The following is a 114,287-nucleotide window of genomic DNA, read 5'->3' as shown; positions in this document are numbered from 1 at the left end:
CGCTCTCCGCCCAAGAAGGCAATCGGGCTCCGTGCCATAGCCGGGCGCTGGTCGGCCCTCGGAAAGGATCCCGAAGAGGCCCTGAGGCTAGTGGAATCCATGGCGCAAGGGTCCTCTTCCGGCCCGTTGCGCCGCAATCTGGGTATTCGAGCCAAACAACTGCGGGGTCTCATCCAATTACGGAAAGCCGCTGACGCCTTTCGAAAGGAAGTCGGCCATCCTCCGCCCGATCTGGAGGCCCTGGTCGGATATGCCAACTTGACGGAAGTCCCCGAGGACCCCATGGGGGAGGGCTTTATCATCGATAAGTCGGGCCGGGTTCGTGTCCAGCCACCCAATCTGGACAGGGTCCGCACCCCAGAGGAGTAGGCAACGCCATGGCCGCTGACGAAGCATCCCATCCCTTGGAGGCCCGCCATCTGGGCAAGACATACCGGAACCGCAACTGGACGGGCCGGCGCCTGGAAACGGAGGCGCTGCGGGACCTGGCCCTTACCGTTCGCCGGGGGGAGGTCTATGGACTGGTCGGGCATAACGGCTCGGGGAAGAGCACGACCCTCAAACTGGCCCTCGGTCTGATCTTTCCCTCCCGTGGCCGCATTCGGGTAAACGGCTACCCCTCGGGGGATGCCCGAGGGCGGGAAGATCTCGGCTTCCTGCCCGAGAATCCCTCATTGATGCCCCATATTCCCGCCCGGCAATTGCTCTCGGGCGCCGGACGGGTCCGGGGGCTGCACCGGCAGCCGGCCCGCGCCCATGCAGACCAACTGCTGGAACGGCTCGGCCTGACCGAAGTGGCCGGTAAGCCCATTCAGCAGTATTCGAAGGGCATGGCGCAAAGGGCCGCTATTGGGTTCGCCCTGGCGGGCCGGCCGCGCTTTCTGATCCTCGATGAGCCCATGACGGGGTTGGATCCCTTATGGCGGCACCATGTCACGGAGCTTCTCCGGGACTTCTGTCAGGAGGGCGGGACCATCCTGTTCAGCTCTCATATCCTTTCGGACGTCGAGCGGATTGCCGATCGGGTCGGGATCTTCAACCAGGGGCGGCTGATCCGGGAGGCCCGCCCCACCGATTTGCTTGGGGAGCAGCTGACCGGCTACACGGTCAGGTTTCGAGGGGCCCGGGCTCCGGACGGCTGGGAAGCAATCGAGGAGGGGGCTGGCCTGTGGCGGACGGCGCTCCCAGCCGCTGACCTGTGGGCGGCCTTGAACACCCTGCAGCAGGATGGGCTGGAGCTCTTGGAGATTCAGCCCAAGGGCACCGGGCTGGAAGGCACCTTCATCGCGGCCACCGGCGAGGCCCCCGCACCGAATGCCTAACCAAGGTGCTGGCGGCACCCCAAACCCATGGGTCCCCTGGCTGGCCCGCCTGACGATGGCCACGGCCGCGCTGCCCGTCGTTGCAGGCCCCAATGGCCTGTTGATGCCATCGCTCGTTCCCGGCCATTACGACCATCAGCGGCTCTTGGTGGTGGCCTCGCTGGTCACCCTGGCCCTTCTCCCTCTGCTATCCCGATCGATGCGCTCGGTTAACGGGACCTTCTGGACCGGGCTCCCGGTCTGGGCCCGGGCCGCCATCGGGCTGTTTTTTGCCCTGGGCCTTGTTTCTGCTGCCCGTAGCCCTTCTCCCATGCCCGCCTTCCTCGAGTGGGGGACCCTAACGCTGGCTGTGGGGGCGGTCGTTGCGGTGGCTGGGGCCAGGTGGCAATCGGCCAAGGAAGGGGACGCGTGGTTTCTGGCGCTAACCCTGGGCGGGGTGGCGCTGTACACCGGGAAGTTTTTGGCGATGTATCTCCCAACCGTTCGAGTGCCCGAAGTAACTATCTTCTGGGGAAGCCCCTTTTTCCATTTCGCCAACGTCCGCTTCCTGAATCAGTTCCAGAGCTGGTCCCTGCCGCTGGTTGCCGCAGCCACCCTGCTGGCTGGGCAATGGAGCCGAACCCTCCGGGCCCTGTTAGCGCTCCTGGGGGGATTCTGGTGGGCGCTCCTGTTCGCCACAGGCGGCCGGGGAGCCCTTATCGCGGCCCTTTTGAGCACCCTGTTCGTTGTCCTGTTCTTCCGGGGGAAGGCCCTCCAATGGCTTGGCACAACCCTTCTCCTCGTCGGGCTAGGTGGAGCCCTCTACTTTCTTTTGTTCTATTTGCCCGGTGGAACGCCCGGTTTTGAGCGGGCCATCGACAAAAGCGGTTCGGCGGATTCCCAGCGCCTTATTTTATGGTCGGCGGCCCTTAAGGCCGGCCTCGCCCACCCTTTTCTGGGTGTAGGCCCCATGCAGCTAGCCCTAGATCCCGAAATCGCCACCCATCCACACAATGCCCTCCTGCAGCTATTCGCCGAGTGGGGCCTGCCGGCCACCCTGGCAGGGGTGGTACTCGTGCTGGGCGGGGTGCTGTCCTGGGCCCACCAATGGAGCGGAACGGAATGGCATGTGCCGACTCAGCTGCCGGCATGGGAAGGAGCATTGCCACCGGCCCTCACCGCCGCCTTGTTCGCGGGCCTGGGCCACGGCATGGTCAGTGGCACCATGGTCATGCCCATGAGCCAAATTATGGCCGTACTAGTAGTCGGGTGGCTTCTGGGTGTTCATTTCGCTCGGCGGAAGGCATCCCCGCAACCCGAAGTTCCTCGTCGTAGAGATGCCCATGGTGCCTTCCTGGCAGCCTTCGGTCTGCTGGGAATCACAGCCCTCGTTCCCGGATTCAGCTTTTCCTTGACCGGTTTGCCCGAAGCCCATGAGACCTATAGCAAGCAGGAAATGCGCTTCCACCCCAGGTTCTGGCTGCAAGGTGATCTCTGCCGGCCTCCCTGGCCCTCGCCCGTAAGCAAAGAGAACTGCGCCGCACCACAACAAGAAGGGACCTTACGATGAGTATCCGGGGTTCAACCCGTGTCCTGGGAGTTTTCGGAGATCCCGTGGCCCATAGCCTGTCCCCGGCCATGCACACCCGCTTCGCCGAAGAAAGCGGAGAAGATTCGGTTTACGTCCCCTTCCATGTACTTCCGGAAAACCTGGAAACCGCCCTCCACGCCCTGCCGAGCCTGGGCATCAGGGGCGTGAACATCACGGTTCCGCACAAGGAATCCACTTTTCGCCTGGTTTCCGAGCACACCGATGCCGCCAGGGCCATGGGGGCGGTGAACACCGTGATCGTCGACGGCGAGCGCTTGATCGGGGATAACACCGACGGGGCGGGCTTCGCAGCCGACCTGGAGGCGCACTTCGACCACACCGGCTGGGGAAAAGGGCCAGTGGTGGTCCTCGGTGCCGGCGGCGCGGCCCGGGCCGTAGTGCACGCCCTCACCGTGGCCGGCGTCCCCGAAGTGGTGGTGGCCAATCGGACCCTCGAAACGGGGCAGGCCCTGATCGGCCAATTGGCCCCGGAGACGGGGAGGGCGGTCGCACTTCCCTCGGAGGAGTTGCAGAACGCGCTCCCCCGGGCTCGGCTCCTGGTGAACACCACCAGCGTGGGCCTGAAAGGGGAGACCTTTCCCGGGCTCTCGCTTGACGCGCTTCCCCGGGAGGCCGGAGTCTACGACCTGATCTACAACCCGGCGCGCACGCCCCTGCTCCAGGAAGCGGAGCAGCAAGGCCTTGCCGTGGCCAACGGCCTCGGCATGCTGGTCCGCCAGGGGGCCATCAGCTATGCTCGCTGGACCGGGAAGGAGCCCCGCGTCGAGCCGGTCATCGAGTGGCTGGAGGGGCAGCTGGGGAATTGACCCGTCCATAAGGGGGAACGGGGTTTATGGCCGAAAAGAAGTCGGACGAAAAGCCCAAGCAGATCGAATTCCAATGGAAGGGGAGGGACCGCCAGGGGACGGCGCAGAAGGGGGAGATCGAGGCGGTCTCCGCAGAGGCGGCCACTGCGGCCCTTCGGCAGCGGGGCATCATCCCCGCCAAGGTCAAGAAGAAGCCTCAGCCGCTCTTTCAGAAGAAAGAGAAGATCAAGATCCACGACATCGTGGTGATGACGCGCCAGCTCTCCACCATGATCGACGCGGGATTGCCCCTGGTGGAGGCCTTCAAGCTCATCGCCCGGGGCAGCGAGAACGGGGCCATGCGCAAGGTCATCGAGCAGGTGGCCGCGGACATCGAGAGCGGCCAGCCCCTGCAAGATGCCCTGGCGGCCCACCCCGACGTCTTCGACGAGCTGTACGTGAACATGATCCGCGCCGGCGAAAAGGGCGGCATCCTGGATACCGTCCTGGACCGCATGGCCACCTACCTGGAGAAGACCGAGGCCCTGCGGGCCAAGGTAAAATCCGCGATGTTCTATCCCATCGCGGTGATCGTGGTGGCGGCGCTGGTGACCGCGGTGCTCATGGTCTTCGTGATCCCCAAGTTCGAGGAAATCTTCGCCGGCTTCGGCACCTCCCTTCCGGCGCCCACGCAGTTCGTCATCGACCTGTCCCGCAGCTTCCGTTCCAACTGGTACTGGATCTTCGGCGGCATCATCGCCGCTTTCTTCGCCTTTCGGGAGGCCTATAGGCGCTCACCGAAGTTCCACTATCAGGTGGACAAGTACATTCTCAAGCTCCCGGTGTTCGGTAACATCGCCCTGAAGGCTTCCGTGGCCCGCATGACGCGGACCTTCGCCACCCTGAGCGCGGCGGGCGTGCCCATGCTGGAGATCCTGGATACCGTCAGCCGGACGGCGGGCAACAAGGTCATCCAGGAAGCCGTGGAGAACACCCAGGAGGCGGTCAGCCAGGGGCAGCGCCTTTCGGACCCCCTGGAGGAGTCCGGGGTCTTTCCGCCCATGGTCACCCAGATGATTGCCATCGGCGAGGAATCCGGGAGTCTTGAGACCATGCTCGCCAAGATCGCCGATTTCTACGAATCGGAGGTGGATGCCGCGGTGGACGGCCTTACCGATCTATTGGAGCCCATCATCATGGTGGTTCTGGGCGTGGTGCTGGGCGGCCTGGTGATCTCCATGTACCTGCCGATCTTCAAGATGGGCCAGGCCATCGGCGGATAACACCACAGCATGCTAAGCGGCTGGACCCCTTCCCTCGCCACCCTGCGGCGGGCGGTTCTGTATCGGACTGGACTCGGGTTCCTGCTCGCCGCGCTGACCGTCGGCTGGGGCCAGTTCCCCCCCTTCACACAGTTCTCCATCGTCGACCTGGCGGCCGCCCTGGCCATCGAGGTGGTGGTGGGCTCCTGGGTCCTCTACCGCCTCCGGGTGGGTGGCCACCCCCTGCGGCTGGCCGGGGCCCTGGTGGGGGGGGATTTCCTCGCCGCCACGCATCTGGTCTGGTTCTCCGGCCCCATAGACGGCCCCCTGGTCTTCCTCTACCCGCTGGCGGTGGTCTCTTCCAGCTTCCTTCTGGGGCCGGGCGTTTCCTATTACTCGGCGGCGGCTGCCTTCCTGCTCCAGGGGGCGGGCTATCTGGCCGTGGGCGGGCCCGAGCCGGATGCGGCCATCCGCGGGCTGCTCCTGCAAGGACTCCTGCTGGTGGCGCTGGCCGCGCTCAGCGACGGGCTCACCTCCCGGCTCCACCGCCACGAGCAGCGGGCCCAGCGGCGGGAGCGTGATGTCCGAACCCTGACCGCGCTCGCCGACCAGGTGCTGGAACGGGTGGATAACGGCCTGCTCGTGGTGGAGGACCAGGGGGGCATCCGCTTCACCAATCCGCAGGCGGACCAGTTCCTCTATCCGGCACCCGCCGCCGAGCTGGATTTCCTCAATATCCGGGCCCCCGAGCTGTTCCGCCACTTCCAGAGCTGGCAGGCCGGGAGCGGTCCGGGCAGCGGGGAGCTCCGCGGCGTTTCTCCACGGGGTGATTCAGACCATCCCCATGTCCTGGCCTTCCGCTTTACCCCGCTGGGATCCCCGGAAGGCACGGCGACCCTGATCAACCTCTATGACCTGACGGAAGCTCGGCAGCGCCAGCACACCCAGGAGCTCACCGAGCGCCTGGCCGCCCTGGGCCGGCTCTCCGCCAATCTCGCCCATGAGATACGCAACCCGCTGAGCTCCATTCAGCACGCCGGCCAGCTGCTGGCGGAGAGCGGCGCCGACGGTCGCATGACGGGCATTATTCAGCGCGAGACCAAGCGCCTCAACCAGTGGGTGGAGACCCTCCTGCGCCATCTGCGGCCACCTTCCGGTCAGGCCCGGGAGCTGGAGGTCGCTCCGCTGGTGGAGAGCACGGTACGGTTGCTCGGGAACGAGGGATGCATGCCGGAGCAGGGCTGCTTCGAATGGGAGGTCTCCGAGGGCCTGACCGTCTGCGCGGACGAGGGACACCTGCAGCAGATCCTGTGGAACCTCGGCATCAACGCCATCCGCCACGGCAAGATCCCGGAACGGGGCGGGGGCCTCATACGGGGGCGGGTCGCAAGCCCCGGACGGGCGCGGCTCGAAGTGCTGGATCGCGGTCCCGGAATCCCCGGAACATCCCGGGAAACGGTCTTCGAGCCCTTCTACACCACCGCCACCCAGGGCACCGGACTGGGGCTCGGACTGGTACGGGAGCTGGTGGAGGCCAATCGCGGTACAATCTCCATCGCGGACCGCCCGGGCGGCGGGACCTGCATCGCCGTGGATCTGCCAAGCCACTGCTCCAAGAGGGGAAAAGGGTGAACCCGGTGCTACTCATAGTCGACGACGAGCCCACCATCCGGGAGCTCATCGGCCTAACGGTGGGGCCCCTGGGGTTCGAGGTACGCGAGGCCGGCACCCTGGCGGAGGCCCGACAGGCGTTCGACGAATCGCAGCTCGACCTTATCCTCACGGACCTGCGACTCCCCGACGGTGACGGCATGACCGTAGTGGAGGAGAGCGCGAGCCTTCGACGGCCGCCGGCGGTTGCGGTTATCACCGCCTACGGAACCCCGGAAAGTGCCGTGGAGGCCATGCGGGTTGGCGCCTACGACTACCTGTCCAAGCCCATCGATACCAACCGCTTGCGCTCTTTGGTCCAGCACGGCCTCCGCCTGACACAGGCCGCCGGCCCGGAGCCCAACGAGCTCGGCTCGGAGCTCGTGGGCCAGAGCCCGGCCATGCAGGCGGTGCGCAGCCAGGCCGCTCGAGTGGCCCACAGCGAGGCGCCCGTGCTGATCACCGGGGAAAGCGGCACCGGCAAGGAGCTGGTGGCCCAGTCCATACACAGGATCAGCACGCGCGCCCGCCACCCCTTCGTGCCGGTCAACTGCGCCGCCATTCCCGAGCACCTCATCGAGAGCGAGCTCTTCGGCTACCGGAAGGGGGCGTTTACCGGGGCCAGCATGGACAAGAAGGGACTTTTCCAAGAGGCGGAGGGCGGCACCTTATTTCTGGACGAGGTGGGCGATCTCGGCGCCTCCGTACAGGCCAACCTGCTGCGCGCCCTCCAGGAGCGTGCCATCCGGCCCCTGGGCGCGACCCGGGAGGTACCGGTGGACGTGCGGATCGTTGCCGCCACCAACAAGGACCTGGAGGAGGAGGTGGAGACCGGCCGCTTCCGGGAGGACCTCTTCTACCGCCTGGATGTGCTCCAGGTCCACCTACCGCCCCTGCGGGAGCACCCGGAAGATATTCCCGAGATCGCCTCCGCCCTGCTGGCCCGTCGGCACCGCCGACGGGACGACCCGCCGCCGCCCGTCCTCAGCCCCGGGGCACTGGAAAAGCTGCGCAGCATGCCGCTGCGCGGCAACGTCCGGGAACTGGAAAACGTATTGGAACGGGCCATTAGCCTGTCGGACGAGGACACCATTCCCCCCGAACGCATCTGCGGCGGCCGTGAGCGTCCCTGTGAGGAGCGGGAGGCCGGGGACCACCCCGCGGGGACGGACGCGGGCGGGTTTCAGCTCGACCAGCATCTCGCCGACATCGAGCGGAGCCTGATCCGGGAGGCCATGGAGGCCACCTCCGGCAACAAGACCGAGGCGGCCACCCGCCTTGGGGTCAGTCTCCGCTCCCTGCGCTACCGCATCCAGAAACTGGGCATGGAATGATTCCGTCCAGCGCCATGCTCTTGGTCGCGGCCGGGGTGCTCGGCTTGATCGTGGGAAGCTTCCTGAACGTGGTCGCCCACCGGCTTCCCCGGGACCGTTCCATCGTTCGGCCCGCCTCCTCCTGCCCGTCCTGCGGTCACCGCATTGGGGCTCTGGAGAACATCCCCCTGCTCAGCTACCTGGCGCTGCGCGGGCGCTGCCGGGGCTGCGGGGCCACCATCCCCCCCGGTTACCCGCTCACCGAGCTGACCAGCGCCATCCTTACCGCACTGACCGTCTGGGTGGTGGGAGCCTCCTGGACCCTGGTCCCGGCCCTGGTATTCACCTGGATGCTGATGGTGCTCACCCGGATCGACCTGGAGCTGCAGCTGCTCCCGGACCGCCTCACCCTGCCGCTGGGCGGGCTCGGCCTCCTTTATGCCGGGGGCGCAGCCTACCTGCCGATGCCCCCGGTGGCCCCCACCGCCGCCGGTGCCCCGGCCAGCCCGCTGGCCGCGCTCCTGGGCGCGGCCCTGGGCTATGGACTCCTTTTCCTGGCCGGATGGGGATATGAACGGGCCACCGGCCGGGAGGGCATGGGGGGCGGAGACCTGAAATTGCTCGGCGCCCTCGGGGCTTGGGTGGGCCCGGTGGCGGTGCTGCTCGCCTTGTTCCTGGCCGCCCTCATGGGTAGCCTTATCGGTGGCCTGTTGATCCTCCTGCGTGGTGGAGACAGGCATCTGGCTATTCCCTTCGGGCCCTTCCTCGCCGCCGGCGGGTGGGCCCTGTTCCTTTGGAAGGATACGATCATCCGATGGTATTTCGGCTTATCGGGCTCATTGGGCTGATACTGCTGCCCGGGCTGGCGTCGGCCGCCGGGGTGAGCGTGCATACCGCGCTCGGGAACTGGCTCAGCGACAACGGGATCGGCACCGCCTCGTACCAGACGAAGGACGGATCCGGCGGCCCGCCGGAGGACTGGCCCCGCTGGCTCCTGCGCCCGGGCGACGCCGAGACCCTGAACCACCATTTCCTGCGGCGCGGGATCTTTCCGGAGTCCGTCAGTCTGGACTGGGCGGAGGAGCCCGGCACCGTCCGGGTCTTCGGCGTCACCGGCCAACGGCCGGGCTTGCGGCTGCTGGTTGACCGCGGCGGGGAATGGCCGGTGCTCCTGCGTACCTCCTCCGGGGTCCGCTGGCGGTTCACCGATTTCCGCGAGCGGGGTGGCCGGGTCTCGGCCCTCCCCGGACGGATCGTGCGGACCGGCCCGGAGGGAGAGCGCACGGTTTTTACCGTCCGCTGACATGCTGCTGGTGGGACTGACCGGCGGGATCGGCTCCGGGAAGAGCTCCATTAGCCGGGCCTTTGCGGGGCGCGGCGCGCACATTCTCGATGCCGACCAGCTGGCCCGGGAGGTTCTGGCACCCGGCTCCGAGGTCCTGGACGAGGTGGCTGCGGAGCTGGGCGGCGACATCCTCACCGAATCCGGGGACCTGGACCGGGCCCGTCTCGCGGAGCGCATTTTCGATGATTCCGATGCCCGTGCCACCCTGGACGGCATTCTCCATCCGCGCATCAACGAGCTGGCCCGGCGCCGCGCCGCGGCCATCGGCGACCGCTTCCCGAAGGCCGTGGTCCTCTACGACGCCGCGCTGCTGCTGGAATCGGGGGCCGAGAACCTGGTGGACCGGGTACTGGTGGTGGACGCGGATCCGGAGACCCAGGTGCGCCGGGCCGTCGCGCGAGGCGACCGGGATGCCGGGCAGGTTCGCGCCATCATGGCGGCTCAATGGTCGCGCGAGCGGCGGCTGCGCCACGCGGACGACCGTATCGACAACGACGGAGACTGGGCGGAGACGTTGCGCCAGGTGGAAGAGCTCATGGAGCGTTATCGCCGTCTCGCGGGGGCGGACGGAGCCCCTTGAGCGGCCTGCTTTTGGAGGGCGTCGCGCAGGGCCCTCTGCAGGGGGTGGATCTCCACCTGCCAGCGGGCCAGGTGGGCTGGCTCCAGGGGGCCACCGGAAACGGCAAGAGCCTTCTGCTCTATCTGGCCGCCGGCTTGATACTGCCGGAACGAGGCCGGGTGCTTCTGGATGGGGCGGCCCCGGAGCCGCCCCGCGTCGCCATGGCTTTCCAGAACCCCGATTACCAGCTTCTTGCGTCGCGTACGGATGCGGACGTGGCCCTGAACGCCCGTTCTCCCGAAGGCGTCGAGCGAGCCCTGGAGGCAGCTGGATGCCTGCCTTTCCGGGACCGACCCCCGGAGCTCCTGACCCCCGGGCAGCGGCGTAGGGCCGCCCTCGCCGGCGTGCTTGCCGCAGAGCCTGTGCTGGCTCTGCTGGATACGCCTTTTGCCGGTATGGGCGCGGCCGAGGCCGCCAGACTCTGGACGGAGTGCCGTCCGCTGCTCGCGGATCGGGGCTCGGTCGTTCTGATCACCGGGGAACCTCCGGGAGCCGCCGTCAATGATGCCATCTGGGAGGTAGAGCAATGGCTTCGGCCCACACCGGACAGCGCGTCTACGAATTTCCCCTGACCGGGACCATGGCCGGTCTGCTGGAGCTCGAGGCCGTGGTGCAGACGCTGGAGGAGGCCCGGGATCGGGAGATTGCCGTTTTCCGGCATCTGGGCGCCGAACGCCTGGCGGGCCATCTCCCGGAGCTCGCGCCGGAGCGGCTGGAAGCCAGCCTGATCCGGGAAGTCCGACGCTGGACCGGTTATCTGCAGGACCTCGCCGGACGGCCAGGCGCCGACTCCGGCAAGGTAGGCCGCCTCCGGGTGGGGCTGGACCAGCTGGCGGACCGGCTTGAACAGGACTGGCCCGCATACTACCAGGCACTCACCGAGGATCCCTGGATGTCCGCCTACCTTTCCTATCGCAACGGCAGCCCGGTGATCCGCCTGGGTCCCGAAGCGTGGGCCGCCTCTCCGGACGGCGCCGCCCGGCTGGAGCGGTGGCTGGACCTGCTGGCCCCGGTCTGGACCGCCGGGGAGGCCATTCTCCGCCTGCTCCGGGATTCCCTGCACCGGGAGAACCTGCGGATCCCGCGGGAAGGGCACACCCTGCATTGGGAAAACCAGCCTGCAAGCGGGCTGGTGGAGGTCCAGGTCCTGGGTTCCCTCTCGCTGCCGGTCTTCGAATCCGACCCCTCCGGCGTCCACATCGGCCTCCGCAGCGCAGAGCGGCTTTCCAGTCCCCAGGAGCCCGTGGACGCCGTTGTCGGTTGGTTTACCCTGTAGGGATACCCGGTTTCCGAATATTGATCTTGAAGCAATATCACGTTTGAGGACTTTTTTATGGACATCGGCACTACGCTGACGCACTTCCTGCTGGAGGAAGAACGCAAGTACCACGACGCCTCCGGGGATTTCACCCGCCTGATGAGCGATCTGACCACCGCCATCCGCACCATTTCCAGCGCGGTGAATCGCGCCGGGATCGAGGATGTGCTGGGGCAGGCCGGGGCCACCAACGTACAGGGCGAGGATCAGAAGAAGCTGGATGTGCTGGCCAACGACCTCATCCTCCAGTCCATGGAGGCCATGGGCCATGTCGCTGGGCTCGCCTCCGAGGAGATGGAGGCCCCCTACGCCATCCCCACCGGATACCCCAAGGGCAAGTACCTGCTGGTCTTCGATCCCCTGGACGGCTCCAGCAACATCGACGTCAACATCAGCGTCGGCACCATCTTTTCCATCCTGAAGGCTCCCCGTCCCGGCGTGGACGCCACGGTGGAGGATTTTCTGCAGGCGGGAGCCGAACAGGTGGCCGCCGGCTATACCGTCTACGGGGGCTCCACCCAGTTCATCTACTCCACGGGCCAGGGGGTGCACGCCTTCACCCTGGACCCCCACGTGGGCGAGTTCATCCTGGCCAACCAGGACCTGAAGATCCCGCAGGAGACCACCGAGTACGCCATCAACGCCAGCAACCGGCGTTTCTGGGAACCGGCCATTCAGCAGTATGTACAGGACTGCGAGGAGGGCAAGGACGGTCCCTGCGGGAAGAACTTCAACATGCGCTGGGTGGGCTCCATGGTGGCCGACTTTCACCGGATCCTCATGCGGGGCGGCGTCTTCCTCTATCCGCGCGACCTGAAGAAGCCCGAACAGCCCGGCAAGCTGCGCCTGCTCTACGAGGCCAACCCCATGGGCTTCCTCGCCGAACAGGCAGGCGGCGCCTGCACCGACGGTGTCCGGCGGATGCTGGATATCCAGCCCGAGTCCCTGCACCAGCGGGTCCCGGTGGTCATCGGCTCCAAGGCCGAGGTGGAGCGGGTGAAGGAATATTACGAACGGTTCGGAACCGCCTAGCGGTGCCCCCTTCGCGATATCCGAAAAAAAAAGGCCTGCCCCGAGGGGGGCAGGCCTTTTTCTCGCAAAGGAGGAGTAGCAGCGAGCGCGTCTGTCGCGCTTAACCGCTAAATACGACGGAGAAGAAGCTGGTGTAGGCGATGCTCACGAGCACGGCCACCACGCCAAGGGTGATGCGGGTATGATCCATGGCTCAACTCTCCCGAAGATCCTACGAAATTTTCAAGGATAAATTGAAGGAAATATTAATCTATATTTAATTAATTGCTTTTTCAAGTTCCGGATTGGCCCTTTTCATCCCCGTCGTCGGCCCGGTTTTCCTGTTCCCCCTCGCCGGCCTCCCGCTGCTCGCGGTTGAAGGGAATACGGGGATCGTCGTCGTCGTGGAGGATCCGGTAGGCGGGGCCTTCCAGGTCGTCGAACTGCCCGCTCCTGATCGCCCACAGAAGCGCCGCCACCGCCAAAACCACCAGGCCCAGGACGATGGGCAGCAGAGAAAACAGGGTTTCCATGGCTTCCTCCTAGGATTCCGTTTCCTGGGCCATCATCTGCGGAGAGCCGGCGTTCGGGCGAGGCCGGCCGCGGCCCAGGGATCGCAGGCGGAGCGCATTACCCACCACCAGGAGGCTGGAGGCCGGCATCAGGATAGCCGCCATCCAGGGCGCAACCCATCCCAGCGCGGCCAGCGGAACCGCCAAGACGTTGTATCCAAAGGAGAGGGAGAGGTTCTGCCGGATGTTTTCCAGTACGGCCTCACCGATATCGGCGATCTCCGGTATGCGCTCCAGGCGGTTGGAAAGGAGGATAAAATCCGCCGAGGCGCGGGCGGCCTGAACACCCGCACCCATGGCCAGGGAAACGTCCGCGCCGGCGAGAACCGGCCCGTCGTTCAATCCGTCCCCGACCACCGCCACCACTTCCCCCTGCTCCTGCCAGGCGCGTACCAGCGCCAGCTTATCCTCGGGCCGTTGCGCAGCGTACACTTCCTCGATGCCGACCCCGTCCGCAAGGGCCTGGGCGGCGGCCTCGCTGTCGCCGGTTACCAGGGAGACGGTCCAGCCGCGCTCCGCGAGGGCCCGAACGGTTTCCCCGGCCACGGGCCGCACCTCGTCGGTGACGGCGAAAACCCCTTCCCAGCCTGCTTCCCCGGCCAGGCCCACTACGGTGTCGCCGCGTGTGGCCATCTCCTCGGCGGATCGGACCAGCCCTTCCGGTGGGGCGCCGGCCATTTCGGCCACCCAGCCGTAGGAGCCCACCCAGCACCGGCACCCGTGCACGCGTCCATGCACCCCGCGCCCGGGAAAATTCTCGATTCCCTCCACCCCCGCCACCTCCGGACCGTCCCCGGCCTCCACCAGGGCGGCGGCCACCGGGTGCTCGGAGGCCTGCTCAAGGGCGGCCGCCCGATCCAGGGCCCCCGATTCCCCCGACCAGGCACGCAATCGTAGGCGACCCCGGGTGAGGGTGCCCGTCTTGTCGAATACTACGCGGGTGACCCCGGACAGGGTTTCCAGGGCCTCTCCCCGGGCCGACAGGACCCCGCGCTTCGACAGCTCTCCGGTGGCCACCACCACGGCGGTGGGCGTGGCCAAGGCCAGGGCGCAGGGGCAGGTGACGATGAGCAGCGATACCACTACCCAGAAGGCCCGGTCCGGATCGTGGAGCCACCACGCCACGCCCACCAGGATGGCCGTCACCAGCAGGCCCCAGACGAACCAGCGTGCCGCCACCTCCGCTTTGCGGGCGATGCGGGGCCGACCGGCCTGGGCGTCCTCCAGAAGCCGCAGTATCCCCGAGACGAAGGTCTCCTCGCCCACTCGCTCCACCGCGAGCAGCAAGGGGCCCTCGCCATTGGTGGTCCCGCCGAGCACTGGCTCTCCCGGACCCCGGTGCACCGGAGTCTGCTCACCGGTCAGGGCCGCCTCGTTGATATCTGAATGCCCCTCGGTCACGGTTCCGTCCACGGGGATGGTCTCGCCGGGAATTACCCGCACGGTGTCGCCGCTGCGCAGCGCTCCCACCGGGACCCACTCCGTCCGACCATCCGCCCCCAGACGGCGGGCCATGGTCGGCACGAGCCGGGAAAGCTCCTCGTTGGCCTCCGCCGCGCGCTTGCGCGCGTTCATCTCCAGGAACCGGCTGGTGAGGAGAAACAGTACGAACATGGCCATGGTCTCGAAATAGACATCCCCTCGGCCGATGATGGTGGCCCACGCCGATGCGGAGAAGGTAAGCCCCAGAGCCAGGGCCACCGGAATGTCCATGCTGCCCTGACCGCGGCGCAGGCTGGACCAGGCTCCGGCGAAGAAGGAACGGCCGGAATAGGTGAGGACGGGGACGGCGAGGGCGAGGGAGATCCAGCGGAAAAAGGCCAGGAACCGCTCGTCGATGGGGTAGAAGTCCGCGGCGTAGAGACCCACCGCGATCATCATCAACTGGACCGTGGCCATGGCCGCCACGCCGATGCGCTTCAGGAGATCGCGGCGCTCCCGTGCCAGGGCGGCCTCCTGGCGTTCGGGGTCATAGGGATGGGCGGTGTAGCCGATGGCCGCGATCCGCTGCAGGATCTGGGAAAGGCTGATGCGATCGGGGTCCCAGCGCACCCGGGCCCGGTGGGTAGTGTAGTTGACCTGGGCGTCCACCACCCCTTGGGTGGCCTGGAGCTGGCGCTCGTTGAGCCAGACGCACGCCGCGCAGGTTATACCCTCGAGGATCAGGGAGGCCTCGCGGATCCCCGCCTCCTGGCGCACGAAGCTTTCCTGCACCTCTTCCCGGTCATAGAGACCGGCATCGCGGAGCACCTCCGGCACCGCTTCCTCCGGGCGCTCGGGGTAGGCCGTTCGCTGCTGGTAGTAGGCCGTCAGCCCGGCCCGGTCGATGGCCTCCGCCACCGCCCGGCAGCCGGCGCAGCAGAAGGACACCTCCGCGCCCCCCACCGTGCCCCGCCACGGGTCATTGCCGGGGACCGGCAGGCCGCAGTGGTAGCAGCCCGCGGGGGCCTCGCTCACTCCAGGGACTCCTCCACCCACAGGAACCGGCGGGCCTTATAGGCTTTCCCATCGTCCCGGATGGTGGTCAGGATCGTCCAGTTGCCCGGCTTGGGCAGCGTCACCCGACCGAAATAGCGCCCATCCCCGAGCGCCCCCAGCCGGACCTTTCGGTCTCCCCGCGAATTCACATTGCGGACGAAGTGCACGAGGACCTCGCCGTCCACGATGGGCTCGCCCTGGTCATCCTCGGCCCACACCTCGATGTCCAGCTGGTTGCCCACCATGGGGAGGCTGTCGATGCTGGTGGCTACCCGCCAGCCCAGCTCCTCCTGATTTTCCAGCTTATCCGCGTATTCGTTGAACTGCTTGTAATTCTCGAAGTAATCGTTTACTACGGAACCCGGATAATCCCGCTGCGCCAAGTAGACCATGGTAGCGCTGTAGCCCAGCACGGTGGTGGCGAATACGGCCCCCGCCAGGATCCACAGCCTGATCGTCCGCTTGGTCTTCCGGGCTTCCGCATCGTGCTCCGGGGCCGCCTGCTCCATGCGCATCCTGACCGCTCCTACAGGTATTGCTCCGGGGTGTAGAACATGGCGGTCGCCTCGCTGGCTTCCGTTTCCTTCCCGGACGGCACGTCAATGCGCTCGGCCCGGAAGGAGAAGTGGGAGCGCGGGCCCTTCAGGTCATCGGGGTCCACCCACACGTAAGCACGCACGGTCTGGTTCTCGCCGGGGTCGACGGAAAACTCGCGGAATCCGCCCTGGATCTCGTACTCGGCCGCCGGCAGGCCCTGCATGGATACCCGGTAGCGGCGGACCTCCTGGGCCTTGTTGTTGACCCGCAGCTCGTAGACATTCTTTATGCGACCGTCGGGCTCCAGGATATAGGTGGGGTTGCGCACCTTGGCCACGTTGAGATCCATCATGGACTGGTTGGCGATGCTGTAGGCAAGAACCCCGATGGCCGCCAGCAGGATCACCGCATACCCCAGTATCTTCGGGCGTAACAGGTGCGTCTTGCCTCCTTCCAGCTCGTTCTCCGAGGTGTAGCGAATCAGGCCCTTGGGGAAGCCCTGGCTCTCCATGATGGTGTCGCAGGCATCGATGCACAGCCCGCAGGTAATGCACTGGTACTGCTGGCCTTCCCGGATATCGATGCCCGTAGGGCATACCTTCACGCAGTATCCGCAATCGATGCAGTCGCCCTTTCCGGCGGCCACTCGCTCCTCGTAGCGCTCCCCCCGCTTGGGTGGTTGGCGGCCCTGGGAGCGCTCGCCCCGTGAAGGGTCGTAGGCCACGATCAGGGTGTCCCGATCGAACATGGCTCCCTGGAAGCGCGCATAGGGGCACATGTAAGTACACACCTGCTCGCGCGCCAGACCCGCCATGGTATAGGTCGTCGCCGTCAACAGCCCGGCGGTGAACAGGGCCGGAAGAGGCGCCTGAAAGGTCAGGTACTGGTACCAGAGCTGGTAGGCGTCGGCGAAGTACAGGGTAAACGTGATACCGGTCAGGAGCGCGACCGCGAGCCAAAGGCTGTGCTTGATTCCCTTCTTCAGCGCCTTGTCCGCGCTCAATGGCTGCTTATCCAGCCGTAGGCGGCGGCTCCGGCCGCCTTCCACCTTTTCCTCGATCCATAGGAATACGTCGGACCAGAGCGTCTGGAAGCAGAAGTAGCCGCAGAATACCCGTCCCGCTAGGCTGGTCACGAAAAAGAGGGCCACCGCGGCGATGAACAGCAGGCCCGAAAGCCAGATGATGTCTTCCGGGGCGACCCGGAGCCCGAAGAGGAAGAACTGGCGCCCTGGGATATCGAAAAGAACGGCCTGCCGGTTTTCCCAGCGCACATAGGGAAGGAGGAAATACACCGCATAGGCCACCAACAGGATCGTGGTCTTCATGCGGCGGAAGAACCCTCGGACCGCTTGCGGATACACCTTCTCGTGCGCCGCGTAGAGTCCTTCGGTTTGCTCGGCCATGAACATTCCTCTCACGGGAAGCTGGCGGGACGGTGTTTTACCGTATTAGGAAAGCCTAATAGACAGAAGGAATCAACCGCTTTGACAACCACCGTTTACGCGGATTCCGCGCGCACACGCGAAACAGGCCGGGCGTGTGCCCGGCCTGCACGCGTTATTGCGGATTTCGATAGGCGCTCAACTGCCTCACTCACCCCCGCCCAAGGAATGCACGTAGGCGGTGAGGATCTTTATCTGGTTCTCCGTAAGCCGGTCCCCCCAGCTCGGCATCTTGCCGTCCCGGCCGTAGGTGAGGGTCTCGATGACCGCACTCTTTTCACCACCGTAGAACCAGATAGCGTCGGTTAGGTTCGGGGCGCCCAAGGCTTCCTTTCCCTTGCCGTCCTTGCCGTGGCAGGCGTAACAGGCGGCCTGGCTGCCGTGGAAGATCTCCTTGCCCTGCGCCACCTTCTGCGGGTCGTCGGCCCATTCTTCCCCGGCGAGGCTGCCCTCGTACATGGCCACCGCCTCGATCTCCTGCTTGGAGAGCTTATCACCGTGGGCGGGCATGTAACCGTTCCGGCCCTGAACGATGGTCTGCTTAATGTCGGCCGGTGTGCCGCCGTAGAGCCAGGCGCTGTCCGCCAGGTTGGGGTAATGGCCGATCACTCCCTGGCCGCCGGAACCGTGGCAGGGGGCACAGTTATCGCCGAACAGCACCTTGCCGGAAGAGTTCACGAAGTTCATGAGGTCCGAATCCCCGAGAATGGTCGCGGGGCTCATCTTGGAGATCTTGTTCAGCGCCTCGAAACGCTGCGGATACTTTTCCTTCAAGGCCTCTTGGGACATGGCCTCGTTCAGCCGGGCCCGCTTGGAATAGTCCAGCACACCCTGCGTATAGCCCCCGCCCATGGGCCAGGCGGGATAGAGAATCCAGTAGACGACGGCAAAGACCACCGTCGCGTAGAACACCCAGACCCACCACTGGGGAAGGGGGTTGTTGTACTCCGCCAGGTCCCCGTCCCAGGTATGACCGGTGGTCTGGACCTGATTCTTTTCATTGCTGGCCATCTTCGGCACTCCCCTTGCGCTCACCTTCGCCGGTTTCGTCTTTGCCCGACCCCTTTTGCTCGTCGTCATCCAAGGGGATGTACCGGTAACTGTCGAAACGCTTCTTCCGTTTCTTTCCGGTGAACACGTAGACCAGGATCGCGGTGAAGACCGCGAAGAAGATCACCGTGGCGATCTGACCGGCCTTCTGCATGTCCGTCAGGGCATCGGAGAACCAGGCGAATAATTCGGTCATTTCTCTATCCCGCCGGGCGGGACCCGAGCAGGGCTTAGAAGCCCCGGGCCCGCCCCTGTTTGGGCTCGCTGTACTCGTCGAAGTCCACCATGGTGCCGAGCACCTGCAGGTAGGCCACCAGGGCATCCATCTCGGTCAGCCTGCTCGGGTCGCCATCGAAATTGCCCTGCTTGGCCTCGGCCAGGAGGGACTGCTTGGCGTTAGGAATGTGCAGGCGTTCGGCTACTTGCTTCCCCCAGCGCTCGACGTTCTTCCGGTACAGATCCCCCTTCTCTTCGGTATAGGGGACGCCGACTGTCTTGAGCGCATGCATGCGGTCCCGCAATTGGCCGGTTTCCAGCTCATCCTCCATCAGATGGGGATAATTGGGCATCACCGACTCGGGCACCACGGAGCGCGGGGCGATCAGGTGCTGGACGTGCCAGGCGTTGGAGTACTTGCCCCCCACCCGGGCCAGATCGGGCCCGGTCCGCTTGGATCCCCACTGGAAGGGATGGGAGTACTTGCTCTCGGCGGCCAGGGAGTAGTGGCCGTAGCGGATCTGCTCATCCCGGAACGGACGCACCTGCTGGGAGTGGCAGAGATAGCAGCCCTCGGAGACATAGATATCGCGCCCGCGCTGCTCCAAGGGCGTGAACGGGCGCACGTCCTCGACTTTTTCCACCGTATCGTCGATGTAGAAGAGCGGGACGATTTCCACCAGCCCCCCGACGCTGATCACGATCAGCGTCAGGATGGTCATCAGGCCAATATTCTTTTCGATATTCTCGTGTCGCATTAAGCGAGCTCCTTCACGCCGGTAGGCCGCTTAGGCCCGGGCGGCGGCCGGCTGGGCGGCCTTGGCCTGGGCAATCGTCTTGTAGCAGTTGTAGGTCAGCAAGATCATGCCGGCCAGGTAGAGGATCCCGCCGAAGGCGCGCATGGCGTAGAAGGGATGCATGGCCTCCACCGACTCCGCGAAGGTGTAGACGAGGTTGCCGTAGTCATCGAAGGCCCGCCACATCAGGCCCTGCAGGATGCCGCTGATCCACATGGCGACGATGTAGAACAGCACCCCGAGGGTGGCCAGCCAGAAGTGCACGTTGGCCAGGCGCACGCTGTAGAGCTCGGTGTTCCACAGGCGCGGCACCAGGTGATAGAGGGAGCCGAAGGTGATCATGCCCACCCAGCCGAGCGCCCCGGAGTGGACGTGGCCGATGGTCCAGTCCGTGTAGTGGGACAGGGCGTTGACGTTCTGCAGCGCCATCATGGGCCCCTCGAAGGTGGACATGCCGTAGAAGGACAGCGCCACCACCATGAACTTGATCAGGGGGTCGGTGCGCAGCTTCTCCCAGGCCCCGGAGAGGGTCATGATGCCGTTGATCATGCCGCCCCAGGAGGGCATGAGCAGCATGATGGAGAAGGTGGCGCCCAGCGTGGAGACCCAATCCGGCAGGGAGGTCCAGTGGAGGTGGTGCGGACCGGCCCACATGTAGAGGAAGATCAGCGCCCAGAAGTGGATGATGGAGAGCCGGTAGGAGTACACCGGGCGGCCGGCCTGCTTGGGCACGAAGTAGTACATCATGCCGAGGAAGGCGGCGGTGAGGTAGAAGCCCACGGCATTGTGGCCGTACCACCACTGGGTCATGGCGTCCTGGACTCCGGCGAACACGGAGTAGGACTCCATGGAGTTCCAGGCTACCGGCACCTGCAGGTTATTGAAGATGTGCAGCAGGGCGGTGGCCACGATGAAGGCCATGTAGAACCAGTTGGCCACATAGATGTGGGGCTGGCGGCGCTTCATGATGGTGCCGATGAAGACCGCGAAGTAGGCGACCCACACCAGCGCGATCAGGATGTCCACCGGCCAGGGCATCTCCGCGTATTCGCGGCTCTGGGTGTAGCCGGTTACGTAGCTGATCACCGATAGGACGATGATCGCTTGCCAGCCCCAGAAGGTGAAGCTCGCCAACCGGTCGCTGAACAGGCGCGCCTGGCAGGTACGCTGCACCACGTAATAGGAGGTGGCGAACAGGGCGGAGCCGCCGAATGCGAAGATCACTCCGCTGGTATGCACGGGGCGCAGGCGGTTGAAGTTCAGGTATTCGCTGCTGCCCGTCAATGCGTACATCAGCTCCGGGTAGGCCAGCTCGAGAGCGATGAACACCCCAACGAACATACCTACGATGCCCCAGACAAGCGTCATTACAGTAAATTGGCGTATAACGTGATAGTTATACTCTTCCTGAACGCTTGTCTGGCCGGCGGTTGCTGCCTGCGCCTGTGCCATGATCTCCCCTCCGGCTTGATCTTTTTGGGCTGGATAAGGCGAAAAGCGGAGCCCACCCGGGATCCGGTTAGTGGATACTCACATTCTGGTCGCGGACGCTATCCTACGCGGAACTCCTTATCCAAAGCAATAGATCCGCCATATAAGAATATACTTTATACTTTGATTCCCCGCAAAAACTTTGTGGGATTATAGGCATAGACCCCCGCCTGTCAAACCCTGCGTTGCACAGGGTCTGGCGGGGGCCCGCTGCGGTTGTAGCTGGTTTTTACGCCAGCGTGCGGCTCAGGATCGGCAGATAGTGGTCGGCGAAGAGGAAGGCGAACAGGGCCATCAGGTAGAGGATGGAATAGCCGAAGGTGGGCATGGCGTACCGGGCGTCATCCCCGGTGATCAGTAAGGCCAGCGCCTGCCCCAGGAAGCCGGCGCCCAGCCCAAGCGCGCCCACCAGGTAGAGCCAACCGCTCATGCCGGTTACGAAAGGCAGCACGGAAACCAGAACCAGGAGCACCGTGTACAGAAGCAGGTGCAGGCGGGTGAGGGCCAGCCCATGGGTAACCGGAAGCATGGGGATCTCCGCTTCCGCGTAGTCCCGGTACCGGGCGATGGCGAGGGCCCAGAAATGGGGCGGCGTCCAGGCGAAGATGATGAGGAACAGCAATAGCGCGTGCGGATGCACCTCTCCGGTAACCGCCGCCCAGCCGAGCACCGGCGGAGCCGCCCCGGCCGCTCCGCCGATGACGATGTTCTGCGGGGTAGCGCGCTTGAGAAAGACCGTATAGACCACGGCGTAGCCCACCAGCGAGGCGAAGGTCAGCCAAGCGGTCAGGGGATTGACCATCCAGATCAGCAGGGCCATCCCGACACCACCCAGGGCGAAAGCGAAGCCCAGGGCCAGACGCCGGTCCAAGTGCCCCGTGGGCAGCGGCCGGCCGCGAGTACGGGCCATCCGCGCATCCACCTCCTCGTCCACCACATGGTTGATGGCCGCTCCGGAGGCCGCGCAAAGGGCGATGCCCAGGGAGCCGAAAGCGAACGCCCCCAGGGGTACGAATCCGGGTGTGGCCAGGAACATGCCCACCATGGCCGTGAACACGATGAGCGCCACGACCCTCGGCTTGCAGAGCTCGTAATAATCCCGCCAATGGGCTCGAAACTGCCCCCCAACCGTCACCATCTTGGTCAGCGCTTGCGGCATGTTTTCCCCTTCCCTAGGCAGATTCCAGTCCCGTCACGGAAGAGCGGGCAGCGGCCGGCTCGGGGACTGGACGGGTCTTAGGTCGCAGCACATGATTCAGGGCCACCAGGGACAGAAGAAGGATCGCGGCCCCGGCGTTATGGGCCACCGCCACCGACAGGGGCAGCCCGAAAACCACATTGGCTATACCCAGACCGGCCTGGACCAGCAACGCCATCCCCGCGACCCCCGCCACCTTGCGTACCCGCGCTGAGCGGGCCCGGTAGAGCAGGGCCAGTACCAGACCGCCCACTGTCAGCAGGGTGAGCACCGCACCCAGACGATGGGTGAGGTGGATGGTCATGCGGGCGGGATTTCCCAGGATCCCGCCCTCGTAATTGATCCCCAGGCCGTGCCAGAGGGTGAACGCCTGGCCGAAATCGGTGCGCGGCCACCACTGGCCCTGGCAGGTAGGAAAGTCCGGACAGGCCAGTGCGGCATAGTTGGCGCTCGTCCAACCGCCGAGAAGGACCTGCAGCACTGCCACTCCGAGGGCCAAAAGGGCCCAGGTGCGCCAGGGGCCGGGCTCGGCCACGGGCCGCAGAAGGTGGCCCTGGCGAAGGGCCAGCCACACCAGGAGCCCGAGGGTCGCCATGCCGCCGAGGAGATGCGCGGTCACCACCAGTGGCTTGAGCAGCCAGGTCACCGTCCACATGCCGAGCAGGGCCTGAAAGATCACCAGCGCCACCAGCATCAGGGGAAGTGCCACCGCTTGGCCGTCCTCCTGGCGCCGCCGCCATGCGATGAAGCCGAGACCGGCGATTGTCAGCCCAAGGGCCCCGGCGAAATAGCGGTGGACCATCTCCTTCCAGGCCTTGCCCGTCTCCAGAGGGCGCTCGAAGCCGCTCGTGCCGGCCAGGGATTCCGGCACCTTGAGGTGCCCGTAGCATCCCGGCCAATCCGGACAGCCCAGACCGGCATTGGATAGACGCACGTAGCCGCCGAGCACCACCACGGCGAAGGCCAGGACAGCCGTCCCCAGGGTCAGGAGCGCGAAACGGGTTTCTCTGGCCATGGCTAACCGATGGTGGAGTGCTTTAGCAGGGCTTCCAGGTCCTCGATGATCCCGTCGGGCGAGGCGCCTGTGCCGTAGCGAAGCACCAGGTTGGCGTTGGGATCCACAAGGTAGAGTCCGCCCACCGAAGGAGACGGGCCGTCCCCCCTGAAGCCGTCCAGGGTTTTGCCGGGTGCCACCCGGGCGACCCTCATATGGGGATGCTGCTCGGCCAGGAAGGAGCGCGTTTCCGCGGCCACAGGCCCACCCCGCGCGATGAACAACCTCTGGACCCGGCCGATATTCTTTCCCTGCGCCTTATGGGCTTGGCGGATGCCGTAGAGGTCCGTCCTGCAAGCGTCCCCGCAGTCCGCCGGACCGATATAGAGCAGGGTCCACTTGCCGTGCAGGAAGTCGATCCCGAAGCGCTCTCCCTCCTGATCCTGCACGGGCAGTCCCTGGAGCGGCCTGGCGGGATCGAAAAGCTGGCCGTGGTGTCCGGTTCCGGTGTGGCCGAGCCAGCGGTCCGCGTTGGCATAGAGCAGCCCCGCCAGGATCACGGGCCCGAAGAACACCACAAGTAGCAGCCAGAGCTGCAGGCGGCTGCCGCCGTTAGGAGTCTGCGTGGAAGCGCTCATGGATTGACTCTGCATGCGCGGGCTTGCTCCGTTTCGTGTTCACCACCAGGAAGATCGCCAACAGTGCGGCGGCCAGCCCGAACCATTGAACGGCGTAACCGACGTGACGCTGGGGTCCGAAGTGGACCGGGGCCTCCCAATCCCGCTCGAAGCCATGGGGCTGGTTTCTTCCCAGCTGGATCACCCGCTCCATGACGGGATAGCCCAATTGCTTCTGTATACGCTCCGGCGCCACGTATTGAACCACCTTGGGCCAGTCGTTGCCGCCCGTATCGGCCTCACCCAGCCGGATGCCCACTGAGGGCGGATCCGTGAGGATGCCCCGGAGCTGCTGCTCGCCCTCCGGCGCGGGCAGATCGGGCAGATCCCGACGACTGGCCCCCATGGGCACCCAGCCCCGATTGATCAGGACCGCCTTTTCCCGGCCCGCCAGCCTCAAGGGGGTGAGCACCTGGAAACCGGCCCGTCCCTCGCGGATCTGATTGTCCAGAAGGAACTGGTGGGCCTGATCGTACTGCCCCTTTGCCCGTACCCGGCGGAACCGGGTATCGGCGTCCTTCGACCCGGTAGCCCCCAGCTCGGAAAGCGCACTCGGAGCAGCGCGTTTTCCCGCTTCCCACTGGGCGAGCAGGGCGCGCTTCTGCTCCGCCCGGTCCAGCTGCCAGAAGCCCAGCGCCAGCAGCGCGGGAAGGAGCGCCAGGGTCACCAGCGCCGGCAGCAGGCGCGGCCTGAATTCATACGGGCCGAGGCGCATGCTCCACTCCCGCCATTGTGGCCTTGCCGCGAGGCGGGTTTATACTGGGGGTCCAATCGGGCGTGCGCCAAGGAGCCCCCATGGTCGTCAAAGGCTTGATCATCGCCGTCCTGCTCGTCATCGTCGGCAGTCTAGGATCCGGGCTCTTCTACTTGCTCCGGGACGACGGCCAGTCCCATCGCACGGTGCGGGCGTTGACGGTCCGAATCGGACTTTCCCTGGTCCTGTTCCTGATTCTGATGCTCGGCTTCGCCACCGGCCTCATTTCCCCGCACCCCGCAGTACCGCCGCAGTAGACCTGCGGCTCCGGACCTACAGCCAATAGACGAAGACGAACAGGCCCAGCCACACCACGTCGACGAAGTGCCAGTACCAGGCGGCCGCTTCGAAGGCGAAATGGTTCTCCTCCGTGAAATGGCCGGCAATGGCCCGTCCCAGCATGACCAGGAGCATGATGGCGCCCACCGTCACATGCATGCCGTGGAAGCCGGTCAGCATGAAGAAGGTGGAGCCGTAAATACCGCTTTCCAGGGTCAGGTTCAGGTGGGAGTAGGCCTCTCCGTACTCAAAGGCCTGGAGAAACACGAACAGGAAGCCGAGGGCCACCGTAGCCGCCAGGCCGATGATCTGCTTCTGGCGATTCCCCTCCTTGATGCCCCAATGGGCCCAGGTGACCGTGGCACCCGAGGAGAGCAGGATCAGCGTATTGATCGCGGGGAGACCCCAGGCACCCATAGGCTGGAACTCGCCCCCCACGTTGCCCGGGCCGTTGGTGGGCCAGGCGGCCTCGAAGCCCTGCCAGAGGAGGCGATGCGTCCACTCCTCCGGAGCGGCCCCGCCGAGCCAGGGCACCACCAGTACCCGGGCGTAGAACAGGGCGCCGAAGAAGGCCGCGAAGAACATAACCTCGGAAAAGATGAACCAGCCCATTCCCCAGCGGTAGGACATGTCCTCCCGTTCGTGGTAGAGGCCCTGCTGGTTCTCGCGGATGACGGTCCCGAACCAGCCCACCATCATGAGGATGGTGATCACCGCGCCCGCGATCATCAGGGTGGGCCCGAACGACGCCCCGTTCAGGAGCGACGCGAATCCCGCCATCAGCACGAACAGTCCTATGGAGCCGACAATCGGCCAGTGGCTCTGATGCGGAACGTAATACCCGCCGTGTGCTTCGCTCATTCAGCCGTCCCCTTCCTAGAGTAATGCTCCGTACCGTCGTTTCCGCCCGTACCGGGCTTCAGTCCAGGCCCATGCTGATGAAGAACAGCACGTAAATGGCCAGCGCCAGGGCCGCCAGCACCAGCGCGGTGCGCACGGCGGCCTTGCGACGCCTACGGAGCTCCTCGTCCTGTTGGGCCATGCCTTGACTCATGGTTGCACCTTGCCGGGCCCCGGGAATCATTTGACTTCCGGCGCTTTCTCGAAGGTGTGATAGGGCGCGGGCGAGGGCACCGTCCACTCCAGACCGCGCGCTCCTTCCCAGACCCGGGCTTCGGCCCGCTCACCGCCACGCACCGTCTGGATTACGATGTAAGCGAACAGCAGCTGCGAGAGCCCGAAACCGAAGGCTCCGATGGTCGAAACCTGATTCCACTCCGTGAACTGGAGGGCATAGTCGGGGATGCGCCGCGGCATGCCGGCCAGGCCAACGAAATGCTGCGGGAAGAACAGCACGTTCACGAAGATGGCCGAGAGCCAGAAGTGCCACTTGCCGAGGGTCTCGTTGTACATGTGCCCGGTCCACTTCGGCAGCCAGTAGTACACGGCGGCGATGATGGAGAACAGCGCCCCCGGCACCAGGACATAGTGGAAGTGGGCCACCACGAAGTACGTGTCGTGGTACTGGAAGTCCGCGGGCGTGATCGCCAGCATCAGGCCGGAAAAGCCGCCGATGGTGAACAGGATCACGAAGGCGATGGCGAACAGCATGGGCGTCTCGAAGGTCATGGAGCCCCGGTACATGGTCGCCACCCAGTTGAACACCTTAACGCCCGTGGGCACGGCGATGAGCATGGTCGCGTACATGAAGAACAGCTCGCCGGCCAGCGGCATCCCCACCGTGAACATGTGGTGCGCCCAGACGATGAAGCTCAGGAAGGCGATGCTCGCCGTGGCATACACCATGGAGGTGTAGCCGAACAGCGGCTTGCGGGCGAAGGTGGGAATGATCTGGGACACGATCCCGAAGGCCGGCAGGATCATGATGTAGACCTCGGGATGCCCGAAGAACCAGAAGATGTGCTGGTACATCACCGGGTCACCGCCGCCCGCCGGATTGAAGAAGCTGGTGCCGAAGAACTTGTCCGTCAGCATCATGGTGACCGCTCCCGCCAGCACCGGCATGGCCGCGATCAGCAGGAAGGCGGTGATCAGCCAGGTCCAGACGAACAGGGGCATCTTCATCAGGGTCATGCCCGGGGCGCGCAGGTTGAGAATGGTCGCGATGATGTTGATCGCGCCCATGATCGACGACAGCCCCATGAGATGGACCGCCAGGATCAGGAACGGAAAAGCGTCCCCGGTCTGCAGCACCAGCGGCGGGTACATGGTCCAGCCCGCCGCCGGCGCCCCGCCCTCCATGAAGAGGGTGGAAACGAGCAGCAGGAAGGCGAAGGGCAGGATCCAGAAGGACAGGTTGTTCATGCGGGGAAGGGCCATATCCGGCGCTCCCACCATGAGCGGCACCTGCCAGTTCGCCAGACCCACGAATGCCGGCATGATCGCCCCGAAGATCATGATCAGCCCGTGCATGGTGGTCATCTGGTTGAAGAACATGGGATCCACCACCTGCATGCCCGGCTGGAACAGCTCGGAGCGGATCACCAGCGCCATCACGCCGCCGATGAGCAGCATGACGAATGACGCGATCAGATAAAGGCTACCGATGTCCTTGTGGTTGGTCGTGAAAACCCACCGCAATATGCCGCTCGGCGGACCGTGATGGGTATCGTGCTCCACTGCCTCACTCATGATCTAAATCCTCCCTGCGCGATCGTTCCTGGCAACGTGGCAGAAACGCGAATCCTCACTTGTCCGCCTGGGCCACTTTGCCCGCATTCCCGTTCGAGGCCTGGGCGCTTTGCTTCTGCTTCTGCAGCCACTCCCGGTAGGCCTCCGGAGCTTTCGCCTCCACGACCACCGGCATGAATCCGTGCCCCCGGCCACAGAGCTCGGTGCACTGCCCGCGGTAGACGCCGGGCTCCTCGATCTTGGTCCAGACCTCGTTGACGAACCCGGGGATGGCGTCCTTCTTCATGCCCAGGTCCGGGACCCACCAGGAATGGATAACGTCGGCGGAGGTGATCAGGAAGCGAATCTTTCGGTCCGTGGGAACCACCAGGCGCCGGTCCACTTCCAGGAGGTAATTTTCGTTCTTGGCCGCCTGTCCCTGGATCTGATCCACCGGGGTGGCGAGGTTGCTGTAGAAGCTCACCTGCTCACCCATGTATTTGTAGTGCCAGTTCCACTGATACCCCGTCACCTTGACCGTCATTTCCGGATCTTCGGTGTTCTCCATGGTGATCAGGGTCCCGGTGGCCGGGATCGCCATCCCCACCAGAATCAGGAAGGGAATGATGGTCCAGATGATCTCCACCGTGGTGCTCTCGTGGAACTGCGCGGCCTCCGCGCCGTCCCGCTTCCGGAAGCGGATGATGGAATAGATCATGGTCCCGAAGACCACGATGCCGATGGCCACGCAGATCCACAGGATCAGCATGTGGAGGTTGTAGACCTCGCCGCTGATGGGCGTCACCCCCTCGGGCATGTTCAGGGCCCCCCAACCGGCCCCCGCCGGACCCGCGGTCAGCAGCAGTGCCGCTCCCGCCAGCAAGGCCCCGATTTGGCTCCTTCCGCGTATCTTGGACATGCGATCTCCCCACTCCGATAGATGCTTATCCAGCGAGGCACCCCTTCTCGCACTCAAAGCTTCCTGCCGGTCTGGCCCCGCCTAACCGCGCGGCCCAGCGCATCGGCCAGGTGCTCTCGTTCCTCGTTAGTGAGAAAGGCCCCGATTTCCGTTTGCCGCCCGTAGGCCCGCAGATAAAGGTGATTGGCTCCCAGCCTTCGCTCCGCGGGCTCTAGTACCACCTGCACCCAGTTACGTGGGAACTCGGTACGCTCCTCGGGGCCGCGCAGGCCCCGCTCCACGGCCACCTGGTCCTCCGTGAGCCAGACCACCTCGATGCGGTTGGCCCGCAGGAGCACCAGGTAGAAGCTGACCGCAACGGCCACCAGCGCGACGACGGCGAAGGGCAGAACCAGCCAGGCTCCGATCCAGGCAAGCGGCAGCGCGGCAATGCCGCATGCCAGTGCCTGCAAGGCCAGGTACCGCTTGGCCCCCTGCCAGGAAAGAGAGCAGTTGGGCCGAATAACGAACTGCCGGTCTTCGGAATCCGGGCACTGCTCTTCTTCGACCACGGGGCTACTCCCATTCCCGGCATTAACATAGGGCCTCCCCGGTCAGCTTTAAACGATCCTAACCCAGGTGTCCAAGCAAAACAAAACAATAATTAGTTTTTTAATTAGCCAAAAATTAAAAAGCCAATTAATGTAATTTTTATATTAGAAAATTCTTAATATTCTATTCCGCCCCTTGTCGCCGGGCTTCCCCTGTCCAGCCCACCACTGCCACTTTATGCACCCACCGGAAAAGGGCCGTCGATCATGCCAAGGGAGTAAGGGAATCCCCTTAATTAAAAACCTTACGCTGAATATGCCAATTTGCCGCCCACCTTCAATTAAAGACGAAGAGTATGCCTGGAATTAAATTCACACACTTTTATAAGGGACTTGGCTGCCGCTACGCGGAGTAGACTCCGTGCGAAAAATGCCTGCATTGCGCGGGCTGGACAGAAATATAAAAAGGAGCTAATGGACAGACGGCGCGGGCTGGCTTCCTGTCCGGGGCGGGGATCGGGCGATTCGGAAGCGGTGACGCGGGGGCCACACGGGGGGCTTTCCAGGGGAGACGGGGTGCGCCGCTATCGACGGAGGGGAGATGCTCGGGGAAGGCCGGCCTACTCAGGTGGGAGCGCTTGCCAGCGCTTGGCCGTACACCTCGCGTATGGAGGCGGCCACGGCACGCCAGTCGAAAACCTCGCGCGCTTTTCGCCGGGCGTTCTCGCCCATGGCCGCCAAACGCCCCCGGTCGGTGAGCATATCGGCCATGACGGTGCCAAATTCCCCCGCATCGGCCGGATCCATCAAGGCTCCGTCACTGCCGGCATCGATGATCTCGGGCGGCCCGCCATTGCGGGTGGCCAGCACCGGCGTACCGCAGGCCATGGCCTCCACGGCCACCAGGCCGAAGGGCTCGTAGGGAGAGGGAAGGACGAACAGGTCCGCGGCGGTGTAGTACACCAGGAGCTCTTCCAGGGTCAGATGGGGGAACAGGATCACCCGGTCCTCCAAACCTTGCTCGGCGATTCGCGCATCCATCCGCTCCCGGACGGCGCGCTCGTTTTCGTCCAGCGCATCGCCGCCCGCGGGCAGCAGGAAGCGGGCCTTCAGCCCCCGCTCCCGCAATCGCCGGGTAGCCTCGGGGATGGCATCCAGGAAGAGGTCGTATCCCTTGCGGGGATCCAGACGGCCGGTGGTGAATACCAGGCGCTCGTCCGCCTCCAGCCCCAGCTTGCCGCGCAGGGCCGCGGTATCACCGGTGGGCCGGTAGGCGTCCGTATCCACCCCCGCCGGCACCACCGCGACCTTTTCCGGATCCACGTGGTAACGGCGCTCGAGGATGCCCTTCTCCATTTCGGTCAGGGCGATGATGCGGTCAGCCGCGGCCATGACGCGGTGCTCATTGGCGATACGCAGGGCGTATTTGAGCGTACCGTCCTCGGGTACCCGGTCCCGCTTTTCCCGGCCCAGGGAATGGGAGGTGAACACCAGGGGCCGTCCGGTGCGCAGGCTGGCCATGAGGGCCGCCGCACCGCCGTCCCAATAGTGGCCATGGAAGACCTCGGCGGAATCGAGCCAGTCACCGTCCCGCCGCCACATGCTCTCCAGGAATGCGGGCAGCACCGGGGCCATATCCTCCTTGCGGATGAATTCGTCCCCGTGGGCCTCGATGCGCAGCGCCTCCGCTTCCGCGGAAATGGTTCTGCGGGACTCCTTGCCGCCCCAGCCCCGGGTATAGACGCGGACCTCGTCGGAGCGCGCTTCGCCGAAGGTGGCGGCCAGGCGCCGTTCGTAGACGCACTGGCCACCGGAGTCCGGCTCGCCGGGCTCGGCGAGGGGGTCACTGTGCGGACTCACGAAGGCGATACGCATGGGTCAGTGCTCCTCCCAGCCGTAGTGGGCCATCCCCTCCAGGATTCCGGCCGTATAGGGGCGGCGGGCGAAAAGTACGCGGGCCCCCTGATGGCTGGCCAGGGCCTCCTGGAGATGGTCCCGGACCGTGTCGGTGGCGTTGCCCACCAGAACCCCGCACACCCCGGAAAGGAGGGCGTCGGCGTCGTTGCCGCTGTCCCCGGCGAACAGGGTGCGGTCCATGGGGACATTCAAATGGCGGCGGAGATAGTCGAGGGCCCGGGCCTTACCGGAGCCCGGGGCCAGGAAATCCACCAGGCCCCGTTTCTCGGTCTCGTCGTAGGAGACGACCACCCGCGCGTCGAGTTCTTGCGCGTCCAGCCCCGCCGCCAACCGCGCCTGCAGCGCCCCGGGCTCGGGCTCTTCATCCAGGTAGAAGCTCACCTTGAGCGGAGACTGCTTTTCCGGCTCCTGCAGGCGGGCTCCGGGCAGCACCCCTTCCGCCCAGCGCCGCACAGCCCCGGCATCGAAGCCCTTTTCCAGAAGCTCCTCCCATTCCTCCAGGGGCTGCTGGGCACCGGCGGCGTAGATCTCCGTGCCCACGTTGCAGATCAGCCAGTCGGGCTCCGGAAGGCGGTACTCGGCCACCACCTCCAGGGCCAGCGCCCGATGGCGTCCGGTGACATAGGCGAGATGGTCAGGCTCCCGGGCGCTCGCCCAGTCGCGGAACCGATCCAGGGCGCCCGCCTCGGGCCGCTGCAGGCCGTTAGGCACCAGGGTCCGGTCCATGTCGGTTGCCAGAAGGCGGCTCATCCGGCCTGCCGGATCATGCGCACCAGATTGCGCCGGATCCGCTCCAGCCGCTCCTGGACCTCCGCTTCGTTGTCGCCCTCCACGAAGACCCGCAGGACCGGTTCTCCACTGGCCGGGACCACGTAGGTCCAGCCGCCCTCGGGATGGCGTACCTTCACGCCGTCCGATACCCCCTCCAGGTGCTCGGCATACTCCTCGGTGAGGTGGCGCATGACCCATCCCATGTCGCGCCAGGGGCACTCAACGTCGATGGTGCCCGTGTGGCTGTCGCTGAGATAGGCGGCCAGATCCGCCAAATCGGTGCCGTGGCGGGCGAGGAAGTCGAGAAGCCGGAAGAAGGCCGGAACCGCCGCCATGCCCAGATAGAAATGCTCGAAATCCAGCCAGCTGTGGGCATGGCTGCTCTGGTTCTCGGTGATGGTCTCCGCCAGCCCCAGGCGCCGCTCCGCGATCTCGAAGCCCTGGGCCCCGGCCAGATCCCGGATCCGGTCCGGGGCCTGCGGCGGCAGGAACACCTGCCCGGTCTCCCCGTCCCGCGCCGGCCCGTCCAGCAGATAGGCCAGGGTCAGGAGATGGTTGGCGGTCTGCGGACGATAGAGGTGGCCGTACTCGTCCAGCAGCCACATGCTGCGGCCGTCGGCGGACAGGTACAGCCCGATGCGGCGGTGCTCGCCGCCCAGGGCGTAGATCTCGCGTAGGCGCTGGCCGGGGTCCTCCGTATCCCGCCCGTGCGGCCCGGTCTCGCCGGAGACGGTGACCGCCTCGGTCTGGATCTCATCCAGCAGGATATCCAGTACCCGGGTGCTCCAGCGGTTGCGCGACAGGACGGCCAGCTTGGGCTCCATATCCACCAGGGCCTTGCGATCGAGCTTGGCCATGAGCTCGCTGACGTAGCGGGCCTCGTGGTCGCCGGTGGAAAGCAGCCGTCCCACGTGGTCGGCGTCCACCTTGGGGAAGTCGGCGCGGCGGTAGGTGGCCTCCACCTTGCGCCGCCCCTTGCGCGGCAGCGGATGGCCGTTGCGGTCGTAGAGCTCGATCACCGCCACCTGTGCATGCTCCGGGCCCTGGCGGACGAAGGCCCCGCCCTCGAACTCGATGTTGCGGGCCACTGCGAAGCGGGTGATGGCATGGGCGGAGACCCCGAGCGCCTCCACCTCGATACCCACCGACAGCAGCCCGGAGACGAAGGCCTTCTCCAGCACGTGGGAGAAGGCGTGGGAGCCGTGGCCCACCACCACCCGCTGGCTGCGGCCCAGCCAGCTGCCGAAGGCCTTGCCGATGCGGGCGGCGGTCTCCGGGGTTAGGCGCAGGTTGGCCAGCCCGGCCACGCCGTACTCGCTGAACAGAGCGGGGCGCCCCACGGACTCCCAGACCACGTTCTGATCGATGAGGGTATCCGCCTCCACCTCCAGGTGCGGCCATACCCGCACGTCCGCCTCGATGGATACGCGGCGGCCCAGGTGGACGTCGTCGGCGAGTACCGCCCCCTGCTCCACCTCCACCTCCTGCTCCAGGAGCACCCGGTTGCCGCAGAAGGAGCCGCGGATCTCGGCGTGCTCTCCCACGTAGGAGGAATCCAGGACGATGGAGCGCCGCACCCGCGCCCCGGCATCGACCTCCGAATGGCGGCCCACCACCGCGTACGGGCCGACCACCGCGCCACTGCGCAGGATGGCATCCCGGCCGATCCAGGCCGGCCCCTGCAGGGAGCAGCCGTCCTCCACGTGGGCGGTGCCCTCCACGTACACCTTGGACCGGATCTCCTCCCCGGGGATGGGCAGATCCACCAGCCCCTCCAACAGGTCCCAGGTCGATTGGGCGAGCTGGTCCACGTTGCCGATGTCGTTCCAGTAGCCCTTGGCCACGTAGCCCATCAGGGGCTCGCCACGGTCCAGCAGCGCCGGGAAGAGATCGTGGGAGAAGTCGAACTCTGTATCGGCGGGGACATCCTCCAGGACCCTGGGGTCCATGACGTAGATGCCGGTGTTCACCGTGTCGGTGAACACCTCGGAGGGCCCCGGCTTCTCCTGGAAGCGCTGCACCCGGCCGTCGTCGCCGGTCACCACGATGCCGAACTCGCTGGGATCCTGGACCCGGGCCAGGCAGAAGGTGACCAGCGCCTCGCTGCGGGCGTGGTAATCCATAAGCGCGCCCAGATCGTAGTCCATGAGGGCGTCGCCGCTGATGATCAGGAAGGTGTCATCGAGGAAATGGGCGCCGTTCTTCACCGAGCCGGCGGTTCCCAGGGGGTTCTCCTCGATGGCGTAGTCGATGTTCACCCCCCAGTCGCTGCCGTCGCCGAAGTAGTCCTGGATAAGGTTGGGGCGGTAATGGAGGGTTACGAGGATGTCGGTAATGCCGGCGTCGCGCACGGCTTCGAGGATGTACTCCATCATGGGCCGGCCCAGGATGGGGATCATGGGCTTGGGGATCCCTTCGGTCAGCGGGCGGAGACGGGAGCCCTGTCCGCCCGCCATGATCACTGCCTTCATTACCTCTCCCTGGCAAGGCTTAGGCTTGCGAGCGTTTCTATTGTTGTAGCATCCCCGCCCGTTACTGCCTACCGCGTTCCCGGCGCCCTGCCGATCTGGTCTATGCCGATCCGGGCGATCCCGGAGTCATCCGCCGCCGCACCGCTCCGCTCGGGCCGCCAGGCATGGCCATAGACCACCTCGAAGCGGGCGGGCAGCCGCCCCGCCTCCCGGGGCAGGGCCGCATCCAGCGCCGCCAGCCGGCGCGGGGTGAGCAGACCGCGCGGCCGGTTCTCCATGAGCGCCCCGCTGGCAGTGGCCCGGGCATCGCGCAGCAGGGCCCGCAAGTCCGGGTAGGTCACCGTGAGCAGCTCGTTCTCCATGACCACGCCCTCCAGGCCGGCGCGGGAGAGGGCGTCTCCCACGTCGTGCATGTCCAGGAAGACCGGCATATCGGGTACCCGGCCGAAGGCCGCCGGCAGCGCCTGACGCAGCTCGGCCAGGGTATCCGGGCCGAGGGAAGAGAACAGCACCAGGCCCTCCGGGGCCACCACCCGCCGAAGCTCCCGCAAGACGGTGTCGAGGTCATTGGTCCAGGGCAGCCCCAGATTGGACCAGATCAGGTCGAAGTACCCGTCCGGGAACGGCAGGGCCCCGCTCCAGGCCGTGCAGAAATGCTGGCGGCTGCGCCAGCCCCGCTTTTTGCGGGCCCGATTGAGCATGACCGGGGCCGGGTCGGCCAGGTATTTGGCGGCCTTCGGGAAACGCCGCGCCAGCGCACGGGCATCCGCGCCGGTGCGGGCGTCCACCACCAGGAGGCGTCCTGGATCCACCTGCATGAGATCCAGGCGCTCCAGGAGACGCCCCTGCACCTCGCGGGCGAGCAGGGCGGCTTCATCGTAGGTCGGTGCGGCCCGTTGCAGGGCGCGGCGCAGCGCCGCGGGATCCACTCGTGGCCCGGGCTCATGGTCGGGGGAAGAGGACAGGGCCATTTACTCGCCGTGTATTTTGGTTTCCTATACATGGGGATCGGGGCGGGTCCATTCAACCGCATGCCCCCATGAACGTCGAGGGCCCGGCTGTTTGCCGGGCCCTGCCCATCCGACGGCGCGTTCCGACACGGAACGCTTCAGGCGGCCTCGGTCTCCAGGGCTCCGGCCTCGCGGCCGAGGTCCGCCCGCCAGATCTCCCAGAGATCGCGGATCCCCAGGAATATGACGGTACCGATCACCAGGGCGGGGATGGGCAGCAGGTAGGCGATGCTGACTTTCTGCAGGAAGGCGATGACCATCAGGCCGGCGCCGGAAGCCCCGTAGAAATGGTAGCCGGCCCGCCGGGTATGGCGGCTTACCAGACTGTGCGGGTCTTCGGCGAAGAAGGAATACAGCGCCATGGAGGCGCCGAACCACAGAACGGTGGGCAGGATCAGGGCCACGGAGAGCACAGTGCTGACCAGGCCGAAATCCACGAAGTAGGCGACCCCGGCACCGATTCCCGCCAGCATGCAGATCAGATTGCCGACATGGAACAGTGCGGCCCGGATTCGCACCCGGGTGGGGGACATGCATAGGACCTCTTCGCGGTTGGCATCTTCCATTACTCTTCCCCCGAGCGATTTAGCCAGCCAAGAGTGTAAAGAAGTTCTAATATAATTGAAGATGTAAAACAAATGCAACTTTTAAGCTTCCGGGACACGGTCCGTAACCGCGCCAAGACCCTGGTGGAGCTGCTCTATCCGGTCCACTGCCTGGTCTGCATGCAGCCAATGGCGGGTCCGATGCGCATCTGCCCCGCCTGCCGGGGTGAAGCCCTCCCGCTCCGCCCCGAGCGCCGCTGTCCGCGCTGCGCGCGACCCGATTGCGATCCTCGCGAACTGTGCGGACGGTGCCAGCGGCATCCGCCCGGCTTCCGGGCCGTCCATGCCCCGGGGGCATATCGGGATCCGCTGGCCGCCTGGATCCGGGAGCTCAAGTACGGGGGTCAGCTGGGGCTGGTAGCCACGCTGGCGGCGGTGGCCGAAGAAGGGCTGGGCGACTGGCTCACCGCCCACGGCTGCGATCTACTGGTTCCCGTGCCCCTCCACCCGGACCGCCTGGCGGAGCGCGGATTCAACCAGGCCCTGCTCCTGGCCCGGCATCTCGGCCGGCGGCATCGCCTACCCACCCGGGCCGGGGCCCTGCGGCGCACCCGGCCCACCCCGCCGCAGGTGGGCCTCGCGGACCGGCACCGGGCGGCCAACGTGCGTAACGCCTTCATCGCTTCGGCCCGCCGGGTGGCCGGTCGACGGATCGCCCTGGTGGACGACGTGGTCACCACCGGCGCCACCGCCGATGCAGCGACCCGGTCCCTGTTGGAGGCGGGCGCGGAATCGGTAGGGATTATCGCCGTGGCCAGGGCCTGAACGGCAGAAGCCCCACGGCCCACTCATTAAGAAGGCCCGGATATTGCCCGACCAGAAGTTACACGGTAATTCCACCGTCCTGTTTCTTTCTCGACGTGCTTGGCGGTTCGCCCTCTTGGCTTCTTGGCGACTTGCCGTTTTCTTTCCTTATTCGGTCCTATTCCGTCGGGGCGAGGGTTCCCACCAGATCATGGACCGAGGCGAATCCGTGCCGGGTCAGGTATTCGTGGATGCCGTCATTGATGCGTGGCACCACCAGCGGATCGTAGAACAGGGCGGTTCCCACGCCCACCGCGGTGGCCCCGGCAACGATGAACTCCAGGGCGTCCTCGGCCGTGGTGATCCCGCCCTGACCGAGGATGGGGATGCCGTGCGGCCCGGCCACCTCGTGCACCTGGTGGACCTTGAGCAGGGCCAGGGGCTTGATGGCCGGACCCGAGAGGCCGCCCTGACGGTTGCCCAGCACCGGGGAGCGGCTTTCCAGGTCCACCGCCATGCCGGTCAGGGTATTGATCACGGACAGACCGTCGCTGCCCGCCTCTATGCAGCGGCGGGCGTTCTCCGCGATGTCGGTCTGGTTGGGGGAGAGCTTGGTGATCAGGGGCTTGCCGGTGACCGCGCGCACCGCCTCCACCACGCGGGCCGACATCTCCGGGTAGTTGCCGAAGGAGGCGCCCCCGGCCTTCACGTTCGGGCATGAAATGTTGATCTCCACGGCGGCGATGGGGGAGGCGTCGAAGAGGCGGGCCACCTCCACGTACTCCTCCAGCGTGGAGCCGGAGATGTTGGCGATGAACCGGGTCTCCTCGAGATCCAGCTCCGGCAGGATCCGCTCCACGACCGCCCGGGTACCCGGATTCTGCAGCCCGATGGCATTCAGCATCCCGGCGGGCGTTTCGTAGACACGGTGCGGGTCGTTGCCCAGGCGCGGCTCCAGGGTGGTGCCCTTCAGGCAGATTCCGCCCACGTCCGCGTTGGAAAAGCCCGCCACCCGGGTATACTCTTCCCCGAAGCCGACGCACCCGGACAGCAGGACCACCGGGCCGGCCATGTCCAGGCCGGCGAAACGGGTACGGAGGGCGCTTTCCCGGCTTGCCGGCGCGCTCATGGATTCCCGGACCCCCCGGAATCGAAGTGCCCCAACGGTTCAGACCTTCTCAACACGCCGCGCTCCAAAAATCGTAATAATGTTTCATATCGTTCTCTATCAGCCCGAGATCCCGGGAAACACCGGAAACGCCATCCGCCTCGCCGCCAATACCGGGGCCCGGCTCCATCTCGTTCACCCCCTCGGCTTCTCCATGGACAGCACCCGCCTGAAGCGGGCCGGTCTGGATTACCACGAACTGGCCCACGTCCAGGAGCACGCCGACCTGGAAGCCTGCCTTCGGGCGCTGGACACGGACCGGATCTGGGTTTTCAGCGCCCACGCCGGGCGCCATTACACGGAGGCGCCCTACGCGCGCGGCGACGTGCTGCTTTTCGGTCCCGAGACCCGGGGACTGCCGTCGGAGGTACGCGATACCTATCCCGCCGAGCAGCGCCTGCGCATCCCCATGATCCCCGGTAACCGGAGCATCAACCTGTCCAACTCCCTGGCCATTGCCCTGTTCGAGGCCTGGCGGCAGCAGGACTTCGCCGGGAGCGAGTGACGAAAACCCCAAGGTGGTGATAGGTCAAGCCGGCAGAAGCCTAGGAAATATTGGCGTTTCCTTTACCCGTCAGGGCGTCCCCAGCGGCTTGCCGCGCGCCAGCCGATTGGCGGCTCCCAGCACTCCCATGCCCTGCCGCATGAGCAGCCGTTTAAGGGGCCCGGACCGGTCCACCAGGCCGAGCCCGAGGCTCCGCAGGTCGCTCAGCATCCGGCTGTCGTTGGCGAAGAGCCGATGAAATCCGTCCGTGTAGGCGGATACCAGCCAGTTATCGGGACGGCGCGCCCGCTGGTAGCGGGCCAGTACCGCCCGGCTTCCGGGATCTTCCCCGGCGATATGGGCCTCAGCGAGGGTCTGGGCGAGCTGGGCGGAATCCCGCAGGCCGAGATTGAGGCCCAGCCCCGCCAGGGGATGCACGGCGTGGGCCGCGTCCCCCACCAGCACCATGCGATCCTCCATGTACCGGCGCGCGTGCTCCAGACGCAGGGGGAAGGCGGCGCGCGGTCCGCCCACGGCCAGCTTGCCCAGCTCCGGCCCGAAGGCCCGCTGCAGCCGTCCGGCAAAGGCCTCTTCGTCCAGATCCAGCAGACCCTCCGCGCGTGCCTGCGGCACCGACCACACCAGGGAGCTCCGTCCCCGGGATAGGGGAAGCAGCGCAACCGGACCGCCGCGCAGGAAACGCTGGAATGCGCGTCCCCGGTGCGGCCGCTGTGGATGGATCTCGGCCACCACGGCACTCTGCCCGTAGGACCAGCCCACCGTGGGGATGCCCGCATGCCGGCGCAAGGCGCTGTCCCGGCCGTCGGCGCCCACCACCAGGGAGGCGCGCAATTGATGCCGCTCCCCACCGGCCTCCACAGTGAGCACTACCCGGTCCGCCTCCCGGGACATCTCCCGCCAGGCTGCTGGGCAATACCAATCCACATTGGCCGAATCGACGGTGGCCGCCTGGAGGGCGGCGGCGATTGCTCCGTTGGGGGCCATGGCGCCCAGGGATTCCAGCCCTGCCTCCTCGGCACTGAAGGTAATGGTGCCGGCCCGGTCGCCGTCCCAGACCACCATACCCTGAATGGGCTCCGAGTCCGCGGCGACCACCCTATCCTGGACTCCCAGCCCCTGGAGAATCCGCAGGGACCCGGCGGTCAGGGCGCTGACCCGGCGACCGTCGCTGGACGGCTGGTCGGCCTGGGACCGCGCCTCCACCACCGCGATCCGCATGGGCGTTGGCGCCAGGGCCGCTGCAAGCGCCGCGCCCACCATGCCGCCGCCCACGATGATCAGATCATAGGCCACGGGCTCTCGTGGGGCCGCGTTGCCGGTCATTGCCGCAGCTCCTCAATGGCCGGGAAAAACGGGGACCTGGGCAGCCGCCCGGGGTTTCGCCCCATGGCCTGATTCATGAGCATGCGCTTCAAGGGACCGATCCGATCGAGGCCCGCCAGCCCCAGGCGGCGAGCCACGGCCAAAGGCATGGCCTCGTTGCCGAACAGGCGGTTAAGGCCCTCCGTGAAAGCCACCACCCGCGTCGTATCCATCCGGCGACGGCGCTCGTAGCGCCCGAGCACCGCCGCGTTGCCGGGATCCCATCCTCGGTCCCGGGCATTGCCCAGCTCCTCGGCAAGGGCGGCCACGTCGCGGAGCCCCAGATTGAAGCCCTGTCCGGCCACCGGGTGCACCAGATGGCCGGCATTGGCCACAAGGGCTGCGCGGTCCCCGGTGAAGCGCTCGGCAAGCCGCAGCTCCAGCGGGAACACCGCCCGCTCACCGGTGTCATGCAGTGCCCCGAGAGCGGGCCCGAAGCGGGCCCGGAGCCGGGCCAGGAAGTCCGCCGTGCCGAGCTCGGCAACCTCCGCGGCCGCCGAGGGGGTGAGGGTCCAGACGATGGAGGCCCGGCCACCGCCCAACGGCAGGAAGGCGAGCGGCCCCTCGGGCAGGAAGCGCTCGAAGGCGTGCCCCGCCAGATCCCTTTCGCAGTCCACCACGGCCACCACCGCGTGGCGGTTGTGGTGCCAGCCCCAGGTCCCGATCCCGGCGGCGCGCCGCACCCCGGAATGCTCCCCGTCGGCGCCCACCACCAGTCGGGCCTCCAGCGTAAACCGCTCCCCCCCGGATTCCACCGTGATCCGGGTCCGGTCCGGGCCCCGCTCCATGCTCTCCATCCGCGCCGGCTGGAGCAGCGTGGCGCCGCCTTCGGCCCGTATCCGCTCCCAGGCCGTCGCCACCACGGCGCGGTTGGAGACCACGTGCCCGAGGGCCTCCACGCCGGCCTCGCGGCAATCCAGGAGGGTGCGCCCGCGCCGGTGTCCGTCGGTTACCTCGATGGTCCCGATGGGTGCCGCGCCCTGGGCGGCGATGTCCTCCCACAGCCCCAGATCGGCCAGGATCGCCCGGGACCCGGCGTTGATGGCGCTCACCCGGAGAGGCGCCTCCTCGTAAGCGGGCTCGGGCGGCTCCCCCGGCTCGATCAGGGCCACCTCCAGGCCGCGACGGTAAAGCGCCCAGGCCAGCGTGGCCCCGGCCATGCCGCCGCCGACCACCGCCACATCCACTTTTTCCGCCAAGACGCTCCCTCCGTGGCCCGGACTCGGATTCCAGCCGTATTGTACTATTGGTTTTCCGGCGTGGGCACGCCTGGAAGCTTCCCGAATCCGGATGGTGTCTAATGGTGGAGGCCTACCGAATTCAGCCGAACGCAGGGGAGGAGGCCATGGCCATCAACGAGCACTGGGGAACGGGCTTCGACGTGAACCGGGACCCGAACGCGGCGGTCCGTCGGGACACCCTTCCCGGAGGGGGCGGTCCCTGGACCCGGCCCACCGGCCGGGTGGGTGCCTATTCCGCCGAGGTCCAGGAAAGCCGGTCCCTGACCCACGAGCTGACCATGGGCGGGGTTCTGGGGCTGGGAGGCGTCCACTTGCATGTCCCCTACAATGCCGATATCCACTTCCTGGACGGCAGCCGGGGGCAACTGGAGGACATCCGCAAGGGGGACCACGTGGCGGCCATCTACCACCAGGTGGAGCACCTGCCTTCCGATGCCGCCGCCGAGCGGCGGCCCGAGCTCCGCTACGAGGCTATCCACTTGGTGATCGCCCCGCGCAGTGCGGGGGGAGGGGGACAGTAACCCGGCTTCACCCCCGGACCAGCGCCTCCAGCAGAGCGCCGTCCACTTCCTCCAGGCCCCGGACCACCCGGTGGGCCCGGTTTAGCCGCCCCTCGTCCGAGCGGTCGAGGCCGATCACCCAAAGCCCGGCGTCCCGGGCGCTGGCCACCCCGGTGGGAGTATCCTCCAGCGCCACGCAGGCCGCCGGTTGGAGGGACGTTCCCAGACTGGCCCCCAGGCCCTGCACGGCCAGGCGGTAGCTGGCCGGGTCCGGCTTGCTGTGCGGCACGTCTTCCGCGGAAACCACCAGCCGGAAATGATCGGCGATCCCCAGCCCCCGGAGGGTGGGCTCGATCTCGTGGCGCAGGGCACCGCTGCAGACCGCAAGGGGCAGGTGGGCCGCCATCCGCTCCACGCATTGCGCCGAGCCCGGGATCGCCGGCAGCCCGGCGGCCGTCTCCCGCTCGAAGGCGGTGCTCTTCTCCGCGATCAGCCCCTCCAGATCCGCCTCCGGCAACGGCTGTCCACCCAATCGGTAGGCCTCCCGGAAGCCATCCCGGTCGTCGAAGCCGATGTAGTGCGCCAGATAGGCTTCCCAGTCATAGCCCAGGCCGCGCGGCTCCAGGACGGCCTGGAATGCCCGGTAGTGGGCCGGCTCGCTGTCGACGATCACGCCATCGAAATCGAAGACGAAGGCTTCCAGAAGGTTCTGCATACTCGTTCCATTGGCTGGCGGGCTGCCGCAAAGCGTAAAACAAAACCCCGGCTCCTCCAATGGAGCCTGGGCCTTAAGGCTCTTCGGCACCGCGCGGGATTGTGCCTCCATTACGGCGACCAGCACAGGCACGGGCACAAGCGTGCAAGGCGACCGGAAGGGAGGCTCCTACCGGGCAGGGCCTTTTGATCCCGGGGGCCTTGTCCCGCCCTGCGGGCCTAATCGTGTAAGGGGCCCATCCCTTGGCGGCGCCGAATGGGCACCTCATTGCGGGATTTCCTGGATCCGACGATCAGATGACCTTGGAATAGCGCTGCGCTCCCTCCTTGGCGCGCAGGTAGGCATCGAACACCATGGCGATATTGCGGATGAGCAGCCGGCCACGCGGGGTGACCGAAAGCCCCCGCTCGCTCAGTTCGATAAGGCCGTCCTCCGCCATGCCCTCCAGGTCCGCCAGCTCATCGGCGAAATAGACCGCAAAATCTAACCCCCACTCCGCCTCCACCCGGTCGAAATCCAGGGCGAAATCGCACATGAGACGGGTGATCACCGCCCGGCGGAGGCGGTCCTCCCCGGTGAGCTCGTAGCCCCGGAACACGGGCAGCCTGCCCGCCTCCAGCGCCTCGTAGTACGGCTCCAGGGTCCGAACGTTCTGGCTGTAGGTGGCCCCCACGCTGCCGATTGCCGTGACTCCCATTGCCACCAGGTCGCAGTAAGCATGGGTGGAGTAGCCCTGGAAATTGCGGTGCAGCTGCCCTTGCCGCTGGGACCGTGCCAGCTCATCGTCCGGCAGGGCGAAATGATCCATGCCGATGTAGACGTAGCCCGCGGCGGTAAGCCGCTCTATGGTTTGCTGGAGGATGGCAAGCTTCTCTCCCGGCGCCGGCAGGTCCTCCTCGCGGATGCGCCGCTGCGGCGGGAACATGTCGGGCAGATGGGCGTAATTGAACACAGCCAGCCGGTCCGGCCGCTTCTCCAGGACCCGCTCCAGGGTCCAGGCGAAGGTCTCCCGCGACTGGAAGGGCAGCCCGTACATCAGATCGAGGGAGACGGAATGGAAGTTCTCCCGGCGGGCGGCGTCCAGAACCGCGAAGGTCTGCTCGGCGGGCTGGATGCGGTTCACCGCCTTCTGGACCTCCGGATCGAAGTCCTGGACGCCCACCGACAGCCGGTTGAAGCCCACCTCCCGCAGGGCGGCGATGGTTTCCGCGTCCGCCGCGCGCGGATCCACCTCGATGCCGTACTCCCCGGTATCGTCGTCGCGCAGCCGGAAATGCTCCCCGGTCTTGCGCATTAGGGCGCGCATCTGCTCGGAGCTGAGGAAGGTCGGGGTGCCGCCGCCCCAGTGGAGCTGGTCCACCGGACGATCATCGTCGAACAGGGCCCCCTGCAGCTCGATCTCCCGGAACAAGTAGTCCAGGTAGGTAGCCGCCTTGGAGCGGTCCTTGGTGGCGATCTTGTTACAGGCGCAGTAGAAGCAGAGCGTGTCGCAGAAGGGGATATGGAAATACAGTGACAGCGGGCGCTTGGGGTGCTCGGCATTGGTGGCCCGCGCGACCCGGGCGTAGGCCTCCGGGCCGAGCTCCTCGTGGAACTGCGGGGCGGTGGGATAGGACGTGTAGCGGGGGCCGCTCTTGTCGTATTTCTCGATCAGATCGAGGGCGAATTCCACCTGCTGGTCGGTCATGGCCGTGTCTCCTGGGAAGCTCCGTCGGCCCCCACCGCCCGGGGCCGGAAATTCCCTTAATATTTACACGGCTATTCCCTTACCTCAAACGGAACCGCCCTCAGACGTAATAGGCGACCAGGTACACGGTCAGGAGGATGGCGACCCAGAGGACCATGCTGCCCGTTGGCCATGCCCGGGACAGGGGGCTCGCCACCCCGTGATGGCGCTGCAGCCAGCGGAAGGAGGTATCGAAGCCGCCCAGCATTGTCCGCGTCAGGGCGCCCTGGACCCCGTCCCAGAGGGAGAAAGCCCGCCGGCCCAGGACCGGGCCGAGCCGGCGATAGATCCAGTCACTGTCCAGGTTCACCGACCGCAGCTCCGGCGGGTAGACCCCGGAGCGCATCAGTACCGAGAAGGCGAGCGCCGAGAAGACCAGGAGCTGCATCTGTGTCAGCACGTGCCCGGCCGTATACGGCGCGTAATCCACCGGGAACGGCAGCATCGCGTAGAGCGGCGCCGGATACACGCCGATGCCGATGCACAGCGCCGCGGCCAAGGCCATGGCCACCAGCATGTTGGCCGGCGCCTCCTTGCAGCGTTTGCCCGAGTCATGCGCGAAGAAGGCGAAATAGGGGATCTTGATGCCCGAGTGGTGGAATACGCCCGCGGAAGCGAACAGCAGCACCAGCCAGGTAATGAGATGGCCTTCGTGAGCGGCCGCCGAAAGGATCATGGACTTGCTGACGAAGCCGCTGAAAAGCGGGAAGGCGGAGATGGAGGCCGCGCCGACGATACAGAAGGTCGTGGTCCAGGGCATGGACTTGTACAGCCCGCCCAGATCGCTGCCCTTCACCGTGCCCACCCGGTACAGCACGGCCCCCATGGACATGAACAGCAGCGCCTTGTAGAGGATGTGGGTGAACGCGTGGGCCGCGGTGCCGTTCAGCGCCAGCTCCGTGCCGATGCCCACCCCCACTACCATGAAGCCGAGCTGGTTGTTGAGGCTGTAGGCCAGCACCCGGCGGAGGTCGTTCTCGATCACCGCGTAGAAGATGGGGAACGCCGTCATGGTGGCCCCGATCCAGATCAGGGCCTCGGTTCCGGCAAATCCGCGGGCCAGGGCGTAGACCGCCAGCTTGGTGGTGAATGCGGACAGGAAGACCGAGCCGCTCTCGGTGGCTTCCGGATAGGCGTCCTGCAGCCAATTGTGCAGCAGCGGGAAGGCGCACTTGATTCCGAAGGCGAGAAAGATCAGCAGACCGCCCGGGGTGTCCAGACCCAGGTGCTCGAAACGCAGGGAGCCAGTCTCGGTGAGATGCTGCAGAGCCCCGAAAAGCAACAGCATACCCGAGGCAAGCTGCACGAACAGGTAGCGCATGCCGGCCCGGAAGGACTGGTCATCGCCCCGCGCCCAGACCAGGAACACCGACGTTACGGCCGTGAGCTCCCAGTACACGAAGAGCGTCAGCAGGTCGCCCGCGAAGACCGCGCCTACCGCGCTCCCCGCGTAGGTCAGCCCGGCCAGCGGCACCAGCCATCCGCGTCCATGGAGCGCATAAACAGAGGACAGCAGCGCCGCTATCATGAACACCCAGCCGAACAGCAGGCTCCAGCGGTCCACGCGCATGGTGACCAGGTCCTGGCCGAGGAAGGTCAGGTGCCCCCATTCCCCGGTGGGCAGGTACCACAGCTGGAGCATGCCGATCATCGGCAGCGCCAGGATCCAGACGCTACGCACCCAGCCCCGGACGAAGGGAATGAGGCAGGCGCCCAGGATCAGCGTCCAGGCGGGCGAGAGCTCAATCACGGTCATAATAGTCCTCCGGCCGTTTCAGGATCACGCGCAGCGCCTTTGCGGCGAGCACGAGACCCACGCAGGCGAAGAATCCAAAGAACCCGTGAAAGCCGAACCAGCCCTCGAAGCGGAAATAGGGGTGCTTGTGCACGAAGGGCTCGACCAGCAGCAAAAGGCCGCATACCACCCAGACGGACCAATACACCTTGGCCACGTTCTCCTTGCGGTCCAGCCAGCGTTCGCGCTCGTCGGCCGGTCTCATCACTCCCTCACCTTCCTCATAGGCCGGCTACCGACCGCGCCAGGGAAATGGCCCCGCCGGGCAGGAAGAAGAGCGCCACGACGCCCAGGGCGGTGGCTGTGATCGCGAAAACCATGGACGCCGGTGCCTCCCCGTGGGCATGCCCATCGGCCTTCCGGAAGAAGGCGACATAGACGATAGGCAGGAAATAGGCGGCATTGAGCAGAGTGCTGATCAACAGCACACCGGCCGGGAAAAGCTCCTCCGCCGCGAAAGTGCCCTGCAGGATATACCACTTGCTGACCACGCCAATGCAGGGCGGAATGCCGATCAGGGAGAAGGCGCCGACGGTGAAAGCCCCCATGGTCCAAGGCATTCTGTGGCCGATACCATCAAGCTGGCTCACCTCCGTTTTATGGGCGGCGGTATGGATGGAGCCGGCGGCGAAGAACAGCGTGATCTTGCTGACCGCGTGCGCCACGATGTGCATTGCCGCGCCGACGATGGCCACCGGTGTGAACAGCAAAGCCGCCATTACCACGTAGGAAAGCTGGCTTATGGTCGAATAGGCCAGTCGCCGCTTGAGGTTGTCCTGCCGCAGCGCCACCAAGGAGGCGAGCACCACGGTTACGCCCGCCGCGTACATCAGCAGGTCGGCACTGGGCTCGGCGCGCAGCAAGTCCAGGCCGAAGATATAGACCACAACCTTTATGACCGCGAACACCCCGGCTTTTACCACCGCCACCGCATGCAGAAGGGCGCTTACCGGGGTAGGCGCCACCATGGCCGCCGGCAGCCAGGAGTGTACGGGCATTACCGCCGCCTTGCCGATACCGAGCACGTACAGGGCCAGCAGCAGGCCCACCTGCCAGCCCGCCACGTTCCCCGCCAGGATTCCCCCGGATACGAAGTCGAGGGTCCCGGCCGCCAGCCAGGTCCAGATCAAGGCCGGCAAGAAGAAGCCCACCGAGGTGGCCAACAGGACGCCCAGATAAATCCGCCCGCCCCGGCGTGCGCTAGCATCCCCGTGGTGGGTCACCAGGGGCCAGGTGGACAGGGTCAGGACCTCGTAGAAAATGAACAGCGAGAACAGGTTGGCGCTGAAGGCCACACCCATGGTTGCCGCCAGGGCCAGCGCGAACCAGGCGTGGAAGGGCCCCTGAGCGTGCTCCTCGTTGCCCCGCATATAGCCCACCGCGTAAACGGCGGTGACGGCATAGAGCCCACCCGCCACCAGGGCGAAGAGGACCCCCAGAGGCTCCAGAGTCAGGGCCAGGGGCACCCCCGGGAGCGGCTCGGCGATTTCCAGGTAGGGCCGCTCCCCGGCCCAGAAGGCCAGGGTCAGGGACACCACCACGCCCAGCAGGGCGAGCGCACCCAGCAGGACCAGCCCGTCCCGCAGTGCGGGCCGGCGGTCTGCCGCGAGGATCAATACCGCGCTGACCAGGGGCACCGCCCCCGCCAGGACCATGAGGGTATCCGCCTCCATCAACCCGCCCCTCCGAACAGGGCGAGCGCCGCCTCCCGGGACAGGCCGACGTTGAGCCGCGTATCCAGGCCGAAGTACAGGTTGGCGGCCACCAGCGTCCAGGTGGGCACCAACAGTCCCGGCGGCGCCTCATGCCGCTGGTCCGAGCCCGCGGGCGGCTCCCGGAAGTAGGCCGCCTCCACGATCCGGCCCATATATACGAGCGCCAGGAGCGACCCCAGGAGTATCAGCACGGCCACGGGCCACCAGCCGAGCTCCAGGGCCGCCGCCACCAGGTACCACTTGCTGATGAATCCCGCCGTGGGGGGCAGGCCGATCAGGGAGATGCCGCCGATCACCAGGGCCCCGAATGTCCAGGGCATGCGCCTGCCCAATCCGGCGAGATCATCGATCCGCGTGGACCCCAGCCGGTAGGCCACGGCGCCCACGGCCAGGAACAAGGCCCCCTTCATGAGGGCGTGGTTGAAGAGGTGGGTCATGCCCGCCGTGAGCCCGGCCACCGTGGCGAAGCTGACCCCCAGGATCATGTAGCCGATCTGGGCCACGCTCGAATAGGCGAGCATGCGCCGCACGTCCTCCTGGAAGATGGCCACCGCCGAGGCGCTGAAGATGGCGGCCAGCGCCAGACCCATGAGGACCCACTCCAGCGGCAGGTCGCCGAAAGCGAAATCTACGCCGAAGACGGTGAACAGGAAGCGCACGAACATGTACACCGCCACCTTGGTGGCCGTGGCCGCCAGGAAGGCGCTCACCGCCGATGGGGCGTAGGTGTAGGCGTTCGGCAGCCACAGGTGCAGCGGAAACAGCGCCAGCTTGAGGCTGATCCCCACCGTTAGGAAGGCGAAGCCCGCCCGCACCGTGCGGGTGTCCTCCACCGCCTGAAGGCGAGCCGCCAGGTCCTGCATGTTCAGGGTACCGGTCATCATGTAGAGGAAGCCGACCCCGATCAGGATGAAGGTGGCGCCGATGGTGCCCATGATCAGATAGCGGTAGGCCGCCGTGAGCGCCCGGCGGTCCGATCCCTGGGCGATGAGGATGTAGGAGGACAGCGAGGAGATCTCGAGGAAGACGAACAGGTTGAATGCGTCCCCGGTGACCGTGATCCCCAGCAGGCCGGCCAGGCAGAGGAGGTAGGCAACGTAGAACAGCGGGATGCGGTCCCGCGGGATCTCCCGCTCCACGCTGGCCCGGGCGAAGGGCATGACTACCGCCCCGATCCCCGTAACGATAAGCAGCACCAGGACATTGAGGGCGTCGATGCGGTACTCGATCCCCCACGGGGCCAGCCATCCGCCGATGGCGTAGGACACCGGGCCCTCGCTCATGACCCGCCGGGCCAGGAGGGCGGCGATTCCCAGGGAGGCCCAGGTCACCCCGGTAGCTAGCAGCCAGGCTAGGCGCGCCCAACGCAGCAGCATGCAGGCCGGCGCGGCGATCAGGGGGGCGACCACCTGGAGAATGGGCAGATGGGCGATCATGCGGGGCACCCCGGCCCGGCCAAGCTCCCCGCCGTTCGGAACACCCTATACGCCATTGGTCTCTTCGGGGTTGTCGAGATCGTGGATATCCTCTTCTTCCACGGAGCCGTAACGCTCCTTGATGCGCACCACCAGGGCCAGGCCGAGTGCGGTCGTGGCAACACCCACAACGATGGCGGTCAGGATCAGGACATGCGGGAGGGGATTCGAGTAGCGCTCCACGCCTTCCGCGAGGATGGGCGCCGAGCCGCCCTCCTTCTTGCTCATGGTGATGTAGAAGATGAAGACCGAGGTCTGGAAGAGGTTGAGGCCCACCAGCTTCTTGATCAGGTTGCCGTGGGCGATCACCACGTAGAATCCCACCATCATGAGCAGGATCACCACCCAGTAGTTGTACAGCCCGAGCAGTTCCATGGTCAGTCCCGGTGGTGGCTGATTGATTCCTCGTCCGGCGTGTGCCGGCTGCGGCCCGCGAAGCAGAAGAATACCGTGATCATCACCGAGGCCACGGTGATGCCCACGCCCAGCTCAATCAGCAGAATGCCCAGATGCTGGCCGTGGTTACCGTGCCCGAGCACATCGTAGTCCAGGTAATTCCCGCCCAGCGCCATGGTGGCCACCCCCACGCCGGCATAGAGCAGAAGCCCCACCGCCATGAGGGTGTGGATCAGCCCCGAGGGAAGCACCCGGCGGGCCACCTCCACGCCGTGAATCAGGGCGTAGAGGATGAAGGCGCTGGCGAACAGGACCCCGGCCTGGAAGCCGCCGCCCGGTCCGTAATCGCCGTGGAACTGGACGTACAGGGCGAACAGGAGAATCGGCGGGATGAGCAGCTTGGCGATTACGTGGAGCACCACGTGGTGGATCATGCGTCCTCCTCCTCACGCCGCCTGCGCCTGCCTAACAGGATCAGGACCCCTGTTCCGGCGGTGAAGATGACCGCCACCTCGCCGAGGGTGTCGTAGCCCCGATAGCTGGCCAGCACCGCAGTTACCACGTTGGGAACGGCGATCTCCTCGCCGGACTGCTCCAGGTACCGGGGCGCCACGTGCTCCTGGATGGGCGCGTCCGGCTGACCGAAGCGGGGCATGTCCAGCGTGCCGTAGAGCAAAGCCGCGCCGGTGAGCGTCACCACCACCAGGGGCAGCAGGGGGCGATGGGAGGGCGCCCGGTCGGAGCTGCCCACCAGGGCCAGGGTGCCGAGCATGAGCACGGTGGAGATGCCGGCGCCCACCGCCGCCTCGGTGAAGGCCACGTCCACGGCATCCAGGACCACGAATAATCCCGCCGAGAGCAGGCTGTAGATCCCGAACAGCATGACCACGCCGAACAGGTTCCGCAGGCGGAGGACGGCGACCGCCGTAACCGCCAGGAGCCCCAGCAGCGCGATATCCACCCACTGATCGATCACGAAGGGGGCCTCCCGTCGACCTTCGGCTTGACGCCGCCGTGGAGCGCGGCCTTGGCCAGCGCGTGCGCGGCGGTGGGGCTGGTGAGGATGAAGAATCCGTAGATCAGGGCCAGCTTGACCGTGGTCAGCGTGAGCCCCGCCTGAAAGGCCAGGCCCAGGATCACCAGGCCGGCGCCCAGGGTGTCCGTGACCCCCGCGGCATGGAGCCGGGTGAAGAAATCGGGGAGGCGCAGCACGCCGATGCCGCCGATGAGGACGAACAGCCCGCCGAGAACGATGCAGAGCCAGCTCGCCGCATCCGTCAGGAGCGCCATCACAGCTCCTCCTCTTCGTACCGGCCCCGCCCCAGGTCCCCGTACTCGAAGAACTTGAGCACGGCCACCGTGCCGATGAAGTTGATCAGGGCGTAGGCGAGGGCGATATCGAGGATATAGGCCTCGCCGGCCAGGAAGCTGAAGAGGGCGATCAGGATGACGATCTTGGTGCCGAACAGGTTCACCGCCAGGATGCGGTCATAGAGGGTCGGCCCGAGCAGGGCGCGCAGCAGGGCCAGGACCATGGTGGTGACCACGGCGGCGATGCCCGCGATGAACATCATTGGGTCGGCTCCGCAGCGGAGGCGCGGCGGTCCATGGCGCCCGACTGGAGATCCTCGGCCGCCTCCCGGGACAGCGCGTGCACTTCCACCTCGTCCCCCTGGAGGTCGATGGAGACGGTGCCCGGCGTCAGGGTAATGGAGTTGGCGAAGATCACCCGCCCCAGGTCGGTTTTCTGGCTGGCCCGGACCCGCACGATACAGGGGCTAATGGGCAGGCTGGGACTGAGGACCCGGCGCGCAACGTCAATGTTGGACAGGATCACCTGCCAGGCCAGCCACGCCCAGTAGGTAATCAGCGCGGGCCCCACGGCCATCCTCTGGGGCTCGCGGTCGGCGGCGTCGATCCGGCCGGCCAGAAGGGCCACGAGGAGCGAGGAAGCGATACCCAGGCTGAGGAGCAGACCATCGAAATGGCCCGACAGCAGAATCCAGAGGACAAAGAGGACAAGCGTCCGGATGAGGGTTCGTGCCACTCCTGCTCCTTTTGGGTAGCCTTCCCCGGCGCGAAAGCGGAATCGATTATTGCATTCCGCTCCGGGCCGGTCCAGTCCACGGATTGCCGCGGGAACCGCTGCGGTCAGCGCGCCGCGCTCAGCTCGTGGACCGCCGCCACGAAGGCCTCGGCATGCTCGGGCGGGACATCCGGACTGACCCCGTGCCCGAGATTGAAGACATGGCCCGGAGCCGGACCGAAGGCGTCCAGGGTGCGGGCCACCTCCCGACGGATGCGCTCCGGACCGGCGTAGAGCACCGCCGGGTCCATGTTGCCCTGGAGGGCCACCCGGCTGCCGACGCGCCGGCGGGCCTCTGCGGGGTCCGTCTGCCAATCCAGACCCAGCACATCGGCCCCGGTTTCGGCCATCTCCTCCAGCCAGGCGCCGCCCCCCTTGGTGAACAGGATCACCGGTACACGCTCACCATCGGCGGTAGTGTGCAGGCCGTTCACGATTCGCTGCATGTAGCCGAGGCTGAGCTCCCGGTAGGCGGGCGGTGTGAGCACGCCGCCCCAGGTATCGAAGATCTGCACAGCCTGGGCCCCGGCCTCGATCTGGGCGTTCAGGTAGTCCGTCACCGCCAGGGCCAGCTTGTCCAGAAGACGATGGAGCACGGAGGGCTCGTCATAGGCGAGCCGCTTGATGATCCCGTAGGTCTTCGAGGAGCCGCCTTCCACCATGTAGGTGGCCAGGGTCCAGGGCGATCCCGCGAAGCCGATGAGCGGCACGCGGTTGTTCAGGGCCTTGCGGACGGCCGCCACCGCGTCCGGTACATAGCGCAGCTCCGCGCCGGGGTCGGGAACGGGCAGGGCATCCACGTCCGCGGCGGTGCGCACGGGATGGTCGATGACCGGTCCCTCGCCGGTGGCGAAGCGTAGGCCTCGGTTCATGGCCGCGGGGATGGTGAGGATGTCGGAGAACAGGATGGCCGCGTCCACCCCCAGCCGGTCCACGGGCTGCAGTGTGACCTCGGTGGCCATTTCCGGGCTGCGGCACAGGCTCAGGAAATCCCCGGCCCGTTCCCGGACCCGGCGGTACTCGGGCAGATAACGGCCGGCCTGCCGCATGAGCCAGACCGGCGTGTAGGGGACGGGCTCGCGCCGGCAGGCGCGCAGGAAAGTGTCGTTGTCGGGGCGCGTCATTTCGGTTCCTGGATGGTAGGGCTCTACGCCTTGCCGGGGTGAACGGATAAGGGTACCAGAGGCGGATGCCGGGCGGGGGCCGCTTGATCCGAATACAAAAAAGGGCGCTCAGCGCGCCCTTTTCCTCGGAACCGGTTTTCAGGCTATTCTCCGTTGGGCCGCAGCTTCCTTCGCATGAACTCCAGCTGCTGCTTCACGTATAGTCGTTCCCGCTTGAGCCTGCTCAGCTCCAGATCGTCCACGTGCCCGCGTCCGTCCTCGAGCTCGTCGATCTGATCGTCCAGTCCGCGGTGGCGTTCCAGCAGATTGTGGAAGTGGCCGTTGCTCCGGGCCAGCTCATCGTCCAGGTGGTCCACCTCTGTCGCCATTAGACCCTCCTTATTGATGGCTCTGGGGGCCGTCTTCCGTCTCCTCTTCCTCGCGCAGGAGACGCAGGCGGCGAACCTCCTCGGTTAAGGCACGGTTGGACCGGACCAGCTGCAGCACCAGGAAGGGCAGGGTGAGCCAGAGTACGAACAGCGCGGTCAGGGCCACCCCGATCAGCAGCAGGAGTCCATTGCCTACGCCTTGGAAGAAATCCTGGATCATTTGGAAACAAACCTACGGTCGGCGGGTCGAGACTGTCAATCCTCGGGAAGGGCCCCGCGGTTCCAGCGTACCACCGAAAGCCCGGCACGGGACGCCCGGTTTTCATCCGAGGGGCGGCACCATCGGAGAACCGCGGCCACGCGGGGGCTAGCGGCAGGCGTCGATGGCCTCCCTGACCACCGCCTCCGGCACCTCGGCGGTCATGAATGCGCGCCCGATCCCTTCGAGGAGGATATAGCGCACTGCACCCCCCGAGGCCTTCTTGTCCACGCCCATGATCTCCAGATAGCGGTCCGTGGCCAGGTCTGCGGGACCCTTAACGGGCAGTCCGGAAGCCTTCAGAAGCGCGGTGATCCGCTGCGTATCCGACTCGGACAGGAGCCCCGCCCGGCGGGACACCTCCGCGGCCATTACCATGCCCGCCGCCACCGCCTCGCCGTGCAGCCAGTCCGTATAGCCGGTGCCCGTCTCGATGGCGTGGGCGAAGGTATGGCCCAGGTTGAGCAGGGCCCGCTGGTCGGCTTCCCGCTCGTCGGCTGCCACCACCTCGGCCTTGTTGCGGCAGGAACGGTAGATGGCCTCGCTCAGCGCTTCGGGATCCCGCGCCAAGATCGCTTGGGCGTGCTCTTCCAGGTAGGCGAAGAACGCCGGATCGCGGATCAGGCCGTATTTCACCACCTCGGCGAATCCCGCCCGCAGCTCGCGGTCCGGGAGGGTGCCCAGGGAATCGGTATCGGCGAGCACCACCCGGGGCTGGTAAAAGGCCCCGATCATGTTCTTGCCCAGGCGATGATTCACCGCCGTCTTGCCGCCCACGGCCGCATCCACCTGGGCCAGCAGGGTCGTGGGCACCTGCACGAAGGGTACGCCGCGCTGATAGGTGGCCGCGGCGAAGCCCGCCAAGTCGCCAACCACGCCGCCGCCCAAGGCGATCACCGCGGTCTTGCGGTCCGCCCGTGCCTCCAGGAGCCGATCGTAGACCTGCTCCAGGGTGGCCGGGGTCTTGTGCTGCTCGCCGTCGGCCAGCTCAATCCGGTCCAGCAGGGTCACCCCCGCCGCCTCCAGGCCATCGGCGAGCTGCCGGGCATACAGGGGTCCGACGGTCTCGTTCGTCACCAGAACCGCCCTGGGGGCCGGCAGGGTATCGGCGACCAGGGACCCGGTCTTGAGAAGGTCCGGGCCAATGTGGATGGGGTAGCTGCGCTCGCCGAGCGCTACGGTCAACGTTTTCATGGGATTCCGTGAGCTGGAGGCTGCCGGGGATGCGACAGGACTATTCTACCGGGGTGTCTCCCGCATCGGCCAGCCGATGGAGGATCTCCTCGGCCACCTCTGCCGGACTGCTCTCCGCGCCTTCCACCAGGATGGCCGCCTCGCGGTAGAGGGGGTCGCGCTCCGCCTGGAGCGCCGCCAGCTTGGCGCGCGGATCCGCCACCTGCAGCAGTGGGCGGTTGGCGCTACCCGCGGTACGGGCGAGCAGGGTATCCACGTCCGCATGGAGATAGACCATGGTGCCGCTTGCGGCCATGACCCGCCGGTTGGCGTCGCGCAGGATCACGCCGCCGCCCGTGGCAACCACCAGGGGCCCCGGACGCTGCGCCACCTCGGCCAGGACCCGTTCCTCCCGGTCCCGGAAGCCGGACTCGCCGTGCTCCGCGAAGAGCTCCGGGATGGAGCGGCCGAAGGCATCCTCGATCTCGGCGTCCAGGTCCACCACGCCGGCCTGCAGCCGGGGGGCCAGGAGTCTGGCCACCGTCGACTTGCCCGCGCCCATGGGGCCCACCAGATAGACCTTGTCGCCCGGCAAAACCGCTACCTCCCCGCGCCCTTCGAGGAAAGACCGGAGGCCGCTCCTATTCCGTCTTCCCCTGCATGGCCAGCGGCTGCTCGTCCACGATCCGCGGGGTCAGGAAGATCAGCAGCTCGTTCTTCTGCGAGGTCACGCTCTTGGTGCGGAACAGCCAGCCGAGCAGGGGGATCTTCCGGAGCAGGGGGACCCCCGTCCGATCCTCCCGCTCCGATTTGGCGTAGATGCCGCCGATGACCACCGTTTCCCCGTCATCCACCAGGACCTGGGTCTCCACTTCCTCGGTGTCGATGGCGGGGCCCGCCACCGTGCTTTGGCCGACTGTGTCGTTGCTGGCGTTGACGTCCATGATGAGCCGCCCGTCGGGGGTAATCTGAGGCGTCACCGCCAGGCTCAGCACCGCCTTCTTGAAGGACACCGAGGTGGCCCCGGAGGAGGTGGCCTGCTGATAGGGGATCTCGGTTCCCTGCTCGATGGTGGCTTCCTGCTGGTTGGCGGTCACCACCCGCGGGCTGGAGATCACCTTGCCGTTGCCCTCCGCTTCGATGGCCTGAAGCTCCAGGTCCAGGGTGGCGTTGTTGGAGATGCTGCCCAGCCGCATCCCCAGCGAGGCCGGACCACCCCCGCTGGCGCCCGCCGCCGGAAGGTCCAGGGCGAGGGCGGGGGTGCCGGCCTGCGCGCCGGCCAGGGTACCGGAGACGGTGTTGGTGCCTGAATTGTTGGTATAGCTGCCGCCCCAGCGCACTCCCAGATTGCGCTCGTAGGAGGTATCGATCTTGACGATACGGGCCTCGATCATCACCTGCCGGGTGGGCCGGTCGAGCTTCTCCACCAGCTTGCGGATGGCCCGGATCTGCTCGGGCGTCTCGCGGACCAGCAGGCTGTTGGTGCGCGCATCCACGCTGATGTTGCCGCGCTGCGAGAGCATGCCGCCGCCCTTGCCCTCGCCACCGGCCTGGTTCTCCAGCAGGCTCTTGATCTCCCCGGCCTTGGCGTAATTGACCTGGATGATCTCGGTCTTCAGCGGGACCAGCTGCTGCTTCTTGAGCTCCGCCTGCATCTTCTGCTCGCGCTGCTTCTGCAGCTCCGCCTGGGGCGCCACGCGGATGACGTTGCCCTCCCGGACCATGCCGAGCCCCTGGCTATCCAGTATAAGGTCCAGTGCCTGGTCCCAGGGAACCTCCTGCAGTCGTAGCGTGAGCTGCCCCGCCACGCTGTCGCTGGCGACGATGTTCAGGTCGGCGAAATCCGCGAGGATATTCAGCGCCTGCCGGACGTCGATATTCTGGAAGTTGAGGCTCAGCTTTTCCCCTTCGTAGGGCTTCCCGGTGGCGGAAAGGCCCCGCTTGGCCTTTTCGGCCTCCTTCTTGCCGACGTTCAGAACCAGCTTGCCGTCCAGCTGGTAGGTGGTGGGGTCCAGCGGACCCGACCCGGAAAGGACCGCGCGGACACGGTCCCCTTTCTGGTAAAGATCCACGGTCTTTACCGCGGTGCCGAAGTCCGTCACCACTAGGCGCTTCTGCAGACGTTCCGGAAGCCGGGTCTTGGGCAGATCCAGAACCACGCGCCCCTCTTCCCGCTGCACCCGGGCCTCGGCACCCGTGCGGTCCAGCTTCACTTCCAGCTGGCCCACGTCCGGCTTGGGCCCCACGGTGAAATTCACGTCCCGCACGTGACGGAAGCCTTCCCGGGCGCTGGTGCGCCGAAGGGCCAAGCGCAGGCCCTGACCGGTGGGCTCCACGCTGTGGGTGACCCGCTCCTTCAGCTCCAGAACCACCCGGGTCCGGTCGTCCCGCTCGCCGAACCGGACCCGCTTCAGCAGCGGATGGTCCAGGTCGTAGGCTTTCCTGGGCAGGGCCGAGGCGGCACCGTACAAGTCCAGAACGAGACGGGGCGGACCATCCAGCTGGAAGGATTGGAAGCGCCGGACCTTGTGGCTGGTCTTGAACAGGAGCCGAGCACCGTCCTGGGTGGCGGAAACGGCGTAATCGCGGAGCTGCGGCGGCCCCTGCGCATCGCCGCTCTCCGCCTGCGCGTCATCCGCCGCGGCGCCCTCCTTGGGCGACAGGGTCACGGTCAGGGCGGAGCCTTCCCGGGTGGCCTGCGCCTCGGCCGCCCGCGCCAGGAGGAGCTCGAGCCTAGGGGGCTGGCCTTCCCGGGTATGGAGCTTGACGTTGCGCACCAAGCCCTTGGAGGTAACCTCCGGCAGGGCGGAAGGACGAACCTCCGCACCCGGTAGCTGGACGAGGACGCGCGGTGGCTCCTCCTGGGAAAGCAGCCGGTAGGTGAGGGCCCCGTTCCCGGTCAGGAGCACGCCCGTGCTCTCCCCCTCCTCGAAGAGCTCCACACCGCTTACCCGGACCTCGGCCGCGGAAACCGTGGAGACCAGGGCCTGAAACAGAACGGTCAGAATTGCGGCGGGTAGCCAAAGATTCCGCCAAGCCACTATGTCATCCCCCTGTAGACTTGATCTCCACGGTGCGTTCGCGCGGCTCCCAGCGCCCCTGGCCGCGCGGCACAAGCTCCCGCACGGTCACGCTGCTCGCGCCGATCTTCTGCACCTGCCCGTATTGCTGGCCCATGTGATCGCCCGTCTGTACGGTGTAGACGATGCCGTCCGGGGCCCGAACGTAGGCGCGCCAGCCCTTTTCGCCCCGCTGCATGGTGCCGACGATGCGCAGACTGCCCAGGGCGAACTGCTCCAGCGGCTCCCGCGGCCGGTCCTTGTCGGGCCGGGGTCCCTGGTACGCCTTTTGGTTCTTCGTATCCTCCAGGGCGGGCAGGGGCTGGAAGGGTGAGCGGTCCAGGACCCGGAAGGTCACCTCCCCGGTCTTCACCGGCTCGGGAAGGGGCTGCGTGGCGTCCTCGTCGGGTGGCGGCGCCGGTCGCTCGACGAGCGCCCGCAGATCCGCCACCGGATCCTGCTGCCCGTTGCCGCAGCCCGCCAACAGTACAGCCAGACCGGCCACCGCCATATGGGTGCGGGGCACGCTCACTGCTCCTCCTCACCCAGATACCGGAAGGTCCGCGCCTGTCCTTTCATGGTCAGCTCTCCCCCTTCGCCGCCGCTCAACTGGATATCGCCGATATTCACGATCCGGGGCAGGGAGGCGGTGGCGGCCAGGAACCGACCCATGGCGTTATAGCTGCCGCGCACCTCCACTTCCACGGGGAGCACGGCATAGAAATCCTGGGGCTTCTCCTCCGCCGGCCGGAACAGCTCGAAGCTGAGGCCCTCCGAGCGACCGGCGCGGGTTACCTCCACCAGCAGGCTCGCCACCTCGGAGCGGTCGGGTAGCTGCTCGAGGGCGCGGCCCATCCGCTTCTCCAGCTGCTGGTACTGCTCGCGCAGCGCCGGGAGGTTGGCCACCTGCCGCTTCTTGCGCTGGTACCGGGCCTTCAGGCTCGCCACCCGGTCCTCCATCCGCTGTACCGCCTCCTGGTGCGGCGCGTAGACGAACCACCAGAAGGCGGAGCCGATGAGCGCCACCACCACCAGCAGCACCACGGCCTTCACCCAGTCGGGTGCGCGCAGGGCCGCCTCAAGGTCCAGATCCTGGATGTCCATTCAGCCCCCCTTGCCCGAATCGCCGTCCTTTTCGCCCGATCCCTGCGCGGCGTCCGCCATCCGCACGCCCATCTTGAAGGTCTTTACGGGGTTGCCGTTCCGGTTGCTGTTGGTGATGACCTCCAGATCCGGATCGGCGAACAGGTCCGAGGCCTCCAGGCGGCGCATGAAGCTGGAGATATCGCTGTTGGAGCGGGCCTCCCCCTCGAGCTGCAGGCCCGAATCCTGCTGGCGGACCGATTGCAGGGAGACCTCCTCGGGTACGGCCCGACCGAGGGTCTCGAACAGGCGCACCGAGCGGTCCCGGCCTTCCTGCAGGTCCTTGATCACGCCCAGCTTCTTCACCAGGTCGGCGCGCTTCTCCTTGAGCTTGTCCACCTCGTCGAGCTGGTCGCGGATCTTGGACAGGGCGGTCTTCATGTACTCCACGCGGGCCTTGTGCCGGCTCTCCACCCCCTGCAGGTGCAGGTAGGTGGCCACTAGCAGGCCCGCCACGATCACCAGGAAGATGCCGGCACCAATCCCATCCCGACGCAGCTGCGCCTTGCGCCGCTGTTCCCGGTAGGGAAGGAGGTTGATACGGATCACGGATCGAAGCTCCGGAGGGCGAGCCCCGTGGCCACCATCAACCGGGGCGCCACCTTATCGAGGCTGTTCTGCTTGACCCCGCCGCCCACCTTCATCTTGGGGAAGGGGTTGGCGATGCTAACCTGTACGTCGAGCTGCTCCTCCAGGGCCTCGGTCAGGCCGGGAAGCAGGGCGCAGCCGCCGGAGACCACCACCCAGTCCACGGGGTGATCGGGCTGGTTGGAGGCGTAGAAATCCATGCTGCGGCCGATCTCCAGGGCCAGGTTCTGGAGGAAGGGCCCCTGGACCCGCTGCGGGTAATCCTCGGGCAGCTCGCCGCGGGCCAGCCGCTGCTCGGCCTGACTGTCCTCCCACCCGTAGGATTCGGCCAGGGATTCCACCAGCTGCTGCCCGCCGAAGTAGTGGTCGCGGGTGAAGATGGACTGGGCCTTGTGGAGGACATTGATATTGGTGACCTGGGCGCCGATGTTGAGCAGGGCCACCGTCTTTCCCATGTACTCGTCGGGGGCCCCGAGCTCGAAGGCCGACTCCACCGCGAAGGGGTCCACGTCGATCACCGAGGCCTTGAGCCCGGCGGCCTCGATGGCCGCCACGTGACCGTCCACCACATCCCGCTTGCAGGCCACCAGCAGCACCTCGAGCTGGTTGGCCTCGTCGGCGGGATCCGGCCCCAGGACCTGGTAATCCAGGTACATGGACTCGATACCGGCGGGCAGGTGGTGGTCGGCCTCCATTTCCACCTGGGACTGCTGACCCACCTCGTCGAGGCCGGCGGGGATGGAAATTTTCTTGGTGATCACCGCTGCACCGGCTACGCTGGCGGCCACGTATTTCTGGCGTGCCTTGGCCCCCTTGCGGGCCCGGGTGATGGCCGCGGCCACCGCCTCGGAATCGACCACCGCGTGGTCGTTCACGGCCCCGGCGGGCAGCGGCTCGATGGCGTACCCCTGCAGGCGGTAGGTGCGGCCCCGCCGGTCCATCTCCACGGCCTTCACCGAGGTAGTGGACAGATCGAGCCCGAAAAGGGGTTTGTTATACAGCTTGGGCATGGGCAGCCGCTTCGCCAGAGCAATCGTTTTGGTATTATTCGGTGTCGCCCTTTATATCAGGGAAAGCCCCTAAGGGAAACAACCAGACATCCGGAACTCCGGCGCCCAATAGCCGTCGAATCGATTCTTAATTCGCATTTATAATCAACCCGCAGGCGCACAATGCCCACTTTCGTCAGAAGAATCCTGATAGCTTCGGGGGTTTTGGTCCTCATCGGGGCGGTAAGCGGTCTCGGCGGCTATCTCTGGCTCAGCTCGAAGCTCCCCCCGATCACCGCGCTGACCAACTATCAGCCCAAGACCCCCATGCGGATCTTCGCCCGGGACGGCCAGCTCATCGGTGAATTCGGCAGCCAGCGGCGCCTGCCCCTGCCGCCGGAGGCGATTCCGGAGGAGCTGAAGGACGCTTTCCTGGCGGCGGAGGACTCCAGCTTCTTCGACCACCCCGGCATCGACATTCCCGGGATCGTCCGCGCCCTGATCGCCGACATCAAGGCGGGCGCCCCGGTCCAGGGAGCCTCCACCATCACCCAGCAGGTGGCGCGCACCTTCCTGCTGACCCGGGAGCGCACCATCATGCGCAAGCTCCGGGAAATGCTGCTCGCCTTCCGCATCGAACGACGGCTCACCAAGCCGGAGATCCTGCATCTGTATCTGAACCAGATCTACCTGGGCAACGGCGCCTACGGGGTGGAGGCCGCCGCCCAGAACTACTGGGGCAAGTCGGTCCACGAGCTGACCCTGGCCGAGACGGCCATGCTCGGCGGCCTGCCCAAGGCCCCCTCCGCGTATAACCCCGCGGAGCATCCCGAGCGGGCCCGGCACCGCCGGGATTACGTCCTGCGCCGCATGCGGGCCACCGGCATGGCCAGCCCCGAGGCCGTTGACAAGGCGCTGAGCACCCCCATCCACGCGGGCGATCACGACCCCGAAACCACGCCCATGCCCCAGGTCGCCGAGGAAGTGCGCCGGCGAATTGTGGAGCAGTTCGGCCAGGAGCGCGCCTACACGGCCGGGCTCCGGGTATTCACCACCGTGGACCCGGCCATGCAGGCCCAGGCCCGTACCGCCGTCCAACAGGGCTTGCTGGATTACGGATACCGGCACGGCTACCGGGGCCCGGAGCAGCACTGGGACCTGGAAAAGCTCCGCCAAAAGGCGGCAGGCGAGGCGGGGCCGGAGGGTACGCCCCTGCCCGCGGTGGAGGCACCTTCCGGGGAAACGCGAGCGGAGAAGGAGCCGCTTCCCTTCAAGGAGATCCTGCTAAAGCGGCTGGAAGGGATCCGGGAGGCCGGCCCCCTGCATACCGGAGTGGTTCTCCACCTCGGCGAGAAAAAGCCCGAGGCGGAAAAGACCGACGGCAAGGGAGCAGAGGAGGATCCCCCCCGCACGGCCCGGGTGCTGCTGTCCGACGGGCGGGAGATCACCCTCCAGTGGAAAGGTATCCGCTGGGCACGGCCCTACAAGTCGGCCACCCAGCGCGCCCCGCGCCCCGAGTCCGCGGATGCGGTCCTGGCGCCGGGCGACGTCATCCGGCTGGAGAAGCGTCCCAAGGGCCCCTGGTTCCTCAGCCAGGTTCCCGAGGTCCAGGGCGCCTTCGTGGCCATGGACCCCGACTCCGGGCGGATTCGCGCCATGATCGGCGGCTTCGATCCCCAGCTCTCGCAGTTCAACCGCGCCACCCAGGCGCGCCGCCAGCCGGGCTCCTCCTTCAAGCCGTTCCTGTACGCCGCCGGCCTTTCCAAGAACATGACGCCGGCCACGCTCATCAACGACGCCCCCATCGTCTTCGAGGACGAGGCCCTGGAGACCCGCTGGACGCCCGAGAACTACTCGGAGAAGTTCTACGGACCCACCCGCCTGCGCAAGGGTCTGGAGCACTCGCGGAACCTGGTGACCATCCGGCTGGTGCGCCGCATGGGCATCGACTACGCCGTGGACTTCGTCTCCAAGTTCGGCTTCGAGCCCAAGGATCTGCCCCAGAACCTCTCTCTTTCCCTGGGCTCCGCCTCGTTGTCCCCCATGCAGGTGGTGCGGGGCTACGCCGTCTTCGCCAACGGCGGTCTGCGGGTGGACCCCATCCTTATCGAGCGGGTGGAGGACCGCCACGGCCGCCCGGTGATGCGGAACATCGCCCGGTCCCGGTGCATCCAGTGTCACCGGGCTTCCAACCCCGAGGAGCTGGACCCCGAGGAGCTGGTGGCGCACCCGGAGATGCGCTTCCACGAATCCATTCGCCCCGTCCGGGTTTTGTCGCCCCAGGTGAACTACCAGATGGTAAGCCTGTTGCGCGGCGTAGTGGAGCGGGGTACCGGCTGGCGCGCCAAGCGGCTCGGGCTGCCGCTGGCGGGGAAGACGGGGACCAGTAACGACCAGCGGGACGCTTGGTTCCTGGGCTTCTCCAATGACCTGGTGGGCGGTGCCTTCGTCGGCTTCGACAAGCCCAAGACTCTGGGCAGCAACGAGACCGGCTCGCGGGCAGCGGCTCCGATCTGGGTTGATTTCATGCGGGAGACCCTGAAGGGCCGCGACGTCCATAAATTCGAGCAGCCCGAGGGGGTGGTAAACGTGCGCATCGATGCGGAGACCGGCAAGCTGGCCGCGCCGTGGAGCGACGAGACCCTGTTCGAGTATTTCCGCAAGGGGAATGCGCCCACGCAGGTGACGCCGCGGCCGGCCTCCATCTCCTCCGGCTCCGATTCCTCCGGCGGCGGGCAGGATTCCGGCGAGTCGGGCGGGGACCGGAAGCCGCAATCGAGCTCCGGCTCCTCGCAGATGATGGAGGACCTGTTCTAGGAGGCGGCGGGGCGGGCGGTCCGCCGGATAAAAGCAGAAGCGGCCTTCAGGGCTCCCGGGCAGGAATCCGGGCCTTGCCGCGCAGGGCCCGGGCGATGGCGTCGAAGTCCAGCTCCGTGCTGGTGTCCACGCGGACCGCTGCGCCTTCCTCCTCCGGTTCCAGAGGGTCCTGGCGGGCCAGCTGATCGGAGAGGACTGCCTCGTCGCCCTCGGAGACCGAGCCGTCCTCCTCGGCCCGCTCCCGCAGCCACTGGCGGATCACCGCCTCGGGGGCCTCCAGGGCCAGGATCACGCAGGGAACGCCCAGCTCCGCCGCCAGTTTCCGCACCTCCGCCCGGCGCCGGGCAGCCAGATAGGTGGCATCCAGGAAAACCGGGAACCCGGCGGCGAGGGCCGGGCGCGCCAGATCCAGAAGCCGTTGATAGGTGCGCGCCGACAGGTCCTCCGTATAGATCCCGCCGCCCACCGACGAGCCGCTGCGCTCGTCCGGGCCCAGGCCCGCCAGCCGCTTGCGCTCCACATCCGAGCGGATACGCACCCCGCCCAGCCGGGCCAGTACGGGCGCCGAGGCCAGGCTCTTCCCCACGCCCGTAACCCCGCGCGCCATGATGAGCAGGGACTCGTCGTCCCCGGACACGGATTCGGCCAGGGCGAAATACCGGGCGGCCTGATCCCGCAAAGCGCGCGCACGCTCCGGATCATCGCTCTCGCCGGCCTGGAGGGCCGCCACCTTGGTACGCACCAGCGCCCGATAGACGGTGTAGAAGGGCAGCAGGCGTACCCCGGAATAATCGCCGCTCGCTTCCAGATATGCGTTCAGGAACGCGGTGCCGAGGTCGCGGCGCTGCCGATAGCGCAGGTCCATCCAGGTAAAGGCCACGTCGGCCATGACGTCGATCCGGCGCAGGCCCGGATCGAATTCGATGGCGTCGAAGGGCACCAGCCGCCCGTGGATGTAGGCCAGATTGCCCAGGTGGAGATCGCCGTGTCCTTCCCGGATGCGCCCCTCGGCCCGGCGCTGCTCGAAGCGCGCCCGGTGCTCCTCCAGGAAGCCCGTCACCCACCCGGCCAGGGCCTCGAAACGGGCCTCGTCCAGCCCCAGGCTTTCCCGTTCCGCACGCAGCTGCTCCAGGTTCTCGAGCTGGTCGGAACGGACGCTGGCCCAGGTCCCGTACTCCTCATCCGCGGCGGGCTCCTCCGCTCCGGCATGGAGGGCCGCCACCCGGGCACCCAGGTCCGCCATCACTCCGGCATCCAGCTCGCCGCGCTCCAGGCAGCGGTCCGCCTGCAAGGCCGGGTCGAACTCCACCATGCGCACTGCGTACTCGAAGGGCGTCCCGGTACCGTCCAGGACCGGACTCTCGGGGATTCCCGATATGGGCACCACGTCCAGGTACAGCTCCGGCGCGGTGCGCCGGTTGAGGCGCAGCTCCTCCCGGCAGGCCTGGAGGCGCTTATCGAGGGTGGAGAAATCGAGGAAGCCCAAGTCCAGGGGCTTCTTGATCTTGTAGGCGTAATCGCCGGTGAGCAGGACGTAGGAGATATGGGTCTCCACCACCTCCACGCTGGTAACGGGGTGGGGATAGCGGCTAGGATCCAGCAGGGCGCGAATCAGGGGCGGCCAATGGGGCTCCATGGGCTTCCTCCCCTGGGTGTGGAAGCGATAACGGATCAGGAAACGCCAAGAAGCCCAGGCGCGCTTGGCGTACTTGACGGCTCACCCTCTGCTCAGGCGCGCAGGTCGGGCGCCAGGGGGGTATCCTTGAGAGCCTCCAGCAGGTCGGCGTGAAGATCGGGGTTGGCGGCCACCAGGCTGCGGGTCTTGCCCTCGGGCTTGTTGAACACCACCTCGGCCCCGTCCTTCTCGGTGGCCATGCCGCCCGCCGCCTTCACCAGATACACGCCGGCGCAGATGTCCCACTCGCAGCGGGGGGTCAGGGTGTAGAAGACGTCCACCTGCCCGGCCGCCACCAGGGCCAGCTTGTAGGCCACCGAGCCGATGGGCCGCAGGTGCATGGTGGCGGCCACCTCGTCGAACTCGCCGCGCTTGTACTCGCTGCGACTCACCGCCACGGAGGCGGCGGCGCGGAAGCGCTCCTCGCTCACCCGGGCGGGGCCACCCATGTAGCTCACGCCCGCGCCCTCGGCACCGGCGATCATCTCCATGGTGGCGGGATTGAAGACCACGCCCAGCTTCGGCTTGCCGTTATGGACCAGGGCCACGGCGATGGAGAACTCCGGGACCTGCTCGAGGAATTCCTTGGTGCCGTCCAGGGGGTCCACCACCCAGACCCACTCCTTCTCCAGCCGCGACTGGTCGTCCACGGTCTCCTCGGACTGCCAGCCGCACTCGGGCCTGAGCCCCAGCAGCCGCTCCCGGAGAAGCTTGTCGGAAGCCAGGTCCGCCTTGGTGACCGGGTCATCCACCCCCTTTTCCCACTGCTCGTTGGCCCCGCCCTGATACTGCATAACCTCGCGCCCCGCGGCGCGGACCGCTTCCTTCACATCCTCCAGAAGCTCCGGCAGCTGTGCTTCGTCCAAAATCCTCTCCTCGGAAAAGCTTAAGAAAACGCCAAGAAGCCAGGCGCCAAGAAAACCAACAAAAAGAATTATAAACCGCCAAGTACGCCAAGCACGTCAAGAGAAGTGGTGAACAACCCAAGCCGCCAAAGGCCACCCGCCGGAGGCCCTGAGCTGGGGACTCCGACCCGTGAGGTGCGTGGCCCTTTTTCATTTCGGCCTGCTCTTGGCGTCCTTGGCGGTTAGACGCCTTACTGCCCAGCCACGGTCATCTCGCCGATGAGCACCGAGGGGGCGCTGACATTGCCCCGCAGGTCCAGATCGCTGCCCACGGCCACGATGTCCATGTACATGTCCTTCAGGTTGCCGGCAATGGTGATCTCCTCCACCGGGTAGGCCACCTCGCCGTTCTCCACCCAGAAGCCCGCCGCACCGCGCGAATAATCGCCGGTCACGCCGTTGACGCCCATGCCGATGAGCTCGGTGACCAGCAGGCCGGTGCCCATATCCCGCAGCAGTGCCTGCGGGTCGCGCTCTCCCGGCAGCATGTAGAGGTTATGCACCCCGCCGGCATGGCCGGTGGTCTCCATGCCGAGCTTGCGGGCCGAATAGCTGTCCAGGCAGTAGCCGGTCAGCACGCCGTCGCGGATCAGGTCCCGCTCCCGGGTGGCCACGCCTTCCCCGTCGAAGGGCACGCTGCCCAGCCCCTTGGGCCGGTGGGGCTCCTCGTGGATGGTGACGCCGGAGGTGAAGATCCGCTCCCCGGCCTTGTCCAGCAGGAAAGAGCTGCGGCGGTACAGGCTGGAGCCCCGCACGGCGGACACCAGGTGACCGAGGAGGCTCGCCGCCACGGGCGCCTCGAACAGCACCGGCACCCGGGCGGTGCTGATCCGCCGCGCGCCCAGGCGTCGGGCGGTGCGCTCCCCGGCGCGGCGGCCCACCGCCTCGCCGTCCTCCAGCTGGGCGAGATCCCGAGCGGTGGCGTACCAGAAGTCCCGCTGCATGGAACCGCCTTCCTCGGCCACCACGGCAGAGGATACCCCGTAGCGGGTGCCGCTGTAACCGCCGAGGAAACCGTGGCTGTTGGCATAGACCATGGTGCCGCGGCTCCAGGAGAACTCGCCACCCTCGGAGTTGGTGATCCGGTCGTCCACGGCGCGGGCGGCCGCCTCGCAGGCGCGTGCCCGCTCGATGGCCTCCTCGGGCTCCATCTCCACCGGGTGGTCCAGGTCGAGGCCCGGGATCTCCGTGGCCAGCTGCTCCGGATCCGCCAGGCCGTTGGCGGGATCGGCCGAGGTCCGCCGCGCCAGGTCGCAGGCCTTGGCCACGGTGCTCTCCACGGCATCGTCGGAGAAGTCCGAGGTGGAGGCGCTGCCCTTGGCTCCGTTCATGTAGACGGTCAGCGAGCAGCCCTTGTCGCGGTGATACTCCAGGGTATCCACCTCGCCCAGACGCACCTCAGCGGAGAGGCCCGAAGCGGTCTGCACGCCCACCTCCGCCTGATCGGCGCCGTGGCTCCGGGCCCGCTCGAGGACCCGCTGGGCGATGGCTTCGTGATCGACGCCGGCGGTCATTGGGTGCCTCCCACGGTCAGGTCATGGATCTTCAGGGTGGGCTGGCCCACGCCTACGGGAACCGACTGGCCCTCCTTGCCGCAGGTGCCGATGCCGGTATCGAGCTCCTTGTCGTTGCCCACCATGGCCACCCGGGTGAGCACGTCGGGGCCGTTGCCGATGAGGGTGGCACCCTTTACCGGGCGGGTGACCTTGCCATCCTCGATGAGATAGGCCTCGGAAGCGGAGAAGACGAACTTTCCGGAGGTGATGTCCACCTGTCCGCCGGAGAACTGGGTGGCGTAGACCCCTTTCTTCACGGAAGCGATGATCTCGTCGGGGTCGTAGCCGCCGTTCTCCATATAGGTATTGGTCATGCGCGGCATGGGCCGGTGGGCGTAGGACTCGCGCCGGCCATTGCCGGTGGGCTCCACGCCCATGAGCCGGGCGTTGGTGGCGTCCTGCATATAGTTCTTGAGGATGCCGTTCTCGATCAGCACGGTGTGCTGGCTCTCCGTGCCCTCGTCGTCCACGGTGAGCGACCCCCGCCGGTCGGGCAGGGTGCCGTCGTCCACCACCGTGCACTGCTCGGAGGCCACCTGCTCGCCGATGCGCCCGCTGAAGGCCGACGTGCCCTTGCGGTTGAAATCCCCCTCGAGACCGTGACCGATGGCCTCATGCAGCAGGATGCCCGGCCAGCCCGACCCCAGTACCACATCCATGGCGCCGGCGGGGGCATCCTCCGCCTCCAGGTTCACGAGGGCCTGGCGCACCGCCTCGCGGGCATAACCCCGCACGGTTGCGTCGTCAAACCAGTCGTAGCCAGTGCGTGCGCCGCCGCCGGCCATGCCCTGCTCGCGGCGGCCGTCCTCCTCGACGATCACCTGCACGTTGAGCCGCACCAGCGGGCGCACGTCGGTAACCAGCCGGCCGTCGGCGCGGGCCACGAGCACCGTCTTGAACGCCCCGCTCAGGTTAGCCATCACCTCGCGCACCCGGGGATCCGCGGCGCGCGCCTCCGCGTCCACCGTCTCCAGCATCTTCACCTTGGCCTCGTCGGAGAGGGAGGCCAGCGGGTCGGCGGCGGAGTAGAGCGGCTTCGGCGCCGGACCGCGGGCCAGGACCGGCGCGTCGCCGCTGCCGCTGGAGGTGGCGATGGCGCGGGCAGCCTTGGCAGACTCCAGCAGTGCGGCGGGCATGATCTCGTCCGAATAGGCGAAGCCGGTGCGCTCGCCGCTCACCGCGCGCACCCCCACGCCCTGGTCAATGCCGTAGGAGCCGCCCTGGATGCGGCTTTCCTCCAGGGTGAAGCCCTCGCGGCGGGTGTACTCGAAATACAGGTCGGCATAATCCACCTGCCGGGCCATCATCTGGCCCAGCGCGGACTGGATCTGGCTCATGTCCATGTCGGTGGGCCGCAGGAGCAGCTCCTCGGCCACCTGCCACTGGTCGGTCATATCCGTTCACCTCTCGCGGGGAGGGTAGAATTTTCAAGCGCGTTCAGGCGTTGCCGGTCAAAGCCGACGATGGGTGAGGGCGGGCAGGCGGTGCCGGGTCCGGGCGATGTGCTGCCGGTCGATGGCGCCCAGCGCGACGCCTTCCCCGGTTTCCACCCGGTCGAGGACCGTGCCCCAGGGATCCACCACCATGCTGTGGCCGAAGGTCTCCCTTTCGCCGGGATGCGTTCCGCCCTGGTCGGCGGCCACCACCGTCACCTGCTCCTCGATGGCGCGCGCCCGCACCAGAACCTCCCAGTGCGCCGCGCCGGTGGTGCGGGTGAAGGCGGCCGGAACGGCGAGCCATTCCGCGCCCCGGTCCACCAGGGCCCGGAACAGCTCGGGGAAGCGTAGATCGTAGCACACGGCCAGCCCCACGGGCCCGCAGGGGGTTTCCGTCACCACTGCCGTGCTCCCAGGGGCGATGGTGGCCGATTCCCGGTAGCCCTCGTCGTCCCCCAGTTGGACATCAAACATGTGGATTTTGTCGTAGCGGGCACGAATTTCGCCGTTCGCGTCCACCACCAGGCAGGCCGCCCGCACCCGCTCCTCCTCCGCGGCATAGGGCACGGTGCCGCCCACCAGCCAGAGACCGAGGCGCGCCGCCTCCTCACGCAGAAAGGCGGTAATCGGGCCGCCGCCCTCGGGCTCCGCGTGGACGAGCTTCGCCCGTTCGTCCGCCGCCATGAGCGGGAAGTTCTCGGGAAGCACGGCCACCGTCGCGCCCGCCTGGCGGGCCTGCTCCAGCAGAGTACGGACCCGGCCGAGGTTGGCCGCCACGTCGTCCGTGGAGACCATCTGCACCGCGGCGGCCAGCGGAGGGCTCACGGCTCGCCTCCGGCTTCGCGCACTGCCAGCCGCAGGGTGCCCGGCTCCGTGATGCCCGGCTCCAGGCGGATCCGGGCACTCGGGATGCCCAGCGCCACCAGCCAACCGCGCACTTCGTGGGCCCATGCGCTTCCCCTGGCGCCCCCGCCGTGGGCCACTTCTACCCGAGCCCCGGTCGCGCCCGTGTACGCGCTCAACAGGGTGTTCAGAGCAGGATGCCCGGCCGCCTGCTCGACGGTCTCGGGACCCGTCCAGCGGTCCCGCTTCAGGGTTTCCGCCGCCTGCGCCGGCATGGCCACGGCACAGACCAGGACCGCGACGGCCAGTGCTCCCTTCACCGCCATGGGGCCAGGTCCTTCCATTGCATCTTCTTCAAGCGCTCCACGAGGACCTCCATGAAATCCGGCTGGTCGGACGGGTTGACCGCCGTCACGCGGGGCTCCTCCCAGGGACCCCGTACCCGGTAATCCAGGCTGGCGAAGGCCTTGTCCTTTCCGGTCAGGAGGTAGCCCAGCAGGGGAACCGCGGAAACCAGTTTATCCAGGGTCTGCAGCGGATGCAGGTGCATGGTCAGGTCGTAGGTGCGGGCGCCCAGATCCAGGCCGCCATCCGCCGTCAACCGCAGGGCCGCGCTTTCCAGTGCCATGCGCTTCAGCGTCAGGGTGCCGTCCTCTATGGTCCCCTTGCCCTGCATCCGCCGATACACCAAGCCGTTGCTGCCCAGATCCGAGAACCCGCGGATCGCCTGCTTCGGCCAATCCAGGATGTTGAGGGTGGACAGCGCCTTGCTGAGGAAATGGAACTCCTCGATCTCGCCTTCCCGCATGTCCAGCCGGACGGACCCGTCCAGGCGTCCCCCCGCGAAATTGGCGGGGCGGCCGGGCCAGGACACGCGGCCGCGGGCGGTGCCTTTCCCTCCCTTCATGCTCGGATAGACGCCCGCATCCCGCAACAGGCGCCCGAAATCCCGGCTCCGGAGCTCCATGCGGGCATGGGTCCGGCCTTTCTCGGCAGACCAGCCCCCTTCCACCCGCACTGTAGTGGCGCCGATGCTGGACTCCAGCACCGGAATCACCCAGTGGTCCTCGAAGAGGCGGGCCTCCAGGTGGCTGTCCTCCAGCATCTGCTCTCCCAGCCGGATCCGATCCGCGGTGACCATCAGATCGAGCGGCGGCAGGTCGTGGCTCCCGCTTCCGGAGCCGCTGCCCGTGCTCCCCCAGTCTCCGGGGCCGGGAAGGCGCAGCCGTCCGATCCGGACCTCCACCCTGTCCCTCCCCGTCCGCTGCATCCAGCGGAATCGGCCCGCGGCCCGGTTCCCCTCCAAGCCGCCACGCCACCGGTAACCGCCCGGCACCGGCCGGCCATCGAGGGCGACGCGGCCCGCATACAGGTTCTTGCGCCCCCAGCGCACCTGGCCCACCAGGAGATCCATCTCCAGACGCGGCATGCGGCTCTGGGTCCGGCTTTCCGGCCCGCCCCGCAAGCTCCGCACCAGTTCGGTCCAGCGGCCGAGCGCCAGCGCGTCCAGCTCGCCCGTCATCCGGCAGAGGCCGAGCTCCGGGGTGGGCGCCGGCTGGCCGAAGCCCACCCCGAGCCCCGCCTCCAGAACCCCCGCCGGCGTCTCCTCCAGGCGGCCCCGCCACTCGTCGCCCCCCGTCACGAGCCGGGCCCGGTACTCCGGTCTCCCGAGCAGCCGCCCTTCCACCGCCAGCATGCCCGGCTGGCCGATGGCGTTGAACAGCGGTTCGGGAAGCGCCAGCGCCGCTTGCCCCAGGTCCATCCGGGCGCGGAACCGCCGGGTGTCCTCGCCCGCCACCAGGCTCACCCGGGTCTGCAGCGTGCCCGTGACCCGCCGCAGCAGTGGGTGCTCTTGTTCCAAACGCGCCGCGGCCCGGCGCAGGACATTGGCGGGAAAGTCCCCCTCCAGCTGGAGCCGCAAGGGCGCCTCGGGCTCCCGTTCCAGCGCCAAGCGCACCGGCTCGCCGAACAGCCGGGCACGAAGGCCCGTGGCGGTAATGTGCGGGCCCTGAAAATCCACCGCGCCGTTCAGGCCCACCAGGGCCGGCATGCCGGGGGCGGGCCGGTAAGCGGCTCCTTCCATCCTCAGGCGACCGTAAACCTCCGGCGGCGCTTGCTTTCCCAGGGGAAGCTCCAGGCCCAGATCCAGTTTCCCGCCGCCCACCAGGATCGCGGGATCGAGGAAACCCTTCTCCGCCAGGCCCGACCGCTCCAGGAAGCGGATGCCGTCCACCAGCTTAAGGTCCAGGTTGCCCTGCAGCCGCAAGCGGGGTGGACGAGCCGTCCAGTCATGGATGGAGGCCTCCAGACCCCGGACCTCGGCCTGCAGAATACGTCCGCTACGCGCCGAGAGCCCCAGGCGCGTGCCGTCCAGGGTCAGGGTACCGGCCAGATCCTCCACGGGCGGCCAGCCCGGCTCGTAGGCCAGGCGCACACCCTCCATCTCCGCCCGCACCCGGAACCGCCCGGCATCTTCCGGGAAAGGAAAGCGCCGCAGGGGTCCTCGCAGACTGATTTCCGTTTCGGTGATGCGCCCGGCGAGGGCGTGGCCCAGCCAGGCCGATGCCCGCTCGGGGAAGGCGCGGAACCGGTGCAGAGGCTGGAGCTCGGCGAAGGTTACCGGTTCGGCCCGCAGCGCCAGGTCCAGGCGGGGACCGGATCCGGGCGGGAGCCGGAGCGTGGTCCGGCCCTTGAGGTGCAGCGCGCCGCTGCGCAGCTCCAGGCTTTCCAGGGCCAGCTCCTGGCCAGGGCGATCCCAGCGGTAGCGAAAGGAGGCGCCCAGCTCCATGTCGGTGAGTGGCTTCCGCAGGCGCGCCGGCCAGTGGACCCCCGCCTCGGCGAGGTGTATGCGGCCCTCCAGGGTTATTCCCCGGGTCATCCCACCCCGGGCCTCCGCCCAGAAGGCCAGCTTCCCCCGGATCCGCCGCGGGGCTCCCTCCTCCAGGTAGGGACGGAGCGCATCCAGCGACAGGGTAGAGCCGAGCAGCTGCACATCCAGCTCCCATTCCGGCGGCCCGCCGTCGAAATGGCGAATGCGTCCACGGACCCCCACCTCCCCGGCCCCCAGGGCACCGTGCAGGTCCACGCGATGGGCATCCCCGTCCCGGCGGATGTCCACCCGCCATTCGCGAAGGGCGACCCGCACGGTTTCCGCAGGGGTATGATCCGTCCAGTGCAGGGTGCTGTCCGCAATGCGGAAATGGTCGAAGCGGGCCAGCAGGGGATAGACGAGGTTGCGACCGGGCTTCATGCGGAAGCCGCCGGCGACCAGGCGGCCGTCCGCGCGGCGCTCGACGCGCAGGTCCAGGCCCACCAGCTCGAGCTCCTGCAGGCGCGCCTCACCCCGGAGCAACGACAGCAGCTCCACCCCCAGACGCACCTGATCCACCCCCAGGTTCCGGCTGCCCACCTCCACCCCGGAAACGCGCACCTTCAGGCCCCCGGACCAGGTCCAGTCCAAATCCTGGAAAGCGATGCGTCGGTCGAGCTTGCGGCTCAGCAGGTCTTCCAGATCCGCCCGGATCGGGGCCAGCGAGGGGGGATAGAGGAGCACCCAGGTGACCAGGGCCGCCAGGAGCAGCAGCAGGGCCACCAGTCCCCGCACCACCCAGCGCCAGAAGGAGCGGCGCAGGTACCAAGGGAGCGGGGGGGTCGGTGGGGACTCGCTCACGCTCGGCGCTCGCCCGGGACCGCTGTCTTTACGCCAGCAAAGCGGGGGGGCAACATAGACGCCATGACCACTTCGGCCCAATCATCGCCATACCGCGCTCCGGAGGAGTCGGCGGCCTGCATACGCCTCAGCGACATTATCGGAGGCTCATCGGGCACGCTCCTGGCGGAGGCCCTGCTGGCCGATACCGGACTGCGGGATGCCTGGCTGCGGGTGCTGGCCAGCAGCCCCTTCATCCACAGGGAGCTGCGCCGGTATCCGGAGCTGGTCCGCGACCTGGTGACGGATCCCCAATGGCTCGGACAGCGCTGGACCGCCGAGGACATCGCGGCCCGCGTCGAGGAGGCCGTGGCCCCCTGCACCGAGCGGGCAGAGCACATGGCGGCCTTGCGGCGGGTCCGTAACTGGCTCATGGCGCGCATCGCCTTCCGGGACCTGGCGGGCTGGGCGGATTTCCCGGAGACGGCGGGTGAGAGCACCGCCCTTGCCGAGGCCGCCGTGGAGGCAGCCCTGGACTTTGCGGGACGCGAGCTGCGCGAGCGATTCGGCACGCCCCGGCTTGCCGACGGAAGCGGGGCCACCTTCACGGTGCTCGGGATGGGCAAGCTGGGGGGCGGCGAGCTGAACTTCTCCTCGGACATCGATCTGATCTTCGCCTACACCGACGAGGGCGAGACCGACGGCCCCAAGGCCGTCGATAACGGCACCTATTTCACGCGCCTTGGTCGTTCGGTCATCCAGCTGCTGTCCGAGCTTACCGCCGATGGCTTCGCCTTCCGGGTCGACATGCGGCTGCGCCCGCACGGTGACGGCGGGGCCCTGGCCCAGCCGCTTGATGGCATGGAGGAATACTATCAAGTTCACGGCCGGGAGTGGGAACGCTATGCGCTCGTGAAAGCCCGCCCCATCGCCGGCGACCTGGCGCAGGGAGAGCGACTGCTGGCGGAGCTGCAGCCCTTCATCTATCGCCGGTATCTGGATTTCGGCGCGGTGGAAGCAGTGCGCGACCTCAAGACCCAGATCCAGCGCCAGGTGGAGAACCGGCGCTTCCGGGACAACCTCAAGCTGGGCCGTGGCGGTATCCGCGAGATCGAGTTCATCGTCCAGGCCTTCCAGCTGTTGCACGGCGGCCGCCACAAGGAGCTGCGGGGCCGGGCCACCATGCGCATGCTCGACGCCCTGCGCGAGCTGGAGCTGCTGCCCGACCGGGACCTGGACCACCTGGAGGTGGCCTACCTATTCCTGCGCCGCCTGGAGAACCACGTCCAGATGGCGGGGGACGAGCAGACCCACCACCTACCGGAGAGCCCGGAAAGCCTGGCCGCCCTCGCGCACACCCTGGATTTCCCCGACACCGAGACCTTCCTCGACGCCCTGGATGCCCACCGGGACCGGGTCCAGGAAGCCTTCGACCAAACCTTCGCTGCCCCGCAGACCGCCGACGAGGAGGAAGAGCCGCCGCTGGAGCGTGTCTGGCGTAACCAGACCGACGCGGCCGAGGGGCGGAAGATCCTGAGCGACCACGGCTACCTCCACCCCGAGGACGCCCTGGCCACCCTGGAGCAGCTCCGCGCCGCCCCCTTCCTGCATCGGCTCACCGCCACCGGTCTGGACCGGCTGAACCGGCTCATGCCGCTGCTGATCGGGGCCGCGGGAAACACGCCGGCGCCCGCGGTGGCGCTTTCCCGCATGGCCGAGGTCCTGGAGGCCATCGGCGGGAGGTCCACCTATTTCGCCCTGCTCGCCGAGAACCCGGTGGCCCTGGCCCAGGTAGTGCGGCTGTGCGGGGGCAGCCCCTTCCTGGCGCGCTTCCTCGGCAAGCACCCCATGCTGCTGGACGAGGTACTGAATCCCGAGGACCTCTACGCCTGTCGCATCCGGGCCTCCCGGGAGGCCGCCCTGGGCCGGGAGCTGGAGGACGCATCCGACCTCGAGGACCGGCTCAACACCCTACGGCGCTTCAAGAGTATCGAGGTGCTTCACCTGGCCGCCCGCGATCTCCAGGGCCACGCCGAGCTCACCGAGGTGAGCCGGGGCCTCACCGAAGTGGCCGAGCTGACCCTGGACCGGGCCCTGGATATGGCCTGGGCCGAGCTCACCGAACGCTACGGCCGGCCCATGTGCACCGACGGGGGCGAGCGCCGGGAGGCGGGCTTCCTGGTGGCGGGGCTCGGCAAGCTCGGCGGGGCCGAGCTGGGCTACGGCTCCGACCTGGACCTGCTGTTCCTGCACGATAGCCGGGGCGAGGAGCAGCACACCGAAGGCGGGCGCAAGGGAGAGGCCATGGACAACGGCCGCTTCTTCGCCCGCCTGGGTCAGCGGCTGATCCACTTCGTCACCACATTGACAGCCGAGGGGGCCCTGTATAGCATCGACATGCGGCTGCGCCCCGGCGGAAAATCCGGGGCGCTGGTTGCGTCCCTGGACCATTTCCGGGAATACCAGCTCGAGCACGCCTGGGTGTGGGAGCACCAGGCGTTCCTGCGCGGGCGGCCGGTGGCCGGGGCCGCCCATCTGGGCGCCACCTTCGAACGTCTGCGCGGGGAGATCCTGGCCCGCCCCCGGGACGAGGAAGCGCTGGCGGAGGCAGTCCGGGATATGCGCGGGCGCATGCTGGAGGAGCACGCCTCCCCCGCGGGCGTATTCAATATCAAGCGGGACCGGGGCGGGCTCATCGACATCGAGTTCCTGATCCAGTACCTCTGCCTGCGCCACGCCCACCGCACACCCGCCATCCTGGCCACCAGCAACCGCGCAGCCCTGAGCGCCCTCACCGAGCACGGGCTCGTCGATCAGCAGACCGCCCGGATGCTGGACGAGGCCTACGTGCTGTTCCGGACCCTGGAGAACCGGGTCAAGCTCTTCGAGGACCGGGCGCAGGTGGAAGTGACCGCGGATCCCACCTGGCGGGAGCAGCTCGACCGCATGGCGGAGCCCGCATGGCAGCCGGTTGTGCCGCGCCTGGAGGCCACCCGGGAGCGGGTGAGCGAGGCCTTCGAGGCTTTTCTGGGCGTCCCGACGCGCACCGGCTGAGGCGGCCCCACCAATCCCGAAGCGAATCTCCGCTTAGCTAGCGAACCAGGAGCTCGAATAACATGTCTATGGCCGACCGCGACGGCAAGATCTGGATGGACGGGGAGCTCGTCGAGTGGCGGGACGCCACCACCCACGTCCTCACGCACACCCTCCACTACGGCATGGGGGTGTTCGAGGGCGTACGGGCCTACAGCACCGAGCGCGGCGCGGCCATCTTCCGGCTCGAAGAGCATACGCAGCGGCTGTTCAACTCCGCGCACATCATGCAGATGCCCATGCCGTATTCCCGGGAGACCATCAACGAGGCCCAGCGGCAGGTAATCCGGGCCAACGGGCTGGATGCCTGCTACATCCGGCCCCTGGTGTTCTACGGCTCCGAGGCCATGGGCCTCAATGCCCACGGACTGGAGGTGCACGTGGTGGTGGCCGCCTGGCCGTGGGGTGCCTATCTCGGCGACGAAGGCCTCAAGCACGGCATCCGGGCGGTGACCAGCAGCTATACGCGCCACCATCCCAATATCACCATGACCAAGGCCAAGCTCAGCGGCGGCTACTTCAACTCCATGCTCGCCCATCGCGAGGCCAAGGAGGCGGGGTTCGACGAGGCGGTGCTGCTCGACCCCTACGGCTATGTCTCGGAGGGCCCCGGCGAGAACATCTTCATGGTCCGCGACGGCATCCTCTACACCCCGCCGCTATCCACCGCCCTGGACGGCATCACGCGCAAGACGGTGCTGGAGCTGGCCCGGGAAGAGGGCATCGAGATCCGCGAGGAGCCCCTGACGCGGGACGCCTTCTACATCGCCGACGAGGCCTTCTTCAGCGGCACCGCCGCGGAGGTGGTACCCATCCGCGAGATGGACAACCGGACCATCGGCGGGGGTAGCGCCGGGCCGGTGACCCAGCGGCTGCAGACCCGCTACTTCGACGTGGTCGCCGGCCGGGACGCCCGGCATGCGGACTGGCTCGATTTCGTCTACCAGGACTGAAGGAACACACCGTGACGGCCAACCAATACCGCGCCATCGACATCACCGAAGACGACCTGCCGCTGCACTGTCCCACCCCGGACATGACCACCTGGGATTCCCATCCGCGGGTCTTCCTACCCATCGACGAGGCGGAGAGCGGGGAGTACCGCTGTCCGTACTGCGGGATCCTCTACCGCCTCAAGCGGGAAGACTCCAAGGCGGGCTGAGCCGGCCCTCCCGGGCCACCGTGGTAGCGGCCTCCGGCCGCGACAGCCTTGCCGCCACCGACGCGGCCGGGTTTTCCGTCTTCCCGGGCGGGGAGCGGAAATCGCGGAACCGAGGCCGATACCAACGGCGGGCAGCAAGCCTCCTGGGCGGTTCTTCCCCGGCTACGGCCGCACGGACCCCGACCAGGGGGGTTGGCGCTGGTCCGGAAGCAAGGCTCTGGGCTCGCTCCGCCAGCGCCGATGCACCCAGAACCACTGGGCCGGAGCCAGGGCGATGCCCGCCTCCATGGCCGCCACGGTCTCGGCGGTGAGGTCCCGGATGCCGTCCTCGTCGTCCCCGAAACGATCCGGCTCGATGGTCGGTAAGAAGACCAACCGGAAGCGCTCGGCCCCCTCCCGAACCATGAAGGCGGGCAGAACCAGGCAGCCGGATTTCTTGGCAAAGCGGGCGAAGGTGGTGGGAACCCTGACCGGCTCGCCGAGGAAGGGCAGCCAGATCCGGGTGCTGTCGCGCAGGTGCTGGTCCATGAGCATGGCAACCGTCTCCCCGCGACGAAGCGCCTCTAGCACCTCCCTGCTCGACCGTCTCCGGTCGATGGCGTGGACGCCGTGGCGCTCCCGGCAGGCGCGCAGCCGGTCCTCAAGCAGGGGGTTATCCAGCGGCCGATAGACCACATGGAGCGGATTCAGGCCATAGTGGGGAAGATTCTGGGCCAGCAGCTCCCAGTTACCGCCGTGCACGCTCAAGATCAGCACCCCGCGCGGATCGGCGGTTGTCGCCTCCAGATGCTCCCGGCCTTCCACCGCAGTCACCATGGACTGGAGCTCCTGGGGACTTAGGCGCTCCAGCAGGGCCATCTCCCCCGCCAGGTGGCCGAGCTCCCGGAACACCTCCCGCACCTTTTGGTCGGCTGTTTCCTCGCCGTAGCGCAGGGCCAGGGATTCCCGGGCGACCCGGGCGTGTCGCCGGTCCATGTGGCGGGCCCATTCCCCGACGCGCCCGGCCAGGGCGTAGCGGGTACGCGCCGGCAAGGCCCGCAGCAGGCGCAACAGCCCCCCTAGGGCAGCCGCTTCCAATCGGTGGCGCAGGCGGATGGGCTGGGATTCCTCGGCGGGCATCACCCTCTCGATGGTTGGCAAAAGGCCGTATTGTACCGTACCTGCACCGCTTCCGTAGGACCGCCATGACTTCCGAGTCCCCGCGCAACTCTCCGCCGCTTTCCGCCCGCCTTTGCGAGGGCGCCTATCGGCTCCTGCGCCGCCTGGTCCCGCGGCTGCCCGCCCCGGAGCGGGGCCGCAAGGATTCCCGGCGCGACCCCCGCGGGCGCCTCGCAGTAGCCGAAGGCCGCCCGCGTTTGTGGCTCCACGCGGGGACCCGGGCGGGCCTGGATGCCGCCTGGCCCTTGCTGGCTGCCTGGCAGGACCGTCACCCGGGAGGCGTGGTGGTGCTCACCGTGGTGTCCGAAGCGGCCCGCGCGGAGGCGGAGGAGCGCGCAGCGGGCCGCATCCAGGCCGCCTTCCTGCCCGAGGACGCCCCCGGCGCCGCGGGCCGTTTCCTGGAAGCGGTCTCCCCCGATCTGGCGCTCTGCCTCGGGCCGGGCCTGTGGCCCAATCTGTCCCGGGCCCTGGCCCGCCGGGGCATCCCCTGGCTGTGGCTCCTCGGCGGGGTGTACCCGGCCCCCTGGCGCTGGGCCCGGCGCCTGCCATGCCTGTTCCGGGGGAGCATCCTGCGTGCCGACGCCGTCCTGCTGGGGCAGGCGGAGGAGCGGCAGGCGCTGGTGGAGCGCGGCGTGCCCGGCGAGCGCATCCGAACCGTGGGCAACCCCCTCCTTGATGCCCCTTCGCCCACCCCCTCCCGGGAGGCGCGGCAGCTTCGCTCCGCCCTTCGGGGGCGGCCCCTGCTGGTTTTCCAGGGCACCGAGCCCGGCGAGGAGGAGCTGCTGGCCGGCATCTGCCAGCAGCTTCCCTCGCCCTTCACCCACTGGCTCATGGTGCTGGTGCCCGCCGATCCCCGGCGCGCCCCGGAGCTCGCCGAACGGTTCGGCCGCTTCGAGCTGGATACCGCACTCGCCTCCCGCGGGGACACCATTCACAAGGGCACCCGGGTTTACCTGCTGGATGCCGTAGATCAGGAAAGCCTGTTCCTGGCCGCCGCCGACACGGTGGTTCTGGGCGGAACCTGGATACAGGGCTTCGCCGGCGCCGACCCCCTGCCGGCGGCCGCGGCGGGGCGACCGGTGATCTACGGGCCCTATGCCCACCGCCACCGGGAGGTCCTCCGCATCCTGGAGCAGGCCGGTGCCGCCCGGCAGGCCCCCAATGTCAACAACCTCCTGGCCGCGCTGCGCCGGTACCTGCAGCACCCTGGGGAGGCCCAGGCGGCGGGCCGTAGCGGTCGGGATACCCTCGAACCCCACCGCGGCGCTGTTAACCGGATCGCCGACATTTTGGACTGGGAATCCTACGGATAACCCCGTAAGTTCGCGGCCACCAGCGAATCCTCGCTAACAGCGGGATCGCTAGTGGGGGTCATTTCCGGGCGGCGGTTGCCGGCGTCTTTCGTACCCCGGCATACGGCCCATCAGCATTCAGCGGACCGGCGAGCACCTGGTAGGAACGGGCGATTCGAAAGGCCACTAGCAGCCAAAGGACGGCCAGCCCCAGGTTGAACAAGGCGAAGTCCGAGGTTTTGAATCCCAGGTAGGAGACTCCTAGGAACACTACTCCCGCCTGCAAAAGGTCCCCCATTCGCCAGAACAGGGTCTCAATGGTGGTCTTACCAGCATATTTCCCGTCCGTGGTCTCCGGGAGGAAAAGAACATGGCGGGTCGTGGTTTGAATAGAATAGTCGGTACTGTTCTCAAGGACCTTGATCACTCGTACTACGGCGAAAACCGGGAAGAAGGCCATCAACATGTACCCGGATAGGGCGATGAGGGGAAGCACCAACAACGCACCCTGCACCCCGATCGTGCGGTACAGACGCGAGACCAGGAAAAGCTGAAACAGCAGGGTTAGGAGATTCACCCAGGCGAAGAAATCCGCATAGAAAGCGCCGATCCGGGCCTCCTTGGACTCCCCCGGGGAAAGGGTCGCTTCCACGTGGCCCACCACCATTTCCGCTAGGATGAACTCGCCGATGGTGTTGATGCAGTTGAGAAGCACCACGAACAGGGCGATTTTTCGCAGATAGGGGCTCCTCAGTACGGGGACGAGTCCGCCGAGTAGCGCCCCGATACCCGTCGGGCGCCCCTCACGGTCTCCCTCTGCACGGCCCGGAAGCTTTCCTCCGGCGAAAATGGCCGAGAACAGCACCCCCATGGCCACCAGCATGAGCTGGAACGGTCCTAGGACCTCGAAGAGCCACTCCGCCAGCTGGGAGCCCACCACCGCCCCCAACGAGCCCCCCAGGGCAATGAAGGCAAATAGCCGCTGCCCGGATTGAACGGTATGGACATGCGCCGCCAGGGCCCAGAACTGGGCGATCTGGGTGACGTTGAAAATCCCCAGCCATATAAAGAAAACCAGCCCCAGGCGCGCACCCCCGGTACCCAGGAAATAGAACAGCCCGAGATTGGAGATGAAAAAGAGGGTCACACCCACGAAGATTCCCTCGCCCGCGTAGCGACGAGAGAAGTGGCTGTATAGTGGCAGCACCAAGAACATAAGCCCGGCCTGGAAAGCCACCGCGTAGCTGCGCAGCTCGGCGCTTCCGTCGGCCAGTATCAGCGCTTCCCGTGTCGGCTTGAGTAGATAGTACGCCACCATAACCAGGAAAATCCGGGCCGCGAGCCGCAGGGTAGTCTGCAGCTCGTCAGGGCGGATTTCGGTGACCAGGCCCAAGAGACGTTGAAAGGCTAAGGTGACCCAGTTGCGGCTCAACCCGGGTCCCTCTGCGCCCGTTCCACGACTCCCGGGCTACAGGCGACGAACCGCAACAGCCTGCCGCTGGGCAGAACCACTCGGGAGGCTTGCAGCGTATTGGCTTCCGGATTGGTACGAGCATTCAAGGGCCACCACCCCCGCCCGCCGTAGAGCCAAAGCTCCAGGAAGCCCTCATCAAGCCACTCCCCGAGCTCATTCCGCTTGCTATTCTCCTGCAGGTATTCCAGAGTCAGATCCGCCCGGACATGGTCGGCGGGAGTCTTGAGGATGAGGAACCAGGTGCGCTGGACGCACTGCCTCGGGTCCATCAGCGGCGGCGCTACCGCGGGAGGCTGGTTCATGTCCACTTCGACGGAAAAGCGCAGCCGGGCCGTATCGCCTGGTCGGATATCATCCAGCATAGCCAGGATGTAACCGTACCCTGGGGCCACCATGGCCAGCGAATCCCCGTCCCCGGCTTGCCAGGTGGTATCGGCAGCGTAAAGGGTTTCCGGGAGGGGCGGCGGCGGGGGAGCCTCTTGGGGATCCCAATGGGCAGAGTCGGCATTCCAGGGGAAGCGCCCGAACATCTTGGCTCGCAGATAATGCCATCGCGCCCGGGTATAGTAGGCCACCGTTTCCACTTCGCGCCGGAAGCCTACCCGGCTCTGCGGCTGATACCGATCAAGACGGGCATAGCTCTTTAGCGCCTCGCGCAGTGCCGCGATGCGCTCTCCCATCACCTCCGGGTGCCACAGCCCGAAGCTTTCCTTCCCGTACCCGGCCGGCTTCAGCCCCATCAAATGGCGCAGCCGCGTAAGGAAACGGCCGCGCAGCGCATCGTTGCGTAGGACCTTTTCCTTAAGCGGGCTGTAGGCGCCCAACTGGGGCGGATAGTAGTAGACGAAGTGCTCATTGAAGATATTGCGCGGGTAGGCCAGATAGGGATCGAAGTTGTGGCCGAAGGTGAGATCATAGTCGAAGGGAACCACCGTCCAGCGGCTATCGGCAGGTGCGCGGTACAGGAAATAGTTCTTGTTGTAGGTATCACCGTTATTGGTCAGGGTATTGATCAGGAACCAATCTATAACCGAATCCACATGGAAGTGCTCGGCCAGGAAGGTATCAAATTCCTCTACGGGCGTGGCATCTATGCGGCGACCCAGCTTCACGATGGGGCGGATCCCGTCGCCACCGGAGGAAAGCACGTTCCAGCACTCCGCCGCCCTCCCGGCATCCATCGGGGTGAGGTCTCCGCAGAACGCGCTGGAATCCGGGCTGAACAGCACCCCCTCGGTACCGAGGCCAAAGCGGGCGAAAAGGGCAGGCCGGATCCATTCGGTCTGGAGGAAAACCCCGATCAGCTCACCGTTAATGTGCAAACGGCGGTAGCGCACCCGGGGTGCCGCCATGCCCAGGGCTTCGATGGTGTCCCAGGCCAGGCGCTCTCGCATCATGGAGCCATCGTTTGCCATGGCGTCCAGGGCAATGCGGCGCTGACCCCGCCATGCCTCCCCCTCGCGGAGCTTGATCAGGATGGACTTTTTGGCAAAGCGTCGGGAAGAGCTGCCCAGCACCTCCACCCGGCCCTCGTGACGCGCACCATCCACCAGCAGAGTGACCGGAAAGGAGGACCGGTCGAATGGCTCCTTGCGGAATAAAACGCGCGCATCGAGAGGATCCATTTCCAGATCAAGCACCTTCAGGTCGCCGGGCTCCAGTACTGGATTGTTACGCACCAGCTCATGCCCTCGGGGCAAATCGGCCTTGGAAAGCGCCTCCCGTTCCGGTTGCGGCCCCTGTGCGCACCCCGCAGCCAGGGCAATCAAGGAGCCCACCAGGACCATCCTCTGAAGCACTGCCCACGCCTTCCCGCCCATTGCCTCTGTCACTCCATCCATGTCCGGCCGAAGCTTATGCCCACCTCGGTGCTTGCATCCATATTTCGCCCCCAGACCACCCGGACGACCTTGTAATCCACGGACCATTCACCGCCAAGCGGCTGCCCCAGGGAGGCCCGCACCCGGATCCGATCGTAATCATCCACGGGGGACTCACTACCCCAGCCGATCCCGTCCGCCCCGTTGCGCAGGGAAAAATTCCCGTGCAGCCCGGCCTGGAGGTCCAAGCTGCCCGCGGGCCAGGAATATTCCATATAGGTGAGGAAGTGCTCCGAGGGCACCCCCTCCCAGAGGCGGACCTCCGCGCCGGTGGAGAAATACCGGTGCGCATGGAAGGGGCCGCCCGCCGCGAACCGCCCATGGAGCCCCAGCTCCAGGCCGTAATGCTCGACACCGGGTCGCGAAGGGCCGCTGGCGCCCTCGCCGGATGGCAGCAAGAGGGCAGCCTCCCATGTGCGGCCATTACGGAAGAGATTCAGGCGCCCTCGTATCCCCAACTCCAGGTCACCGCCGTCCAGACGGCGGTCGCCACCACAGGAGCGCCGAGTCGTGTGGAGGCCGGCGAAAATGGTGTGGTAGTAGGAATACCCGTATTCCAAATACTGGTCGAAATAGGCATCCCGCGTGGTGCAGGGGGCGGGGCGGGGCCGGCTATTCGAGTCGAAGTAACGGGAATGGGTGACATACCCCATTCCCGTTGTATAGCTGTATTCCCCGCCCGAACGCATCCAGGCACCGGCCAAGGAAGCCGGCGAGACGACCAGGAAGAGGACCGCAGCCAACCCGGGACCCGACCGGTAGGGACTCATTGTTCGGCGCCCGTGCCTTCCCGGCAGCAACCGCGCCAATGGCATTGCAGGACCACCTGGGCGGGCTTGTTCTGCACTGTGAAACCTGTATCCCCGTAACCACCGGCCTCTAGGGTCCCATACCAGCTCCAGAAGGTTGCCCGGGCAACCCGGTTATCTGCCAGGGTGGGCCGCTCGCGTAAGACCCCGATCCACTCCTGAAGCACCATGGCCTGGAGACCGGGGTTGGGCTCCACGCCTGGGCCAGCGAGTCGACGCCAATCCCAGGGCCGGGGCAGGGAGCCGGTTGCCGAGGGATGGCCGATCTCCAGGACCCAGACGGGAAGGTCCAGGCCGGTCACCGCCGCCTCCACCCGGTCGAGGGCTTTCGTCATGTGTGCGCGCACTGCCGGTGGCCGGGCGGTTTGGCCCAGGGATGGATAGAGGGTCATGCCAACGGCATCTAGCCACTCCCAATGGGCGAAGGCTTCCACGCCTTCGGCGTTGTGGGCCGCATACGTCAGCTTGCCGCTGTACTCCCGGCGAACTGCCGCGATCACCCCTTTCCATTCTTCCGCCCCGCCCAGCTTGGTCAGCTCGGTGCCGATGACCAGGGCCTCCGCGCCCTCCCGTTCCGCGATGCGGGCATAGCGCAGGAGATGGTCCCCATAGGCCCCGAACCACCTTTTCCGGGATGGCGGATCGATCTCACCGGCCCAGGACCCAGGCACCAGAAGCTGCGGCTTGACCAGGGTTTCCAGGCCGGCCGCATGGGCGGCCCGCAAGGCGGCGACGAGCTGCTCGTCGGTGACCTGTCCGCCACGGCTTGGTTCCGCTGCGTCCGGAGCGGCCTGCTCCAGGAAGGTGACCACTGCCACATGGTCGGCACCGAGCTCCGCGAGCCGCCGCAATGCAGCCCTCGCCGGCTCCTCCGCAAAAGAGGATTCCCGGCTTTGAAGCAGGTTGAACCCCCAAGCGGGCTCATTGGCCTCGAACCGCTGGCCGCTGAATCCGCTCAGCCAGAGGCCCGTCAATGCGGCCATTCCCGCGACCACAAGCCCACCGATCAGGATCGGGGTTTTACGCATCCCGCTTCCAGACGCGCCAGCCGCCGTAATCGTAAACTAAGCGATACCCCGGTTTCCCATTTTGGTAGAAATCCGGCCAACGGCGGTTGAGGGCGTCCCCGAGTCCGACCATGGAATCCGGATCAGGAAGCGCCACCTGCTCGACCGTGGGCTGCCGCAGCCGGAGCTCAATCTGGAAGCGGTCTTCGAAAGGGACGATAAGACCCCGAGCGTCCCCCCGCGCGGCGATGGCCCGGTACCCGCTCGCATCGTCCAGCAGGGTCGGGCCTCGATGCCGGCCCAGCCAACGGCCCAGGGCGATCTCCCCGGCATGGTCCGGGGCTGTAACCGGTTTCAGGAAAGCCCCCCGCCACGCCTCCATGGTCGGAGTGGGGTAGAGGAGAAATCCGGCCCAACCCCCGAACAGGCCCAGGGCCAGCAGGGCGACGACCCCTTGGCGCGCCCTGGCCGGACGCGGCCCCAGGTAGGCCAGCTCCGCCATGATGCCGGCAAGCACCAAGGCCACCAGCTCCAAGGGGTGGCGCAGGAACCGGTCCTCGGTGGCCAGACAAACGGCCACCACGGGATGGAAAAGCAGCACCAGAGCGGTAACCAGCCGCTGTGAATCCTGCCGAAGACCGCCCAGCAACAGGACCATAGCGGGAAAGGCCGCCAAGGTAAGGCCCAATGTCCACAGTCCCGGCAACAGACATTGGTCCCCATAAATCCGTAGCCACGGCAGCGCCTCCACGGCACTCCCCTGGAGCTGGGTGTGGGCCTCCTGAAGAAAGGCCAAGGGCGTACCGAAGAACAGCCAGTTGTAGTAGAACCAGCCGAACGCCACCACCAGTAGGGGCGTGGCGAGGATGACGAAGGTGCTCAACGGGGCGCTCATCAATATGTGGCGGGGTGCCAACAGAGGCAAAAGGGGTACCAGGGCCAAAGAAAGGTAGAGGGACGCCCCCTCTACGAAGAAGAAGGCCGCCAGGAGCACCCCGAAAACGATGAATGAATGGATGTCATCCCGAATTATCAAGCGCAAGGCCGCTGTATAGAGCAGGTAGAAGCAGCCCAGGCTGATGGCTCCCATGGAACCGCTGGTGGCTCCCCACAGGAAGGCGGGGTGCAGAACCACCAGCCCCACCAGGAGTATGCGGAAGACGGGCGGCTGTCCCGCTCTCTGCAGGTGATGACTCCACAAGGCCAAAAGCCCCGCACCGAACAGGACCGAAACCAGGGTGGGTGCCATTGCGGAATCCAGAGGCCCCAGGTAGTGGAAGGGCGCCAAGGCCAAAAAAGTCCCGTGGGGATAGAGGAGCCCCAGGTACTCAGGGCGGATACGCGGGCTGTCGAGCACCTCGAGCAGCGTCGCCCACCGGCGCAAGGCCATGTCGTTGACGAAATGATTCTGCTGGAGAAACCAGGCCAGACCACCCAGCGCCACCGCGGCGATTCCGAAAAACAAAAGGTTGAAGCCCAGCCGCGTGGGCTGGGTCATGCCTTCCCTTCCTTGCCCATCTCCCCCGATGCACCGGTAAGTCCGTGGGCGGTCTTCTCCCAGAAGAATGGCTTGTGAATAAGCTGCCAGAGGGCCTTATAAGCAGCCACCGACTGGAGCAGCCAATAGGCGGGGGCGGTCAGGGCGTAGGGAATGAGCCGATAGAGGTGGCGCTTGAACACGCTGACCATGGACAGGTAGATCAGGAACCCGTTACCGATGAGCAGATTGAACAAACTAATATTAAGGATATGCGCCGGGAACAGGGGATCCAGTGCCCTGCCATGCGTGATCAGCCACCAAGCGAACATCAGGTAGAGCACGGGCGCGAGTAGGGCATTGAGGACCGAGCCGCCTATGAAGAATTGGAACCCCCAGAAGCCCGTGTGGCCCAGAGTCCGATACAGGTGCAGCGGACGCCGCATGTGTACCAGGTAGGTCTGCATATAGCCCTTGATCCAGCGCGAGCGCTGGCGGATCCAGTTGCCGAGGCGGCTGTTGGCTTCCTCGTAGGTGGTGGAGTTCACCACGCCCACATGGTAGTCCAGCTGGGTAAAGCGCACTCCGAGGTCGGCGTCCTCGGTGACGTTGTAGGGGTCCCACGCCTGCACACTGCGCAGGATATGCATATCGAAATGGTTCGAGGTACCCCCCAGGGGTATGGGAATGTGCAGAGCTTCCAAGGCCGGCAGGTAAAAATCAAACCATAGGGAGTATTCGAGGGTGAATAGCCGGGTCAGCCAGTTCTGCTCCCTGTTGAAATAGTTCAGGCGCGCCTGGATCACCGCCGTCCCTGGCCGGGATTTTCGGAAGGCCAGTACGGCCCGTTTCATCTGATCCGGCTCGGGCTGGTCCTCGGCATCGTAAATGGTCACCAGGTCTCCCCGCGCAAAGGCCAGGGCGTAGTTGCAGGCCTTGGGCTTGGTCTTGGGAAGGGATGGCGGCACCCGGATGATCTCAAAAATCCCTTCCAGCCCCATTTCCTTGGCCGCGCTGATGGTCACCTCATCGCCCTCCTCCAGGACCAGCTTTACGTCCAGCTTGGAGAGGGGGTAATCCATCTTGCGCAATGCATCGACGATGAGCGGCAGCACCTCCGGTTCGTTGTACATGGGGACGAGCACGGTGTAGGTGGGAAGATCGGCATTGGCGAGAGCCGCCACCTCCTCGCCGGTGACCTTGATGTCGATCTCGGCTTCGCTACCCACCCACGTAAAGAGCACCCGCAAGCCGAAGTTGATGAGTAGGAAGAAAGCCAAACCGGCATTGAAGACCAGTAGCGTGGTTATGGGCCAAACCGCTAACGAAACCAACGCCAGGGAAGCCGTGGTATAGATCCCCGCGATCTGGGCCTTAGTGAAAACTCGGCGGGCCGAATGCACCGGATCCCGGTTGAAGAGCTCATTGACCGCGTAGTCGCTGAGGTAGTCCTCGGAATGACGCTGCACCTGCCAGATAATGTCGAATTTAGAGGTGATCACGAAATCCACCGGCTCCCCGGCGCGCTCCCGCACCCATTGCAGGGCTTCGGGATCCGGGTCCGCCACGGCAAAGGTCAGGATGCCGCCCTTGGAGCGCCCCCACGGGAGCACTAGGAGCTCCGTGTAAGTCGTAAGGTCCTCCTCGCGCCATAGGGAGGGGTCCGGAGGGGACTGGTCGAAGTCCACGAACGGACGGCCGAAATGTTCGGCCAGCACCGAATAAAAGGCGTAGGGACGCACCCAGCCTTGGGCAAGCAGAACATCTCCCAGGCGCGTTCCCCAGCGCCGCTGGAGGGCCAAGGCCGCCTCAAGCTGCTGGGGGGTCAGGAGACCACGCTCAATCAGGCGATCTCCCATCTGCCCACTGCCCACGAAACGATCGATCCATCCCTCCGCGACCAGGATATCCCCGAGGCGACCCCCGCGCCGCTGTTGGATGGCAACGGCTTTCTCTAGCTGTTCCGGGCTAATCCACCCTTCCCGGACAAGGTGCGTACCGATGGGCCCGTCCGGTTCGGGGCCAGAGGGAACGGCCGGGGCGCCGGCCTTGGCCTCGAAGGCTTCATCCATGGCCATTTCCCGGGGCTCCCGGGTCACTCGTGAAGCCAGTCCCGTCCCCTCGCTTCCTATCCGGATCGTGCTGCCGGATCTTGCGGTAAAGATAGAGAACCAGGAGCGTAAGCCCGAGCCACCCCAGCGCAAGAATCCAGAAACGGTTGGCCCCGAGGTGGCCCAGCCAGCTGGTCACCCCAGGGTAATGGACCCGGGCTTGGGAAGGAGCCCCGCTATCCAGGGTCAGCAGGACTCCGGAGCGGTCCGCGAAGGCCACATCGTCTTCCGACAGCTTGAAGTCATCCGGAGGCGGCAGCCGCTCCCCGCTGGCCGTGCGCACCCAGAGGCCACGCGCGCCTTGCTGCGTTCGAGCCAGCTGGGCCACCGTCAACCGAGGAAGGGTCTTCGCGTCCAGCAAGGTACTGCCGTGGTCGTCCACCACCCGTATAGAGCCCTTGTCGAATCGCACCGGGACTTGGAGCCCACCGGCCTCGAACCGGCCGAGCGCCAGGAAGGGTCCCCGTGGCCGCAAGGGCTGGCTTTCCTCGAGGAAGCGCACCCGCCGGAAATCCACTGGCAGGGACAAATCGGCGGATAACCGGGCCAACAGGAGCAAGCCGTCCTCCGAATCCAGGAGCTCTTCAGCGAGGAGCACTTCGAAACCGCCGGAAAGATAGCGGGGCAGGTCGCCGAACTGCACGGGAAGGGAATCGTCCTTCCGCACGACTAGGTGACTGTCCGGCGCAACCTGGATGGGAAAGGCCTTCGCGGCCCCGAGGCATGCCCCCTCCGTACCCTCCCGCTGGATCACTACCCGCAATTCGTTGACCTGAGCCTGATACTCCGGCGGAAGGGACACCGTGATTTCCTGCTATCGCCCGGAATCCCGAAGCCGCTTGGCCCGAAGGAGGACGTCGTTGAGGTAGACGTACGCCTCATAGCCCTGCTCGCCCACACCAACCGGGACGATGACCTTGAAGCTGAGCCGATCAGGCCGGGTTCGGGGCGGAAGGTCGCCAGGAGTGACGACGGCTTCCCACCCGGCCCGGGAGCCAATGAACCGGGAGCTGGTGTCAAATCCCAGTTCCTCCAGCGGCAGGGAGTAGGACCCGCCCCTGGCATCACCCACCGGCCTGGCGGCATGGCTCGCCGGGTAGTCCAAAGGCCGGAGGTTGTACCGGTCGCCGGCGGCCAGTGGCTGCCACTTTTTCGCCAAGAGATAGAGAGGCCGGGTCTCGTAGGGCGCGCTGACGGCGATGAAACCAGCCTTCGCCTGCGCATCCTGGACCAGGAACAGGTTCCTTTCCCGGGAAGGCAGTGCTTGCTCGGCACGCTCCCGAGGATTTTCCACCGTTTCGGGATAACGCTTTGCCAGCGCTTTTGCCAGGAAGCTCCGGTCGCCGAGGACTATATCTCCCAGTGCCGGAAGTCGGGCGATGCGCACTTTGCGCCCCCGCCGATGGAGCAGGTCCAGGGTCGCCCACGCGGCGGTGAAAATTTCCGGCGACATCGCCTCCTTCGGGGGGAGACTAACGGTTACTCGGGAAGGTAATAGCTTCCAGGCATCACGCAGAGAGCCCGGGCGGCGGATATGGCGCAGCGCCAGCCCGCTTTCCGGAAGCATGTGGAAAAAGCTGGCGGCCAGACGCTCATCCAGGCAGCGATCCTCGCTTACCGGAATGGCCGCCTGGACGGTTACCTCCACTCGGCCATCGTCCAAGGCCCTCCGGTCCACGGGCACCACAAGAGAATGCAGTCCCCCATCCCGCTCCAGGGACCGGCTCTCCACCGGTTGGCCTTCCACCTCAACCCGGAGATTGGCCAAATGGTTGAGCAGTACCGAGGACCGGTAAACAAGCCGGAACCGGACGCTACCTACTTCCGTATCCCGGGGCGCCGGGAACATGAAGGTATGCGCATGGACGGTGGAGGCCCCGTCAAAGCGGAATCCTTTTTCATGGCCGAGACTTGCAATGGAGAAAAAGGCGGTATCGCGGGAGGCATCCTCTTTCCAGGCCAGCGGCTCGGCAAGGGCCTGCGTATTTCCGCCCTGCGTGGCCGCTTGTGCTGCCCAGGAAAAGCTGAGCAGCCCGAAAAAGAGCGCTCCCTTTAGACCCGGCAAAGGGCCGACATTCATTCCGTGTCTGCGCCGGCTCCATGCCCGTCCGGGGCCGTCTGCCGTACGATATCTTGGGGGGGAGGATTGCCGCGGTGAGCTGTCTTGTCCCGGGAATGCATGCCGGTTTGCTGAAAATCCACAGGAAATGTCAGGAATCCTCTTGGGGCAAAAAAATTCGGGGCCAAAAAAGGCAGGTCGACCCGCAGGGGAAGCCCCCTCCCAACGGGGAGATCTGCAGTGGACCTTAGTTTATCGGAGGTTTCCTTAAACAGAAAGAACTTTTTACGACAGGGAAGTCCTAACCCGAAAAAATGACGGTTAGTGATAATATCCCTGCAAGTACCATCCGGACTCTGTCTGCCTATTCGCCGCTCTACCCGACAGTAACTGACGATCACCGGCTATTCTTTCTCAACAAGCTCCATAAGCCTTTTCGTATTAAAAAGGGGAGCAATAGCGGTTATCAAATGCATCCTGATTATCCGGGCCTGCATTTCCCCGTAAACGCCCATATATACCGAAAATTAGAATATCCCCTTTGAAAACTAAACCCTCTGACGAACCCTCCCTCTGGCAAACCCCAAATTGACGGTCCGCTTGCCGCCGCTCTACGGTGTTCCCAAACCTTCGCGCCCCGTACGGCAGTCCCGGGACCCCACGCCATGAGGTGTCCCTTCGCCAATGCCTAGTGTCCAGCCCCTAGTCGAAGTAGAGCACCTCTACAAGGTCTTCGGAGACCACCCCGAGCTCGCCCTTGAGCTCCTCGACCAGGGGTACGACAAATCCGCCATTTTTGAGCGCACCGGCCTGACCGTCGGCGTGCGCGACGCCTCCTTCACCATCTACGCGGGCGAGGTCTTCGTCATCATGGGGCTATCCGGCTCCGGGAAGTCCACCCTCCTGCGCCTCCTGAACCGGCTCATCGAGCCTACCAGCGGCACCGTCCGCATCCACGGCACGGACGTGACCGCCATGGACGCCGCCGCGCTCATCGCCCTGCGTCGCCGGGAGATGAGCATGGTCTTTCAGTCCTTCGCCCTGCTGCCCCATCTAAGCGTCCGGGAGAACGCCGAATTCGGCCTGGATATCGCCGGGGAGGCCAAGGCGGCGCGCCATGAGCGGGCACAGGCCGCCCTGGAGCAGGTGGGGCTGGCCCCCTACGCGGACATTTATCCCGACGAGCTTTCCGGCGGCATGCAGCAGCGGGTGGGTCTGGCCCGGGCCCTGGCCGTGGATCCCTCCCTCATGCTCATGGACGAGGCCTTCTCCGCCCTCGACCCCCTGATCCGACGCGAGATGCAGGACGAGCTGCTCCGTCTGCAGCGGGAGAGCACGCGCACCGTGGTGTTCATCTCCCACGATCTGGATGAGGCGCTGCGCATCGGCCACCGCATCGCCATCATGGAGGGAGGCCGTATCCTGCAGGTGGGCACGCCGGGGGAGATCCTGAACGACCCGGCGGATGACTACGTCCGATCCTTCTTCAGGGGGGTGGACGTGGGCCACATATTCCGGGCCGGCGATCTGGCCCGCAAGGACCAGGTCACCTTCCGCCAGCCCCGGGACGGGACCATGGACAAGGCCACCTTGATCCGCCACCTCCGCGAGTACGGGCGTACCCACGCCTTCATTCTCGATCCCGAGGGGCGGTACGTGGACGCCGTCTCCCTCTATTCCCTGGAGCGGGTGGCCGGCCGGGCAGGGGGACTCCTGGAGGAGGCCTTCCTGGGGCTCGGCGCCGCCAAGAGCGACACCTCCCTGGCGGAGGTCCTGCGTCAGCTCTCCTACACCGACCTCCCCCTGCCTGTGGTGGAGGGCGATCGCCGCTTTCTCGGCGCCATCGCCAGTCCCACCCTGCTGTCCACCATGGTGCGGGCCCGATGAAAGGGCGCTACTGGGCCTTGGCGGCGGTGCTTCCGCCCGGCGCGAGCCGGGCGGCCAGTCCCTGCGAGGTGCCCGTGGCCGAATTCATCGAGCGGGTGGTTACTTGGCTGCTGGGCAACCTCCAGTGGCTGTTCGACGCCGTGGTGGCCGTGGTGGGCGGACTCACCGACGCCTTGGAGTGGCTCCTCCTGGCACCGCCCGCCTGGCTGCTCACCGGCGGGATCGCCCTGCTCGGAGCCTGGCGGGTGGGATGGCGCTTCGCCCTGTTCGCCCTGGCGGCGCTCGCTCTGGTGGTGGGCATGGGGCTCTGGCCGGACACGGTGGCCACCCTGGCGCTGGTCCTGTCCGCCACCGTGGTGAGCCTGGTCATCGGCCTGCCCCTGGGGATCTGGGCCTCCCGTCGGGACACGGTGGAGAAGATAATCCGGCCAGTACTGGACTTCATGCAGACCATGCCGGCCTTCGTCTACCTGATCCCCGCGGTGATGTTCTTCAGCACGGGCAAGGTCCCGGGGGTCATCGCCACCATCATCTTCTCCATGCCCCCCGCCGTGCGCCTCACCAACCTGGGGATTCGCCAGGTGCCCCGCGAGCGGGTGGAGGCGGGCCTGGCCTTCGGCTGCACGCCCCGCCAGCTGCTGCTCAAGGTCCAGATCCCCTCGGCCCTGCCCTCCATAATGGCCGGTGTGAACCAGAACATCATGCTGGCGCTTTCCATGGTGGTGATCGCCTCCATGATCGGCGCCGGCGGCCTGGGGGACGTGGTCCTCAAGGGCATCCAGCAGCTCCAGGTGGGGCTCGGCTTCGAGGGCGGCATCGGGGTGGTGATCCTGGCCATCATCCTCGACCGCATCACCCAGAGCTTCGGCCGGCAGCGCCGCGCCACGGTGCGCCAGCGCCTGCGGGAGCTGTTCCTGTCCGGGCGGCATCCCGGACATGGAACGGAAGATTAGGAGGGTAGGGTGCGCGGCTGGATGCATTGGCTGATCATGGGCACCGCCGGGGGTCTCGCCGTGGCGCTGCTGTTGTACCTGTTCAACTGCGGTCCGGGTCTCACCGGCCCGTCGGACGGACCGACCGCCACCATGCAGGGCGCCCCCACGGAGGCGCCCGGTGGTCTTCCCCCGGCGGCCCGGAACGGCGCAAACGGGAGAGGCACCACCCTGCGGATCGGCTGGACCGCCTGGTCGGACGCGGAGGTGGTCTCCCTGCTGGCCCAGCGCCTCCTGGAGCGCCACACGAGGCTCGATGTGGAGCGGGTCATGACCGATATCGGCATCCAGTACCAGAGCGTGGCCAATGGCGACCTGGACATCATGCTCATGGCCTGGCTGCCCGTCACCCATCGCAGCTACTGGGAGAAGGTCCGCGACCGGGTGGTCAACCTGGGAGTGCTGTACACGGGCCGCCTGGGCTGGGTGGTTCCGGACTACGTCCCCAGGGAGCGGCTCGCCGCCATTCCGGACCTCGCCGACCCGGAAATGGCCCGGCGGCTGGGCGGCCGCATCCAGGGCATCGATCCCGGCTCGGGCCTCATGCAGGCCTCCGAGCGAGCCATGGAGGCCTACGGCCTGGCGGATCTCCAGCTGGTCTCCGCCAGCGGCGCCGCCATGACCGCCGTCCTGGACCGGGCCATCCGCAACCGCGACTGGGTGGTGGTGACCGCCTGGCGGCCGCACTGGATATTCGCCCAGTACGACCTCCGCTTCCTGGAGGACCCCGAGAACGTGCTGGGCGGCGAGGAACGGGTGCACGCCATCGCCCGACGGGGCTTCCAGACCGCCTTCCCGCCGCAAGTGGCCGGATTCTTCAGCCGGTTCTACCTCCCCGAGGAGGAGCTCGCCCGCATGCTGCTGAACGCCCAGGAATCCTCCCCCGAGGCGGCGGTGGACCGATATATCCGCAAGCACCCGAACCGGATCCGCTACTGGCTCACCGGGGATATCGAAGAGGCGGCCGACTCGCCCACGGCGAAGGACGCGGAAAGATCGGAAAGCACGGGGTAAAGCAAGCTCCCCCCCCCCAGGAACGGGGCGGAGCTCCACGCCGTTTAGCCATTACTGGAGACACGGGAAAGCGGCCGGAAGAAGGGGCAAGTTAGGCTTCTCCGTGGACTCCGTGGTAAAAGAGAGCCGCCCGGCCCGGCTACGCAGGTATCAGCCTTGGCTCGACCGCCGCGGATCCTACAGGGCCTGACCCACGCCATGGAGCCCTGGGCATTCCTGCCCGCTGCCGCTCTGGTGGTGGCCTTTGTTGCCTACGGCGGCATGTTCACCGCCAACGCCCAGTCCCTGTTCAAGACCCTGCAAAGCGGCATTGTCGAAACATTCGGCTGGTTCTACATCCTTACCGCCAGCATCCTGCTCGGCTTCGTGGTCTGGCTGCTGTTCAGCCGCTTCGGCCGCATCCGCCTCGGCGGCCCCGATTCGCGGCCCGAGTTTGGTTACCTGTCCTGGTTCAGCATGCTGCTGAGCGCCGGCATGGGCATAGGCTTGGTGTTCTTCGGAGCCGCCGAGCCCCTCCATCACTTCGTCAACCCGCCCCCGGAAGCGGCGGGCCGCGAGGTGGACGCCATCCTGGCTCGCAGAAGGCCGGTGCATCCCGGAGGCGGGGCACTTGGCCATCCACTCGGCCCTGGCCTTGCCGCTGGCCTACTTCCATTTCCGCCACCGCCTGCCCCGGGCTCCGCGCTCCCTGCTCTACCCCCTGCTCGGCGAGCGCATCCGCGGCGCACCGGGCCACGCCGTGGACATCCTGTGTACGGTGGGGACCCTGTTCGGCGTGGCCACCTCCCTGGGGCTGGGCGAGGCCCAGGTGAACGCCGGCTTCGCCAAGCTGTTCGGCATGCCCCAGGACATCGGCTCCCAGCTCCTCCTGATCGGCGCCATCACCGCGGTGGCCACCATCTCCGTGGTCTCGGGCCTGCACCGCGGCATCCGCTACCTGAGCCAGTTCAACATCGGCCTCACCGCGCTGCTTTTCCTCTTCATCCTCCTCACCGGTCCCACGGTTTTCCTGCTGGAGGTCTTCCTGGACGGGCTCGGGTACTACCTGCAAAAGTTCCCCTTCACCAGTCTGCATATCGAGCCCGGCAGCGACGGGGGCTGGCAGTCCCACTGGACGCTGTTCTACTGGAGCTGGTGGATCTCCTGGTCGCCCTTCGTCGGGGTGTTCGTGGCTCGGATCTCCAAGGGCCGCACCATCCGGGAATTCACCACCACCACGTTGCTGGTTCCCAGCCTGGGGGGCTTCCTGTGGTTCTCCATCCTGGGTGGTACCGGCATCTATTTGGAGATGGAGGGCCCCGGGGGAATTGCCCAGCAGGCGGTGCGCAACGAGGCCCTGGCCCTTTTCGCCGTACTCGAGAACCTGCCCCTGCAAACCATCACCTGGGGGCTGGCCACCTTGCTGGTAATCGTCTTTTTCGTCACCTCCTCCGATTCGGGACCCCTGGTGGATGACATGGTCACCTCGGGCGGCCACCCCGATCCGCCCCGGGCCCAACGTCTGTTTTGGGCCCTCGCCGAAGGCACGGTGGCCGGCACCTTGCTGTATACCGGCGGATTGAGCGCCCTGCGCACGGCCTCGCTCACCACCGGCCTCCCCATGGCGGTGTTTCTGCTGGTGGCCTGCTTCGGCCTGGTGCGTGCGCTGCGGGTGGACTATGCGAGCGAGGGAATCCCATCGGCGGAGGAGCTGCGCGCCGGCGAGGCAAGGATGCCCGGTCTCAGCCTGAACCATCGAGGGGAAGGGAGGGCTACTTCCGCCAAAAAGCGGGCATCAGAAGAACGAAAAAGGTGAACAGCTCCAGACGGCCCATGAGCATGGCCAGGGACAGTACCCACTTGCCGGCGATGGAGATGCTGGCGAAGCTGTCCGCCGGCCCCACGTCGCCCAGGCCCGGACCGACGCAGGTGAGGGTGGCGCCCACCGCCCCCACCGCCGTCTCGAAATCGCCGCCTTCCAGGGCCATCATCACCAGGGTGAGCAGAATGAAGGTGGTCACGTAGACGGCGAAGAAGCCCCACACCGCCTGGATGACACCCTCCGGGACGGGCCGGTCGCGCAGCTTCAGGGGCGCGATAGCGCGCGGGTGGATGAGGAGGTAGGCCTGCCGCAGGCCCTGCTTCCAGAGGAGCACGAAGCGCATCACCTTGATGCCGCCGGTGGTGCTCCCCGCGCTGCCCATGAAGAAGCCTAGGAGCAGGATGAAAAAGGGCAGCAGAGACGGCCAGGCCTCGTAGTCGGCGGTGGCGAAGCCGGTGGTGGTACCGATGGACACTGTCTGGAACAGCGCCTTGCGGAAGCTCTCCTCCAGGCCGGGGTAGGTCTGGTAGGCCATGAGGAAGGCCGTGACCAGCAGCGCGGCCACCACGTGCAGAACCAGATAGACCCGGAACTCCGGGTCCCCCAGGTAGCCCCGCAGGCCGCCCCCGTGCAGGAAGGCGAAGTGCAGCGCGAAGTTGGCCCCGCCGAGGAACATGAAGCCGATGAGCAGATAGTGGATCAGCGGGCTGGAGAAATGGCCCACGCTGGCGTCGTAGGGGGAGAATCCGCCGGTGGCCACTGAAGTGAACGCATGGCTTACGGCATCAAAGGGCCCCATGCCCGCCAGCCACAGGGCCACGATCGCGACCCCGGTCAGACCGATGTAGATCAGCCACAGGGCCTTGGCCGTCTCGTTCACCCGGGGGGTGAGCTTCTGGTCCTTTACGGGGCCGGGGACCTCGGCCTTGTACAGCTGCATGCCGCCCACCTGGAGGATGGGCAGGATAGCCAGGGCCAGAATGATGATGCCCATGCCGCCCAGCCACTGCATCTCCTGGCGCCAGAAGCGGATGCCGTGCGGCAGATCCGACAGTCCGGAGAGCACGGTGGAGCCGGTGGTGGTCAGCCCGGACATGGACTCGAAAAAGGCGGCAGTGAAGGAGGGCGCCGTCCCCGAGAGCAGCAGGGGAAGCGCTCCGAACAGGGCCAGCACCACCCAGAACAGGGTCACCAGCAGGAAGCCGTCCCGGTGGTTGAGATCGCGCGGGGCCCCGCGCAGCAGGATCCAGAGCACGAACCCGGTGCCCAGGGTAAGCAGGTAGGAGTCCACGAAGGCGACCAGGGCGCCGTCCGCGTAGAACCAGGCGATGGCCAGCGGCGGCAGCATGGCGGTGCTGAACACCATGAGCAGGAGGCCCGAGAGGTAGCCGATCGCCCGCCAGTGCACTAGAAGAACCCCAGTCCGACCTGGAAGAGCTTCTCCACCTGGACAATCTTGCGCTTGTCCACCAGGAACAGGATCACGTGGTCCTCGGGCTCGATGACCACGTGGCGGTGGGCGATGAGCACCTGATCGCCACGCACGATGGCCCCGATGGTGACGCCCTTGGGGAGCCGGATCTCGTCGAGGCGCTTGCCGATCACCCGGGAGGTGGAGGCGTCGCCGTGGGCCAGAACCTCCAGGGCCTCGGCGGCCCCCCGGCGGAGGCTGTGCACCATGGCCACGTCGCCGCGGCGCACGTGGGCCAGGATGCGGCCGATGGTCGCCTGGTGGGGCGAGACCGCCACGTCGATGCCGGTCTGCTGCACCAGATCCACATAGGCCCCGCGGTTGATCAGGGTCACCGCCCGCTGCACGCCCATGCGCTTGGCGAGCATGGAGGAGAGGATGTTCGCCTCGTCGTCGTTGGTGACGGCGACGAAGACGTTCATGTCACCGATGTTCTCCTCCCGCAGGAGCTCCTCGTCGGCGCCGTCCCCGTGGAGGACCAGGGTGTTCTTGAGCCCCGCCGCCACCTTGGCCGCGTGGCTCGCATTGTGGTCGATGAGCTTGACCTGCACGGGGGTGCGCTCCAGGGCCTTGGCCAGGGAGCTGCCGATCTTGCCGCCGCCGACGATGACCACGCCGCGCACCGTGCCTTCCACGGCCCGCAGGGTGCGCAGCACGGACTGGATGTATTCCCGGGCGGCGATGAAGAAGACTTCATCGCCTTCCTCGATGACCGTCTGCCCCTCCGGGATCAGGGCCTGACCGCGGCGATAGATGGCGGCCACCCGGGTGTCCACGCCCGGCATGCGGTGACGCAGCTCCTGGAGCTGGTGGCCCACCAGGGGGCCGTCGGCGTCGGCCCGCACGCCCACCAGACGGACCCGCCCGCCGGCGAAATCCACCACCTGCAGTGAGCCGGGGTGCTCGATGAGGCGGTGAATGGAGTCGGTTACCACCTGCTCGGGACTGATTATGAAGTCCACCGGGAAGGCCTCCCGGTTGAACAGCTCGGGGTGGGAGAGGTATTCGGGGGCGCGCAGACGGGCCAGCTTGGTGGGGGTATGGAACAGGGTCTCGGCCATCTGGCAGGCCACCATGTTCACCTCGTCGGTGGCGGTCACCGCCAGCACCATGTCCGCGGCGCCCATGCCCGCCTCTTCCAGGATGTGGGGATAGGCGGCCTGGCCCGCCACGGTCTGGATGTCCAGGCGCTCCCCCAGCGCGGAGAGCCGTTCCCCGTCCTGGTCCACCACCGTGACATCGTGTCCTTCCAGGGCGAGCTGCTCGGCCACCGGCGAGCCCACCTGCCCGGCACCGAGGATGACGATTTTCACTGTGGACGTTCCCGTTGGATGGCTGGGTCGGGCTGCGAAGGGCGAAAGGATAACGCAAACTGCGCATGGGGATAACAGGCGAAGGGATGGAACCGCCAAGCACGCCTTGGCGGTCTTGGCGTCTATGGCGGTGCCGCCCTCCTGTCAGCTGATCCGCCGCAGCAGCGGATCAAGCCAGCGGACCGGGAGACCCCACTTGAGGCCGGCGAGCAGATAGGTGGGGAAGGTGACATAGTAGCGGGCGCGCGGCCTGGGGGCCTCCAGGGCCTTGAGGATCTTCGCCTGCACGGCCTCCGGACCGAGCGTGAAGGGCGCCTCCTCGCTGCCCGCTAAGCGGGCGCTCACTTCCTGCTCATAGACCCGCTTGTGGGGGCTGCTTTCCGCATCGATGTTGGCCTCGAAGGCCCGGAAGGCGTTCTCCCGGAAGCGGCTGGTGATGGGTCCCGGCTCCACCAGCACGGCATGGATGCCGCTGCCGGACAGCTCCAGGCGCAGGGTGTCGGTGAGCCCTTCCAGGGCGAATTTAGTGGCGTTATAAGCACCGCGGTAGCGGAGGGCCACCAGGCCCAGCAGGGAGCTGACGTTGACGATGCGGCCGAAGCCCTGCTCGCGCATCCCGGGGAGCAGGCGCACGGTGAGGTCGTGGGTGCCCAGGAGATTGGCCTGGAACTGGGCGTCCAGCACCTCCCGGGACAGGTCCTCCACCGCCCCCGGCTGCCCGTAGGCGGCATTGTTCACCAGCCCCAGGAGCTTGCCGCCGGCCCGCTCGCGGATGGCCGCCGCGCACTCGGCCACCGATTGCGGGTCGCCCAGCTCCAGGGGCAGGGCCTCCAAGCCCTGCTCCTCCAGCCGGCTCCGGTCCTCCCGTCGGCGGGCAGTGGCCAGCACCCGGTACCCCCGGTTCTGGAGGTCAGCGGCCACGCATTCCCCGATTCCGGAGGAGCAGCCGGTAACGGCTACGGCGAGCGGTCGGCTCATGGACTCCTTTCCGCGGTCGGCCCGTCGGGCCAGTGGACCCGTAATAGCGGCAGCCGCTAGCGCTGGGTGATCTTGATCTCGATGCGGCGGTTCTGCCTGCGCTGCTGCGGCGTGCTTCCCGGGGTAAGGGGGTGGTACTCGCCGTACCCCGCCGCCGCCAGCCGCTTCGGGGCGATTCCCTGGTCGATGAGGAAGTGCACCACGGACAGGGCCCGGGCCGCCGACAGCTCCCAGTTGGAGCTGAACTGGGCGGTCTTGATGGGCACCCGGTCCGTATAGCCCTCCACCAGGATGGTCATGTCCAGGCCCTCCGGAATCTCGCCCTTGGCCTGCTCGTACACCTCCACGAAGCGCTTGAGCTGGTCCTTGCCCGCCGCGGACAGATCGGCCTTTCCGGAGGGGAACAGGATCTCCGACTGGAAGACGAAGCGGTCGCCCCGGATCTTGATGTTGGGCTCGTCGGTGAACACCTCCCGAAGGCGGCCGAAGAACTCCGAGCGGTACTTCTCCAGCTCCTCCACCCGCTCCAAGAGCTGTGTCCGGATCTGGGCGGCCATGGCCTGGATGCGGCCCTGCTGCCGGCTGACCCGCTCCTCCTGGCTGGCCACGCGCTCCTTCAGCTCGCTGACGCGCTGCTCCGCCGCCTGCTTGGCCTGCTCCTCGATGGCCAGGGCCCGCTCCAGGCGCGCCAACCGGGCGTTGAGCGCCGCAACCCGCTCGGAGAGGACTTCCATGTTGGCCCGGGCGCCCTGTACCCGCTCCCGCGTCGCGGCCAGCTCCCGCTCCGTGGCCTCCTGTTCCTTGCGCGCGGCGGCCAGCTCCTCCTTCGTGGCCTTCCGCTCCTTGCGCATCGCGGCCAGGTCCTCCTCCAACGCCTCGCGCCGCTCCTTGGCCGCCGCCAGCTCCTCGCGGGTCTCCGCCAGCTGCCGGCTGAGCGTCTCTCCGCGCTGGCGGCTCTCCTCCAGGCGCGAAGCCAGCTGGCGACGCTTCTCCTGGCTCTCCCCCAGGAGCCCGGCGAGCCGGTCCACCTGGCTGCGCAGGGTACCGATGACCTGCTCCTGCCCGGTCACCTGCCGGGAGAGCACCACCTCGAACAGGAAGAACAGGACGAGCAGGAAGACCAGCACCACCACCAATCCCGCCAGGGCATCGGTAAAGCCCGGCCAGATGTTCGGGGTGGCATCGACCCCGCGTCTAGCCCGACGCATTGCCGCCGCCCTCGCGGCCGCGGGCCATTACCCGGGCGAGCCGGTCGATGGTCTCGCGCAGGGCCCGGTTGCGCTGGTCCTCCAGCTGATCGAGCCGCGTGCCCATGCCGTGGAGCTCCTGGCGCAGGGATTCCCCGGCGCGGTCCAGCGACCGGTTGATTCCCTCCGGATCGGGCTGCCTGCTGACCAGCCGGTCCATCTGCTCCACCACGCCGTCGAGGCGATGGCTGATCCCCTCCAGAAGGGCGGCCTGGTAGGCGGGCCGGTCCTCCGCCTCCAGGTCCAGGTCGCCGGGACGCTGCTGCTCGCGCCAGAAGGGCAGCAGCTCCGTGACGATGATCTCCTCCACCCGGGTCTGGCCGTGGGCCACTGCCCGGGCGAGCTGGGTCTCCGTGAAGCCCAGTATGAGGGAGGATCCCAAACCGAAGAGGCTGGTGGAGAAGGCCAGGGCCATGCCGGCGATGGGCTCGGCCATGCGCTCGCGCAGGGCGCTCACGAAGCCGGCCACGTTGTCGTACTCCTCCGCCGACAGGGTGCCGATGATCCCCTGTACGCCCTGCACGGTCTGGAGGAGGCCCCAGAAGGTGCCGAGCAGACCCAGCACGATCAGGGTCCCGGACAGGTAGCGGGGCAGCGAGCGCCGAGTCTCGCCGCGCTCGCCCAGGGAGTCCAGCAGGTAGGGCAGGGTGGCATGGTGGTAGCCGCGGGTAACCACCTGGTGGAGGGTCCGCATAAATTCGGTAATGCCGCGGTTGTCCCCGTAGAGGATGGCCTCGTTGGCCCGCTCCGGGGGCTCCATGCCCTGCTCGGTGTAGCTGAGGTAGTTCTCCACCTTGTCCAGGTAGCGGTCCTCCTGGACCAGGGCGTAAAAGTGCCGGAACACGTCCACCAAGCCCACCACCAGCAGCACCAGGATGATGCCGTTGAGCGGCGGATTGGCACGGAACAGGGGGATCAGGCTGGGAGCGAATACGGCCCCGGCCAGCGCCAGCATCGCGACGAAGATGGCCGCCCGCACCAAGTACCGTAGGCTGCGTCCGCCTTGTTCCATACCCGCCCCCTGCATCGAGTTATTGGCCAGTCTACTGTACCGCAACCGGAATTACGGTTCATAGACGACCCTAGCGACCACCGGCCGGATCCGGCGGCCCCCCCTTGCTCCCCGGTTTGAAGGCGCTCGCGTCGATTCCCAGCTGCTTGAGCTTGCGGTAGAGGTGGGTGCGCTCCAGACCGGCTTCCGCGGAGGTTCGGCTTATATTGCCGGAATTCGCGCGCAGGTGGTGCCTGAAATAGTGGCGCTCGAAGTTTTCCCGGGCTTCCCGCAGGGGGGCGTCGAAAAGTCCCTCCGGCAGCGGCTGTGCGGCGCCCCCGCCGAGGGCGGTGCGCACCTCCCGGATGCCCACCGGGTCCGCCTCGGAGAGGATGAGGATGCGCTCCACCACATTCTGGAGCTCGCGCACGTTGCCCGGCCAGGGATACTCCTGCAGGGCCTCCAGGGCCTCGCCCGTCAGGGAGCGCGGCCGCAGACCCTCCCGGGCTCCCCGCTCGTTCATGAAATGGGCCACCAGATGCGGGATGTCATCGGGGTGCTCCCGCAGCGGCGGAATCCGGAGCGGTAGGACATTGAGCCGATAGTAGAGGTCACTGCGGAAGGTCCCGGCCCGCACGCAGGCGTCCAGGTCCCGGTTGGTGGCGGCCACCACGCGCACGTCAACGCGCACCGGCTGCGCACCGCCCACACGGATGAACTGCTGCTCCTGGAGGACCCGGATCAGGCGCGCCTGCACGTCCATGTGCATATCGGCCACCTCGTCGAGGAACAGGACCCCGCCGTCCGCCTCCTCGAAGCGCCCGGCGCGCACCGGACCCTCGGGGGCCTCCACGCCGAAGAGCTGCTCCTCCATGCTGTCCGCGGCGATGGCGGCGGAATTGATGGCCACCAAGGGACCGCTGCGCGCCGACCGTTCATGGAGGAGGCGCGCCGCCGCCTCCTTGCCCGAGCCGGGCTCGCCGGCCACCAGCACCGCGCCCGGGCTGCCGGCGAGCCGCTCGATGCGCTCCCGCAGCTGGCGCATGTTGCCGCTTTCGCCCTCCAGAACCGGCCCCGATCCCCGTTGCTCGCGGAGGGCCCGGTTCTCCCGGCGCAGCCGGGTGGCCTCCACGGCATGCTCCACGGTCAGGAGCAGCTTTTCCAGGGAGAGCGGTTTTTCCAGATAATCGTAGGCCCCGAGCCGCGTGGCCTCCACGGCGCTCTCGATGGAGCTGTGTCCGGACATGATGATCACCGGGCAGGGCAGCGGTGCCCGCCGGACCCAACCCCGCAGTAGCGCCATGCCGTCGGTGCCCGGCATCCAAATATCCAGCAGCACCAGGTCCGGAGGCGGGGAGCGGCGCATCCGGGTATCCGCCGCCTCCGCGCCGTCCGCCACCTCCACCGCGAACCCTTCTTCCTCCAGGCTCTCGGCGAGGACACCGCGGATCTCCTCCTCGTCATCCACCACCAGGACGCTCGGCGCTGGTTGCGGTGCGGCGGTAGGCTCCAGGGCGTCATTCATGGGTCTGGCCCTCGCTTTCCATGGATGGCTCCTCCGACTCCCCGGCCAGGGCCAGTACTATCCGCACGCGGGCCCCTGATCCGGGGGGATTCTCCGCGTGGATCCGACCCTCGTGCTCTTCCACGATCTTGCGGACGATGGCCAGACCGAGCCCGGTGCCGTGGTCCTTGCTGGTCACATAGGGGTCGAAGACCCGCTCCAGCAGCTCCGCGGGGAAGCCCGGGCCGTCGTCCTCCACCTCCAGGAACACGGCCCGCTCCGGGTCGGGCAGGATACCGCTTCGCACCACGATACGGCCTCCTTCCCGTGCTTCCTCCAGCGCGCTCCAGGCATTCTGGAGCACGTTCCCCAGGACCTGGCTCATGCGCGGCCCGTCCACCAGGACCCTGGGGAGATCGGGATCGAGCTCGGTGACCACCCGGATTCCCCGGTCTTCCCCCTGGTAGAGCGTCACCGCCTGACGGACCAGGGCATTCAGATCACCGGGCACCGCCCGGGTCCCGGGCTGGCGGGCGTAGGCGGAAAAGGCATCCACCATATCGCGAAGGCTTTCCACCTGCTGGATGATGGTGGTGGTGGCCCGATCCAGGGCAGCGCCTTCCTCCCCCAGCCTGGGCAGGTACCGGCGCCGCAGACGCTCCGCCGAGAGCTGGATGGGGGTCAGGGGGTTTTTGATCTCGTGGGCGATCCGCCGGGCCACCTCCCCCCAGGCTGAGGCCCGCTGAGCGCGCGAGAGCTCGGTGATGTCGTCGAAAACCAGCACGAAGCCCGGTTTCCCGCCGTCCGTCACGGGGGCGAGGGGCGTGCCCCGCAGCAGGAGCGTGACCGGTCCCCGCTGAGGCTCCGTAAGCGCCACCTCCTCGGTAATCCCCCCGGGGCTCCGGGCCTTGAGGCGGATGAACGCGTCGTGCAGGGGCCGTGTATGGGGGTGGGCGCGGACCAGGGACTCGAAGCTGCCGCCGGTCTCCCCGTCCGGCGCCAGGCCGAGGATCTCCCGGGCCGCGGGATTGGCGGTCTCCACCTCGCCGAGGGAATTGAGGGTGATCACGCCCGCCGAGAGGCTGTCCAGGATGGTCTGCAGGTACGCCTGGCGGCTCTGCAGCTCCGCCTGCGAGATCCGGACCTTCTCGTGGGCATCGGCCAGCCGCCGCGTCATGGCGTTGAAGGAGCGGACCAGGACGCCCACCTCGTCGTGGCTGGGCACCGGGAGCTGGCGGCCGTATTCCCCCCGGGCCACAGCCCGGGTTCCGCGAGCCAGCGCCCGGATCGGCGCCGTGAAGCGGTCCGCCAGGCGAAAGGAGAGCCAGGTGGCCACGAAGATAGTCAGCAGCAATACCAGGGTGAGGGTAAGGATGAAGCTCGTCTTGAGCGGCCCCCGCTCAAGCGCCAGCCGCTCATAGGTTTCCGCGGCGGTCTGGATCGCCCGGGAATGCCCGGCGACCTCGCTCGCCACGCCGTCCACCACCCGCAGCACCCGGTTCTCCGCCGCCACCCGGAACACCGGGACGAAGGCGGCCACCCGCCAGGGGCCCGATTCCTCCTCGGGAAGCACCAGGGTGAATGCCCGTCCGTTGAGGGCCTGCAGGAGCTGCTGGCGGCTCGGAGCACGCGGAAGGCGGGCATCGGGCTCCGCGGAGCTGGAGGCGAGCAGGTTGCCATTGGCCGCGAACAGGGCCACCTGGTCCACGTCCGCGTCCCGACGCAGTCCCGGAAGGAGCACCTGGGGCGGCAGGCTGCCGAGCTCCCCCAGATGCTCCGCCACCTCCCGGCTCTTCGCCAGAAGCGCCTCCTCCCGGCGATCCAGGTAGAAGTGGGCAATGTCCAGGGCCTCGTCCAGGGCCCGCTCCACTTCCACGTGGAACCAACTGTCCACACCCCGGTTGATGAACTGCAGGGAGAAGAAGAACAGGATGCCCGCGGGTACCAGGGCCAGGACCACGAACATGAGGAGCAGGCGGGTGGTGAGGCGCGCGCCCAGGGCCTCCCGCCGGCGGGCGCCGATGAGCTGGGCGAGGTTGGAGAGGATGGCGGCGCCCAGCACCACCAGCGCGAGCAGGTCCACGAGCAGCAGGACCAGGAAATCGCCGCCCAGTACCGAGCCCTGCTCCAAGGAGCGGGCGGTCAGGTACAGGGAGGTGAGCAGACCGACGAGCAGGAGCGTGGTAACCAGCCGTCCCGGGGTAAGCAGGCGGCGGCTCACGGTTTCAGGGGCCGATATTGCCAATCGCTTCGCCCTCCCCACAGGCGGGCCAGCGTGGCGACGAAGCGGGCCGGAAGGCTCAGGCTGTTCCGAACCGCCTCCACGCGAACCGCCAGATAGTAGGAGGCGTCCCTTTCCATGCGCTTCCCCGCCCGCAGGGGAACAGGGCCGCTGCGCTGCGCCAGTCTCCGGGCCTGTCCCCAGTCCCGGGTGAAATAACGGCGGTCCGTGCGCCGGTCGATGATCCGGTACTGGCGGGTTAGCCGATTGTAGTAGAGCTCTCGCTGTACTCGCACCCGGCGAACCACCGCATCGTACCACCAAGGGCGGTGCCGGTAGACCCGCAAGGTAACGGTGAAATCTATGGGGACGCCGGAGCGAAGCTCCTTGAAAGGCGGCTGCTTCCACGGGGTTTCCCAGGTGACCCGGGCGACCCAGCCGGAGCTGCGGCGGTCCACCTCCACGTCGTGCACCAGCGGTGGACCGGCGGAAGCCCCGACCGCGGCCCCCCCGAGGAGAACCGCCAGGGCAACCGCGGAGGCCCTCACCCGGGCGCGCCCCGCCACCGCGCCACCGTTGCGCCGGGATCGGGCGGCGCCAGGTGGTCGCCGGGGATCACCAGTGTATCGGCGCCAACCGCAGGGGGCACGTCGCCTTCCCACGGCCGCTCCACGGTCACGGAGCGCTCCGCCCCGCCCGGGGCCCGGGAGAAATCGGGGGGCCGCCCCGGGGAGGGCATCCATGCGTGCACCCGGATCGCGCTTTCCGGAGCCCCCGCCAGAGGCCACGCCACTCCCGTTCCAAGGGCTTCCAGACGCTGGACCGTCGGCTCCGGCAGGGGACGGCCGGGAACCACCCAATCCAGCCCGCTCTCCGCCAGTCCCTCCGTCCAGGCAGCATCCGCGGCAACGAGCGCCTCGGGAATGTGCAGCTCCAGGGGCAGGAGGACGGCGTCCCGTAGGGCCGCCAGCAGGTGACGGGTCGCAGGGTCGCGGGCATCGCCCCGTACCGCCAGGCCGTCCACGCCGGCGTCGAACATGGCGTGCGCCCATTCCGTGACCCCGCCGGCGGCCGAGGCCGGCAGGAGCGCCACCAGCCCGGGCACGAAGGGGTGCCCGGTGCTCACGGCTGCCCTCCCGCCCGCTCCAGGCAAGCATAGAAGAAGCCGTCCATGCCGGCTTCCCCGGGCAGGATCTGGCGGCCGGGACCAACCGGGCGCCCCCAGGCCGCCTCGGGTGTGACGCACCGCGCTTCCGGGCATTCCTCCAGGAAGGCGGCCACCACCTCCCGATTCTCCGTGGGCAGTATGGAGCAGGTGGCGTAAACCAGGGTGCCGCCAGGTCGCAGCAGGGGCCACAAGGCGCGGAGCAGCGCGCCCTGGCGCTCGGCCAGGGCGGGGATATCCTCGGGACGCCGGTGGTGCTTGATGTCGGGATGGCGGCGGGTGACACCCGTTCCCGAGCAGGGCGCGTCAACCAGGATCCGGTCGAAGGCACGGCCGTCCCACCAGGCATCGGGATCGGTGGCGTCCCCGGGGATCAGGGCAGTGGCCTCCAGGCCGAGCCGTTGCAGCGTGTCGCGGATGCGCTCCAGCCGCCCTTCGTCCGCCTCCACGGCCAGGGCCTCCGCCTGCGGCGCGCGATCCAGCAGATGCGCGAGCTTGCCGCCCGGGGCGCTGCAGGCGTCCAGGATCCGGTCCCCAGCGCGGGGCGCCAGCAGGTCCGCGGCCAACTGGGCGGCACCGTCCTGGATGCTTACCCGGCCCTCGGTGAAACCGGGTATCTCCGTTACCGGCCGGTGCTCTTCGAGCTGAACCGCGCCGTCCGCCGGGTCCAGGGCCCGGGCCGGAATACCCGCCGCCGCCAGCTCCGCCAGGTAGGCGGTCCGATCGCCCCGTACCCGGAGAGTGAGGGGCGGCGCGGCATTGCCCGCCTCCAGCACCGCCATCCACTCCGCCGGATAGGCCGTCCGCACCGCTTCCACCAGCCATTCTGGGTAGGCGGTACGCATCGCCGGAGATTGCTCGTCCACCACCGCCAGCCGCGCCTCGCGCTCGCGCCCGAAGCGGCGCAGGACGCCATTGACCAAGCCGCGTGCCCAGGCCTGGCGTCCGGTGAGCGCACTCACCGTGGCCGACACGGCGGCGTAGGGCGGGATACCGGAATGGGCGAGCTGGTAGAGGCCCACCAGCAATAGGGCCTCGAGTCGCTTCTCCTTGCGGGGCAGGGGCCGGTCCAGCAGGCCGTCTAGCGCGGCGCGCAGGCGGATCGCCCAGCGCACGGTTCCGGTGGCCAGCTCCCGGAGCAGCGCGCGGTCCGCCTGATCGAGGCCTTCATAGTCCAGCTCCGCCTCCAGCCGCCGGCCCTCGCGGAGGACCCCCGCCACGGCCGCCGCGGCCCGCCGCCGGACCTTGCCGCCCGGGGCGGCGGGCTCCCTCGAGCTGGGCTTCCGGGCCTGGGCGGGCATGGCAGCCACCGGGCGGGCTCAGACCAGCGCCCGAAGGCGCTGAATCCGGTCATCCATGGGCGGATGGGTGGAGAACAGCTGCATCAGATCCTTCCCGGAGAGGGGATTGACGATCATCATCTGGGCGGTGGTTGGGTGGCTCTCGGCGCTGGACATGGGCCGGCGGCTGGCGCCGTAGGCCAGCTTCTCCAGGGCGCTGGCGAGGGCCTCGGGGTCACCGCTGATCTCGGCGCCGCCCTTGTCGGCCCCGTACTCCCGGGCCCGGGAGATGGCCATCTGGATGAGGCTCGCCGCGATGGGGGCGAGGATCATCACCAGGATGACGCCGACGATTCCCAGCGGATTGCCGCCCTCCTCGTCGTCCCCGGGCTGGCCGCCGAAAAGCAGCATGAACTGGGCCATGTTGGCGAGGGCGGAGATGGCACCCGCCACCGTGGCCGCGATGGTGGAGATGAGGATGTCCCGATTCTTCACGTGGGCCAGTTCGTGGGCAAGCACGCCGCGCACTTCCCGCTCGCTGAGCAGGTCCAGGAGCCCGCTGGTCACCGCCACCGCCGCGTGCTGCGGATTGCGCCCCGTTGCGAACGCGTTGGGGGAGGACTCGTTGATGATGTACACCGCCGGCATGGGCAGTCCGGCCCGCCCGGCGAGCTCCTCCACGGTACCCACCAGCTTGGGCGCACTGTTGGCGTCCACGGGCTGCGCCTTGTACATGCGCAGGACCATCTTGTCCGAGAACCAGTAGGCACCGGCGTTCATCACCAGGGCAAAGATCAGGGCGATGACCATGCCGGTGGTGCCGCCGATCACGCCGCCAACCACCACGAACAGGGCGGTCAGGCCCGCCATCAGAACAGCGGTCTTCAAACCGCTTTGCATCCTCGTCCCCTCCTTGGAATGGGTTTCCATTGGCCGCCGACCCGGATCGGGCGGGCCGGCCCCCTGCATAGCTCAGTCCCCACCGAGCCGATCGCCGGCGCGCAGGTGACCGCCCCGCAGGGCCGCCGCCGCTTCCATGCGCTTGCGGCCGGGCGGCTGCACCTCCTCCAGCCGCAGACCGCCCTCGCCGCAGGCCACCAGTGGGCGGCCCCCGGCGTCGGTGCCCACCGTGCCCGGAGACCCCGCCGGCCCCTCGGCCACTGGCCTGGCACGCCAGATCCGCAGGGAAGCTCCCTCGTGGAGCGTAAAGGCCACCGGCCACGGATTGAAGGCCCGCACCCGGCGGTCAAGCTCCGCGGCGGAGCGGCTCCAGTCCAGCTCCGCCTCGGCCTTGGTGATCTTGGGCGCGTAGGTGGCGTGCTCGGGGTCCTGGGGCCGTGGCTCCAGCGTGCCGGCGCGCAGGCCGTCCAGGGCCTCGGACAGGGCCTCGGCACCGAGGGCCGCGAGGGCATCGTGCAGCTCTCCGGCGGTCTCCCGCGAGCCCATGGAGCGGGCGCGCCGCAGCAGCATGGGCCCGCTGTCCAGGCCCGCCTCCATCTGCATGATGGTGACCCCCGTTTCCGCCACCCCGTCCAGGATGGCGCGCTGGATGGGCGCGGCCCCGCGATAGGCGGGCAACAGGCTGGCGTGGACATTGATGCAGCCCAGTCTGGGAAGCTCCAGGACCGTCCGGGGCAGGAGAAGTCCGTAGGCGGTCACTACCAGAAGATCCGGCGCCCACTCCCGCAGCGGTGCACGTTCCTCCTCCCCCTTGAGGTGCTCCGGCTGCGCCACGGGGAGCCCCGCGGCCTGGGCCGCCTCCTTCACCGGGGAGGGGCGGAGCTTGCGGCCCCGGCCCGCCGGCCGGTCCGGCTGGGTAAGCACGCCCACAACGGAATCCGGGCCCTCAAGGAGGGCCCGGAGACTTGGAACCGCGAATTCGGGGGTGCCGGCGAAGGCTATGCGCATGGGACGCTCGACGGTCCGCAAATCGGCGTGCGCACGCCGTTCAGGCCGGAGCCGCCTGGAGACGCTTGTCCTTCTCCATCTTCTTGCGCAGCCGGCTGCGCTTGAGCTTGGAGAGGTAATCCACGAACAGCTTGCCTTCCAGGTGGTCCAGCTCGTGCTGGACGCAGCGGGCGGCCAGTCCGCTGAACCGCTCCTCGCGCTCGCGGCCTTCCCGGTCGCGGAAGCGGGCGGTGACCTCGGCGGCACGGACTACCGGTTCGTAGACGCCCGGCAGGGAGAGGCAGCCCTCCTCGCCGTCCTGCTCGCCCTCGGCCTCGACGATCTCCGGATTGATGAGCGCCAGGGGCTCGTCCTGGTTCTCGCTGGTGTCCATGACCAGCATGCGGATGTGGCGATCCACCTGGGGAGCCGCCAGACCCACCCCGCGCGCCGCGTACATGGTCTCCAGCATGTCGTCCACCAGGGTCCGGATGTCGTCGTCCACCTGGCCCACGGGCTGGGCCTCGGTGCGGAGTCGATCGTCGGGATAGTGAAGGATATCCAGAACAGCCATTGCCTGCTTCCTGTATCGAGCGAACGGTTGGTATAGGGCCCTAGGGTATAAGGATAACGCACTTTCCCGGCGCCGTTGACACCCTTGACGGCTTTCAACGGCGGGCCGCGCTCCCTGGCTGGGCCTATATACAGACCATGGAAGCGGAATTTGGTTTCCCCGCCGGGGGGCACGATCCGTCACGGGCCACGCGGAGCAACCTTGCATACCCTACGGGAATCCCCTATTCCGCCGCCCCCTCCGTTTGCCCTTTCCCTAACGATGTGGTAGCCAGAACGGGTAGTTTGGGCGGTGCCGGCTGTGGCCGGGTCCGCGTATTCAGAACACCAGTGACCGCCAAGGGCCCCATGCGCATCCGGACCTTCCTGCTCGCCATCGCCTTGCTCCCGCTTCCGGCCTGGGGGATCAGCCCCGACGCCCTGCGTACCGACGCGCCGTCGGTGTACACCGTGAAGAAGGGTGACACCCTCTGGGATATTGCCGGTAAGTTTTTGGAAAGCCCCTGGCGCTGGGAGGAGCTCTGGGACCGCAACCCCTATATCAGCAATCCGGACCTCATCTATCCCGGCGACCGCCTCATGCTGCGCATGGTGGACGGTGAGCCCCGCCTTTCCCGTCAGCGCGTGGAGCGCCTTTCGCCCCAGGTCAAGGAGGAGCCCGTGGAGCGCCTGGAGGCCATCTCCACGGTTGACCGAAGCTTGGTGCTGCCCTTCATTGACCGGTACGGCCTGCTCGATCCCGGTGCCCGCCCCGGCGCCAGAGGCGGACACCTAGTGGCCGGAGAGGAGCAGCGGAGCCTGTTCGCCACCGGCGACCGGGTCTTCGCCAGCCTGGAGAACGCCGAGGACAAGGATGCCCGCTCCTGGTACACCTACGCGGAGCCGCAGATCATCCGGGATCCGGAAAATGGCAAGCGGCTCGGCTATCTTTTGGAGCACACCGGTCTGCTGCGCATGGAAGGTCCGGTTGAGGGGGGCTTGTTCGCCGCCCGCATCCGGCGCACCTACGCGCCCATAGAGGCCGGTGACCGCATCTATCCCGGTCGGGCGGCCAGCCGCACCCGGTTCACCCCCCATCCCGCGCCGGACGTGGCGGGCCGCCTGCTACGCCACGTGGGCGGGGAGAGCATGATGGGGCAGGGCCAGATCGTTGTGCTGGATCTCGGTGCCCGGAACGGCCTGGAGAAGGGCCATGTTCTGCTGGCGAAGGAGGATCCCCGCAACGTGGAGGACCGGCGAACCGGAGAGACCGAGAAGCTTCCCGGCCGGCGCAAGGGCACGCTGGTGGTCATTCAGACCAGCCAGCGCCTGAGCTTCGCCCTGATCATGGGCAACTCCCTCCCGCTGCAGAACGGAGACCGGGTGGTAAGCCCGGAAAGCTGACCATGGCCCCGCCTTCCGGACAGCGCGCCTGGCTGAGCATGCGTCATGCTCCCGGCGTCGGTGACCGGATTCTCAACCGGCTCATGCAGGCCTATTCCGACCCCGAACAGGTGCATGCCGCCGACCCCGAAGAGCTCCAGCAGCGCGCCGGCATCCCGCCCGCCACCGCCCGGGCCCTGAAGCGGGGGGAGGCGGGTCCGGGCCTGCAGGCGGACGAAGCGTGGGCCGCGGAGCCCAACCGCGTGGTTCTGGTCCGCAACCGGCCCGGGTATCCGGATCTCCTCGCGGAAAGCGACGACCCGCCTCCGCTGCTCTATGTCGAGGGCCGGATCCAGGTTCTCGCCGAGCGCCCGGCCCTGGCCTTGGTGGGTAGTCGCAGCGCTTCCCGGGCCGGCCAGCGGGACGCTTACGCCTTCGCCCGGGACCTGGCTCAAAGCGGGTTTTGCATCGTCAGCGGCCTGGCGCGGGGGATCGACGCCGCGGCCCATCGGGGCGCCCTGGCGGGCGGCGGCACCACGGTGGCCGTGCAGGGCTGCGGCCCGGACCGGATCTACCCGGCGGAGCATGCCGAGCTTGCCGCCGAGATAGCCACCCAGGGAGCCCTGGTGAGCGAATTCCCGGTGGGGACCCCGCCCCGGCGCAGCCATTTCCCGCAGCGCAACCGCATCATCAGCGGCCTGAGCCTGGGGGTCCTGGTGGTGGAGGCGGGTGAGCGCTCCGGCGCCTTGACCACAGCGCGCTGGGCGGGTAGGCAGGGAAGGGAGGTGCTCGCGATTCCCGGTTCCATTCATTCGCCTTTGAGCCGCGGGCCACATGCCCTGATCCGTGAAGGAGCCAAGCTGGTGGAGACGCTGGCGGACTTGGTGGAGGAACTCCCCACGCCCAGGCCGGTCCCATCCCAGACGGCGGCGGAGGTGCGCACCGATGCCGTGGAGGCTCTCGCGGGCGAGCAGCGGACCGTGGCCCAATGCGTCGATTTCCACTCCACCGCCCTCGATGAGGTGGTCAGCCGCTCCGGCTTGACCCCCGATAGGGTTTCGGCCATTCTCCTTGAGCTTGAAATCCTGGGGGTGGTGGCCGCCGAGCCCGGCGGTTTCTTCATCCGCACACCCGCAGACGGGGCAAGAGGAATATGAACGAAAACGTCCTGGATATTCTGATGTACTTGTTCGAGAACTATTTCTCGGAGCCCATGGACGAAGAGCCCGATCAGAGCGCATTGAAGACGGAGCTGGTGGAGGCGGGCTTCGCCGAGCCCAAGGTCAAAAAGGCATTTTCCTGGCTGGAGGGGCTTGCGGATCAGCAGTCCGGCGCCACCGCCGAGCGCAGCGGGCGCCCCTCCCATGGCTCCGTGCGCATATTCACCGACGAAGAACAGCACAAGATGACCCGCGACGCCCGCGGCTTTCTTACCTTCCTGGAGGATTCGGGCGTGGTGGACGCCAACACCCGGGAGCTGCTCGTCGACCGCCTCATGGCCCTCGACAGCGACGAGATCGACGCCGAGGCGCTCAGCTGGGTACTGCTCATGGTTCTGCACAACAGCCCCGGCCAGGAAGGGGCCTACGTGTGGGTGGAGGACATGATATTCGACCGCATGGACGGGGTATTCCACTAATCCGGTCCGATCTCCGCTCTATGCATTTCCACAGGCCGTCCGGTAGCTACCGGACGGCCTTCGGTTTCCTGAAGGGGGTATTCCCGATGCGCCTCTTTGGTCGATCGGGACCCCGCGGCGCTTGCGCCGTTTTCGCACCCAACAGGTAGCGGACTCATGGCAAAGCATCTGGTGATCGTCGAATCCCCGGCGAAGGCCAAGAGCATAAACAACTACCTCGGCAACGACTTCAAGGTCATGGCCTCCTACGGCCACGTCCGGGACCTGCGCGCCAAGGAGGGCGCCGTGGATCCGGAGCAGGATTTCGCCATGACCTACGAGGTCATCGACCGCAACAAAAAGCACGTCGACGCCATATCCAGCGAGCTGGAGAAGGCCGAGGACCTCTACCTCGCCACCGACCCCGACCGCGAGGGGGAGGCCATCGCCTGGCATCTGGTGCAGCTCCTTCGCGAACAGGGCCACCTGGACGGCAAGGGCGTCTACCGCGTGGTATTCCACGAGATCACCAAGAACGCGGTGCGCGAGGCCATGGAGCAGCCGCGTGACATCTCCGAATATCTCGTGAACGCCCAGCAGGCCCGGCGGGCGCTCGATTACCTCGTGGGCTTCAACCTCTCGCCGCTGCTGTGGAAAAAGGTCCGCCGCGGCCTCTCCGCCGGCCGCGTCCAGAGCCCCGCCCTGCGCCTCATCGCCGAGCGCGAGGAGGAAATCGAGAACTTCGAGCCCACCGAGTACTGGTCCGTCGAGGCGGACCTGGGCGCCCCCAACGAACAGGGGGTAGCGACGGTCTTCACCGCCAACCTGGTGGAGGCGGAGGGCAAGAAGCTGGAGAAGCTTTCCGTGGGCGACGGCGAACGCGCCGAGGAGC

General features: G+C 67.1%; 107 protein-coding genes and 1 pseudogene (2 of these 108 cut by a window edge). 32 read left to right on the top strand and 76 right to left on the bottom strand.

Annotation, left to right across the window (positions count from 1 at the left end; translation table 11 throughout):
• The 13 genes in view from ACERLL_RS00770 to ACERLL_RS00710 are tightly spaced (at most 57 nt apart) and all read left to right on the top strand, a layout consistent with a single transcriptional unit that may run on beyond the window.
• Nucleotides 1–369, top strand: partial view of a hypothetical protein gene (locus ACERLL_RS00770; protein ID WP_373654148.1) — the 3' portion only. The gene continues 363 nt to the left of window position 1, outside the view; the window shows 369 of its 732 coding nt (coding positions 364–732); the start codon falls outside the window, past its left edge; its stop codon occupies nt 367–369.
• 8 nt (nt 370–377) lie between these two features.
• Nucleotides 378–1,322: an ABC transporter ATP-binding protein gene (locus ACERLL_RS00765; RefSeq protein WP_373654147.1), complete on the top strand. Its 945-nt coding sequence runs from the start codon at nt 378–380 to the stop codon at nt 1,320–1,322.
• Complete coding sequence (locus ACERLL_RS00760) at nt 1,315–2,871, top strand: O-antigen ligase family protein (protein WP_373654146.1); 1,557 nt, start codon at nt 1,315–1,317, stop codon at nt 2,869–2,871. The genes ACERLL_RS00765 and ACERLL_RS00760 overlap by 8 nt, the downstream gene beginning before the upstream one ends.
• The gene (gene aroE, locus ACERLL_RS00755; RefSeq protein ID WP_373654145.1) at nt 2,868–3,719 is read left to right on the top strand and encodes a shikimate dehydrogenase; all 852 of its coding nucleotides are present in this window, start codon (nt 2,868–2,870) and stop codon (nt 3,717–3,719) included. The genes ACERLL_RS00760 and aroE overlap by 4 nt, the downstream gene beginning before the upstream one ends.
• Before the next feature lie 26 nt (nt 3,720–3,745).
• Nucleotides 3,746–4,981, top strand: a complete 1,236-nt coding sequence (locus ACERLL_RS00750; protein WP_373654144.1) for a type II secretion system F family protein — start codon at nt 3,746–3,748, stop codon at nt 4,979–4,981.
• 9 nt (nt 4,982–4,990) lie between these two features.
• Nucleotides 4,991–6,592, top strand: a complete 1,602-nt coding sequence (locus tag ACERLL_RS00745) for a two-component system sensor histidine kinase NtrB (protein WP_373654143.1) — start codon at nt 4,991–4,993, stop codon at nt 6,590–6,592.
• Nucleotides 6,589–7,944: a sigma-54-dependent transcriptional regulator gene (locus ACERLL_RS00740; RefSeq protein WP_373654142.1), complete on the top strand. Its 1,356-nt coding sequence runs from the start codon at nt 6,589–6,591 to the stop codon at nt 7,942–7,944. Before ACERLL_RS00745 ends, ACERLL_RS00740 begins: the two co-directional genes overlap by 4 nt.
• Nucleotides 7,941–8,771: a prepilin peptidase gene (locus tag ACERLL_RS00735; RefSeq protein ID WP_373654141.1), complete on the top strand. Its 831-nt coding sequence runs from the start codon at nt 7,941–7,943 to the stop codon at nt 8,769–8,771. The genes ACERLL_RS00740 and ACERLL_RS00735 overlap by 4 nt, the downstream gene beginning before the upstream one ends.
• Nucleotides 8,738–9,226: a hypothetical protein gene (locus tag ACERLL_RS00730; RefSeq protein ID WP_373654140.1), complete on the top strand. Its 489-nt coding sequence runs from the start codon at nt 8,738–8,740 to the stop codon at nt 9,224–9,226. Before ACERLL_RS00735 ends, ACERLL_RS00730 begins: the two co-directional genes overlap by 34 nt.
• Nucleotide 9,227: 1 nt before the next feature.
• Complete coding sequence (gene coaE / locus ACERLL_RS00725) at nt 9,228–9,848, top strand: dephospho-CoA kinase (protein WP_373654139.1); 621 nt, start codon at nt 9,228–9,230, stop codon at nt 9,846–9,848.
• A complete protein-coding gene (locus ACERLL_RS00720) occupies nt 9,845–10,459 on the top strand; it encodes an ATP-binding cassette domain-containing protein (RefSeq protein ID WP_373654138.1) in 615 nt (204 codons plus the stop codon). Before coaE ends, ACERLL_RS00720 begins: the two co-directional genes overlap by 4 nt.
• Nucleotides 10,414–11,163, top strand: coding sequence for a hypothetical protein (locus ACERLL_RS00715; RefSeq protein WP_373654137.1), 750 nt, complete (start codon nt 10,414–10,416; stop codon nt 11,161–11,163). The genes ACERLL_RS00720 and ACERLL_RS00715 overlap by 46 nt, the downstream gene beginning before the upstream one ends.
• A 57-nt stretch (nt 11,164–11,220) precedes the next feature.
• Nucleotides 11,221–12,237, top strand: coding sequence for a class 1 fructose-bisphosphatase (locus tag ACERLL_RS00710; protein ID WP_373654136.1), 1,017 nt, complete (start codon nt 11,221–11,223; stop codon nt 12,235–12,237).
• Nucleotides 12,238–12,509: 272 nt separating this feature from the next.
• Here ACERLL_RS00710 and ccoS read toward each other — a convergent pair whose 3' ends face one another.
• The 12 genes from ccoS to ACERLL_RS00650 all read right to left on the bottom strand — a co-directional run bounded on the left by ccoS (nt 12,510) and on the right by ACERLL_RS00650 (nt 24,385).
• Complete coding sequence (gene ccoS / locus ACERLL_RS00705) at nt 12,510–12,749, bottom strand: cbb3-type cytochrome oxidase assembly protein CcoS (RefSeq protein WP_373654135.1); 240 nt, start codon at nt 12,747–12,749, stop codon at nt 12,510–12,512.
• Between the two features lie 9 nt (nt 12,750–12,758).
• On the bottom strand, nt 12,759–15,245 hold the full coding sequence (locus tag ACERLL_RS00700) for a heavy metal translocating P-type ATPase (RefSeq protein ID WP_373654134.1): 2,487 nt from the start codon (nt 15,243–15,245) through the stop codon (nt 12,759–12,761).
• Complete coding sequence (locus tag ACERLL_RS00695; protein ID WP_373654133.1) at nt 15,242–15,781, bottom strand: FixH family protein; 540 nt, start codon at nt 15,779–15,781, stop codon at nt 15,242–15,244. The genes ACERLL_RS00700 and ACERLL_RS00695 overlap by 4 nt, the downstream gene beginning before the upstream one ends.
• An 11-nt stretch (nt 15,782–15,792) precedes the next feature.
• Nucleotides 15,793–17,208: a cytochrome c oxidase accessory protein CcoG gene (gene ccoG / locus ACERLL_RS00690; RefSeq protein WP_373654132.1), complete on the bottom strand. Its 1,416-nt coding sequence runs from the start codon at nt 17,206–17,208 to the stop codon at nt 15,793–15,795.
• 186 nt (nt 17,209–17,394) lie between these two features.
• Nucleotides 17,395–18,258 carry a cytochrome-c oxidase, cbb3-type subunit III gene (ccoP, locus tag ACERLL_RS00685; protein WP_373654131.1) on the bottom strand — a complete coding sequence of 288 codons (864 nt, stop codon included), beginning with the start codon at nt 18,256–18,258 and terminating at the stop codon, nt 17,395–17,397.
• Nucleotides 18,245–18,493, bottom strand: a complete 249-nt coding sequence (locus ACERLL_RS00680) for a cbb3-type cytochrome oxidase subunit 3 (RefSeq protein ID WP_373654130.1) — start codon at nt 18,491–18,493, stop codon at nt 18,245–18,247. The genes ccoP and ACERLL_RS00680 overlap by 14 nt, the downstream gene beginning before the upstream one ends.
• Before the next feature lie 34 nt (nt 18,494–18,527).
• Nucleotides 18,528–19,271 carry a cytochrome-c oxidase, cbb3-type subunit II gene (gene ccoO / locus ACERLL_RS00675; protein ID WP_373654129.1) on the bottom strand — a complete coding sequence of 248 codons (744 nt, stop codon included), beginning with the start codon at nt 19,269–19,271 and terminating at the stop codon, nt 18,528–18,530.
• Nucleotides 19,272–19,301: 30 nt separating this feature from the next.
• Complete coding sequence (gene ccoN / locus ACERLL_RS00670; RefSeq protein WP_373654128.1) at nt 19,302–20,762, bottom strand: cytochrome-c oxidase, cbb3-type subunit I; 1,461 nt, start codon at nt 20,760–20,762, stop codon at nt 19,302–19,304.
• Between the two features lie 268 nt (nt 20,763–21,030).
• Nucleotides 21,031–21,948: a heme o synthase gene (gene cyoE / locus ACERLL_RS00665; RefSeq protein WP_373654406.1), complete on the bottom strand. Its 918-nt coding sequence runs from the start codon at nt 21,946–21,948 to the stop codon at nt 21,031–21,033.
• Nucleotides 21,949–21,973: 25 nt separating this feature from the next.
• On the bottom strand, nt 21,974–23,014 hold the full coding sequence (locus ACERLL_RS00660) for a COX15/CtaA family protein (protein WP_373654127.1): 1,041 nt from the start codon (nt 23,012–23,014) through the stop codon (nt 21,974–21,976).
• 2 nt (nt 23,015–23,016) lie between these two features.
• Complete coding sequence (locus tag ACERLL_RS00655; RefSeq protein ID WP_373654126.1) at nt 23,017–23,631, bottom strand: SCO family protein; 615 nt, start codon at nt 23,629–23,631, stop codon at nt 23,017–23,019.
• A complete protein-coding gene (locus tag ACERLL_RS00650; protein WP_373654125.1) occupies nt 23,606–24,385 on the bottom strand; it encodes an SURF1 family protein in 780 nt (259 codons plus the stop codon). Before ACERLL_RS00650 ends, ACERLL_RS00655 begins: the two co-directional genes overlap by 26 nt.
• 80 nt (nt 24,386–24,465) lie before the next feature.
• Between ACERLL_RS00650 and ACERLL_RS00645 the strand changes: the two genes are divergently transcribed.
• Entirely contained in the window at nt 24,466–24,681 is a 216-nt protein-coding gene (locus ACERLL_RS00645; protein WP_373654124.1) for a twin transmembrane helix small protein, read from the top strand.
• A gap of 16 nt (nt 24,682–24,697) precedes the next feature.
• On the opposite strand, the gene ACERLL_RS00640 is transcribed toward ACERLL_RS00645, so the two are convergent.
• The 10 genes from ACERLL_RS00640 to ACERLL_RS00595 form a co-directional block, all read right to left on the bottom strand.
• Entirely contained in the window at nt 24,698–25,564 is an 867-nt protein-coding gene (locus tag ACERLL_RS00640) for a cytochrome c oxidase subunit 3 (RefSeq protein ID WP_373654123.1), read from the bottom strand.
• 58 nt (nt 25,565–25,622) lie between these two features.
• A complete protein-coding gene (locus ACERLL_RS00635; RefSeq protein WP_373654122.1) occupies nt 25,623–25,757 on the bottom strand; it encodes a hypothetical protein in 135 nt (44 codons plus the stop codon).
• Nucleotides 25,758–25,783: 26 nt separating this feature from the next.
• Nucleotides 25,784–27,355 carry a cytochrome c oxidase subunit I gene (ctaD, locus tag ACERLL_RS00630; RefSeq protein ID WP_373654121.1) on the bottom strand — a complete coding sequence of 524 codons (1,572 nt, stop codon included), beginning with the start codon at nt 27,353–27,355 and terminating at the stop codon, nt 25,784–25,786.
• Nucleotides 27,356–27,410: 55 nt separating this feature from the next.
• Nucleotides 27,411–28,253 carry a cytochrome c oxidase subunit II gene (gene coxB, locus ACERLL_RS00625; protein ID WP_373654120.1) on the bottom strand — a complete coding sequence of 281 codons (843 nt, stop codon included), beginning with the start codon at nt 28,251–28,253 and terminating at the stop codon, nt 27,411–27,413.
• Nucleotides 28,254–28,306: 53 nt separating this feature from the next.
• Entirely contained in the window at nt 28,307–28,804 is a 498-nt protein-coding gene (locus ACERLL_RS00620) for a DUF2244 domain-containing protein (protein WP_373654119.1), read from the bottom strand.
• Between the two features lie 603 nt (nt 28,805–29,407).
• Nucleotides 29,408–30,658 (bottom strand): glycosyltransferase, encoded by a 1,251-nt coding sequence (locus tag ACERLL_RS00615; protein WP_373654118.1) that lies wholly within the window; start codon nt 30,656–30,658, stop codon nt 29,408–29,410.
• A 3-nt stretch (nt 30,659–30,661) separates the two neighbouring features.
• Nucleotides 30,662–31,450 carry an HAD-IIB family hydrolase gene (locus tag ACERLL_RS00610; RefSeq protein WP_373654117.1) on the bottom strand — a complete coding sequence of 263 codons (789 nt, stop codon included), beginning with the start codon at nt 31,448–31,450 and terminating at the stop codon, nt 30,662–30,664.
• Entirely contained in the window at nt 31,447–33,942 is a 2,496-nt protein-coding gene (locus ACERLL_RS00605; protein WP_373654116.1) for a sugar phosphate nucleotidyltransferase, read from the bottom strand. The genes ACERLL_RS00610 and ACERLL_RS00605 overlap by 4 nt, the downstream gene beginning before the upstream one ends.
• Nucleotides 33,943–34,010: 68 nt before the next feature.
• The gene (locus ACERLL_RS00600) at nt 34,011–34,913 is read right to left on the bottom strand and encodes a methyltransferase domain-containing protein (RefSeq protein WP_373654115.1); all 903 of its coding nucleotides are present in this window, start codon (nt 34,911–34,913) and stop codon (nt 34,011–34,013) included.
• A gap of 137 nt (nt 34,914–35,050) precedes the next feature.
• Complete coding sequence (locus ACERLL_RS00595; RefSeq protein ID WP_373654114.1) at nt 35,051–35,518, bottom strand: hypothetical protein; 468 nt, start codon at nt 35,516–35,518, stop codon at nt 35,051–35,053.
• Nucleotides 35,519–35,590: 72 nt separating this feature from the next.
• On the opposite strand from ACERLL_RS00595, the gene ACERLL_RS00590 reads away from it, so the two are divergent.
• Nucleotides 35,591–36,322, top strand: a complete 732-nt coding sequence (locus tag ACERLL_RS00590; protein ID WP_373654113.1) for a ComF family protein — start codon at nt 35,591–35,593, stop codon at nt 36,320–36,322.
• A 157-nt stretch (nt 36,323–36,479) separates the two neighbouring features.
• Here ACERLL_RS00590 and ACERLL_RS00585 read toward each other — a convergent pair whose 3' ends face one another.
• Nucleotides 36,480–37,430, bottom strand: coding sequence for a dihydroorotate dehydrogenase (locus tag ACERLL_RS00585; protein ID WP_373654112.1), 951 nt, complete (start codon nt 37,428–37,430; stop codon nt 36,480–36,482).
• Nucleotides 37,431–37,509: 79 nt separating this feature from the next.
• On the opposite strand from ACERLL_RS00585, the gene ACERLL_RS00580 reads away from it, so the two are divergent.
• The gene (locus ACERLL_RS00580; protein WP_373654111.1) at nt 37,510–37,974 is read left to right on the top strand and encodes a tRNA (cytidine(34)-2'-O)-methyltransferase; all 465 of its coding nucleotides are present in this window, start codon (nt 37,510–37,512) and stop codon (nt 37,972–37,974) included.
• A 69-nt stretch (nt 37,975–38,043) separates the two neighbouring features.
• On the opposite strand, the gene ACERLL_RS00575 is transcribed toward ACERLL_RS00580, so the two are convergent.
• Together ACERLL_RS00575 and ACERLL_RS00570 are read right to left on the bottom strand one after the other, a co-directional pair.
• The gene (locus ACERLL_RS00575; RefSeq protein ID WP_373654110.1) at nt 38,044–39,297 is read right to left on the bottom strand and encodes a UbiH/UbiF/VisC/COQ6 family ubiquinone biosynthesis hydroxylase; all 1,254 of its coding nucleotides are present in this window, start codon (nt 39,295–39,297) and stop codon (nt 38,044–38,046) included.
• Nucleotides 39,294–40,535, bottom strand: coding sequence for a UbiH/UbiF/VisC/COQ6 family ubiquinone biosynthesis hydroxylase (locus ACERLL_RS00570; RefSeq protein ID WP_373654109.1), 1,242 nt, complete (start codon nt 40,533–40,535; stop codon nt 39,294–39,296). Before ACERLL_RS00570 ends, ACERLL_RS00575 begins: the two co-directional genes overlap by 4 nt.
• Nucleotides 40,536–40,681: 146 nt before the next feature.
• On the opposite strand from ACERLL_RS00570, the gene ACERLL_RS00565 reads away from it, so the two are divergent.
• Nucleotides 40,682–41,098, top strand: coding sequence for a hypothetical protein (locus ACERLL_RS00565; protein ID WP_373654108.1), 417 nt, complete (start codon nt 40,682–40,684; stop codon nt 41,096–41,098).
• Between the two features lie 7 nt (nt 41,099–41,105).
• Here the strand turns inward: ACERLL_RS00565 and ACERLL_RS00560 are convergent, their stop codons facing one another.
• The 22 genes from ACERLL_RS00560 to pilM form a co-directional block, all read right to left on the bottom strand.
• On the bottom strand, nt 41,106–41,792 hold the full coding sequence (locus tag ACERLL_RS00560) for an HAD family hydrolase (RefSeq protein ID WP_373654107.1): 687 nt from the start codon (nt 41,790–41,792) through the stop codon (nt 41,106–41,108).
• Nucleotides 41,793–42,084: 292 nt separating this feature from the next.
• Entirely contained in the window at nt 42,085–43,479 is a 1,395-nt protein-coding gene (gene hemN / locus ACERLL_RS00555) for an oxygen-independent coproporphyrinogen III oxidase (RefSeq protein WP_373654106.1), read from the bottom strand.
• 100 nt (nt 43,480–43,579) lie between these two features.
• Nucleotides 43,580–45,274 (bottom strand): Na(+)/H(+) antiporter subunit D, encoded by a 1,695-nt coding sequence (locus ACERLL_RS00550; RefSeq protein WP_373654105.1) that lies wholly within the window; start codon nt 45,272–45,274, stop codon nt 43,580–43,582.
• On the bottom strand, nt 45,261–45,518 hold the full coding sequence (locus tag ACERLL_RS00545; RefSeq protein ID WP_373654104.1) for a hypothetical protein: 258 nt from the start codon (nt 45,516–45,518) through the stop codon (nt 45,261–45,263). The genes ACERLL_RS00550 and ACERLL_RS00545 overlap by 14 nt, the downstream gene beginning before the upstream one ends.
• A gap of 16 nt (nt 45,519–45,534) precedes the next feature.
• Nucleotides 45,535–46,986 carry a proton-conducting transporter transmembrane domain-containing protein gene (locus ACERLL_RS00540; RefSeq protein ID WP_373654103.1) on the bottom strand — a complete coding sequence of 484 codons (1,452 nt, stop codon included), beginning with the start codon at nt 46,984–46,986 and terminating at the stop codon, nt 45,535–45,537.
• On the bottom strand, nt 46,986–48,464 hold the full coding sequence (locus ACERLL_RS00535) for a monovalent cation/H+ antiporter subunit D family protein (RefSeq protein ID WP_373654102.1): 1,479 nt from the start codon (nt 48,462–48,464) through the stop codon (nt 46,986–46,988). The genes ACERLL_RS00540 and ACERLL_RS00535 overlap by 1 nt, the downstream gene beginning before the upstream one ends.
• Nucleotides 48,465–48,509: 45 nt before the next feature.
• Complete coding sequence (locus tag ACERLL_RS00530) at nt 48,510–48,878, bottom strand: cation:proton antiporter subunit C (RefSeq protein ID WP_373654101.1); 369 nt, start codon at nt 48,876–48,878, stop codon at nt 48,510–48,512.
• A 2-nt stretch (nt 48,879–48,880) separates the two neighbouring features.
• Nucleotides 48,881–49,333, bottom strand: coding sequence for a Na(+)/H(+) antiporter subunit B (locus tag ACERLL_RS00525; protein ID WP_373654100.1), 453 nt, complete (start codon nt 49,331–49,333; stop codon nt 48,881–48,883).
• Nucleotides 49,330–49,875 carry a DUF4040 domain-containing protein gene (locus tag ACERLL_RS00520; RefSeq protein WP_373654099.1) on the bottom strand — a complete coding sequence of 182 codons (546 nt, stop codon included), beginning with the start codon at nt 49,873–49,875 and terminating at the stop codon, nt 49,330–49,332. The genes ACERLL_RS00525 and ACERLL_RS00520 overlap by 4 nt, the downstream gene beginning before the upstream one ends.
• A complete protein-coding gene (gene mnhG, locus ACERLL_RS00515; RefSeq protein WP_373654098.1) occupies nt 49,872–50,189 on the bottom strand; it encodes a monovalent cation/H(+) antiporter subunit G in 318 nt (105 codons plus the stop codon). Before mnhG ends, ACERLL_RS00520 begins: the two co-directional genes overlap by 4 nt.
• Nucleotides 50,189–50,473, bottom strand: a complete 285-nt coding sequence (locus ACERLL_RS00510; protein ID WP_373654097.1) for an MrpF/PhaF family protein — start codon at nt 50,471–50,473, stop codon at nt 50,189–50,191. Before ACERLL_RS00510 ends, mnhG begins: the two co-directional genes overlap by 1 nt.
• Entirely contained in the window at nt 50,470–50,946 is a 477-nt protein-coding gene (locus ACERLL_RS00505) for a Na+/H+ antiporter subunit E (RefSeq protein ID WP_373654096.1), read from the bottom strand. The genes ACERLL_RS00510 and ACERLL_RS00505 overlap by 4 nt, the downstream gene beginning before the upstream one ends.
• A 104-nt stretch (nt 50,947–51,050) precedes the next feature.
• Entirely contained in the window at nt 51,051–52,109 is a 1,059-nt protein-coding gene (gene hemE / locus ACERLL_RS00500; RefSeq protein ID WP_373654095.1) for a uroporphyrinogen decarboxylase, read from the bottom strand.
• 143 nt (nt 52,110–52,252) lie between these two features.
• The gene (locus ACERLL_RS00495) at nt 52,253–52,477 is read right to left on the bottom strand and encodes an HP1242/YdcH family protein (protein WP_373654094.1); all 225 of its coding nucleotides are present in this window, start codon (nt 52,475–52,477) and stop codon (nt 52,253–52,255) included.
• Nucleotides 52,478–52,487: 10 nt separating this feature from the next.
• Nucleotides 52,488–52,697, bottom strand: a complete 210-nt coding sequence (locus ACERLL_RS00490; RefSeq protein WP_373654093.1) for a hypothetical protein — start codon at nt 52,695–52,697, stop codon at nt 52,488–52,490.
• A 147-nt stretch (nt 52,698–52,844) separates the two neighbouring features.
• Nucleotides 52,845–53,930: a 3-dehydroquinate synthase gene (gene aroB / locus ACERLL_RS00485; protein WP_373654092.1), complete on the bottom strand. Its 1,086-nt coding sequence runs from the start codon at nt 53,928–53,930 to the stop codon at nt 52,845–52,847.
• A 40-nt stretch (nt 53,931–53,970) separates the two neighbouring features.
• A complete protein-coding gene (locus ACERLL_RS00480) occupies nt 53,971–54,504 on the bottom strand; it encodes a shikimate kinase (RefSeq protein WP_373654091.1) in 534 nt (177 codons plus the stop codon).
• Between the two features lie 46 nt (nt 54,505–54,550).
• Nucleotides 54,551–56,950: a type IV pilus secretin PilQ gene (locus tag ACERLL_RS00475; protein ID WP_373654090.1), complete on the bottom strand. Its 2,400-nt coding sequence runs from the start codon at nt 56,948–56,950 to the stop codon at nt 54,551–54,553.
• Nucleotides 56,951–56,954: 4 nt separating this feature from the next.
• Nucleotides 56,955–57,500, bottom strand: coding sequence for a pilus assembly protein PilP (locus tag ACERLL_RS00470; protein ID WP_373654089.1), 546 nt, complete (start codon nt 57,498–57,500; stop codon nt 56,955–56,957).
• Nucleotides 57,497–58,072 carry a type IV pilus inner membrane component PilO gene (locus tag ACERLL_RS00465; protein ID WP_373654088.1) on the bottom strand — a complete coding sequence of 192 codons (576 nt, stop codon included), beginning with the start codon at nt 58,070–58,072 and terminating at the stop codon, nt 57,497–57,499. Before ACERLL_RS00465 ends, ACERLL_RS00470 begins: the two co-directional genes overlap by 4 nt.
• Nucleotides 58,073–58,660 carry a PilN domain-containing protein gene (locus ACERLL_RS00460; RefSeq protein ID WP_373654087.1) on the bottom strand — a complete coding sequence of 196 codons (588 nt, stop codon included), beginning with the start codon at nt 58,658–58,660 and terminating at the stop codon, nt 58,073–58,075.
• Nucleotides 58,657–59,709, bottom strand: a complete 1,053-nt coding sequence (gene pilM / locus ACERLL_RS00455; protein WP_373654086.1) for a type IV pilus assembly protein PilM — start codon at nt 59,707–59,709, stop codon at nt 58,657–58,659. Before pilM ends, ACERLL_RS00460 begins: the two co-directional genes overlap by 4 nt.
• A gap of 204 nt (nt 59,710–59,913) precedes the next feature.
• Here pilM and ACERLL_RS00450 point away from each other — a divergent pair, with 204 nt between their 5' ends.
• A complete protein-coding gene (locus tag ACERLL_RS00450) occupies nt 59,914–62,505 on the top strand; it encodes a penicillin-binding protein 1A (RefSeq protein ID WP_373654085.1) in 2,592 nt (863 codons plus the stop codon).
• Between the two features lie 46 nt (nt 62,506–62,551).
• Here the strand turns inward: ACERLL_RS00450 and ACERLL_RS00445 are convergent, their stop codons facing one another.
• The 7 genes from ACERLL_RS00445 to ACERLL_RS00415 form a co-directional block, all read right to left on the bottom strand.
• A complete protein-coding gene (locus tag ACERLL_RS00445; RefSeq protein WP_373654084.1) occupies nt 62,552–64,141 on the bottom strand; it encodes a bifunctional aminoglycoside phosphotransferase/ATP-binding protein in 1,590 nt (529 codons plus the stop codon).
• 92 nt (nt 64,142–64,233) lie between these two features.
• Complete coding sequence (locus tag ACERLL_RS00440; protein WP_373654083.1) at nt 64,234–65,046, bottom strand: 3'(2'),5'-bisphosphate nucleotidase CysQ; 813 nt, start codon at nt 65,044–65,046, stop codon at nt 64,234–64,236.
• 230 nt (nt 65,047–65,276) lie between these two features.
• Nucleotides 65,277–66,599, bottom strand: coding sequence for a metalloprotease PmbA (gene pmbA / locus ACERLL_RS00435; RefSeq protein ID WP_373654082.1), 1,323 nt, complete (start codon nt 66,597–66,599; stop codon nt 65,277–65,279).
• Nucleotides 66,596–68,035 carry a metalloprotease TldD gene (gene tldD / locus ACERLL_RS00430; RefSeq protein WP_373654081.1) on the bottom strand — a complete coding sequence of 480 codons (1,440 nt, stop codon included), beginning with the start codon at nt 68,033–68,035 and terminating at the stop codon, nt 66,596–66,598. The genes pmbA and tldD overlap by 4 nt, the downstream gene beginning before the upstream one ends.
• A 57-nt stretch (nt 68,036–68,092) precedes the next feature.
• The gene (locus ACERLL_RS00425; RefSeq protein WP_373654080.1) at nt 68,093–68,902 is read right to left on the bottom strand and encodes a carbon-nitrogen hydrolase family protein; all 810 of its coding nucleotides are present in this window, start codon (nt 68,900–68,902) and stop codon (nt 68,093–68,095) included.
• A complete protein-coding gene (locus tag ACERLL_RS00420) occupies nt 68,899–69,246 on the bottom strand; it encodes a hypothetical protein (protein ID WP_373654079.1) in 348 nt (115 codons plus the stop codon). The genes ACERLL_RS00425 and ACERLL_RS00420 overlap by 4 nt, the downstream gene beginning before the upstream one ends.
• The gene (locus ACERLL_RS00415) at nt 69,237–72,590 is read right to left on the bottom strand and encodes a YhdP family phospholipid transporter (RefSeq protein ID WP_373654078.1); all 3,354 of its coding nucleotides are present in this window, start codon (nt 72,588–72,590) and stop codon (nt 69,237–69,239) included. The genes ACERLL_RS00420 and ACERLL_RS00415 overlap by 10 nt, the downstream gene beginning before the upstream one ends.
• 63 nt (nt 72,591–72,653) lie before the next feature.
• Between ACERLL_RS00415 and glnE the strand changes: the two genes are divergently transcribed.
• From glnE to ACERLL_RS00400, 3 genes are all read left to right on the top strand, one after another.
• Complete coding sequence (gene glnE, locus ACERLL_RS00410) at nt 72,654–75,623, top strand: bifunctional [glutamate--ammonia ligase]-adenylyl-L-tyrosine phosphorylase/[glutamate--ammonia-ligase] adenylyltransferase (protein ID WP_373654077.1); 2,970 nt, start codon at nt 72,654–72,656, stop codon at nt 75,621–75,623.
• 62 nt (nt 75,624–75,685) lie between these two features.
• Nucleotides 75,686–76,615, top strand: a complete 930-nt coding sequence (locus ACERLL_RS00405; protein WP_373654076.1) for a branched-chain amino acid transaminase — start codon at nt 75,686–75,688, stop codon at nt 76,613–76,615.
• A gap of 11 nt (nt 76,616–76,626) precedes the next feature.
• Nucleotides 76,627–76,824: a zinc-finger domain-containing protein gene (locus ACERLL_RS00400; RefSeq protein WP_373654075.1), complete on the top strand. Its 198-nt coding sequence runs from the start codon at nt 76,627–76,629 to the stop codon at nt 76,822–76,824.
• Between the two features lie 162 nt (nt 76,825–76,986).
• Here the strand turns inward: ACERLL_RS00400 and ACERLL_RS00395 are convergent, their stop codons facing one another.
• A complete protein-coding gene (locus tag ACERLL_RS00395) occupies nt 76,987–77,943 on the bottom strand; it encodes a lysophospholipid acyltransferase family protein (RefSeq protein ID WP_373654074.1) in 957 nt (318 codons plus the stop codon).
• A 65-nt stretch (nt 77,944–78,008) separates the two neighbouring features.
• Between ACERLL_RS00395 and ACERLL_RS00390 the strand changes: the two genes are divergently transcribed.
• Entirely contained in the window at nt 78,009–79,295 is a 1,287-nt protein-coding gene (locus ACERLL_RS00390; RefSeq protein WP_373654073.1) for a 3-deoxy-D-manno-octulosonic acid transferase, read from the top strand.
• Between the two features lie 58 nt (nt 79,296–79,353).
• On the opposite strand, the gene ACERLL_RS00385 is transcribed toward ACERLL_RS00390, so the two are convergent.
• The 8 genes from ACERLL_RS00385 to ACERLL_RS00350 all read right to left on the bottom strand — a co-directional run bounded on the left by ACERLL_RS00385 (nt 79,354) and on the right by ACERLL_RS00350 (nt 89,695).
• Nucleotides 79,354–80,706: an NTP/NDP exchange transporter gene (locus tag ACERLL_RS00385; RefSeq protein WP_373654072.1), complete on the bottom strand. Its 1,353-nt coding sequence runs from the start codon at nt 80,704–80,706 to the stop codon at nt 79,354–79,356.
• Nucleotides 80,703–82,547, bottom strand: a complete 1,845-nt coding sequence (locus tag ACERLL_RS00380; protein ID WP_373654071.1) for a CotH kinase family protein — start codon at nt 82,545–82,547, stop codon at nt 80,703–80,705. Before ACERLL_RS00380 ends, ACERLL_RS00385 begins: the two co-directional genes overlap by 4 nt.
• A 29-nt stretch (nt 82,548–82,576) precedes the next feature.
• On the bottom strand, nt 82,577–83,371 hold the full coding sequence (locus ACERLL_RS00375) for a hypothetical protein (protein WP_373654070.1): 795 nt from the start codon (nt 83,369–83,371) through the stop codon (nt 82,577–82,579).
• A 23-nt stretch (nt 83,372–83,394) separates the two neighbouring features.
• Complete coding sequence (locus ACERLL_RS00370) at nt 83,395–84,465, bottom strand: glycoside hydrolase family 113 (protein ID WP_373654069.1); 1,071 nt, start codon at nt 84,463–84,465, stop codon at nt 83,395–83,397.
• Nucleotides 84,458–85,942: a hypothetical protein gene (locus ACERLL_RS00365; protein ID WP_373654068.1), complete on the bottom strand. Its 1,485-nt coding sequence runs from the start codon at nt 85,940–85,942 to the stop codon at nt 84,458–84,460. Before ACERLL_RS00365 ends, ACERLL_RS00370 begins: the two co-directional genes overlap by 8 nt.
• Nucleotides 85,939–87,780 carry a glycosyltransferase family 2 protein gene (locus ACERLL_RS00360; protein WP_373654405.1) on the bottom strand — a complete coding sequence of 614 codons (1,842 nt, stop codon included), beginning with the start codon at nt 87,778–87,780 and terminating at the stop codon, nt 85,939–85,941. Before ACERLL_RS00360 ends, ACERLL_RS00365 begins: the two co-directional genes overlap by 4 nt.
• Before the next feature lie 205 nt (nt 87,781–87,985).
• Nucleotides 87,986–88,834 carry a hypothetical protein gene (locus ACERLL_RS00355; RefSeq protein ID WP_373654067.1) on the bottom strand — a complete coding sequence of 283 codons (849 nt, stop codon included), beginning with the start codon at nt 88,832–88,834 and terminating at the stop codon, nt 87,986–87,988.
• 12 nt (nt 88,835–88,846) lie between these two features.
• Nucleotides 88,847–89,695, bottom strand: coding sequence for a hypothetical protein (locus ACERLL_RS00350; protein WP_373654066.1), 849 nt, complete (start codon nt 89,693–89,695; stop codon nt 88,847–88,849).
• Nucleotides 89,696–89,800: 105 nt separating this feature from the next.
• On the opposite strand from ACERLL_RS00350, the gene ACERLL_RS00345 reads away from it, so the two are divergent.
• The 6 genes and pseudogenes from ACERLL_RS00345 (at nt 89,801) to ACERLL_RS00320 (ending at nt 95,779) form a co-directional block, all read left to right on the top strand.
• Entirely contained in the window at nt 89,801–90,088 is a 288-nt protein-coding gene (locus ACERLL_RS00345) for a hypothetical protein (protein ID WP_373654065.1), read from the top strand.
• Nucleotides 90,089–90,775: 687 nt separating this feature from the next.
• Nucleotides 90,776–91,978 (top strand): quaternary amine ABC transporter ATP-binding protein, encoded by a 1,203-nt coding sequence (locus ACERLL_RS00340; RefSeq protein WP_373654064.1) that lies wholly within the window; start codon nt 90,776–90,778, stop codon nt 91,976–91,978.
• Nucleotides 91,975–92,931 (top strand): ABC transporter permease, encoded by a 957-nt coding sequence (locus ACERLL_RS00335; protein ID WP_373654063.1) that lies wholly within the window; start codon nt 91,975–91,977, stop codon nt 92,929–92,931. The genes ACERLL_RS00340 and ACERLL_RS00335 overlap by 4 nt, the downstream gene beginning before the upstream one ends.
• 9 nt (nt 92,932–92,940) lie before the next feature.
• Nucleotides 92,941–93,984 (top strand): glycine betaine ABC transporter substrate-binding protein, encoded by a 1,044-nt coding sequence (locus ACERLL_RS00330; RefSeq protein ID WP_373654062.1) that lies wholly within the window; start codon nt 92,941–92,943, stop codon nt 93,982–93,984.
• 198 nt (nt 93,985–94,182) lie between these two features.
• Nucleotides 94,183–94,485, top strand: a pseudogene (locus ACERLL_RS00325) (BCCT family transporter); the annotation flags it as partial.
• A gap of 109 nt (nt 94,486–94,594) precedes the next feature.
• A complete protein-coding gene (locus tag ACERLL_RS00320; protein ID WP_373654061.1) occupies nt 94,595–95,779 on the top strand; it encodes a BCCT family transporter in 1,185 nt (394 codons plus the stop codon).
• Here the strand turns inward: ACERLL_RS00320 and ACERLL_RS00315 are convergent.
• The 13 genes from ACERLL_RS00315 to def form a co-directional block, all read right to left on the bottom strand.
• On the bottom strand, nt 95,736–97,193 hold the full coding sequence (locus ACERLL_RS00315; protein ID WP_373654060.1) for a TrkH family potassium uptake protein: 1,458 nt from the start codon (nt 97,191–97,193) through the stop codon (nt 95,736–95,738). The genes ACERLL_RS00320 and ACERLL_RS00315 overlap by 44 nt on opposite strands.
• A complete protein-coding gene (gene trkA / locus ACERLL_RS00310; protein WP_373654059.1) occupies nt 97,193–98,569 on the bottom strand; it encodes a Trk system potassium transporter TrkA in 1,377 nt (458 codons plus the stop codon). Before trkA ends, ACERLL_RS00315 begins: the two co-directional genes overlap by 1 nt.
• A gap of 144 nt (nt 98,570–98,713) precedes the next feature.
• The gene (locus ACERLL_RS00305; RefSeq protein ID WP_373654058.1) at nt 98,714–99,547 is read right to left on the bottom strand and encodes an SDR family NAD(P)-dependent oxidoreductase; all 834 of its coding nucleotides are present in this window, start codon (nt 99,545–99,547) and stop codon (nt 98,714–98,716) included.
• A 56-nt stretch (nt 99,548–99,603) separates the two neighbouring features.
• Nucleotides 99,604–100,755 carry an OmpA family protein gene (locus ACERLL_RS00300; RefSeq protein ID WP_373654057.1) on the bottom strand — a complete coding sequence of 384 codons (1,152 nt, stop codon included), beginning with the start codon at nt 100,753–100,755 and terminating at the stop codon, nt 99,604–99,606.
• Nucleotides 100,742–101,806: a hypothetical protein gene (locus tag ACERLL_RS00295; RefSeq protein WP_373654056.1), complete on the bottom strand. Its 1,065-nt coding sequence runs from the start codon at nt 101,804–101,806 to the stop codon at nt 100,742–100,744. The genes ACERLL_RS00300 and ACERLL_RS00295 overlap by 14 nt, the downstream gene beginning before the upstream one ends.
• A gap of 70 nt (nt 101,807–101,876) precedes the next feature.
• A complete protein-coding gene (locus tag ACERLL_RS00290; protein WP_373654055.1) occupies nt 101,877–103,310 on the bottom strand; it encodes a sigma-54-dependent transcriptional regulator in 1,434 nt (477 codons plus the stop codon).
• Entirely contained in the window at nt 103,303–105,534 is a 2,232-nt protein-coding gene (locus ACERLL_RS00285; protein WP_373654054.1) for a sensor histidine kinase, read from the bottom strand. The genes ACERLL_RS00290 and ACERLL_RS00285 overlap by 8 nt, the downstream gene beginning before the upstream one ends.
• A complete protein-coding gene (locus tag ACERLL_RS00280; RefSeq protein WP_373654053.1) occupies nt 105,507–106,058 on the bottom strand; it encodes a DUF4390 domain-containing protein in 552 nt (183 codons plus the stop codon). The genes ACERLL_RS00285 and ACERLL_RS00280 overlap by 28 nt, the downstream gene beginning before the upstream one ends.
• The gene (locus tag ACERLL_RS00275) at nt 106,055–106,636 is read right to left on the bottom strand and encodes a hypothetical protein (protein ID WP_373654052.1); all 582 of its coding nucleotides are present in this window, start codon (nt 106,634–106,636) and stop codon (nt 106,055–106,057) included. The genes ACERLL_RS00280 and ACERLL_RS00275 overlap by 4 nt, the downstream gene beginning before the upstream one ends.
• Nucleotides 106,633–107,976, bottom strand: a complete 1,344-nt coding sequence (gene rsmB, locus ACERLL_RS00270) for a 16S rRNA (cytosine(967)-C(5))-methyltransferase RsmB (RefSeq protein ID WP_373654051.1) — start codon at nt 107,974–107,976, stop codon at nt 106,633–106,635. The genes ACERLL_RS00275 and rsmB overlap by 4 nt, the downstream gene beginning before the upstream one ends.
• Nucleotides 107,977–107,994: 18 nt before the next feature.
• Nucleotides 107,995–108,855, bottom strand: coding sequence for a zinc metalloprotease HtpX (gene htpX, locus ACERLL_RS00265; RefSeq protein ID WP_373654050.1), 861 nt, complete (start codon nt 108,853–108,855; stop codon nt 107,995–107,997).
• Nucleotides 108,856–108,927: 72 nt separating this feature from the next.
• A complete protein-coding gene (fmt, locus tag ACERLL_RS00260; protein WP_373654049.1) occupies nt 108,928–109,863 on the bottom strand; it encodes a methionyl-tRNA formyltransferase in 936 nt (311 codons plus the stop codon).
• A gap of 40 nt (nt 109,864–109,903) precedes the next feature.
• Complete coding sequence (gene def / locus ACERLL_RS00255) at nt 109,904–110,416, bottom strand: peptide deformylase (protein WP_373654048.1); 513 nt, start codon at nt 110,414–110,416, stop codon at nt 109,904–109,906.
• Between the two features lie 329 nt (nt 110,417–110,745).
• Between def and ACERLL_RS00250 the strand changes: the two genes are divergently transcribed.
• The 4 genes from ACERLL_RS00250 to topA form a co-directional block, all read left to right on the top strand.
• Nucleotides 110,746–111,798 (top strand): LysM peptidoglycan-binding domain-containing protein, encoded by a 1,053-nt coding sequence (locus ACERLL_RS00250; RefSeq protein WP_373654047.1) that lies wholly within the window; start codon nt 110,746–110,748, stop codon nt 111,796–111,798.
• A 2-nt stretch (nt 111,799–111,800) separates the two neighbouring features.
• On the top strand, nt 111,801–112,934 hold the full coding sequence (dprA, locus tag ACERLL_RS00245; protein WP_373654046.1) for a DNA-processing protein DprA: 1,134 nt from the start codon (nt 111,801–111,803) through the stop codon (nt 112,932–112,934).
• Nucleotides 112,931–113,416, top strand: a complete 486-nt coding sequence (locus ACERLL_RS00240; RefSeq protein ID WP_373654045.1) for a Smg family protein — start codon at nt 112,931–112,933, stop codon at nt 113,414–113,416. Before dprA ends, ACERLL_RS00240 begins: the two co-directional genes overlap by 4 nt.
• A 156-nt stretch (nt 113,417–113,572) precedes the next feature.
• Nucleotides 113,573–114,287: the beginning of a type I DNA topoisomerase gene (topA, locus tag ACERLL_RS00235; protein WP_373654044.1), read on the top strand. Its footprint extends 1,646 nt past the window's final position; the window shows 715 of its 2,361 coding nt (coding positions 1–715); it begins with the start codon at nt 113,573–113,575; its stop codon lies beyond the right edge, outside the window.

This window comes from Thiohalorhabdus sp. Cl-TMA, assembly GCF_041821045.1.
Classification (GTDB): domain Bacteria; phylum Pseudomonadota; class Gammaproteobacteria; order Thiohalorhabdales; family Thiohalorhabdaceae; genus Thiohalorhabdus; species Thiohalorhabdus methylotropha.
This window is presented reverse-complemented; position numbering and strand designations above follow the sequence as displayed.

Bases quoted from the DNA above. Each gene is read 5' to 3' on its own strand.
- fmt (WP_373654049.1), bottom strand. From the start codon at position 109,863: ATGCGCATAGCCTTCGCCGGCACCCCCGAATTCGCGGTTCCAAGTCTC.
- ACERLL_RS00660 (WP_373654127.1), bottom strand. From the start codon at position 23,014: ATGGCCAGAGAAACCCGTTTCGCGCTCCTGACCCTGGGGACGGCTGTC.
- ACERLL_RS00540 (WP_373654103.1), bottom strand. From the start codon at position 46,986: ATGGAGGCGGATACCCTCATGGTCCTGGCGGGGGCGGTGCCCCTGGTC.
- tldD (WP_373654081.1), bottom strand. From the start codon at position 68,035: ATGACCGACCAGTGGCAGGTGGCCGAGGAGCTGCTCCTGCGGCCCACC.
- ACERLL_RS00640 (WP_373654123.1), bottom strand. From the start codon at position 25,564: ATGAGCGAAGCACACGGCGGGTATTACGTTCCGCATCAGAGCCACTGG.
- hemN (WP_373654106.1), bottom strand. From the start codon at position 43,479: ATGACCGACCAGCAGGTGGAATTCGCCCTCGATCTGATCGAGAAATAC.
- ACERLL_RS00745 (WP_373654143.1), top strand. From the start codon at position 4,991: ATGCTAAGCGGCTGGACCCCTTCCCTCGCCACCCTGCGGCGGGCGGTT.
- ACERLL_RS00345 (WP_373654065.1), top strand. From the start codon at position 89,801: ATGGTTGAGCAGTACCGAGGACCGGTAAACAAGCCGGAACCGGACGCT.
- ACERLL_RS00405 (WP_373654076.1), top strand. From the start codon at position 75,686: ATGTCTATGGCCGACCGCGACGGCAAGATCTGGATGGACGGGGAGCTC.
- ctaD (WP_373654121.1), bottom strand. From the start codon at position 27,355: ATGAGTGAGGCAGTGGAGCACGATACCCATCACGGTCCGCCGAGCGGC.
- mnhG (WP_373654098.1), bottom strand. From the start codon at position 50,189: ATGGCGCTCCTGACGGATGCGGCGAGCTGGCTCTGCATCGTTCTCGGC.
- ACERLL_RS00335 (WP_373654063.1), top strand. From the start codon at position 91,975: ATGAAAGGGCGCTACTGGGCCTTGGCGGCGGTGCTTCCGCCCGGCGCG.
- ACERLL_RS00610 (WP_373654117.1), bottom strand. From the start codon at position 31,450: ATGAGCCGCCTTCTGGCAACCGACATGGACCGGACCCTGGTGCCTAAC.
- ACERLL_RS00565 (WP_373654108.1), top strand. From the start codon at position 40,682: ATGGCCATCAACGAGCACTGGGGAACGGGCTTCGACGTGAACCGGGAC.
- ACERLL_RS00715 (WP_373654137.1), top strand. From the start codon at position 10,414: ATGGCTTCGGCCCACACCGGACAGCGCGTCTACGAATTTCCCCTGACC.
- ACERLL_RS00360 (WP_373654405.1), bottom strand. From the start codon at position 87,780: ATGGGAGATCGCCTGATTGAGCGTGGTCTCCTGACCCCCCAGCAGCTT.
- ACERLL_RS00560 (WP_373654107.1), bottom strand. From the start codon at position 41,792: ATGCAGAACCTTCTGGAAGCCTTCGTCTTCGATTTCGATGGCGTGATC.
- rsmB (WP_373654051.1), bottom strand. From the start codon at position 107,976: ATGCCCGCCCAGGCCCGGAAGCCCAGCTCGAGGGAGCCCGCCGCCCCG.
- ACERLL_RS00750 (WP_373654144.1), top strand. From the start codon at position 3,746: ATGGCCGAAAAGAAGTCGGACGAAAAGCCCAAGCAGATCGAATTCCAA.
- hemE (WP_373654095.1), bottom strand. From the start codon at position 52,109: ATGACGCGCCCCGACAACGACACTTTCCTGCGCGCCTGCCGGCGCGAG.
- ACERLL_RS00580 (WP_373654111.1), top strand. From the start codon at position 37,510: ATGTTTCATATCGTTCTCTATCAGCCCGAGATCCCGGGAAACACCGGA.
- ACERLL_RS00370 (WP_373654069.1), bottom strand. From the start codon at position 84,465: ATGCGTAAAACCCCGATCCTGATCGGTGGGCTTGTGGTCGCGGGAATG.
- ACERLL_RS00645 (WP_373654124.1), top strand. From the start codon at position 24,466: ATGGTCGTCAAAGGCTTGATCATCGCCGTCCTGCTCGTCATCGTCGGC.
- ACERLL_RS00495 (WP_373654094.1), bottom strand. From the start codon at position 52,477: ATGGCGACAGAGGTGGACCACCTGGACGATGAGCTGGCCCGGAGCAAC.
- ccoS (WP_373654135.1), bottom strand. From the start codon at position 12,749: ATGGAAACCCTGTTTTCTCTGCTGCCCATCGTCCTGGGCCTGGTGGTT.
- ACERLL_RS00605 (WP_373654116.1), bottom strand. From the start codon at position 33,942: ATGAAGGCAGTGATCATGGCGGGCGGACAGGGCTCCCGTCTCCGCCCG.
- ACERLL_RS00590 (WP_373654113.1), top strand. From the start codon at position 35,591: ATGCAACTTTTAAGCTTCCGGGACACGGTCCGTAACCGCGCCAAGACC.
- aroE (WP_373654145.1), top strand. From the start codon at position 2,868: ATGAGTATCCGGGGTTCAACCCGTGTCCTGGGAGTTTTCGGAGATCCC.
- ACERLL_RS00525 (WP_373654100.1), bottom strand. From the start codon at position 49,333: ATGATCCACCACGTGGTGCTCCACGTAATCGCCAAGCTGCTCATCCCG.
- ACERLL_RS00615 (WP_373654118.1), bottom strand. From the start codon at position 30,658: ATGCGTATCGCCTTCGTGAGTCCGCACAGTGACCCCCTCGCCGAGCCC.
- ACERLL_RS00535 (WP_373654102.1), bottom strand. From the start codon at position 48,464: ATGATCGCCCATCTGCCCATTCTCCAGGTGGTCGCCCCCCTGATCGCC.
- ACERLL_RS00420 (WP_373654079.1), bottom strand. From the start codon at position 69,246: ATGGCGGTGAAGGGAGCACTGGCCGTCGCGGTCCTGGTCTGTGCCGTG.
- ACERLL_RS00730 (WP_373654140.1), top strand. From the start codon at position 8,738: ATGGTATTTCGGCTTATCGGGCTCATTGGGCTGATACTGCTGCCCGGG.
- ACERLL_RS00445 (WP_373654084.1), bottom strand. From the start codon at position 64,141: ATGGAGCCCCATTGGCCGCCCCTGATTCGCGCCCTGCTGGATCCTAGC.
- ACERLL_RS00365 (WP_373654068.1), bottom strand. From the start codon at position 85,942: ATGACCCAGCCCACGCGGCTGGGCTTCAACCTTTTGTTTTTCGGAATC.
- ACERLL_RS00655 (WP_373654126.1), bottom strand. From the start codon at position 23,631: ATGAGCGCTTCCACGCAGACTCCTAACGGCGGCAGCCGCCTGCAGCTC.
- ACERLL_RS00735 (WP_373654141.1), top strand. From the start codon at position 7,941: ATGATTCCGTCCAGCGCCATGCTCTTGGTCGCGGCCGGGGTGCTCGGC.
- htpX (WP_373654050.1), bottom strand. From the start codon at position 108,855: ATGCAAAGCGGTTTGAAGACCGCTGTTCTGATGGCGGGCCTGACCGCC.
- ACERLL_RS00585 (WP_373654112.1), bottom strand. From the start codon at position 37,430: ATGAGCGCGCCGGCAAGCCGGGAAAGCGCCCTCCGTACCCGTTTCGCC.
- coxB (WP_373654120.1), bottom strand. From the start codon at position 28,253: ATGTCCAAGATACGCGGAAGGAGCCAAATCGGGGCCTTGCTGGCGGGA.
- pilM (WP_373654086.1), bottom strand. From the start codon at position 59,709: ATGCCCAAGCTGTATAACAAACCCCTTTTCGGGCTCGATCTGTCCACT.
- dprA (WP_373654046.1), top strand. From the start codon at position 111,801: ATGGCCCCGCCTTCCGGACAGCGCGCCTGGCTGAGCATGCGTCATGCT.
- ACERLL_RS00395 (WP_373654074.1), bottom strand. From the start codon at position 77,943: ATGCCCGCCGAGGAATCCCAGCCCATCCGCCTGCGCCACCGATTGGAA.
- ACERLL_RS00510 (WP_373654097.1), bottom strand. From the start codon at position 50,473: ATGATGTTCATCGCGGGCATCGCCGCCGTGGTCACCACCATGGTCCTG.
- ACERLL_RS00530 (WP_373654101.1), bottom strand. From the start codon at position 48,878: ATGGAACTGCTCGGGCTGTACAACTACTGGGTGGTGATCCTGCTCATG.
- aroB (WP_373654092.1), bottom strand. From the start codon at position 53,930: ATGAAAACGTTGACCGTAGCGCTCGGCGAGCGCAGCTACCCCATCCAC.
- ACERLL_RS00710 (WP_373654136.1), top strand. From the start codon at position 11,221: ATGGACATCGGCACTACGCTGACGCACTTCCTGCTGGAGGAAGAACGC.
- ACERLL_RS00550 (WP_373654105.1), bottom strand. From the start codon at position 45,274: ATGACCGTGATTGAGCTCTCGCCCGCCTGGACGCTGATCCTGGGCGCC.
- ACERLL_RS00340 (WP_373654064.1), top strand. From the start codon at position 90,776: ATGCCTAGTGTCCAGCCCCTAGTCGAAGTAGAGCACCTCTACAAGGTC.
- ACERLL_RS00695 (WP_373654133.1), bottom strand. From the start codon at position 15,781: ATGCGCATGGAGCAGGCGGCCCCGGAGCACGATGCGGAAGCCCGGAAG.
- ACERLL_RS00290 (WP_373654055.1), bottom strand. From the start codon at position 103,310: ATGAATGACGCCCTGGAGCCTACCGCCGCACCGCAACCAGCGCCGAGC.
- ccoN (WP_373654128.1), bottom strand. From the start codon at position 20,762: ATGGCACAGGCGCAGGCAGCAACCGCCGGCCAGACAAGCGTTCAGGAA.
- ACERLL_RS00305 (WP_373654058.1), bottom strand. From the start codon at position 99,547: ATGAGCCGACCGCTCGCCGTAGCCGTTACCGGCTGCTCCTCCGGAATC.
- ACERLL_RS00295 (WP_373654056.1), bottom strand. From the start codon at position 101,806: ATGGAACAAGGCGGACGCAGCCTACGGTACTTGGTGCGGGCGGCCATC.
- ccoO (WP_373654129.1), bottom strand. From the start codon at position 19,271: ATGCGACACGAGAATATCGAAAAGAATATTGGCCTGATGACCATCCTG.
- ACERLL_RS00635 (WP_373654122.1), bottom strand. From the start codon at position 25,757: ATGAGTCAAGGCATGGCCCAACAGGACGAGGAGCTCCGTAGGCGTCGC.
- ACERLL_RS00765 (WP_373654147.1), top strand. From the start codon at position 378: ATGGCCGCTGACGAAGCATCCCATCCCTTGGAGGCCCGCCATCTGGGC.
- ACERLL_RS00595 (WP_373654114.1), bottom strand. From the start codon at position 35,518: ATGGAAGATGCCAACCGCGAAGAGGTCCTATGCATGTCCCCCACCCGG.
- glnE (WP_373654077.1), top strand. From the start codon at position 72,654: ATGACCACTTCGGCCCAATCATCGCCATACCGCGCTCCGGAGGAGTCG.
- ACERLL_RS00300 (WP_373654057.1), bottom strand. From the start codon at position 100,755: ATGCGTCGGGCTAGACGCGGGGTCGATGCCACCCCGAACATCTGGCCG.
- ACERLL_RS00760 (WP_373654146.1), top strand. From the start codon at position 1,315: ATGCCTAACCAAGGTGCTGGCGGCACCCCAAACCCATGGGTCCCCTGG.
- coaE (WP_373654139.1), top strand. From the start codon at position 9,228: ATGCTGCTGGTGGGACTGACCGGCGGGATCGGCTCCGGGAAGAGCTCC.
- ACERLL_RS00465 (WP_373654088.1), bottom strand. From the start codon at position 58,072: ATGGACATCCAGGATCTGGACCTTGAGGCGGCCCTGCGCGCACCCGAC.
- ccoP (WP_373654131.1), bottom strand. From the start codon at position 18,258: ATGGCCAGCAATGAAAAGAATCAGGTCCAGACCACCGGTCATACCTGG.
- ACERLL_RS00650 (WP_373654125.1), bottom strand. From the start codon at position 24,385: ATGCGCCTCGGCCCGTATGAATTCAGGCCGCGCCTGCTGCCGGCGCTG.
- pmbA (WP_373654082.1), bottom strand. From the start codon at position 66,599: ATGACCGCCGGCGTCGATCACGAAGCCATCGCCCAGCGGGTCCTCGAG.
- ACERLL_RS00545 (WP_373654104.1), bottom strand. From the start codon at position 45,518: ATGAGACCGGCCGACGAGCGCGAACGCTGGCTGGACCGCAAGGAGAAC.
- ACERLL_RS00680 (WP_373654130.1), bottom strand. From the start codon at position 18,493: ATGACCGAATTATTCGCCTGGTTCTCCGATGCCCTGACGGACATGCAG.
- ACERLL_RS00390 (WP_373654073.1), top strand. From the start codon at position 78,009: ATGACTTCCGAGTCCCCGCGCAACTCTCCGCCGCTTTCCGCCCGCCTT.
- ACERLL_RS00490 (WP_373654093.1), bottom strand. From the start codon at position 52,697: ATGATCCAGGATTTCTTCCAAGGCGTAGGCAATGGACTCCTGCTGCTG.
- def (WP_373654048.1), bottom strand. From the start codon at position 110,416: ATGGCTGTTCTGGATATCCTTCACTATCCCGACGATCGACTCCGCACC.
- ccoG (WP_373654132.1), bottom strand. From the start codon at position 17,208: ATGGCCGAGCAAACCGAAGGACTCTACGCGGCGCACGAGAAGGTGTAT.
- ACERLL_RS00600 (WP_373654115.1), bottom strand. From the start codon at position 34,913: ATGGCCCTGTCCTCTTCCCCCGACCATGAGCCCGGGCCACGAGTGGAT.
- ACERLL_RS00575 (WP_373654110.1), bottom strand. From the start codon at position 39,297: ATGACCGGCAACGCGGCCCCACGAGAGCCCGTGGCCTATGATCTGATC.
- ACERLL_RS00240 (WP_373654045.1), top strand. From the start codon at position 112,931: ATGAACGAAAACGTCCTGGATATTCTGATGTACTTGTTCGAGAACTAT.